The following is a 103952-nucleotide window of genomic DNA, read 5'->3' on the forward strand; positions in this document are numbered from 1 at the left end:
TCATGTAGAACGCGGAACCGTAGGCATTCGCCGAAAGCGTGACGTGCTCCGAGGTGAGCATCGCGTACTCGGTGGACTGGCCCGCCACGAAGAACGCACCCATGAAGAAGGTGAGGATGAACCACTCGACCATGCCCCACTTGGCGAACGCGAAGAGGCCGCCGGTGCGACGCGGCTGGAGCCGCTCCGCCGCGAACACGCCCATCTGGCACGTGAAGGAGCTCGCCACGAGGACGATCGTGTTCACGAGGGCGAACGGGAAGTTGAGCTTGGCCGTCTCCTCAGCCCACAGCCCGCCCGAGGCGGCGCGGAGGGTGAAGTACATGGCGAAGAGGCCGGCGAAGAACATCAGCTCGCTGGACAGCCACACCACGGTCCCGACCGAGACCATGTTGGGGCGATTCAGCGTGGGATGTGCCGGGGTTGTCGGGGCATGAGTCGCTGTCGTCACAAGGACATTATGTCTACAAACCTCGGGTTCGCCCAACGCGAACCGCCCCTTCTCGGAACTTTTTCTACAAACCCTCGAAAACATGCGGATCCGCGGCCGTGCGCGGGTGCAGCCCGTCTCATCAGCGGAGGTTTCGGCGCCACTCCCGCGGGGTCGATAGCATCAGAGGCGTGAACACCGAGGCTTCCGGCAGTGGATCTGCCCATGGGGATTCTGCCAATGTGACCGCGCCCACGTGGCGGTCCCTGATCGGCGCGCTCGTCGCCGGGCGCGACCTGAGCCAGGCCGAGACGGCCTGGGCCATGGACACGATCATGGCCGGTGACGCGACCGACTCCCAGATCGCGGGCTTCCTCGTGGGCCTGCGGGCCAAGGGGGAGACCGTGGACGAGCTCGCTGGCCTCGTGAAGGGCATGGTGGCCCGGGCCACGCCGATCACCATCTCGGGGGAGAAGCTCGACATCGTCGGCACCGGCGGGGACCAGCAGAACACGGTGAACATCTCGAGCACGGCAGCGCTCGTGATGGCGGGAGCCGGCGCCAAGGTGGTCAAGCACGGCAACCGGGCCGCGTCCTCGTCCTCCGGCTCCGCAGATGTCCTCGAGGCGCTCGGGGTCCGACTCGACATGGGCGTCGACCGCGTGGCGGCGGCCGCCGAGCAGGTGGGCATCACCTTCTGCTTCGCCCAGGTCTTCCATCCCTCGTTCCGGTACACCGCGGTGCCGCGCAAGGAGCTCGCGATCCCGACCGCGTTCAACATCCTCGGCCCGCTCACGAACCCGGCCCACGTCCAGGCCTCGGCAGTCGGGGCGGCGGACGCCCGGATGGCGCCGCTGATCGCCGGCGTCCTCGCCGAGCGCGGCAGCCGCGGGCTCGTCTTCCGCGGCGACGACGGACTCGACGAGCTCACCATCACGACCACCTCCCACCTCTGGGAGGTCCGGGACGGGAGGCTCACGGAGTCGGTGCTCGATCCCCTCGACCTCGGCATCCCGAGGGCCACGCTCGACGACCTGCGCGGCGGCGATGCGGCCCACAACGCCGAAGTCGTCCGGCGGACCCTCGCCGGCGACCGGGGCCCGGTGCGCGACGCCGTGGTGCTCAACGCCGCCGCAGGGCTCGTGGCCTACGACCTCTCGGCGGAGGGCCCGCTGCTCGATCGGCTCGCCGCTGCGAAGCGGCGCGCCGAGGAGTCGATCGACTCCGGCGCTGCGGCCAGTGTGCTCCAGGCCTGGGTGGACTTCACCCGAGCCTGATCCGCGCCCCGTGCGCAACGGCGGGGGCCGGGCCACGCGGCCCGGCCCCCGCCGTGTCCTCTGCGCTGGTCCTGCCCGGTGTCAGGACAGCCCGAGGGAGAACGCCGCGTCGAGGTCGTGGCGCGAGTAGGCGCGGAAGGCGATGTGGGTCGTCGTCTCGATGACGCCGTCGACCTTGGACAGCCGGTCGGCGACAACATCGGCGAGCTCCTCGTGCTCGCGCACGCGCGCGATCGCGATGAGGTCCCAGTCGCCGGTGACCGAGTACACCTCGCTGATGCCCGGGATGGCGGAGATCTCCTCGGCCACCTCGGGGATCTTCTTAGAGTCCGTCTGGATGAAGACGAATGCCGTGATCATGGTCCTCCGTTCGAAGAAGGGGCGTTCCCTGGGTTCAGCCTAGTGCTCCGCCCGCCGGCGCAGGGCGGCCCGCACCCCGAGGGCGACGGCGCGCCACCCGACGAGCGCGACGCCGAGGACGCTCGCGGCCACGATGAGGAACGGCACTGCCGTGCCCTGGCCTGTGGCGGCCCGCAGCAGCATGCCGACCACGTACGCGCCGAGCCACGCGAGGACGCCGGCCGGCCAGACGGACAGGGGCCTGCGGTGCACCAGGGGAAGGGCCCACGCGAGGGCGAGTCCCACGGCGAACGGCCATGCGGTGGACAGCGCTCCGAGCACGGGATCAGCCTCGCCGTGGCTCGCACGTCCGGTCGCCGCGAAGGCGAGGACGATGGCCGTGTCGGCGACGCCGGCGGCGATGCCCGGACTGACTCGGGGCCCGGCGGCCCGGGGCGCTGAGGGCGCGGTGGATGAAGGGGAAGGACGCATGCCTCCAGCCTACGCGCGGAAGGCGACGGCCCGCCGTCGTGCATCCGTCCCCGAGGGGCGGGCGGTTCCGAACGGCTCCGCCCCGCCCCTTCCACCTCGGGGCGGTGCGCGGAAGAATGCGGGCAGCGAGGGACGCTGCGACCGCCCGGAGGAACCATGCCCGAGATGACCACCTGCCTGTGGTTCGACACGCAGGCCGAGGACGCCGCCCGGTACTACACGGGGATCTTTCCGAATTCCCGCATCACGGGGATCGAGCGGTACGGCGAGGCCGGTCCGCGGGAGCAGGGGAGCGTGATGACCGCCGCGTTCGAACTCGACGGCCGTCCGTTCCTGGCCCTCAACGGCGGACCGGAGTTCACGTTCACGGAGGCGGTCTCCATCCAGATCTTCTGCCGGGACCAGGACGAGGTGGACCACTACTGGAACGCGCTCACCGCGGACGGCGGCGAGGAGAGCCAGTGCGGCTGGCTCAAGGACCGCTTCGGGTTCTCGTGGCAGGTCATCCCGACCCGGCTCGAGGAGCTGCGCACGGACCCGGATCGGGCCCGCGCGCAGCGGGCCTTCGCCGCGATGCTCTCGATGCGCAAGATCGTGATCGCGGACCTCGAGGCCGCGGCCGACGCCGGCTGAGCAGCCGCGCACGGAGGACCCGCCCCGCGCTCCTTCCGCCCGCCGTGTCGAAATCCGTGCCCGCCGTTCGTCCAGTAGGTGAGGGGCCGACGGGGCCCCGCGACAGGAGGCGAGAAGCCATGACCCAGTATCTGATCAGCATGTACCAGCCCGACGGCATCGTGCCGCCGCCCGAATTCCTCGCGCCCATCATGGCCAAGCTCGCGCAGCTGACGGCCGACCTCAAGGCGGCGGGGGCCTACGTCTATGGGAACGGCCTCGCGGACGCGTCATCCGCGACGGTGCTGCGCGCGGACGGGGGAGAGGTGCTCGTCACGGACGGGCCCTACCTCGAGGGCAAGGAGCACATGGGCGGCTTTGACATCGTCGAGGCCCCCGACCTCGATGCGGCCCTCGCCTGGGGGCGCAGGTTCGCCGAGATCACCGGCCTGCCGATCGAAGTCAGGCCCTTCGCCGGCATCCCCGCGCCGAGCACGGGTGGCTGAGGCCGAGGACGCCCGGACCGTCGCTGCCGTGTTCCGCGAGGAGTACGGCAGGGCGGTCTCGGTGCTCATGCGCACCACCGGCGACCTGGGCCTCGCGGAGGACGCGGTGCAGGAGGCGTTCGCCGCTGCAGCCCAGCGCTGGCCCGCCGACGGCGTCCCCGAGCACCCCGGTGCCTGGATCATCACGACGGCGCGGCGCCGCGCCGTCGACCGCTTCCGCCGCGAAGCTGCCCGGGGGAGCAAGGAGGCCGCCGCTGCCGACCTCGCCGACGACGCGCCGAGGTCGGAACCGTTCGGCGACGACCGGCTTGCGCTCCTGTTCGTCTGCTGCCACCCCGCCTTGGCCATGCCCGCCCGGGTTGCGCTTGCCCTCAGGGTCATCGGCGGACTCACGACGGCGCAGATCGCCGCCGCCTTCCTCGTCACCGAGGCGACGCTCGCCCAGCGGATCTCGCGCGCGAAGGCCAAGATCCGCGACGCGCGCATCCCGTACCGGATACCGGCCGCAGAGGAGCTGCCCGAACGGCTCGCGGGCGTCCTGGCCGTGATCTACCTCATCTACAACGAGGGCTACTCCGCGGGACTGGGGGAGCCGCCCGCGCGGGCAGGGCTGTGCGCCGAGGCCGTGCGGCTCGCGCGCGTGCTCGTCCGGCTCCTGCCGCACGAACCGGAGGCCACGGGACTGCTCGCGCTGCTCCTGCTCTCCGAGTCGCGGCGGAACGCGCGCTCCGGGCCCGGCGGAGTCCTCGTGCCGCTCGCGGAGCAGGACCGGTCGCACTGGGACGGCGTCCTCATCGCGGAGGGCACCGCACTCGTGCGGGAGTGCCTCGCGCGCGGACGGCTGGGACAGTACCAGCTCCAGGCTGCCATCCAGGCGGAGCACGCCGCAGCGGCATCGTCCGAGGCGACCGACTGGAGGCGGATCGTGAGGCTGTATGACCTGCTCGCAGAGGTGGCGCCCGGGCCCGTGGTCCAGCTCAACCGGGCGGTCGCGGTGGCGGAGGCCCAGGGCCCCGCGGCTGCGCTGGCCCTCGTGGACGGGCTTGGCCTCGCCGGGTACCACGTCTACCACGCCGTGCGGGCCGACCTCCTCGCAAGGACCGGCCGCGCCGCCGAGGCCGCCGCCGAGTACGCGGAGGCGGCGCAGCTGGCGCCGAGTGCAGGGGAGCGGTCCTATCTCGAGGAGCGTGGCCACCGGCTCGCAGGAGCGTGACGACGGGGCCAGGAGCCGGATCCACAGCGTGGAAACGAACAGGAACTCCCACCGCCCGATTCCAGCTCAGTTGACATAATCGACGGCGGCAGCGCACCGGGCGGTCCGCGCCAAGGGCCGAAAATCGCAAAAGGTACCTCTCGCCGATTTCCGGTTTTCCAGGCCTCCGCGCCGAGGGGATTCCCGCGCGGCGCGCGGCGCTTCCGGCTGGCTCGGGCCGCGGGGGAGGCAGCGGGATGGGAGGGACGGCGGCTCAGCCGCGCCCCCGACGCTTAGTTGACATAATGTCGATTATCGGCGTTCTAGGTGGAGGGCCTCCCAAGCGCCCGTGCAGCCACCGCGGCACTCCAGAAGCCGACGTTCACGTTCCAGTTCACCGGAGGTTCAGTACGTCAGGGGCAGCGCGGGGATCCCGCGCAGGGGGACGACTCTCTGGCGGACCTCCTCGGGAGCGACAGCGAGCCGCAGGTCGGGGCAACGCCTGAAGAGGGTGCCCACCGCGATCCGGCCCTCGAGCCGGGCCAGCGGCGCGCCGAGGCAGGCATGCACGCCCTTGCCGAACGCCAGATGGCGGCGGGCGTCGGGGCGGGTGATGTCGAACCGGTCGGGGTCGTCGAACCGCGCCGGGTCCCGATCGGCGGCAGCGAGGATCGGCAGCACGAGCTCCCCGCGCCGGACGTCGACCCCACCGAGCTCGAGGTCCTCGAGCGCGTAGCGCTCGCTGGCGAACTCGGCCGGGCCCCAGCAGCGCAGCGTTTCCTCGACCGCGCCGTCGACGAGGGCCGGGTCTGCAGCCAGCGCGGCGCGCTGGGCTGGATGGGTGAGCAGCGCGTAGGCCGCCGAGGCGATGAGGTTGACCGTGGTGATGTGCCCGGCCAGGATCAGCAGGAAGATCATCGCCACCAGCTCATCCTGGTCCAGGCTGTCGCCGTCCTGAGCGGCCTGCACCAGGTGCGTGAGCAGGTCCTCGCCCGGTGCGGCGGACTTCGCGGCCACGAGTTCACGGCTGTAGGCCACGAAAGCCCGCATCCCGGCTGCCATGCCGTCTTCGGGCTGGAAGCCGGAGCGAAGCAGCTCCTCGGTCCAGCCGTGGACGCGGGACCGGTCCGACTCCGGGATGCCGAGCAGCTCGAAGATCACCGCGATGGGCAGCGGATAGGCGTAGGCGGAGACCAGTTCGAGCTCGCGGTCTGGAGCGGCCTGCCCCCGGGCGCCGGACTCGGCCTCCGCGGCGTCGAGCAGGCGGTCCGCGATGTGCTGGATCCGGGGAGCCCACGCGGCGACCGCGCGGGCGGTGAAGCTGGGCTGGATCAGCTTGCGCAGCCTGGTGTGCTCGGGCGGGTCCAGGGCGAGCAGGTTGCGCAGCAGTACCCGGGTTTCGGGATCGTCTCCGCCCGGCATCGCCGCCAGCTCCTCAGCGGACAGTCCGGTGCGCGGATCGACGCTGAGACGGTCATCGACCAGTGCGGCCACGGTGGCGTCGTATCCGGTCACCGCCCAGAGGGGTCGGTCCCGGAAGGGCGCCGGCACCGATCCCCGCATGCTGTCCGTGATCAGCGCGCGGTGGACCGGACAGGCGGCCCGGAGGGCCGCATAGCGCTCAGAGGCCTGGTCCGGGAAGTCGGGATCTCCCAGATCGAGCCGCCCGGTTTCCGGCACGAAGGCATCCGGTGCCGCTGCGTCGCCCATGATCGTGTGTCCTTCCGCGTGCGGGGGTTCCCCTGCCAGCGCACCGCTGCGGATGGTGGACGAGTAGAGCCGAAGGTCCTGCGCAGGACAGCAGCTGAAACGTCAGAGCCTCCAGGACAGCCCCTTGCCCAGCCGGATCCTGATCCTGCCGCGGCTGTTGACCGTCACAGGGCCAATCGGCGGCTCACCGAGGCACCGCCCTTGGAGATGTTCAGGCGGGTGTTCTTCCCGAGCTTGACGGTCCTGCGGAAGATGAGTCCCATGGTGCGTGCCCTTTCTCGGCGCTCCCCCGACGACGAGTCCATCGCCTCTGGTGTCAGTCTCCTGCGCAGGACTGACAGAACTGGACACTGACACGGCCCCGCGACGCTGCACCGAACCGGTGACCCGGATCACTGTGGCGCGTATCGTCGAGGCATGTGCCGGAACATCCACACGCTCCACAACTTCGAGCCCGCGGCCGCCTCCGAGGAGGTCCACGCGGCCGCCCTGCAGTACGTGCGCAAGATCGCAGGCACCACGAAGCCTTCGAAGGCGAACCAGGACGCGTTCGACCGCGCCGTGGCGGAGATCGCCCACATCACGGCGCACCTGCTCGACGATCTGGTGGCGACGACCCCGCCGAAGAACCGCGAAGAGGAGGCGGCCAAGGCACGAGCCCGGGCAGAGCGCTCGGGGCGGTACGCCACCGCCTAGCGCAGGCCCCCGGCCCTGGCGCCCTGGGCCCCGACGTACCGGGCGAGGTGCTCCCCCGTCAGGGTCGACCGGCTCGCCACGAGGTCGGCGGGGGTGCCCTCGAAGACGACCCGGCCGCCGTCGTGCCCGGCCCCGGGCCCGAGGTCGATGATCCAGTCCGCGTGCGCCATGACCGCCTGATGGTGCTCGATCACGATCACCGACTTCCCTGATTCCACGAGGCGGTCGAGCAGGCCGAGGAGCTGCTCTACGTCGGCCAGGTGGAGGCCGGTGGTCGGCTCGTCGAGGACGTAGACAGTGCCCTTCTCCCCCATCTGCGCGGCGAGCTTGAGCCGCTGCCGCTCCCCGCCGGAGAGGGTGGTGAGCGGCTGCCCGAGCGAGAGGTACCCGAGCCCGACGTCGGCCATGCGCGCCAGGATCCTGTGCGCAGCGGGGATCGCTGACTCGCCTTCGGAGAAGAAGCGCTCGGCGTCCTCGACGGACATCGACAGCACCTCGGCGATGTCGCGCCCGCCCAGCGTGAACTCGAGCACGGCGGGCTGGTAGCGCTTGCCCTCGCACTCCTCGCACGGCGTGGTGACCGTGTCCATGAAGCCCAGCTCGGTGTAGATCACCCCGGCGCCGCTGCACACCGGGCACGCGCCCTCGGAGTTGGCGCTGAACAGCGCCGGCTTGACCCCGTTGGCCTTCGCGAAGGCCTTCCGGATCGGTTCGAGGAGGCCCGTGTACGTTGCCGGGTTGCTGCGCCGGGATCCCTTGATCGCGCCCTGGTCGATGGTGACGACCCCCTCGGCGGTCGCCACCGAGCCGTGGATGAGGGAGCTCTTGCCGGAGCCAGCGACGCCGGTGACGACGGCCAGGACGCCGAGCGGGATGTCGACGTCGACGTCCTTGAGGTTGTGTGTCGAGGCGCCGCGGACCTCGAGGTGGCCCTTCGGGGCCCGCACGGAGTCCTTGGTGCGCGCCCGGTCATCGAGGTGCGTGCCGGTGCGGGTGCCGCTCCCCCGCAGGGCCTCGACCGTGCCCTCGAAGCAGACCTCGCCGCCGGCGGCGCCGGCACCGGGGCCGAGGTCGACAACGTGGTCCGCGATCTCGATCGCCTCCGGCTTGTGCTCGACGACGAGCACGGTGTTCCCCTTGTCGCGCAGTTGTAGGAGGAGCTCGTTCATGCGCTGGATGTCATGCGGGTGCAGGCCGATGGTCGGCTCGTCGAAGACGTAGGTGACGTCTGTGAGGGAGGAGCCGAGGTGGCGGATCATCTTGGTGCGCTGGGCCTCGCCGCCCGAGAGCGTGCCCGAGGGCCTCTCGAGGGAGAGGTAGCCGAGCCCGATGTCCACGAAGGAGTCGAGCAGGTGCTGCAGGCCCTGCAGCAGCGGCGCGACGGACGGCTCCTCGAGCGCGCGGACCCACTCGGCGAGGTCGGTGATCTGCAGGGCGCACGCGTCGGCGATGCTGATGCCCCTGATCTTCGACGAGCGCGCGCCCTCGGCGAGCCGCGTGCCGCCGCACTCGGGGCAGGCCTGGAAGGTGATCGCCCGCTCCACGAAGGCCCGGATGTGGGGCTGCATCGACTCGGGGTCCTTGGAGAGCATCGACTTCTGGATCTTCGGGATGAGGCCCTCGTAGGTGAGGTTGATGCCCTCGACCTTGATCTTGGTCGGCTCGCGGCGGAGCAGGTCGTCGAGCTCCTTCTCGGTGAACTGCCCGATCGGCTTGTCCATGTCGAAGTAGCCGGACCCGGCGAAGATCCGCCCGTACCACCCGTCCATGCTGTAGCCGGGGACCTTGAGCGCGCCGCCGGCGAGGGACTTCGTGGCGTCATACAGTGCGCCCAAGTCGAAGTCGCTGATCTGGCCCGTGCCCTCGCAGCGGGGGCACATCCCGCCGACCACGGTGAAGGAGCGCTTCTCGGTCCGGCCGGTAGCCGTCCTGATCGCCCCGGCGCCGGTCACCGACGGGACGTTGAACGAGAAGGCCTGCGGCGAGCCGATGTGCGGCTGGCCCAGCCGGCTGAAGAGCATGCGCAGCATCGCGTTGGCGTCGGTCGCGGTGCCGACCGTGGAGCGCACGTTGGCGCCCAGCCGCTCCTGGTCGACGATGATCGCCGTGGTGAGCCCCTCGAGGAGGTCGACGTCGGGGCGGGCCATGGTGGGCATGAAGCCCTGGATGAAGGTGGAGTACGTCTCGTTGATCATGCGCTGCGATTCGGCAGCGATGGTCGCGAACACGAGAGAGCTCTTGCCGGAGCCCGAGACCCCGGTGAAGACCGTGAGCCGGCGCTTGGGCAGCTCGAGGCTCACGTCCTTGAGGTTGTTCTCGCGCGCGCCCTGGACGCGGATCACGTCGTGGGAGTCGGCTGGGTGCATGGGCCCAGTGTAGGCGGGCAGCGGGGCGGGATCCGGCTAGGAGAGGCCGTGCAGTGCGGCGTACTGGCCCAGGCTGTCCGAGCCGAGCGCGGCCGCCACGGCGGCGATGCCGGGACGGTCCGCGATGACGATGGACTGCCCGTCCGCCGAGGTGCCGGTCCCGGACGTCGGCAGCGTGAAGAAGACGTCCGACGACGGATCCGCATGCCGCAGCCCGTACGCGAGCACGGTCAGGCCCTCCGCGCCGAGGCCCGGATCGGTGACGAGGTGCGGGCCGACCAGCCCGATCAGCGCGAGCGCCCCGGCTGGGTTCCCCACGCGGCCTTGGGCGAGGAGCTGGGCGATGACGGATCGGACGAAGGCCTGCTGGTCGCGTACGCGCTGGTAGTCGCCGTCGGCGAAGGCGTGGCGCTCACGCACGAATTCGAGCGCGGCCTGGCCGTTGAGATGGTTGATCCCGCGGGTGAAGGCGTGGTGGGTGTCGAACGTCGCGGTGAACGCGACGGGCACGTCGACGTCGACCCCGCCGAGGGCGTCGGTGATCGCCTTGAAGCCGTCGAAGTCCAGCAGGGCCCAGTGGTCGATGCGGACGGAGAGGATCGAGCTGACGGTCGCGGCGGCGAGCTGGGGGCCGCCGAGGGCGAGGCTCGCGTTGACCTTCGACTCCCCGTGCCCGGGAACCGTCACCCAGGTGTCCCGCATGATCGAGATCCCGAACACCCGGCGGTGGTCCGCCTGGACGTGCAGGAGCATCATCATGTCGGCCCGCTGGTCTGCCGCGCCGCCGGCGGCGGCCTGGCGCGCGAGGGCGTCCCGTGCGCTGCCGCGGATGTCGCTGCCGAGGAGGAGGACGTTCATCGGCCCGGGACCAAGATCGGCCAGGGACGGGGCGGCCGTCGGGCTCGGGCGCACCGTCGGGCCCGCGGAGGCGGTCACGGGGGCGGCGGGCCCGGTCGCCGGGGGCCGGGTGAGCGCCAGCCAGCCGACGGCCCCGCCGATCAGCACGAGGAGCGCCGCCGCGGCGAGCAGGACGCGCGCGCGGACCCGCCGCCGTCGTGCGCCGCGATCCCCTCCGGAGCCGGGCCCAGCCATGTCCCCACCCTCCCCCGAGGCGTCCGGCCGCGGAAGTGCCATTGGCCCCGGGCAGGGAGAAGGGCGCCGTCCCAGCGGTGCTGGAACGGCGCCCTTCGTGACCTCTGGGGGGCTTCCCTCAGGCGAGGTCGCCGACGTGGACGGTGAAGACGTCCGGGCCGCTGCGGGTGACCCTGACATGGTCGCGGTGCGCGCCGGCGACCGTGGACACGTGCGAGACGGCCTCCTCGAGCGTGTGGTCGACGGTCGAGGGATCCCAGATCTTGAGGGTCACGGAGTGAGAGTCGAAAGTCATGCGCTGAATGCCTTCTCTGGTATCAGGGGTGGCCCTGGCAGCCTCCTCGTTGAGCCTGCCCGGCCATCATAGCTAGACCGGTACGGCGACGTGGCCGTTCTGTGACACACTCAACACCCTCGTGATAGACCGGTCTATCCCTCGCGCCACGCATCGTCGGTGAGGTGGGATCCGGCCTGCGGCCCCATCTGCAGCATCCCGCCGTCCACGGTCCACGACGCGCCAGTCACATACGCCGACGCGGGCGAGGCGAGGAAGGCGATGACTGCGGCGACCTCGCGGGCGTCGCCCGGCCGGCCGAGCGGCACCCCCGGCCGGTGGACGGTGCGTGGATCCTCGTCCTCCTGCCCGGTCATCGGCGTGGCGATCTCTCCCGGGGCCACGGAGTTGGCGGTGATCCCGGCGGCCCCGAGCTCGAGCGCCATGGTCTTGATGAGGCCCCCGAGGCCGTGCTTGGCCGCGTCGTAGGCGGAGGATCCAACCCGCGGCTGGTGCTCGTGCACGCTCGTGACCGCGATCAGGCGGCCGCCGGAGCCCTGGGCGACCATGCGCCGCGCGGCGCGCTGGAGGCAGACGAAGGGCCCGTCGAGGTCGGTCGCCACGATCCCGCGCCAGCGCCCGTAGTCCATCTCGAGGAACGGCACGTTGGCCCCGGTGCCGGCGTTGTTCACGAAGACGTCGAGGCGCCCGAGCTGGTCCGCGAGCGAGTCCACGGTGTCCGCGCAGCGCGGGGCGTCGGAGGCGTCGAACTGCTCGACGACGGCGCGCCGGCCGGCCGCCCGCACGGCGTCTGCGGTGCGTTCGGCGCCGTCGCGGTCAGTGTGCCAGGTGATGCCGACGTCGAGCCCCGCCTCGGCGAGCGCGACGGCGGTGGCCCGGCCGATCCCGGAGTCCGATCCGGTGACTATGGCGGTGCGCGGTTCGAAGGGCATGGTGTTCCTCCTGCTGGTCGGGATGCCCCTCGGCTACCCGCGGCCGCCGGCGGCAAACCTCGCCGCGGGTCAGCGGCGCCTGCCGGTCCATTCGAGCAGCCTCTCCAGCGGCCACGTCGTGACGATCCTCTCGGCCGGAACCCCGTTCGCCTCGGCGCGGGCGGCACCGTACTGGAGGAAGTCCAGCTGGCCCGGCGCATGGGCGTCGCTGTCGATGCTGAACAGGCACCCGGCGTCGAGCGCCACCTGGACGAGCCGGTCCGGGGGGTCCTGCCGCTCGGGACGCGAGTTGATCTCGACGGCGACCCCCGCCTCGGCGCACGCGGCGAACACCCGCTCGGCGTCGAACTGGGACTCGGGGCGCGGGCCGCGGCCTCCGCGCAGCAGGCGGCCCGTGCAGTGCCCGAGCACGTCCGTGTGGGGGTCCTCGACCGCGGCGAGCATGCGCCGCGTCATCGGGCCGGACTCGGAGCGCAGCTTCGAGTGCACGCTCGCCACCACGACGTCGAGCCGGCCGAGCAGCTCCGGCGTCTGGTCCAGCGCGCCGTCCTCGAGGATGTCCACCTCGATGCCGGTGAGCAGCCGGAATCCGGCCGCGTCGCCGGAGGCGTTCACCTCGGCCACGGCATCGATCTGCCGACGGAGCCGTTCGGCGTCGAGCCCGTGGGCGATCGTCAGGCTCGGCGAATGGTCGGTGAGGGCCTGGTACTCGCGGCCGAGCCAGCGGGCTGCCTCGGCCATCTCGGCCAGCGGAGAGCCGCCGTCGGACCAGTCGGAGTGGGCGTGCAGGTCGCCGCGCAGCTGGCGGCGGATCACCTCTCCGCCCTCGGCCAGGGGCGCCGCAGAACGCTCCCTGAGCTCGCGCAGGTAGGCGGGGACACCGCCGTCGACCGCCTCGCGCACCACGGCGTAGGTGCGCTCCCCGATCCCCTTGACCCGGCGCAGGCTGCCCCCGCGTGCCCGGGATGCGACGTCCTCGGGTGCCATCGCGGCCACGATGCCGGCTGCGGCCCGGAACGCCTTGACGCGGTAGCCTTCGGCCTGCTCGCGCTCGAGCCAGAACGCGATCTCGCGCAGCGCCTCGACGGGGTCCATCCCTATCCCTCCATCCTTGCCGCTTCCGCGGACGCCCGGCACCGCCGCCCCGCGAGCGCGGGGAGCGGAACGGTGAGCACGGCGAGGCCCACCAGGATCAGGGCCATCCCTGCCCAGCCGGCGGGTGCCAGCCTCTCCCCCACGAGGGCGACGGCGAGGACCGCCGCCACTACCGGCTCCGCCAGTGAGGCCGTGGTGGCCACGCTGGCCGGTACTCGGGCCAGGCCCCAGCCGAACAGGACGTAGCCCAGGAACATCGGCACGACGGCGAGGTAGGCGCCCACGGCCGCGTTTCCCCACGAGACGAGGAATGCCCCTCCGGTGCATGCGAGCACCGTCAGCAGCCCCACGGCCGCAACCGCGAAGGTGGCACCCAGGGCCGCCCGGTCGCCCACGCCGCTCCGGATCAGCCGGTGGCACGTGAACGAGTAGAGGGCGTACGACGCCGCGGCCGCGGCTCCGAGCGCGACCCCCGCCAGGGTCTGGGCTGCTTCGCCCGCCCCCGGTGCGGCGCCGGTTCCCCGCGAGAGGCACAGGAGCACCGCGCCCGCGATCCCGGCGACCGCCCCGGCGGTCCACCGGGCCGAGAGCCGGCGTCCCTCCACGAGGCGCTCGAGCACGCGGGCGGCCACGGGGGCGCCGCCGATCGAGACGGCGGTGCCGACCGCCACGCCGGCGAGCCGCATGGAGGTGTAGAACGTGAGCGCGTAGACGAGCACGGCCGTTCCCCCGGCCGCGACCACCGGCCACGAGCGGACCAGGGCGCGCCGGTGCCTGGCGATCTGCCGGCTGGCGGTCCCCGCGAGCAGGAGGCCGCCGAACCCCATGGAGGCGGCCCCGACGGCGAGCGGCGCCACCGACGGGGCGAGCGCGGAAGCCGTGCCCGTGGTCCCCCACAGGACGGAGGCGCCGAGCACGCAGGCCACGCCGAGCGCATGGTCGCGGCGTGGACGGCTCACCTCGTACCTTCCGTTCGGGCGGGCGTCCCCGGATCGGAGGGCCCGTGGCCCCCACGCTACGCCGCGATGACCGCCGATGTCGCCAGGACGGTGCCCTTGGCCTCGAGGGCCTGAGCGGCGAGGTGCGCCGCCGCGGCCACGGCGGCGTTCGTCTCGAAGCCGCGCTTCTTCACCTGTGCGGCCTCGGTGAGGGTCTGCGGGCTGCTGCCCGTGAGGAACCGCCAGCCTGCCACCTCGGTCGCGCCGTTCCAGCTGGCGAAGGCCTGCATCGTGGAGCCGTTCCCCGTCACGACGGCGACGTCGGGCCGCGTCGTCGGGGTCGCGGACCAGACGTGGCGGTACGCCCGATAGCAGCCGCCGCCGATCCCGGTGGCCTCGGCGACAGGCGTGCCGTCCGCCGTGAACTCGGTGGCGGCGGGGTCCGAGCCCCAGCCGACGAGGTAGTGGCCGTTGTCGAGGAACTGGACGTTGCCCATGGCGTTGCCGCGGTGCCCGCCCCGCTGGAGGGCGAGCCTGAGCGTGACCGTGCGTGCACGCTCGTCGACCGCGAGGACCAGTCCCCGTGAGGTCCCGGTCGTGCCGTCCTTGTAGTGGTTGTCGAACATGCTGATGAGGCCGCCGGGGCGCTGGCGGACATCGTGCTGCCACGCGAAGGCGGCCGAGGCCGGGATCGTGAAGTCGTTCCGCGCCCCGCCCAGCCGCCAGGCCACCGAGCCGTCGGGGGCCACGAGGTACGCGGCGTGGGTGTGGCGCGCCGAGACCAGGTACCCGTCCGCGCGGCGGTCGACGGAGTTGACGTGGAACGGGTCGAAGGCCGTCGCGGCGCTCACCCCGTTGGCCGTCGGATCGTCCGCAGGCTTCACGAAGGACTCGGCCAGACCGATGTGCTGGGACGCGGTCCAGTCGAAGAGCACGGCCCCAGTCGCGACGTCGACCTCCTGCACGTGGCAGTCGTACATGTAGCCCGCGGTGGGTCCGCCGAGCGCGGAGAGGTCGGCCCGAACCGTGGGGTAGCAGGTGAGCAGGGCCGTGCCGGCGGCGGTGAGGGTGAACTCATGGAGGTCGGCCTTGAGGCCGTTCCCGGCCGAGACCTGGGCGATAGTCGTGTAGGCCGTGTCCTTGATGATGCCCGTTCCCTCCCCGTGGCCGCCGATCCCCGTGCCGGACCAGTAGGTGAGGACAGGCTCGCCGCGGTAGGCCTGCACGCGCAGGTCCGTGACGCCGGCCCCGGTGGGCTCCATCCAGACGGGGGCACCGGCGTTGTCCATGATCAGGCCGTTCGTCCCGTGCCCCATGGGCCCCGTGAACAGCAGCCCAGGGGCGGTCGGGCCCGCCGTCCAGATGCTCACGCGCGGCGCCGTCAGCTTGGTGGTGACGAAGGTCCGGTCGGGCGGCCCGGCCGCCGCGGAGGCCGAGGGGCTGGGCGCCGGCGCGGCGGCCGCGGCGCTCGGGGGAAGGGGGAAGATGCTCGACCGGGCAACCCCGGCGCCGGCTACAGCGCCGACGACGGCGATCCCCGCGCCCTGGAGGAAGTGGCGGCGGCTGACCCTGACCATGCCTCCAGTGTAGGAATGGGCGCCTGTGCGCCACAGGGCCCCCAGCTGTGCTCCAGCTGAGCGCGGGACGCCAGACCATATGCTGGCGATATGTCTGTGCAGGATTGGGACCTGAGGCACTACCGGTTCCTCGCGGCGCTCGCCGCGGAAGGCAGCATCGGCAGCGCCGCGCGCCTCATCGGGATGGCCCAGCCCAACGCCTCGCGCCTGCTCGAGCAGATGGAGCGCCAGGCGGGGTTCCCCTTGGCCCGGCGCACCCCCCGGGGGACGCAGCTGACGGACCGGGGCCGGGTGGTCGCAGGGCTCGCGGCGGAGGTCGTCGGCGCCGCCGAGAACGTGGGCCGCGCGGTCGGTGCCCTCGAGGGCGGCCGGGGGACCCTGCATCTGTGCGCCTCGCTCACGGTCGCCGAGCACCTCATGCCCGGCTGGCTGGCAACGGCCCAGCAGCGCCTGCACGGAGTGAGCACAACGCTCGACGTCGGGAACTCGGACGAGGTGTTCGACCGGCTGCGCTCCGGGGCCGCCGACCTCGGCTTCGTGGAGGGCCCCACCGTGCAGACGGGGTTCCGCTACCTCGATGTGGGCAGGGACGAGCTGGTCGTCGTCGTGCGCCCGGACCATCCGTGGGCGGCCGACGGCGAGGTGTCCCCCGCCGCCGTCGCCTCGGCCGGGCTCGTGGTGCGGGAGCCCGGATCGGGAACCCGGCAGATCACGGATCTGGCGCTCGCCGCGCACGGGGCTGGTGACCGGTTCGAGGTCGGCAGCAACGCGGCGCTGGCCGCGAGCGTCGCGGCGGGGCTGGGGCCCGGCGTGGTGAGCAGGCTCGCGGTGCAGGCGGCGCTGCGCGGCGGACGCCTCGTCGAGGTGCCCACCCCGGGGCTCCGGCTCGGGCGGGTGCTGCGCGCGGTATGGCGGGCGAGCGGGCCCCTCCATCCGGCCGCCGCGGACTTCCTGCGCATCGTCGTGGACCGGCACTAGCCGACGTACTCTGGGCGCATGGTCCCCTCAGCGGCGGCCGCCCGGGCGCTGGGCGCGCTCGCAGTCCTCGCCTGCGCCGCCGGCTGCTCGCCCGCGGCTCCCCCTGCCGCGCCGAGCCCGGCAGGTCCGATCGCCGCCGCCGTCGACCAGTTCCGCGACGAGTACGCCGCCGGTTCCATCGTCGTCCAGATCACCGACACCGGCGGCACCCCCTTCACGGTGGTCCGGGCCGAACTGGCCGATCCCCGGTTCCAGGACGGCACCGCATGGGCCGGCTCGGCGGACTTGTCCGCCGGCCAGACCCTGAGCCTTCCCGCAGCCCTCGCAGCCGCCAGCTGCGGACGCCAGACGTCCGACGCCGCGCCCTCCGTCCGCGTCCGGCTCGCCGACGGCACGGACCACACGGTGCCCGCAGCCGACCCGCACGGGGTGCTGTCACGGCTCCACGGCGAGCAGTGCTTCGTCCAGCAGGCCGCGGACGCCGTGCGGCTGAGGCTCGAGGAGACGCTCGGAGCGGGCAGCACCCCTGGGACCGCGGTCCTGACCCTCGTCGCGGACCCGCCCGCCGCGCCGTCCGGGACCCCGCCGCAGGCAGTCCTCACCTCAGTGGCCGGCACGACCCTCCTCGGCGAGGACCCGGGGCGGCCGTGGCCGCACGGCGTCGTCCTCGCCCCCGGGACGAGACTCCCGCTCGCGGTGCGCCCCGCCCGCTGCGACCCGCACGCGGTCGCCGAGGACAAGGTCGGCACGCTCATCCCCGTCACGCTCGAGGTCGGCGGGGCCACCGGCGTGGTCAGGGTCCCCGCCTCCCCGGCACTGCGGGCCGCCCTCTACCGCTTCGTCGCCCGCGCCTGCGGCTGGCCGTCGGGCTAGCACCGCCCGCCCGCCTAGGCTTGCCCCATGAGCACCCGATCCCCAGCCCACCGGACCGCAGCCCCGGAGAGCGACTGGTCCGCGGCCCGCATCGCCGAGGCCGCCGCCGAGCTCGTGGCCGCGGACGGCCTTCCGCCGATCGTGCAGGCGGGGCACCCCGTCCTGCGGACCCGGGCCCTGGCCTTCGAGGGCCAGCTCGACGCCGAGCTCCTCGACGCCCTGGTCCTCCTCATGCGCCGCACCATGCACGCGGCGCCCGGCGTGGGCCTCGCCGCGCCCCAGATCGGCCTCCCGCTGCGGCTGGCCGTGCTCGAGGACACGTGGGCGTCCGACGAGGAGTCGGCCCGCGCGCGCCACCGCGTACCCCTGCCGTTCCTCGCCATGCTCAATCCGGCCTACACGCCGGTCGGGGACGGGCGCGCCGGCTTCTATGAGGGCTGCCTCTCCGTGCGCGGCTACACCGCCGTGGTGCGCAGGGCCGACGTCGTCCGGGCGCAGTGGACCGCCCCTGACGGCGCCGCCCGGTCGGCGGAGTTCACCGGCTGGCAGGCCCGCATCGTCCAGCACGAGACCGACCACCTCGCCGGAACCCTGTACCTGGACCGTGCGGAGCCGCGGTCGCTGTGCGCCAACGAGGAGTACACGGCCCGCTGGGCCCAGCCGACCCCTGAGCGCGCCGCGCGGGCCCTCGGCTTCTCGGCGTAGCCCGCTCCTAGAGGTACTGGGCGAACCAGCGCAGGATGTGCTCGAAGCGTGCCCTGCGGTGGTGCGGGGTGCCGGCGCGGGAGAGCTCGTGGTTCTCCCCCGGGAAGACGAGCAGCTCGGCGTCGACCCCGCCGAGCCGGAGCGCCGCGTAGTACCGCTGGGCCTGCTCGATCGGGCAGCGCCAGTCCTCCTCGGAGTGCACCACGAGGGTCGGCGTGCGGACGTCGCCCACCCGGGCCATGGGGCTCTGCGCGGTCATCGCCGCCGCGTCCCAGCCGGTGTACTCGCCCGGGAAGAACCACCCGATGTCGCTCGAGCCGACGAAGCTGACCGGGTCGAGGAAGCCGCGCTCCACGATGGCGGCCTTGAAGCGGTGGTCATGCGCGATCGTCCAGGCGGTCAGGTACCCGCCGTAGGACCCGCCGAGGATCCCGAGCCTTGCGGCATCGAGCTGCGGGGAGGCGGCGAGCGCGGAGTCGAGGAAGCCGAGGACGTCCTCGAGGTCCACGCTGCCCATCCGCCCACGGATCGCGCGCGCATGGTCCTCGCCGTAGCCGGCGGCGCCGCGCGGGTTGCACATCACGACCGCGTATCCGGCGCCCGCGTAGACCTGGGCCTCGTCGAACCATGCGCCGGTGTACTGCGCGAACGGGCCGCCGTGGATCATGAGCAGGGTCGGGTGCGGCCCTTCGCCCTCGGGGAGCACCACCCAGCCGTGCACGTCGCTGCCGTCAGCACTCGTGCCCGTGAACTCCTGGGCTCCACGCGGGGGCGCCGCCTCCCGCAGCGGCGCATTGACATCGGTCAGCTTCTCGAGCCCCCCGTCGTCGGCGAGCCGGTACAGCTCGCCGGGCCCGTCGGCGTCGGCCGCTGCGAGCACGACGGCGCCGCGCGCCTCGCCCGCTCCCGTCACCACGAGCGGGCCGGAGGTGAGCTGCTCGCGCCGGCCGTCGGGGGCGAAGGAGACAAGCTGCACGGTCCCGCGCGTGCGGGCGAGGACGAGTGCTCGCCCGTCTCCGGTCACCTGCAGCGCCCCGGCGGCCTCGCCGAGGTCGTCGCCCTCGGCACTGAGCCGGACGGTCGCGCGGTCGGCCGGGCTGTGCCAGAAGAGGTGCGTGGCGCGGCCCACGAAGTCGGCACCCGAGTCGCCGAGCGAGGAGGCGAGGACGAACACCCCGGAGCCGTCCGGGGTCTCCGCGGCCAGGTCCACCGAGGCGGCGTCCGGGGTGCCGAGGTCGAGCGCCTCGCTCGCTCCGCCGGCGACGGGGGTGCGGACCGCCCGGCTCCCCAGGGTGTCGACGGCCGCAGGATCGAAGCCGGAGACCGTGTAGACCCACGCGCCGTCGGCGCTGAAGCGGGGCTCGGCATGGTCCACGCTGCCGTCCGTGAGCTGCCGGGCCTCGGGGAGGCCGGTGGGCGTGCCCTGCTCCTCGGCGGCGGCCTGCCCCTTCGCGGCGGCCTCCTCGGCCGCCGCCCGCCCGCGCGCAGCCACGAACGGCTCCGCCTCGAGCGCGGGGACGTCGAGGACGAACAGCCGCGTGCGCTGGTCGCCCGTGTACCCGACGCCGTTCATCCGGTAGTTGAGGTCGCGGATGAGCCGGGGGTCCTCGGCGCCGGCCGCCACGCCGTCCGTGGAGCCGTACCGCCCGGGCTCGGGCACGCGGGCCGTGTAGGCGATCCTCGCGCCGTCCGGCGAGAAGGCGAACTGGGCCACGCCCAGCGGGGCGTCCGTGAGGACCCGCGGCTCGCCGCCGCGGGCGTCCACGATCGCGAGCTGCGGCCTGCCCGCGGGGGCGGCGCGCAGGAAGGCGAGGACGGACCCGTCCGGCGAGTACTGCGGCGCGGTGTCCCGGAAGCCCCGCGTGAGCAGCCGCGCGGGCCCGCTGTGCAGGGGCACCTCCCAGATCTGGCCGACCGCGGCATCGGCACGGAAGTCGGGCCGGGTCACGGCGACGGCGCAGCGGCCGGCGGCCGGGTGCACGGCGGGGGCGGACAGCGAGCGGACAAGGTCAAGGTGCGCAGGGAGCATGCGGGAATCCTACGCAGAGGGACCCCGATACGATGGGAGCCATGCTCGCCGACGCCCTGGACCTGCTGATCTGCCCGCACTGCGGCGCCGACTGGGACGCGCAGGCCAGCACCCCCAGGGCGCTCGTGTGCGCCGAGGGCCACCGGTACGACGCCGCGCGGCACGGCTACGTCAATCTCCTGACCGGCCGCCGCAGCCGCTCCACCCCGGACACCGCGGACATGGTTGCTGCCAGGGAGGCCTTCCTCGGCGCGGGCCACTACGCGCCGATCGCCGCCGCGCTCGCCGACGCCTGCTCCGCCCTGCCGGCGGACGCCGCGATCCTCGACGCCGGGGCAGGAACCGGATACTACCTGGCCGCGGTGCTCGACCGGCTCGCCGGCGGCGGCCCCCGGCGCGCGCGGGCCGTCGCACTGGACCTCAGTCCGCAGGCCCTGCGGCGTGCGGCGCGGCTGGAGCGGGTGGCGGCGCTCGCCTGGGACCTGTGGAGGCCGCTTCCCGTGGCCGCTGGCGCGGTCGACGCCGTGCTGGACGTCTTCGCCCCGAGGAACCTCCCCGAGTTCGCGCGCATCACCCGGACCGGGGGCCTCCTCGTGGCCGTGACACCCCTCCCCCAGCACCTCGCCGAGCTGCGCGCCCGGCTGCCTCTCCTCGACGTGCCGGAGGGCAAGGCCGAAGCCCTTGAATCCGCCGCCGCCGAGGACTATGAGCCCGTCTCGCGCACCCAGCTGAGCTTTCCGCTGGCCCTCACTCCTGCCTCCGCGGCGGACCTTGCCCAGATGGGCCCGGCCGGGCACCACACGGCCCGCGCCGAGCTCGAGCGGCTTGCAGGGGGCGAGGAACTGGGCGCCACGGCGGCCGTCGAGCTCAGCGTGCTGCGGCGCCGCTGATCCCCGGCTCCGCGGAGGCAGGCACGGCCTCTGCGGGCCGCGCCGGCCGCGGCCCGAGGTCCACCCGCAGGAGGCGCATGGCGGACTGGATGAGCGGTCCGATCCCGAACGCGAACACCGCCGTGCCGATCCCGACCGTCCCGCCCAGCAGCCAGCCGGCCAGCACGACGGTCAGCTCGATCCCGCAGCGCACCATCCACACGGGGCGGCCGGTCCGGGCCACGAGACCGGTCATGAGCCCGTCGCGCGGGCCCGGGCCGAGCCTCGCGCCGATGTACAGGGCCGAGGCCAGGGCGAGCAGCACCAGGCCGCCCGCGAGGTCCGCCGACTGCCAGAGGAGGTGCAGCGTTCCCTCCGCCGGCGCGGGGATCCACGCCAAGCCGAGGTCGGCGAACACGCCGATGAGCAGCGTGTTCGAGAGCGTCCCCCAGCCGGGCCGCTGCCTGAGCGGGATCCACGCCACGAGCACGAGGACGCTGACCGCGACGGTGGTCGCGCCGAAGCTGAGGCCGAGGGTGCGCGCCACGCCCTGGGAGAGGACGTCCCAGGGTGAGGAGCCGAGGCCCGAACGCAGGAGCAGGGCGATCGCGAGGCCGTAGGCCGCGAGCCCCACGTAGAGGCGGACGAGCCGCACCAGCAGGCGGGGGCTGTCGAGGAAGGCGTTCACGGAACCACCTTCTCCCAGCATTGGCATCACTGGACAGGGCCAATTCGGGTACCGTGGCCCTATGGTCACGGTCACATCCCAACGGCTCGGGCGCATGCTCGGCCCGCTGCCCGGCCACGGGCCCCTCTATTCCGAGCTCGCCGAGAGGCTCCGGCTCCTCGCCGTGGACGGCCGGCTCCCGGACGGCGTCCGCCTGCCCGCCGAGCGCGAGCTTGCCGCCGCGCTGGGGATGTCCCGCACCACGGTGGCCGGCGCCTACGCCCTCCTGCGCGAGCTGGGCTGCCTGAAGAGCGTGCGGGGCTCCGGCAGCTACGTGGTCCTCCCCGACCGCCCCGCCGGCGCCGCACCGGATGAGGCGGGCGTGCTGGACCTGACCAAGGCCGCCATGCCCGCCGCGAGCCCGGTGAAGGACTGCATCCGCCGCGCCGCGGATGCGCTCGGCCCCGAGCTGGGCCGGTCCGGCTACGAGGTCATCGGCCTGCCGCGGCTGCGCGTCGCGGTCGCCGACCACTACACCGCCCGCGGCGTCCCCACCGACCCCGACCAGATCATGGTCACCACCGGGGTCCAGCACGGCATCGCGCTCGTGGCCCGCACCCTCCTGTCCCCCGGCGACCGCGCCGCGGTCGAACAGCCCACCTACCCCCACGCGATGGACACGCTCCAGGCCGCTCGCGCCCGGCTCGTGGCGCTTCCCGTCACGCCCGCCGGCTGGGACCTCGAGGCCGCGGCCGCCGCCTTCCGGGCAACCTCGCCTGCGCTGGCCTACACGATGCCCGACTTCCACAACCCGACCGGAGCGAGCCTCGACCCGGCAGGACGCGAACGGCTCGCCCGGCTGGCCGAGCGGCACCGCACGGTCCTCGTCGCCGACGAGACGACGGCCCTGCTGGACATCAGCCGCGGGCCGCTGCCGCCGCTCGCCGCCTTCGCCCCCGGCTCCGTGACGCTCGGCGGCCTCGCCAAGCTCGCGTGGGGCGGACTGCGGGTGGGCTGGATCCGGGCCCCGCGGGCCATGGTGGCCCGCCTGGCCCAGGCGCGGACCAGCCTCGACCTCGGCACACCGGTGCTCGAGCAGCTCGTCGCCGCCGAACTGCTCGAGTGCCAGGACGTCCTCGTGGCCGAACGGCGCCACCGCCTCGGCGAGGGACTCGCTGCGCTGGCCGGAGCGCTGTCCGAGCACTTTCCTGACTGGACGTGGACCGCACCGCAGGGCGGCATGTCCGTGTGGGCCGACTGCACGCCGCTGTCCTCGTCGCAGCTGGTCGTCGCGGCCCGTGCCCGGGGGGTCGCGCTGACCGCCGGGCCCCGGTTCGGCATGGACGGCGCCTTCGAGCACCGCCTCCGCCTTCCCTTCACCGCCTCTCCGCAGGAGCTGCGGCAGGCCGTGGCCGCGCTGAGGGACGCTGCCTCCGACGCGTACGCAGGGCCGTCGCGGCCACCTCTCGTGGCGGTCTGACCACCCGATCGGCGGGCGGCCATGCGGTTGCCGAACCGCAACCCGCCGGACGGCCCCGCCCACGACGGGCTGGGCTAGTGTGGGAGCAAAGGGGCGCGCGTGAGGAGGGGCGGGATGGACTGGTTCGAACACAACGCCTGGATGGTGTGGCTCGTGCTCGCGCTCGTGCTGGGGGGCATCGAGATGCTCAGCCTGAGCCTCGTGTTCGTCATGCTGTCCGGCGGCGCACTCGCCGCGCTCGTCACCGCCCTGCTCGGCGGCCCCGCCTGGCTCCAGGGCCTGGTCTTCGCGGCCGTGTCCGTGGCGATGATCGCGTTCGTCCGCCCGGTGGCCGTCAAGCACATGCTGCCCGCGATCGAGGACGTCCGCACCAACGTCGACCGCCTTGTCGGGTCCCCGGCCACCGTGGTCGAGCCGGTCGACTCCGCCCGCGGACTGGTCAAGATCGGCGGCGACGTCTGGACCGCCCGCGCGGAGCGCGGCGAGTTCCTCCCGGGCGACGTCGTCAAGGTCGTCGCGATCGACGGCGCCACCGCCGTCGTGGCCCCCAGCGGCAGCACGTCGCCCTACCGAAGCTAGGCACACCACTACCAGTCAAGGGGGAAACCATGGACGCCGGAAGCATCCTTCTGCTCGTGGTCGTCATCGTCGTCATCCTGTTCGTGGGCACGGTGCTCGGCCGTTCCGTGCGGATCATCCCGCAGGCGCGGGCCGGCGTCGTCGAGCGGCTCGGGAAGTACCAGCGCACGCTCAATCCGGGCCTGACGCTGCTCATCCCCTTCGTCGACAGGCTGCTGCCGCTGCTCGACCTGCGCGAGCAGGTCGTGTCCTTCCCCCCGCAGCCGGTCATCACCTCGGACAACCTCGTCGTCTCGATCGACACGGTGGTCTACTTCCAGGTGACGGACCCCCGCGCGGCGACGTACGAGATCGCCAACTACATCCAGGCGGTCGAGCAGCTCACCATCACGACGCTGCGCAACGTCGTCGGCGGACTCAACCTCGAGGAGGCGCTCACCTCCCGGGACCAGATCAACGGCCAGCTGCGCGGGGTGCTGGACGAGGCCACCGGCCGCTGGGGCCTGCGGGTCTCCCGCGTCGAGCTCAAGGCCATCGAGCCGCCGCACTCGATCCAGGACTCGATGGAGAAGCAGATGCGCGCCGAACGGGACCGCCGGGCGGCGATCCTCACCGCCGAGGGCACCAAGCAGTCGGCGATCCTCACGGCCGAGGGCGAGCGGCAGTCGCAGATCCTCAAGGCCGAGGGCCAGGCCAAGGCCGCCGTGCTCAAGGCCGACGGCGAGGCGCAGGCGATCCAGAAGGTCTTCGACGCGATCCACCAGGGCAACCCGGACCAGAAGCTCCTCGCGTACCAGTACCTCCAGACCCTGCCGAAGATCGCCGAGGGCGGCTCGAACAAGCTGTGGATCATCCCCAGCGAGATCGGCGAGGCCCTCAAGGGCATCGGCGGGGTGCTCGGGAATGTGTCCCAGTCGGCGGCGTCGGAGCCGGTGCGGCCCACCGCGCCCACGGCAGCCTCCGCAGAGGAATCCGTCGACCGCCTCGAAGAGGACGCGCGCGCCTTCGAGGAGGAGGCCGCCAAGCCGTCGGAGCTCGACGCCGAGGCCCAGGGCATCCTCCGCCACGGTGTCCACCGCGGGCTCGGGGCGCTCGAGAGCGACCCGATCGACCCGGCGGAGCCGGGCACCCTCCCCGGTGAGGACGGTGCCAAGCATTAGCCGGGCGGCCGCCTCGCCTATAATGGGAGGTCGGTCAAGAGAGCGTGAGCCCGGCCGGTGGGAACACCGTGGCCCGGGCGTGCGTTGGCATAGGGGTCGGGCCCCTTCCAGGTCCGGCAGAACGCGAGGGAGAAGAGATGAGCGACCGCAGCCTGCGCGGCATGCGCCTGGGTGCACAGTCCATGGAGACGGAGGCGGGCGTCGAGCCGGCGCCGCGCCAGCGCGTCGAGTACCGGTGCGAGGACGGCGAGCAGGTGTTCGTCACGTTCTCGTCCGAGGCGGAGATCCCCCCGGTCTGGACCTCCAAGACCGGCAAGGAGGCGTTCCTGGTCGACGGCGAGCGGCCCACGGACACCAACGAGAAGGCCGTCCGCACACACTGGGACATGCTCCTCGAGCGCCGGTCGATCCCCGAGCTCGAGCAGATCCTGGCCGACCGCCTCGAGCTCCTGCGGAGCAAGCGCGGCGCCTGAAGCCCGGCCGTCACCAGACGGCGGCACCCCAGCCGGCACACGCACGTCGACGAGGAGGGCGGGAACCGTTCAGGTTCCCGCCCTCCTCGTCGTGTCCGTGCTGCGGACACTCCTAGCGCTGCCTGCCGCGGCTCGTGAGCTGGGACCACCGCTCCTTCAGGCCCCACTTGGTGACGTTCACCATGGCCTCGACCACGATGTTCCCGCTCATCTTGGAGCTGCCGAGCTCGCGCTCGACGAAGGTCACTGGCACCTCGACGACGGAGAGGCCCATCTTGGCGACGCGCCAAGCGAGGTCCACCTGGAACCCGTAGCCCTTCGACTCGATCGAGTCGAAGTCGAGCTTCTCAAGGGTCGTGCGCCGGAAGGCACGGTACCCCGCCGTGATGTCGCGCAGCCCGAGCCCGAGCATGAGCCGGGCGTACGTGCTGCCGGTGCGGGAGATGAGCTGGCGGTAGAAGGGCCAGTTCACCACGGATCCGCCGCGCACCCAGCGGGAGCCGATGACGAGGTCGGCGCCGTCCTCGACGGCGGAGAGGAGCGCGGGCAGCTGCTCGGGCTGGTGGGATCCGTCGGCGTCCATCTCGACGATGACGTCGTAGTCACGCTCCAGCGCCCAGCGGAAGCCGGCGATGTACGCCGCACCGAGGCCTTCCTTGCCGCGGCGGTGCATCACGTGGACCTGCGGGTCCTCCGCCGCGATCCGGTCTGCGAGGGCGCCGGTGCCGTCGGGGCTGTTGTCGTCCGCGACGAGGACGTCCGACGCCGGAACGGCTGCCCGCAGCCGGCCCAAGGTCTTGGGCAGCGAATCGAGCTCGTTGTACGTCGGAATGATCGTCAGGATGCGCACGAAGTGGGCCTTTCGGGGCGGGGTCGTCAAGCGCTCGAAGGCGCAAGAGCCCATTATAGCCAGCCGACCCGGGCCACCCGGGGAACCGACAAGCCCGTGCGTCTTCGGGCCAGTCGCGCGGGGCCGGCAGCTGGTCGGTCCCCCGGACTGTTTTCTACGGACGCACGGGCCTGTCGTGACGCCTAATCCCCCGAATGCTCGGTGAACCGGGCCCTACCGGGCAGTTCACACCCGTTGTCCTCGATCCTACGGGGTCACACTCAGGTGTCAACCGTCCATTCATCTGCGGTTTCCCGTGTTGCCCCAGATGAGCACCGCCTGCCGGGCGCAGTCGGGACCCGAGCTCTCAGGCCGCTGACGCCCCGGCGGAGAAGGCATCGCTGCGGAACAGCTGGCGCCCCTCGTGCACCGTGAGGAGGCAATCGGGCAGGTGCTCGGTGTCCAGTGCAGGAAGGAGGGGCGTGCGGGCCCGGGGATCGGTGCTCCAGGCCTGCACCCGCTCGTCCGCGACCTGCACCATCAGCTCGTCTGCGCGCCATACTGCGAAGCTCGCCGGTGCGCCCGGGACGAGCTGGCCCATGAGCGGGTTGGGGTGCCTCGCGGCCCTCCATCCCGAGCGCGTGTGCCCGAGGAACGCCGCGCGGGCGGAGATCCGCTGCGAGGGGTCCGAGTGCGTCAGGCACGCGCGCACGCTCTCCCAGGGGGAGAGTGCGCAGACCGGCGAGTCGGACCCGAAGGCCAGGGGGACGCCGGCGGAGTAGAAGCGGATGAACGGGTTCATCCCCGCCCGGCGTGTGCCGAGGCGCTGCTCGTAGAGGCCGCCGGGATGGCCCCAGGCTGCATCGAAGAGGGGCTGGGCGCTCACCGTGACGGCGTACTCGGCGAGGGCTGCAGCCTCGGCATCGCCGGCCATCTCGACATGCTCGAGCCGGTGTCCGGCCGCGCGGACGGCGTGCTTGCCGACCCGCTCCGACGCGAGGCGGAGGCCTTCGAGCGCGAGCTGCAGGCCGGCGTCGCCGATCACGTGGAAGCCGCCCTGGACGCCGATCTCCGACAGCGCCGCGAGGTGGGCCCCGACCTGCTCGGCCGTCAGGAACGCCGTGCCGCGGTGGCCGGGAGCGTCGTCGTAGTCGGCGCTCAGGAGCGCGGTCCGGCTGCCGATCGAGCCGTCGATGTTCAGGTCGCCGGCCAGGCCGCGCACCGGGACACCGAGGCCGTCGAGGACCGCACGGGCCTCCTCCGCAGAGGAAACCTGCTGGCCCCAGTAGGCCATCACCTCCGGTTCGGCGGCGGCATTCCGGCCGAGCAGGAGCCTCAGGTCCTCGAGCCCGCCCAGCTGCGGTGCGGCCTGCTCGACCAGCGCAACATAGCCCCGGGACGCGGCGTGGCGCAGCGCCAGCCCGTGCAGGCGCCCCAGTTCCTCGGGAGCAACCGGGCGGGTCTCGGCGCGGGCGGCGTGGAGCGCGTCGCCGACCACCCGGGGTGCCTCTCCGGGAGCAGCGTCTGCCCCCGCCCCGCCGGCGAGGTCCGCGGACACGAGCGCCGAGTGGACGTCCACCCGGGTGAGGAACGTCCGCCGCCCGCCGGCGGCCCGCGCGAGCTGCCCGGCGCTCGGCAGCGTGGGGTCGGCCCAGCGGGACTCGTCCCAGCCGTGGCCCCGGAGCACCGCATCGGCGGGCAGTCCGTCCGCCGCACGCGCCACGGCGTCGAGGAGGTCCGCCGCGGATGCGACCGTGGAGAGGTCGAGCGAGGAGAGCGCGAGGCCGGTGTCCGTGACGTGCACATGCGAGTCCACGAAGCCCGGCGCCACGAGCCCTCCGTCGAGGTCCACCACTGTCATCCGGTCGTCGACGAGGGAGGCCGCGGCCTGCTCGGAGCCGACCCACGCGACGGTCCCGCCGTCCACCAGCATCGCCGAGGCGAAGGGGTCGGCGGCGGAGTAGACGGAGCCGTTGCGGTAGAGGGTGAGCGCGCGCTCGTCGGGCATGGATGGATCCCCTTGCATCGTTCGCGGTGTCCTTGGTCGTGAGGTGTTCTAGTCGGAGAGGCTCGAGTACGCGACCACACCGCGCCGCAGGAGCCCGATCGCCTCGTGGCACAGCCGCGAGATCCGCCGGTCGGTCCCGGGCACATCGGCGAGCTGGTCGAGCAGGTCGATGACCTGGCGGACCCACCGCACGAAGTCGCCCGCCGCCAGCTCGGTGCCCGAGAGGACATTCTGCAGCTCCCGGCCGCGGGCCCACTTGTAGATGGGCCAGACGAGTCCGAACTCCGGCTCGGACGTGCGCGGCAGCCGGTGCTGCTCCTCGGCGTCCTCGAGCTGGGACCACTCCCGCAGCACGACGTCGACGGCGACGTCGAGGGAGATGCTGGGCATCTTGGGCGTGAGGCCCCCCTCCTCGCGCTTGGCCTGGTATACGAGGATGCTCACGAGCGCGGCGAGCTCGGCGGCGTCCACGTCCTCGAAGGCGCCCTCGCGCAGCGAGAGGGCGGTGAGCATGTCCTTGTCGCCGTAGATGCGCCGCAGCTGCTGCCCGAAGGGGGTGACCTCGGGCCCCGCCGCGCCCTGGGCCAGCGCGCCGTAGGACTCGAGGACGTCGCACACCCGGTCGAAGGTCTTGGCGATCGTGTTGGTGCGGCCCTGGATCTGCTCGACGAGGCGATCGGTCTCGCGGCGGAGCTTGATCCAGCGCTCGGCCCAGCGGGCGTGGTCCTCGCGTTCGGCGCAGCCGTGGCACGGATGGGTGCGGAGCTGGCGGCGCAGGTCGGTGATGCGCTTCTCGGTGTCCTGGTAGCCGCCCGCGAACGCGAAGTCCCTGCGGGACCGTCGCCCCTGGGCGCCCGCGTCGGGGCCCTCGAGGCGTGCCCGTTCGGTCGCGTGCCGCAGGGACGCAGCGAGGTCGCGGCGGTCCTTGGGCCTCTTCGCGTCGAAGTGCTTCGGGATCCGGATCCGCGCGATCGGCTCGAGGGGACCGTCGACGTCGTGCAGGCCGATGCGGCGGATGTTCCGGTCGAAGGTGAGGACCTGCGGCCTCGGCTCCCGGCCGTTCGGGTCCGAGGTGAGCACCACCGCGCTCCCGGCGAGCCGCCCCTGCCCGATCTCCACGACGTCACCCGGCGCGAGGCGGGCGAGCGAGTCCACGGTCATGGACCGCCGGGCGCGCCCCGCCTGGCGGGAAGCGGCCTTCTCGGCCTCGGAGAGCTCATGCCGAATCCTCGAGTACTCGCCGAAGTCCCCGAGATGGCACGTCATGGCCTTCTCGTAGCCGGCGAGTGACTCCTCGCGGCTGCGCACCTGCCGGGCGAGGCCGACCACCGAGCGGTCCGCCTGGAACTGGGCAAAGGAGCTCTCGAGGATCTCGCGCGCCCGCTCCCGGCCGAACTGGGCCACGAGGTTGATGCTCATGTTGTAGGTCGGCCGGAAGCTCGAGTTCAGCGGGTACGTGCGGCGCGAGGCGAGGCCCGCGAGGGCGGAGGGATCGAGCCCCGGGCGCCACTGGACGACCGCGTGCCCCTCGACGTCGATCCCGCGCCGGCCGGCCCGGCCGGTGAGCTGGGTGTACTCCCCCGCGGTGATGTCGACGTGGGCCTCACCGTTGAACTTCTCGAGCTTCTCGATGAGCACGCTCTTCGCAGGCATGTTGATGCCGAGGGCGAGGGTCTCCGTCGCGAACACGACCTTCACGAGCCCGGCGGCGAACAGCTTCTCGACGGTCTCCTTGAAGGTCGGCAGGAGGCCGGCATGGTGGGCGGCCAGGCCCCGCTGGAGCCCCTCCCGCCAGGCCCAGAAGCCCAGCACGGGGAGGTCGGCGGACGGTATGTCGACGGCGGCGGCGTCCACCGCCGCGGTGATCTCAGCCTTCTCGGCGGGGGTCGTCAGGTCCAGGCCCGCGTCGAGGCACTGCTGCACGGCGGCGTCGCATCCTGCCCGGGAGAAGATGAAGTCGATGGCCGGCAGCAGGCCGCGGCGCTCCAACGCCTGCACCATCTGCGGGCGGCTCGCCCGCGTTCCGGGAAGGGGCGGCGCGTCGCCGGGCCGGCCGGCGCGCGGGGACTGCTTCTCGCCCCGCTGGCGCTCCTCGCGGCGGCGCGCGCGGCCGCCGTGCCCGAACCGGCCGCGGTAGAGCTGCTGGGACTCCCGGCGGCCCAGCTCGACCAGCTCGGGGTTGACCGCAGTGAGCTCGGAGACGCTCGCCTCGGCGCGCGGCGCCGCGGACGGCGGGGACGACGGGGGTTCGCCCTCGCCGCCGGTGTCGCGGTCATGGACGTCGGCGAGGGCCTCGAACGACTGCCGCGTGGCGAACAGGTCCACGAGCTGTCGCCCCACGAGGACGTGCTGCCAGAGCGGGACGGGCCGGTGTTCGGAGACCACGATCTCGGTCTCGCCGCGGACCGTGTCGAGCCATGCGCCGAATTCCTCGGCGTTGGAGACGGTGGCGCTGAGGGAGACGAGCCGGACGTCCCGCGGGAGGTGGATGATGACTTCTTCCCACACGGCGCCGCGGAAGCGGTCGGCGAGGTAGTGGACCTCGTCCATCACCACGTAGCCGAGGCCCGCGAGGGTGTCGGAGTCCGCGTAGAGCATGTTCCGCAGGACCTCGGTGGTCATCACCACGACGGGGGCCTCGCCATTGATGGTCGTGTCCCCGGTGAGGAGGCCGACCCGCTCCACGCCGTGGATGGCGCACAGCTCCGCGTACTTCTGGTTCGACAGCGCCTTGATCGGCGTCGTGTAGAACGCCTTCAGGCCCTGCCGGAGGGCCAGGTGGATCGCGAACTCGCCGACGATGGTCTTGCCGGCGCCGGTCGGTGCCGCGACGAGGACGCCGCGCCCTGCCTCGAGTGCTCGGCACGCCTCGATCTGGAACGGATCGAGCGGGAAGGCCACCGTGGCGGCGAAGGCTCCCAGTTCGGTCTTGGCCAACGCCCTCCGCCTCGCGTCCGCGGCGTAGCGTTCGGCCGGTGACATGCTCTCGGCGGGGGTGGACATGGGTCCAGCCTAGTCCCCGCCCGCAGTGTCAGAGGTTCTCGAGGTCGGCCCGGGACGTCGGGGTGTCCGCGATGGCGTCCGTCTCCGCCGCCACCTTCTCGATGCGCCGGGCCCTGCGCCGGTCGTTGGCCATGCAGACCCCGATCGCGGCGAAGAACAGTCCCAGGAGCGGAATCGCGAGCATGAACATCGAGATCGCGTCCGCCCCCGGCGCGGCCACCGCGGCGAGGACGAAGACGAGGAACACCGTGATGCGCCACGCCTTGAGGATGGTCCTGCCGGGCAGGATTCCGGCCATGTTCACGCCGACCAGGATGACCGGGACGAGGAACGCCACGCCGAGGAAGAGCAGCATGTGCGTGACGAAGTCGATGTACTCGCGCCCGTCGATCATGTTGGAGAAGCCCGCGGGGGTGAACTGGGTCAGCGCGCGCACCACCTGGGGAACGACCATCCACCCCACCCAGACCCCGGCGAGGAAGAGCGGCACCGCGGCGATCATGAAGCCGAGCGTGTACTTGCGCTCCTTGGGAGTCAGGCCGGGCATGATGAACGCCCAGACCTGGTAGATCCAGACCGGGCTGGAGATGACCAGGCCGATCTGGATGGCCAGCTGGAGCTTGAAGTCGAACGGCGAGGCGATGGTGGAGAAGTTGACCGACGAGAGCCCGCCGGTCTGGTGGGCGATGTTCTCGACCGGCTTCTCGAGCTCCCGGAGGATGGGGTCGTACAGGAACCAGCCGCCGACCGCGCCGATGGCCACGCCGATGGCCGCCTTGATGAGCCTGTTCTTCAGCTCCCGAAGGTGCTCGAGCAGGGGCATCCGCCCCTCGGGGTTGGCCTTCCGCCCCTTCCCGGCGGCCACCTCAGGCGTGCGAGGAAGGACCGGCGTCCCCGTCGGCCCGGCCAGCGCCCTTCGGCGGGATGACCTTGCCCTCGACGGGCTGCTCGGCGCCGGCCGTGGACTGGCCGGAAGCCGAGGTGTCCTTGCCGTCGTTCTTCATCTCCTTGACCTCGGACTTGAGGATGCGCATCGACTGCCCGAGGCTGCGCGCCATGGCCGGCAGCTTCGGAGCGGCGAACAGGAGCAGCGCCACGATGATGATGATGACGATGGGCCAGGGGCCATCGAAGAGTCGTCCCACGGGAATCCTTTCGTTGGTACAAGTCTAGTTGAGGCCGAGGTCGCGGAGGGACTGCATCTGGCCCCGCTCGCGCCGTCGCGCGACACGCCGGTCGCGCCGGGCGAGGCGCCGCAGTTCGCGCCCCTGCTCGTACTCGAGGCGCATGCGGTCGGGGTCGGCGAACACAGCGCTGCCGGGAACACGCACGACGGCGGCGGGGCCGGCGTCGTCCGCCGTCTCACCTGCCGCGGGCCGCGCCGTGACCCGCTCGAGGTCCGCGGCGGCGCCGCGCACGACGGCCATCCCCTTGCGGAACAGGTAGATCCCGCCGAGCAGGAGGACAACGAGGGTGCAGGCCACCAGGGCCACCCAGATGAGGATCCACGACCACCACGGCACGGGATCCAGCCTATCGGGTCGTGGCAGCGGCCCCGTACAGGGCGAGGGCGCGGTCGAACCAGGCGCGCGCGGCATCGACGGCCGCGGGCGGGCCCTCCAGCGCGGCGGCGCCGCCGAACTGGGCGAGGAAGGAGGGCAGCCAGGCGAGGTCCAGGACGGTGAGGCGGACGCGGCGGCTTCCGTCCTCCAGGTCCCTGCCGTCGTGGGCGTCGAAGCTCGCCTCGGCCCAGCGCGCCTCCGGGGCGAGCCGTACGGTGACCTCGAGGTCGCTGGCCCGGCGCATGGACGGGGCCCCGTCCCCGGGCTCGAATCCCTCGGGGAGCGGCAGCGGCTCGGCCGCCTCCACGGCTTCGATGCGGTCGATGCGGAACACGCGGCGGTCCCCGGCACGGTGGCAGTAGCTGTTGACGTACCAGCGGTCCGCGTCGGAGAAGACCCCGAGGGGGTTGATGAGCCGTTCCGTCACCTCGTCCTTGGTCGGGTTGAGGTAGCGGAGCCGGAGCGTGCGGCCGGCGAGGGCCGCCTCCGCGAGCACCGGGACGAGGTCGGCATTGTGCTGGGGCTCGGACCTCAGGTCCACCTCCGGCAGGCCCCGGCCCCCCTCGACTGCTGCCGCGCCGACCCTGTCGGCGAGCCGCAGGATGGCCTCGGCCGACGCCGCATCGGCGAGCGGCAGGAGGGCCTTGAGCCCCAGCTGGAGCGCCACCGCCTCGCCGGGGCTGAGCCGGCGGGGGCGCGAGAGCTCCTCGGCGTTCGCGACCGTCACCACGTCCTCGTCCACCGAGATCTCGATGTAGCTCTGGAAGCCCGCGGAGTCGATGGGCCCGGCGTCCCGCAGGAGCTCGAGCTCGCGCAGCACGGCCTTCCTCGTCAGCCCGAACTCCTCGGCGATCTCCTGCACGGTGACGGGACCCGAGAGGAGGAACGGCACGAGGTCCATGAGCCGTTCGAGACGCTCTTGGCCCGTGGTGATCCGCCGGCCCGGCTTCTGCCCGGGCGTCTCGGCCGCTCCCGCCGATCCGATGGCCTCGCGGGCACCGCGCAGGCGGCCGAGGACCTCGGCGACGAGGTCCTCGGGGGCGAGGACCTTCACGGCGTCGCCGAATCCCGCGAGCCGCTCGGCGGCGACGGAGACGTCGCGGAACGTGTATTCGCCGGAGTCCCAGCCGGGCGGCCCGGCGCCGGCGGGCTCCCAGTGGCGGCGGAGGTCGAGCGCGCGGTCTTCGGCGATGAGGAGGCCCGCGCGCCGCTCGGCGAGGGCATCGAACCCGTTGAGGGCGTCCCGGACGGCTCCCTCGCTGGGCGGTTCGAAGCTGCCCGGCTCGCCCACGGTGACGGCGCCGTGGATGCGGGAGAGCCGGAAGACGCGCAGGCCGCCGCGGTCCAGGTCGTTGCCGGCCAGGTACCACTGGCCGTAGCGCTGGCCGAGCCCCCACGGCTGGACCCGGCGCCGGCGGGTCTCGCCGGTGCTGGTCGCGTGGTAGTCGAACGTGACCTCCGCGCCGCGCGCCGCCGCGTCGGTCAGGGCCACCCAGTGGGTGTCGAGCCGCACCCGGGGCTGCATCTGGGACGGCGGGGTTTCGGGCAGTGCGCCTGCGGCCTCGAGCCGGCGCAGCGCGCGCTGCGCATCGGCGCCGGCCACCGCGTCGTCGCACGCGAGGGCGGCGAGGGCCAGCCACGTGGACTCTTCCGCGCTGAAGCGCTGGGGAGGCAGCCGGAAGCCCGCGGGGTCGATCCGGTACTTGGCGACCTCCTCGTCGCTCTCCATGCGCTCGTAGCCGACTTCCTCGACGATGACGGCGCCCATGGCGCGGAGATCGGCCTTGTCGCGCTCGAACTTGCGCAGCACGGCCTCGGTGTCGGGGTCGGCGCCTGCGGCGTCCCCGGAGGGGGCGGTATGCCCGTAGACGTCGCGCAGGATCCTCTCGCGGGAGATCCCGAGCTCGGTGTGGAGCAGGGCGATGAGGAGGTTCAGCAGGCGCGAGGTCTTGGCTTCGGACACATCAAGAGCCTAGACCGAAACGGGCGGCGACCAGCCCAGGCTGGTCGCCGCCCGCAGTGCGTGCGCGAAGTCGGTCGGGTCAGCGGACGCCGACGAGGTCGACGACGAAGATGAGGGCCTCGTTCGGCTTGATGGCCCCGCCGGCGCCGCGGGAACCGTAGGCGAGGTCGGAGGGGATCTCGAGGCGGCGGCGGCCGCCGACCTTCATGCCGAGGAGCCCCTGGTCCCAGCCCTGGATGACCTGGCCGACGCCGACGCGGAAGTCGAGCGGGGTGCCGCGGTTCCACGAGGCGTCGAACTCCTCGCCGGTGGACCAGGCCACGCCGACGTAGTGGGTCGAGACTGTGTCCCCCGCGACGACCTCCCGGCCGTCACCTTCGATGAGGTCGATGATCGTCAGCTCGGTCGGGGTGTCGCCCTCCGGGAACTCGATCTCGGGCTTGCTGCGGTCGTACTGGCGCTGTCCGAAGGACATGGTGCCTCCTGAAGTGGATGTGGTGGGTTACTTGATGCCGAGGATGTCGACGACGAACACGAGGTCGCCCTTGGCCTGGCCCTGGCCCTGGGCGCCGTAGGCCTGCGCGGCGGGGATCACGAGGAGCACGCGCGAGCCGACCGTCTTGCCGGTGAGGCCCTTCGTCCACCCGGGGATGACGCCCTGGAGGCTGAAGGTGGCGGGCTGGCCCTTGTCGTAGCTCGAGTCGAACTTGGTGCCGTCGGAGAGGTTCACGCCGACGTAGTTGGCGACGATCGTGTCGTTGGCCTTGACCTTGTCCCCGTGGCCGGCGATGAGGTCCTGCGCGACAACGTCCTTGGGCTTGTCCGCACCCTTGACGTCGATCTGCGGGACATTCTTGCTGTCCACGGAGACCTTGGGCAGACCTGCCGGAAGGTTGGTCACCGCGTCCCCCTCGGGCTTGCTGAGCGGGGTGGGGGTGTCCTTCACCGAGAGGATCTTGATGACGAGGAGGGTCGACGCCGCGGCCTCCGGGTTCTCGCCGGCGGACTGGGCCGGGGTCGCGTAGGCGAGGTAGGAGCCGACCTTGGCCCCGACGAGGCCGTTGTACACGACCGAGCTGCCCTGCTTGAGCTGGTCTGAGAGTTCGACCTTCTCGGACGAGCCCTTGCTGAAGGTGTCCTCGAGGACCGAGCCGTCGCCGCCGTTGAGGGCCACGTAGCCGATCTCCACGGTCTGCCCGGCCTTCGCCGCGGGGCCGTCGCCGGCCTGGACCATCTTGATCGTCTCGTCCTTGACCGCGAGCGGCTTCGGGAAGTCCACCTTCGGCGCCTTGTCGCCGGGGGTGACCTTGAGCTGGTCGAGGGCCGCGACCTGCCCTGCGTTGGAGGGCGTGGGGTCCGAGGCGGACGGGGCTGAGCTGCCACAGCCGGCCACGAACAGGGCGAGCGGCAGCAGCAGGGCGATGAGACGGCGCACTGGTCAACTTCCTGTGGGGGATCCCGCCACGGGTGCGTGGCGGCGGACGGGCCGCGCGGGCCTCGACAAGCCTACCGGGTCAGCCTGTGAAGGGCCTGAGGCTGTCGAGCAGCTCGTCCACCCTGGGGTCCTCGTTGGCGAAGGGATCCTTGCACAGGATCGTGTGGTGGGCGCGGTCGTTGAGCTTGAGGTGGACCCAGTCGACGGTGTAGTCCACCCCTGCCGCCTGGGCGGCCTTCACGAAGCGGCCCCGCAGCCGCGCCCGCGTGCTCTGCGGCGGGTTCGCGACCGCGTCGGCGATGGCCGCGTCGTCGACGACCCGGGCCGCTGCGCCGCGCCGCTGGAGCAGGTAGAACAGGCCTCGGTCGGGGCTGATGTCGTGGTAGGTGAGGTCGAGCTGGGCCACACGGGCCGAGTCGAGGTCGACATCGTGGCTGCTGCAGTAGCGGTCGATCAGCTTCTTCTTGATCGCCCAGTCGACCTCGGTGTCGATCGCCCGCGTGTCCTGCGACTCGACCGCCTCCAGGGTCCGCTGCCACAGGTCCAGGATGCGCTCCACATGGGGGGTGTGGGCACCGTTCGCGGCGACGAAGTCCTGCGCCTTCTCGAGGTACATCTGCTGCAGGGCGAGGGCGCTCGACTGCTGGCCGTTCGCGAGGCGGACCGGCGCCTTGCCGGTGAGGTCGTGGGAGATCTCCCGGATGCTGCGGATCGGGTTCTCCATCCGGGCGTCGCGCATGATCGTGCCGGCCTCGATCATGCGCAGCACCAGGTCCACGGTGCCGAGCTTCATCATGGTCGTCGTCTCGGACATCGTCGAATCGCCGACGATCACGTGCAGGCGGCGGTAGTGCTCGGCGTCCGCGTGCGGCTCGTCCCTCGTGTTGATGATCGGGCGGGAGCGCGTCGTGGCCGAGGAGAGGCCCTCCCAGATGTGGTCCGCGCGCTGGGAGAAGGCGTAGATCGGGCCCTGGGCGGTGCGCAGCACCTTGCCGGCCCCGCAGAGCAGCTGCCGGGTCACGAGGAACGGTATGAGCACCTCGGCGAGGCGCGAGAACTCCGTGCGGCGCGGGATGAGGTAGTTCTCGTGGCTGCCGTACGAGTTGCCGGCGGTGTCGGTGTTGTTCTTGAAGAGGTACACGCGGCCGTCGAAGCCCTCCTCGGCGAGGCGGTGCTCGGCCTCGGCGATGAGGTCGACGAGGATCCGCTCCCCCGCCTTGTCGTGCGCGACCAGCTGGGCCACGTCGTCGCACTCGGCCGTCGCGTACTCCGGGTGCGAGCCGACGTCGAGGTACAGGCGCGAGCCGTTGGCCAGGAACACGTTCGAGGACCTGCCCCAGCTGACGACCTTGCGGAAGAGGTACCGGGCGACTTCCTCCGGCGCGAGGGGCCGGCCCTGGGGGCTCGAGTACGCGATGCCGAACTCGGTCTCGACGCCGTAGATGCGCCGGTCCACGCCTCAGCCCTGCCGTTCCGCGAGGCCGTCGAGGATGCCGGCGAGCTCGTCCGGGCCGATGCGCCGGAACGCGCGCCGTGTGCCGCGGGTGGTCTCGGAGTCGCGGTCGAGGACTCCGACCTCGAGCGTGATCGGCTCGGTGCGGTCTTCGCGCAGGGCCCGGGCAGCGAGCCGGATGGCCTCCGCGAAGTCCGCCTCGGAGGTCCAGCCGTCGATCACGGCCTCGGCCACGCGTTCGGCGGCGCCGCCCATGACCACGAAGCGGCGCTCGTCGGCGATCGACCCGTCGAATGTCAGCCGGAAGAGGTGATCGCCCTCGACGTCGCTGCCCACCTCGGCGACGGTGAGCTCGACCTCGAAGGGCTTCTGCTCGGCGGTGAAGACGGCGCCGAGGCTCTGGGCGTACACGCTTGCGAGGCCCCGACCCGTGACGTCCTCACGGTCGTACGAGTAGCCGCGGACGTCCGCGTACCGCACCCCGGCCTGCCGGAGGCTCTCGAACTCGTTGTACTTGCCGACGGCCGCGAATGCGATCTTGTCGTAGATCTCGCCGATCTTGTGCAGCGACGGGGAGGGGTTCTCGGCTACGAGGGCGATCCCGTCGCGGCAGCTCAGGACGACCACGGAGCGGCCGCGTGCGATGCCCTTCCGGGCGAAGTCCGCCCGGTCCTTCATGAGCTGTTCCGGCGAGACGTAGAACTGCTGGGTCATGCTCAGGCCTCCCGTCCGGCGACGCTGCGCTCGGCGATGATCCCGCTGGCGATGGCCGCCAGCTCGCGCTCGGCCACGCGCCGGCTCCCGAGGCGCGTGACGGTGTAGACCACCGGCCACAGCTGGCGGACCGGGTCCGGGCCGCCGGTGGCGGAGTCGTCGTCGGCCGCGTCGTAGAGCGCCTCTACGGCGACGCGCACGGCGTCGTCCTCGGCGAGGCCGGGGCGCCAGAGCTTCTTCAGGGCGCCGCGGGCGAACACCGATCCGGACCCGACCGAGTGGTGCTCGAGCTCCTCGTAGCGGCCGCCGGTCACGTCGTAGGAGAACAGGCGCCCTGCGGCCGTCTCGAGGTCGAAGCCTGCGAACAGCGGGATGGCGGCCAGGCCCTGGAGCGCCAGGGGGAGGTTGCCCCGGACCATGGCCCCGAGGCGCGTCGCCTTGCCCTCGAGGCTCAGGAGGGTGCCCTCGATCTTCTCGTAGTGCTCGAGCTCGACCTGGAACAGGCGGGCGATGTCGATCGCGATCCCCGCCGTGCCGGCGATGCCGAGCACGGAGAAGCGGTCTGCGGGGAACACCTTCTCGATGTGGCGGCTGGCGATCATGTTCCCCATGGTGGCCCGTCGGTCCCCCGCCATGATGACGCCGCCGGCGAAGGCCAGCGCCACGATGGTCGTGGCGCGCGGGGCTGCCGCCGAGGCGTCGGCCGGCAGGCTCCGGTGGAACGGGAGGAGGTCCGGCCGGGTCGCTGCCACGTGCTCGGTGAAGGATGATGTGGCGGCGGACACGACACGCTCGGCGAGGAAATCGTTCATCTGGGTCCTACTGCCCGCCCTTCTGGACGAACCCGCGCACGAACTCCTCGGCGTTGGTCTCGAGGACGTTGTCGATCTCGTCGAGGAGGTCGTCGACGCCCTGGGTGCTGGCAGTGTCCTGCGCTGGGGCCTCCGGCGCCGCGGGGGCCGGGGCGTCGACCTCGACGGCCTCGTCCTCGCCCCGTGGCTGGGTGCTCTTCTGCTCCTGACCGGCCATGGCCGCCTCCTTGCGTCGGGCGCCGTGAGGGCGCCGGGTCTGGATCCTTCTGATCCCTATACTGTCACTTTTCGACCGCGTGTCACGGGTTGCGCCCCCGGTGTCGGGCCGGCCGCGCGCGCCTAGGTCCTGCGCTCCCCGAGCAGGGCCGCGAGGAAGTCCTCGATGCGGGCGTGCTCGTCGAACAGCCCCTGGGTCAGGGCCCTCGTCCCGCGCAGCGGCTCGCGGGTGGGGACCCGCTGGAGCCGGTAGCTTCCGGGGGTGGCGAAGACCACCGAGTCCCAGCTGGCGCTCACGACGCTGCCGGGGAACCGCTTGATGCTCGTGCCGCGGAACCAGGCGCGGGTGTCGGGCGGCGGTTCGGCGACGGCGGCAGCGACCGATGCCGGGCCGACCATGGTCTCGAGCGACCCCCGGGCCGCGAGCCGCAGCGCGATCCCCCGTTCCGGTCGCACGTCCGACCACTGGATGTCGACGAGGCCGAGGCGCGCGTCGCCCCAGGCGAGGCCGTCACGGCTGCGGTAGCCCTCGAGGACCCGCAGCTTCGCGAGCCATTCGACATACCCGGCGGCCGCGTCCCGGTCTCCGCCGAGGTCGGTGAGGGCACGCTCCCAGCGGGCGAGGACCTCGGCGGTGTGCCCGTCGCCACCGTCCGCCGTCGCGACGCCCGTGTCCGCCGCGAGCTTCGCCGCCGCCTCGAAGTACATCCACTGCAGCTCGAGCCCGGTGACCTGCCGCCCGTCGAGCAGGCGGACCCTCTCCCCCAGAGAGGTGTCGTGGCTGAGCCGGTGCATGGCGGACACCGGCTCGTGCACCTCGACCTGGGGCGCCCTGCCGGCCTCGATGAGGCTCAGCACGAGCGCCGTGGTGCCGAACTTGAGGTAGTTCGCCACATGGCTCACGTTGGCGTCGCCGATGATCACGTGGAGCCGGCGGTACTTGTCCGCGACCGCGTGCGGTTCGTCGCGGGTATTGATGATGGGGCGCCGCATGGTGGTCTCGAGGCCAACCTCGGCCTCGAAGTAGTCCGCACGCTGGCTGACCTGGTACCCCGGACCCTTGCCGTCCTGCCCGAGCCCCACCCGCCCGGCACCGCAGACGAGCTGCCGCGAGACGAAGAACGGGGTCAGTCCCCGGACGAGGTCGGAGAAGGGCACCGAGCGGGGCACGAGGTAGTTCTCGTGCGAGCCGTAGGAGGCGCCCTTGCCGTCGGTGTTGTTCTTGTAGAGGTTGATGGGGCCCCGGGCCGGGTCATCGGCGAGGGCACGCACCGTGGCGAGCGCCACGGCATCCCCCGCGACGTCCCACCGGAGGGCATCTCGGGGGTTGGTCACCTCGGGGCTCGAGTACTCGGGGTGGGCGTGGTCGACGTACAGGCGCGCCCCGTTGCCGAGCACGAGGTTCATCAGGGCCGGTTCCTGGTCGCCGTCGAGCTCGATCTCCGCCGGCCCGTGGGCCAGCGCGACCGCTTCCGCCGTGAGCACGGGCTCTGCATCCGTGAGCTGGTCCGGATGCGCCTCGGACCGCTCGACGGACCAGCCGCGCGCGTCGCGCAGGGGCGTCTCATCGGTGTAGTCCCAGCCCGTCTCGGGGCGGCTGGCCGAGCGGGTCAGCCGCGCGTAGGCGGCGATGACCTGCGAGGACAGCCAGGTGGCGTTGGCCCCCGGGGAGTTCGGCGCGTGGATGCCGAACTCCGTCTCGGAGCCCATGACGCGCTGGGTTCCCCCGGCCGCGAGGCCGGGGCTCGGGTCGCTGCTCACTGCTCTCCCTTACAGGTACTGGCCCGTGCTGGGGGTGGTCTCGATGGTCCTGCCGGGCTCGGCGCCGCCCTTGCCCTGGACGATGGTGCGGATGTAGGTGATCCGTTCGCCCTTCTTGCCCGAGATGCGTGCCCAGTCGTCCGGGTTCGTGGTGTTGGGCATGTCCTCGTGCTCGCGGAACTCGTCGGCGACCGCCCGCAGCAGATGGTCCATGCGCAGGCCCTTGGCGCCGGTCATGAGGAGTTCCTTGATCGCGGCCTTCTTGGCACGGTCGACCACGTTCTGGATCACGGCGCCGGAGTTGAAGTCCTTGAAGTAGAGGATCTCGGTGTCCCCATTGGCGTAGGTGACCTCGAGGTACTCGGTGGACTTGTCCGCCGCGTACATCGCCTCGACGGTGCGCTGGATCATCATGGCGACCGTGGCCGCCGGGTCCCCGCCGCACTCGGCGAGGTCCGCGGCATGGATCGGCAGGTCGTCGGTGAGGTACTTGGAGAAGATGTCCGCGGCGGCCTCGGCGTCCGGCCGCTGGATCTTGATCTTCACGTCGAGTCGGCCCGGGCGCAGGATGGCGGGGTCGATCATGTCCTCCCGGTTGGAGGCGCCGATGACGATCACGTTGTCGAGCCGTTCCACGCCGTCAATCTCGCTGAGCAGCTGCGGCACGATCGTGGTCTCGACGTCCGAGGAGACCCCGGTGCCGCGGGTGCGGAACAGGGAGTCCATCTCGTCGAAGAACACCACGACCGGGCTGCCGTCCGAGGCCTTCTCCCGGGCACGGGCGAAGATCAGCCGGATGTGCCGCTCCGTCTCGCCCACGTACTTGTCGAGCAGTTCCGGGCCCTTGATGTTCAGGAAGTAGCTCTTGACGTCCGCGCTGCCGGCGCGCTCCATGGCGCGGACCGCGAGCGAGTTGGCCACGGCCTTGGCGATGAGGGTCTTGCCGCACCCCGGAGGGCCGTAGAGCAGGATGCCCTTCGGGGCCTTGAGCCCGTGCTCCCGGTAGAGGTCCGGGTGCAGGAACGGCAGCTCGACGGCGTCGCGGATCTGCTCGATCTGCGAGGCGAGGCCGCCGATGTCCGCGTAGCTGATGTCCGGCACCTCCTCGAGGACGAGGTTCTCGACCTCGGACCGGGGCACCTTCTCCAGCGCGTACCCGGTCCGGTTGTCCACCGAGACCGCGTCGCCGACGCGCAGGCGCTCGAGCTGGAGCGGGCCCGAGAGCCTGAGGACGCGCTCCTCGTCGCCGCGGCCGATGACGAGCACGCGGTCCTGGCCGAGCAGCTCCTTGATGGTGACCAGCTCGCCCGAGCGCTCGTAGCCGAGTCCGGCGACGACCTCGAAGGCCTCGTTGAGGAGCACCTCCTGGCCCACGCTGAGTTCGGACACGCTCACGAGCGGGCTCAGCCCCACGCGCATCTTCCGGCCGCTCGTGACGACGTCGACGCTCTCGTCAGTCACGGCCGCGGAGGCGCCCCCGGCCGGGCGCCGGCGGTTGAGCTGGACGATGCTGCCGAACGAATACGGTGGCTGGCCCTCGTGCTCGAGGGCGGCCTTGAGGCGCACGATCTCTGCCTTGGCGGTCTTGAGCATCTCCGTCATGCGGGAGTTGTTGCCCGTGGCGGCGGCGAGCTGCCGGTCGACAGCGCGCAGCTTGTCCCGCAGCACATTGATCTGCCGCTCGGCAATGCTCAGCTGCTCAGCCTGGGCCGACGGAGGCAATGCCTCGGGGCCGGTGCCCGACTGTCCGTTCTCCACCATCGCAACCACGTCCTCTTCGATCCGTGCCGCCCCTGCGGGCTGCCGGGGCGCCCGGCGCGGACGCCGGAGCCACTCCCCTCATGCATCGACACTAGCGCGGCATGCTCGTCACGTACCCCACCGGCGAGCCTTGGAAACCGAACAGTTACATGCCTTCCGCAGCGTGGAAACGCAGGATTCAGGACTCCTGGCTGCCGGCCCGCGCGTCCCGGGCGGCGCGCCGGAGCTTGCGGTCGGAGACGGTCCGCTCGCCCACCGACTCAGGCGTCCAGGCGTTGAGGTCCTCCTCGCTGAACTCCGCCTTGTTGCGCTTCTTGCGGACGAGAGGTGCCACGCCCTCGGCGAGGCGGCGCGTGGTGAGGAGGAAGCCGGTGTGCCCGACCATGCGGTGCTCGGGGCGCACCGCGAGGCCCTCGAGGTGCCAGCCGCGCACCATCGACTCCCACGCGTCCGGCTCGGTGAAGCGGCCGTCGGCCCGGATCGCCTCCGCCGTGCGCGAGAGCTGGGTCGCGGTCGCGACGTAGTTGATCCAGACCCCGCCCGGGGCGAGGACCGTGGCGACGGCCTCGAGGCACTCCCACGGGGCGAGCATGTCGAGGACCACTCGGTCCACGCTGCCGGGCTCCTCCGCGGCGACGACCTCGTCCTGGAAGTCGCCGAGCGAGATGCGCCACGCCGGGTGGGGGCCGCCGAAGATCGTCTCGACGTTCCCGCGGGCGATGTCCGCGAACTCCTCGCGGCGCTCGAACGAGTGGAGGTAGCCGCCGTCGCCCACGGCCCGCAGCAGAGAGATCGAGAGCGCCCCGGAGCCCACCCCCGCCTCGACCACGCGCGCGCCGGGGAAGATGTCCGCCATCGTCACGATCTGGCCCGCGTCCTTGGGGTAGACCACGGCGGCGCCGCGCGGCATCGACAGCACGAAGTCGGACAGCAGCGGGCGCAGGGCCTGGTACTGGTGGCCGGCCGTGTTCGTCACGACCGAGCCGTCCGGCCGGCCGATGATCTCGGAGTGGTTGAGGAAGCCCTTGTGCGTGTGGAAGGCGCCGCCCTCGGCGAGCGTGATGGTGTTCATCCGGCCGCGCTCGTCGGTCAGCTGCACGCGCTCCCCGACGCGGAAGGGGCCTCGTCGGTTCGCCGCACCGGTGGGTCCGTCCGCCGCGGCGGGCTGGGCGGTCAAGCTCATGGGTGTCCTCTCTGGCCCCGTCGCCTGGCGACGGGGCGGTCAAATGGGGCTGCTACCTGGCGGGCCGCAGGGGCCGGCCGGAGATCACGGCGACGACGTCACGCTGGCTCAGGAGCCCCGTGACGCGTCCGGCGGCGTCCACCACGGCGTACTCCGTGCCGGCGAGCTGGGCGAGGTACTGGATGAGCTCCTGGCCCGCCGCGGTGTCCGGGACGTACGCGCCCGGGGCGAGCGCGTAGCCGACGGCGGTCACGGGCGTCGTCGCCCGCGCGGGGGCCGGCACGCGGTCGATCGCCGACGGATCCACCACTCCCTGCGGCTTCCCCTCGGGCGAGCAGAGCACGACGGCGACCCCCGCCTCCGCGCCGGCCCGCACCGCCTCGTCCACGCTGGCGAAGTTGGGGATGCCCACCGCCGGACGCGCGAGGCGCCCGGCGACCACCTCGGGCAGCCGCGAGCGGAATCCGGCATGCCGGATCGAAGCGGAGGCGCCCTGCCACAGGAACACCGCGACGAGGAGCGTGACCATGGTGAACGGGAGGTCGAGCTGATCGCCCTGGGCGAGGGGAACCACGACCGCGAGGAGCACGATGCCCGCCACGATCGCCCGGCCGGTCCAGCCTGCGGCGATGGTGCCCTTCTCCTGCGAGCCGGTGGCCTTCCAGACGGCGCTCTCGACGATGCGGCCGCCGTCGAGCGGCAGGCCCGGCAGCACGTTGAAGACGGCGATGAGGAAGTTGGCCCACATGAAGATGTTCACGAGGATGTCCGCCACGCCCGTGAGGTGGACGCCGGATACGACGAGCCACGCGGCACCGGCCAGCACGAAGTTCGCGCCGGGACCGGCGAGGGCTACCGCGACGGAGCGCGCCGGGGTCGCGGTGAACGCCTCGAACTGCGTGTGGCCGCCCCACAGGTTGAGCACGATCTTCTGGCTGGGCCAGCCGAACGCACGGGCCGTGAGGGCATGCGCGAGCTCGTGGACCAGAACTGAGAGCAGGAGCAGGACCGCGTAGGCGAACGCGACGAGGTAGGCGGCGATCCCGAGCTGGGGCTGGCGCAGCTGGAGCGTGGGGCCGTACACGATGACCGTGAAGGCGGCGATGACGAACCAGGAGTAGGCGAGCACCACGGGCACGCCCGCGATCCGCCCGAGGGGGATCCCCTCGCGCCGGCTCTCCGACTCGTGGCTGCCGCTCATGACGCGCCCCCGGCTGTCGTGCCGGCGAGGGAGGCCTCCAGGGCTGCGGCGAGGTCGCGCGGCGTCCGGCCTGCGAGTGTCTCCCAGTGCTCCACCCCGAGGTGGACGGGCACGGCGAGGGCGTTCGGGACGACGACGGTGGCGAGCCCGGCGGCGTTGGACGAGGTGGCCCCGGGGGTCGAGTCCTCGACGGCGAGGCACTCGGTCAGCGCGAGCCCCGGGAGGCCTGCCGCGAGCAGCTCGACGCCGCGCAGGTAGGGCTCGGGGTCGGGCTTGCCGCGGCTCACCGAGTCCCCGGTGACGATGGCGGAGAACGTGCCCTCGGGGAGGTGGTCGACGATGCGGTGCGCCATGGGCTTCTCGGACATGGTGACGAGGGCGCAGTGGATGCCCTCGGCCCGCAGGGCCGCGAGGAGTTCCCGCGCGCCGGGGCGCCACGGCACGGCCTCGCCGAGCTGCTCGATGACCCGCCCGGTGAGGGCGTCGATGATCTCGCGCACGCCCATCCGGACGCCGCCCTCCTGGAGCATGCGTGCGGACGTGGTCAGCGCCTGGCCGACGAGCCGCATCGCCTGCTCGTGGGCCCACGCCCCGCCGAAGCGCTCGACGAGCTCGCGCTCCGCGGTGATCCAGTACGGCTCGGTGTCCACGAGCGTGCCGTCCATGTCCCACAGGACGGCTCGCAGCGGCGCGGCGCTGCCGAGGGCAGGGCTGGTGGCAGGATTCTCGGCCGGGAGACGCATATGCACCAGTCTAGGGTGCCAGCCCGGCCCGCACGGGCGTGCGCGCTAGTCTGGACCGATGAACGAGTTCGACGCCGACGCCCCGGCTCCCCATCCCGGCCTCTTCCCGGTTCCTGCCGCGGGCGAGCGGGTCACGGTGATGCTCGCCGCGTTCGAGGGCTGGAACGATGCGGGCGAGGCTGCGAGCGATGCGCTGCGGTACCTCCGGCGCGCCTTCGGGGCCCAGCGCGTCGGGTCCATCGACGCGGACGACTTCTACGACTTCCAGTTCACCCGCCCGACCGTGCGCCAGACCGGCTCTGGGCGCCGACGCATCAAGTGGCCCACCACGAAGGTCTCGACGGCGCGCGTGGAGGGCCACCCGGTGGACCTGGTCTTCGTCCAGGGCACCGAGCCCTCCTACCGCTGGCGCGCCTTCACGGACGAGCTGGTCGAGTACCTCGACGACCTCGAGGTCGACTACCTGATCGTCCTCGGCGCGCTCCTGGCCGATGTGCCGCACTCCCGCCCGATCCCCGTGACCGCTACGAGCGAGAACGACGAGGTGCGCGAACGCCTCAACCTCGAGGCTTCCCAGTACGAGGGGCCCACCGGGATCGTGGGCGTCTTCGCGGATGCTGCTGACCACCACGGGACGCCGACCGTGTCCGTGTGGGCCGCTGTCCCGCACTACGTGGCGCAGGCCCCCTCCCCCAAGGCCCAGCTCGCGATCCTCCACCGCATCGAGGAGCTCCTCCAGATCCCGCTCGACACGAACGAGCTCGCGGAGGACGCCGAGGCGTGGGAGCGCGGGGTGAACGAGCTCGCCACCGAGGATCCGGAGGTGGCCGCCTACATCCACCAGCTCGAGGAGGCCAAGGACACGGCCGACCTCCCCGAGGCCTCGGGCGAGTCGATCGCCCGTGAGTTCGAGCGCTACCTCAAGCGCCGCGGCAAGGACAACCCGCCGGCCGGCGGCTGAGCCAGGCCCTCCCCCGCCGAGGCCGACCCAGCGGAGGCCGACCTAGCCGAGGTCGATGCCGAGCAGGGCGTCGACAGCGGCGGCGGCCAGCGCGCCGTCGTCCGCGCTCGTGGCACTGCCGGCGAGCGAGTCCTCGGCCCACTTGTCCACCGCGGCCAGCGCGCGCGGCGCGTCGAGGTCGTCGGTGAGGGCACCGCGGATCTCGTCCAGGAGCGGCTCGGCCGATCCCGGCAGGGCGCGGCCGACGGCGCGGCGCCAGGTCTCGAGCCGCCGCACCGAAGCGTCGAGCAGCTCGCCCGTCCACTCCCAGTCGGAGCGGTAGTGGTTGGCGAGGACGGCAAGCCGGATCGCTGCGGGCTCGACGCCGGCGGCGCGCAGCTTCGAGACGATCACGAGGTTGCCCCGCGACTTGCTCATCTTCTCACCGTCCAGGCCCACCATGCCGGTGTGGGCGAAGTGCCGCGCGAGGGGCACGTGATGCAGGCTCCACGCGTGCCCCGCACCCATCTCGTGATGCGGGAAGGCGAGGTCGGAGCCGCCGCCCTGCACGGTGAACGGCGCGGGGAGGAACTTCTGGGCGATGACGGTGCACTCGATGTGCCAGCCGGGCCGGCCGGGGCCGAGCGTCCCGCCGTCCCAGTGCGGCTCGCCGAGCCGGGCCTCGCGCCACAGGATCGGGTCGAGGGGACTGTGCTTGCCGGGCCGGTCCGGGTCGCCGCCGCGCTCGCCGAAGAGCTCGATCATCTCGGCGACGGTCAGGTGGGACACGTCGCCGAGGCGCCACGCCTCGGGGCTGTCGGCGCGGCGGGTCGCCTCGGTCACGTCGTAGTACACGTCGCTGTCGGGCTCGCCCTCGGCACCGGCGAGCTGGTAGGCGAGGCCTTCCGCGAGGAGGCGCTCGACCTCGGGGACGATCCACGGGATCGACTCGACGGCCCCGACGTAGTGGTCCGGGGCGAGGACCCGCAGGGCCTCCATGTCGGACTGGAAGAGGTCGATCTGCTGGCGGGCGAGGGTGCGCCAGTCGACGCCGGTCGCGTCGGCGCGCTCGAGGAGCGGGTCATCGACGTCGGTCGTGTTCTGCACGTAGGCGACCGTGCTGCCCGCGTCGCGCCAGATGCGGTTGAGGAGGTCGAACGCGAGGTAGGTGGAGGCGTGGCCCAGATGGGTCGCGTCGTAGGGGGTGATCCCGCACACATACATCGACTGCTCGGGGGCCGTCGGGATCTCCACGGTGTCACGCAGGCGCGTGTCGAAGAGCCGGACGGGGCCGGCCGAGCCGGGCAGCTGTGGGACGGGTGTCTGCCTCCAGGTTTTCACCCGACCACTCTAGTGCCCGGCAGTGATGACCCCGAATCCGAGGAGGACATAGAGCGCGGCGCCCAGGCCGATGCGGTACCAGACGAAGAGCCGGTAGGAGTTGTGCGAGACGTACTTGAGGAACCAGCCGATGATGACGTAGCCGACCACGAAGGCCACGACGGTCGCGACGGCGGTCTCCCCGAGCCCGTAGGGTCCGCCGTCGAACCCGCCCTTGAGCGACTTGAACAGCTGGTACAGGCCGGAGCCGAACACCGCAGGGATCGCGAGCAGGAAGGAGTACCGCGCCGCCGCCTCCCGGGTGTACCCCATCGAGAGGCCCGCCGTGATGGTGCCCCCCGAGCGCGAGACGCCGGGGATGAGGGCGAGCGCCTGCGCGAAGCCGTAGGCGATGCCGTGCCCGGTGCTGAGGTGGTCGAGGGTGCGCGCGTGCCGGCCTGCGGCGTCGGCCACGGCGAGGATGAGGCCGAACACGATCAGCGTCGTCGCCGTGATCCAGAGCGAACGGAGCACCGTCTCGATCTGGTCCTGGAACAGGAGGCCGAGGACCACGATCGGAATGCTGCCGAGGATCACGAGCCACCCCATCCGGGCGTCCGGGTCGCTGCGGGGGACGCGCCCGACGAGGGAACGGGCCCAGGCCCCGACGATCCGGACGATGTCGCGCCAGAAGTAGATGATGACCGCGGTCTCCGTGCCCAGCTGGGTGATCGCCGTGAAGGCCGCGCCGGGGTCCTGGGCGTTGGGCAGGAACTCTCCCACGATCCGGAGGTGGGCGCTGGAGGACACGGGGAGGAATTCCGTCAGACCCTGGACGAGCCCGAGGAACGCGGCTTCGAGGAGATTCACGCGTGCCACTCTACGTGGGCGCGAGTGCCCAGCTGGGAATTCCCTGACAGCGGTGTCGCGTCCTCAGGGGAGCCCTGCCCGGCCCCCGCCGGTGTCCCGGGCCCTACTCGTCGCCTTCCTCTTCGTCGGCTTCGTCGTCTTCATCGCCGTCGCCGTCGTCTTCCTCGTCATCGTCATCGTCGTCGTCATCGTCCGAGTCCAGGAGGTCGAGCGGCAGGTCCTCGCCGTAGGCGTCGTAGAGGGCGTCGGAGTACGCCTCGAAGGCGTCGGCGACCGCGAAGAAGGCGGCCTCGACGGCGGGGTCGTCGTCGCCGCGCCGCGAGGCTGCCGCGACGAGGTGCTCCTCCAATGCAGCCGTGAGCGAACCGAGGGCGACGCGCGGATCAATGCTCATGGGTGCAACGGTAGTCTGAAACCATGGAGCGCGCCTAGGTTCCCGGTGGGGCACCGGCAGGCGCCGCAGCAGCACGAGGAAGCGAGGGCCATGAAGGAGCGGATCCTCTCCACGACGCAGTCGCTCACCGCGGGGGGCCGCCCCGCGGGACCGGGGCGGCAGTACGAGTACCTGGTCCTGTCAGTGGGCCCCGGGGACTCGCTCGCCGACGCCCGCCAACGGGTGCGCGAGCACTCGGAGTACGGGCGCTGGGAGCTCGAGCGGAGCCGGCTGTACATGGGCGGCGGCCGCCAGTACTGGCTCCGCCGCAAGGTGATGCTGGTCGAGCGCACGGCATAGCCGGGACGCTCGGCCGTCCGCACCGCTGTCCCGATCAGGTGCGGGCGATCAGGAGTGCGGCGCCACGTAGGGCAGCGGCACCGCGATCTTCCCGTGGGACCGTGGGATCGTGATCCCCGGGGCAAGCGCATCGATCGTCCGGTCCGCGTGGTCCAGGGCGGCAAGCACTCTCGCGTAGTCAGCCTCCGTCTGCGTCGAATGCCACGCCTCGGAGGCGGCCTGCAGCTCGCCCTGGTCGCCCATGATCACGCCCCAGTCGTCCACCTGCTGGGGCTCGTTCCCGCCGTAGACGTCTGCAGCGTCGCCGAACGCGTTCTGGGCGGTGCTGAGCAGGCCGCCCTGGTTCATGATGCTCCACCACATCTCGAACCGGTCCGTGTCGTGGGCCACGAGGTACTGGTGCCCTTGGTCGAAGCGGTCTCTGTACCAGTTGGCGCTGGTCTTCAGGGTCGCGACCGCGCGGGCCGGTGGGCTCTGGAACTGGGACGGATCCGTCAGCGGTCCGCCGGCCACGGGGACGGTGGTCGCGGCCTCGCTCGGCCCTCCTCCGGCATCCCCTGACGCGGGTGCCTCCACGGTCGGCGTGGGCCCCGCGGCGCCCTCGGCGCCCGGCCCCGTCGGGAGGGGCTGCGGGGTTCCGCACGCAGCGAGGCCGAGGGCGGCGACGAGCGCGGCGGCCCGGAGGCCGGCGCGCAGGGTCGACGGCGGCGCGCTGGACACCGCGCGGGAGCGACGCTTCCCCATGGCAGACCTCCCTGGAACTGGCGTCCGGTGGACCGATAGTGCGCGCCGTTCCGGGGCGCGGTCAAGGGCCTTTCGCAGCACTTCCGGCAGCAGATCCGCCCCGAGTAGTCCGCCGTGAGCGGGTGCGTACCGTTCGAGTAGTGGCCGCCCTGGCGGCCCTGCCCATTCGCGTGGAGACCACTCGTGACCGCGGCGGAGCGGGGGCTGTGTACTGGAGCCGGGCCCCGAGTTTCCCCACGCGGAGGTGATGCGGGAGCGGAGGGCCCGACGAGCCCGGGACGGCACCGGCCGCCCCGGCTCCCGTGCTAGTCGGCGAAGGGGGTCGAGCATCCATGGTGGCTTGGGAACTGCACCTCTTGGGGTCCTGGGAGCTGCTCAGGGATGGTGCTCCGCTGCCGATCGGCAGGCGCCAGCAGCGGCTCATCGCCTCGCTCGCCCTCATGGGCAGCCGCCCGCGCAGCTATCTGGCAGGCCTCCTGTGGCCCGAGAGCAGCGAGCACCAGGCGGCCGGGAACCTCCGCTCCTCCGTCTTCAAGCTCCGGCACCAGCTGCCGGACCTGCTGGACCGCAGCCTCGACCCGCTCCGGCTCGCCGACGGCATCATCGTGGATCTCGACCGGCTGCGCTGGGTGGCCCAGAAGGCGCTCGCGGGCACACTGCCGGGCGCCGGCGCCGAGGACCTCCTCTTCGGCTCCGAGCTGCTGCCGGGGTGGTACGACGACTGGGTCATGTACGAGCAGGAGCGCCTCCGCGGGCTGCGGGTGCTGGCGCTCGAGGCGATCGCCCGCAATCATCTCGCCACGGGGAACTACGAGGCCGCGATCTCGGCCGCACGGTACGCTGCGTCCCTGGAGCCGCTGCGCGAGTCCGCCCACAAGCTCATCAGCCGCGCCCAGACCGACAGCGGAAGCCGCGCGGACGCCCAGCGGACCCTGCTCGAGTTCCGGCGCAGGCTGTGGACCGAGATGGGCGTCGCCCCGGCCGAGCGGCAGGCCGTCAACCGGGGCCCCGCCGCGGCGCGCCCCCAACCCGCGTGGGCTCCGAGGGCGGGGGCCTCCCGCAACGAACACCGGTGATTGCCGCCTCTTGAGCACGACGACGGCCGGCGCCTTTCGCTGCGTAAGGCGCCGGCCGTCGTCGTGCTTCGCGCGCCCGGGAGGAGGACCGGCACACCACTACTAGGAGCCGGCGGCAGCTGCGGACCCCGACGCGGCATGCACGAGGCCGGCGGAGAGGGCCGCGGCGAAGGCGCCGCGCTTCTGATTGACGCCGCTGCAGGTGTCTGCCGCTTCGGGCTGGTCTGTGCCGTCCTGGCGCAGGCTCTCGCCCGGGGAGCAGGCGCGGTCCCGGTTGACCGACCACATGGACAGGCGGGCGATGCCGCGGTCGTGGACGAACCTGTTCAGGCCCTGGGCCGCCTGGAGGTCGAAGGTCTCCCCCACGACGTCGTTCGCCCCGATCATCGGCGTGAGGCCGAGCTTCTTCCACGCGGCAGCCTCCTTGCCCTGTCCGAGGCTGAAGATCTGCGCGAGCTGCGCGTGGGTGCTCGTGGCCGCCTTGATGGAGGTCTCCAGCATCTTCGGGCCGGAGGCGGGGCCCTCGTAGTCCATCGTCATGATGTTCACCCCGGCCAGGTCCACGCCTCCGCGGACCGTCTGGAGGACAACCGCGGAAGCCTCGGGGGCCAGCCCCTGGGCCGTCACGGGCAAGGTCAGCCACACCTGGGGCATGCGGGCCGGGCCCAGGTCACCGAGGACCTGACGGAGGGCCTCGGCGCGCCGTTCGGTCGCCTCGACGTCCGTGAGGTTCCGTGCCTCGATGTCGAAGTCGAGGACGTCGGGGGCGTACCGTTCGATCACCTTCCTGTAGGCCTGGGCGAGCGCCTGGGCGTCCGGGCAGGCCCTCGCGAGCTCATCGCCGGCCGCGCCCCCGAACGAGAGCGCCACACCGTGTCCCTTCTGGCGCAGGCGGCTCACGCGCTGGTCGAGGTCCAGCTCGGCCGCCGCCCTGTCCAGCGTGTACTGGCCGCCCCACGAGGGCTCGCACGGGTTGGCCGGGTCTGCGATGACGAAGGCGAGGACGGCCTTTCCATCGGGATTCGTGTCGTCAAAGGGGTAGAGGGGCTTCAGGGTCACGTCGGCGTACCCGCCGAACCACCCAGAGCTGCCTGCGCTGGAAGGGGCGGACGGTGGGGCGGACCCGGAGGCCTGTCCGGACGCGGCGCCGGAGGCCGGGGTCGTCGCCCCGGGCCCCGGCGTCGCCGGGCCGCCCGATGCCGTGCTGCCCGCTCCCGTCCCGCCGAACGAGCAGGCCGCGAGCGTCATGCCAACCGCGACGGCTGCGGCCAGGAGTCGCAGCCCGAGGAGGAGGACGGGGCTCCTGTGCGGTGATGGCAGGTCGGACATGGGATTCAGCCCCTGCTCACCGGGAGTCGCTGGAGAGCATGGGCAGGGCAGAGTCCGTGGACATCGCGGGGACGACCGCGGGCTTGCCCGCACGCGGCTTCTCGCGCGCCGGTGTCTGGACGGCCTGATTCGCCGCCGACGCCGACGGGACCAGCACGCTGTTGGTCCGTTCGGGCCGGTACCAGCCCACCATGCGGCCGCGCGCTGCATGCACGAGAGACCCGTAGAGCACGTAGGCCCGCAGCGGCTCGTAGATGAGCCGGTAGAGGGGCACCATGAGGAGGTGGCGTGGGCTCTCTCGGACCATGAGCACGGCCACGATGGAGATGATCAGGTGTGCCCCGGCGACGAAGGCTGCGAAGATCGCGATCGGCGCCCACTGCCCCTGGGCCAGGATGATGCCCGCCACGACGAAGGTCATCGGCATGAAGACCAACGGAATGAGCACCGAGATCAGCGCATACGGCATGCTCACGAGGCCCAGCACCCCGTACCGGGGGTTGAACAGCATCCGCCGGTGCTTGTACAGCGCCTGGATGTTGCCGTAGGTCCACCGCAGGCGCTGCTTGGCGAGGCCCTTGAGGGTCATCGGGGCTTCCGTCCAGGCCACCGCCTTGTTCTCCTGCACGATGCTGTATCCCAGGCTCTGGATCGTCAGCGTGAGGTCGGAGTCCTCGGCCAACGTGTCGTGGGAGTAGCCGCCCGCCCGGACCAGGGCTTCCCGCCGCCAGGCGGCGCACGCCCCGGGCACGATCGAGATCGCCCCGACGGCACCCTCGGCCATCCTCGTCACGCAGATGCCCGAGATGTACTCGAGGGCCTGCCAGGCCGTGACGATGTTGTGCCGGTTGCCGACCTTCACGTGGCCGGCAACTGCCCCGAGCGGCTTCTTGTGCGAGGGGTCGAGGAAGTGCCGTGCGAACATCCTGATCGTCTGCGGCTCGAAGATCGTGTCGCCGTCGAGCGTGACGACGACGTCGCCGCGCGAATGGGCGATCCCATTGTTGCTCGCGGCCGACTTCCCCCCGTTGGGCTGGTCGATGACACGCAGCTGCGGCCACAAGCGGGCGTACTCCCGCAGGATGGCGAGCGTGCGATCGGTCGAGCCGTCATTCACCGCCACGACCTCGAAGGCCGGGTAGTCGCTGGCCCTCAGCGCATCGAGGGTCTTCGTGACCACGGCTTCCTCGTTGAAGACCGGGAGGATCACGCTGACGAAGGGAAGCTGCGCCTCCGGGATCACCTCCCAGTGCTTCCTGTGCTGCCGGCCATTGGAGATGAGCGCGAGGATCACGTACAGGACCGACATGATGGTCAGCGATCCGATCCCGAACCAGAACAGCCACGAGATCACGATGTCCGGGACGATCGTCAGCGACGCGGCGACCGCCACCGTCGCCAGGTCGTCGGCGTTGGGCGTGATCGTCTGCGGGAGCTCCTGGGGGGTCAGCAGGGGTGCCAGCGTCGTGAAGGTGTAGCCCTCGGCCTTGGCCTTGGTGATGAAGTCTTGGAGCATGCGGACGGTGCCCTGGCGGTCCCCGCCGCCGTCGTGCATGAGGACCACGTGGCCCCTGCCGTCCAGCTGTGGCGTGGGGATGGTCGCCCCGGGCGGGTAGGACCAGTCCTCCGTGTCGAGGTCGAAGTCCACGTGGATGTACCCGAGCTGCTGGGCCTCGAGGACGCCCACGGGGCTCCCCTGCGGGTTGCCCTCCGGGAGGCGGAACAGCCGCGACGCGTAGCCCGTGAGGCCCCGGACGAGGTGATCGTTGCCGATCAGCTCCTCGCGGTTGATGACGTCCGGGTTGTTCGTGAACTGCGCGTGAGTCAGGGTGTGGTTCCCGACCATGTGGCCCTCGCGCACCTCCCGCTGGAGGATCGCCGGGAACGAGGACATCTCGTAGCCCACGTTGAAGAACGTGGCGGGCACCTTCTCCTTGGACAGGACGTCCAGGATCGCCGGCGTATTGCGCGGGTCGGGGCCGTCGTCGAACGTGAGGATCAGCTGCTTGTCGGCGGGGACCCCCCAGTTGTCGATCACATAGGGGTGGTCCCCGATGGACCTGGCCTCGTCCGGCGTCGCCTGGCGGAAGATGGTGTTGCTGAACGGGTCCTTGAGGTACACATTCCTGCCCTGGCGGACGGTCAGCTCGATCCTCTGGAAGATGCCGTTCTCGTCGCCGACCACCGGCATGTCCTCAACGTCGTCCTGCGCGAGCAGCTGCCGGGGGTACGCCGGCGAGGTGTTCAGGGGCGCCGCCCACAACGGGGCCGTGGCGCTGGGCAGGATCCACACCAAGGGGACGGTCAGGACGATGAACACCGTCACGAGGGTGCCCAGCACCCGCGACCAGCGGTTCCCGCTCGGGTCGAAGAAGACGGGCTTCCCTGCGCCGGGTTGCGGACGTCTCATGGAGGAACCCCCGATGAAGTGAGGCAGCACGGTTGGTTTGGGGAGGGCCCTCGGCGACGTGCACTGCACGCGCCGGAGTGAACTGGCTGTCCGGTCTCCCTTGTGGCCCGGTGAGCTTGTGGCTCGTAGAAGGAGTAGAGCGGGAGGGCCGTTGCGTCGCCGTTATCAGTGGGACGCCGGCGCCGCCGCCCGCCATCCGCGGCCGATAACGCAGGCGCAACGGACGCTGGGATTCACTCGTCTGCGATGGCAGGGGGACCGGGAATGGCCCGTCGTCGAGCCGTCCGGAGGGGGGCCATCGCGGAGGCAGGGCGGGAGCAGAACCGCCGGCCCCGCCGTCGTGCCCGGTGCCCTGGGAGCACCCTGTCTCGGAAGAGGTACAGCTGATGGGGATCGATTTCGGAAAGATGCTCCGGGCCGAACGCCTCCGGCGCGGACTCACCCAGGCGCAGTTGGGCGAAGGGGCCTACGAGCCGAGCTACATCTCGATGCTGGAGACCGGCCGTCTGGAGCCCTCGGCGCAGGCGATCCAGGAGCTCTCGGGGCGGCTGGCCAGCGCGCCCCACGCGATGCCGTGGTGGAGCGGGCCACCGATGCCTGCGGAGGCCGAGTACGTCTTCTCGAGCCTGTGTGCGCAGGCGGCCTGCGACGTGCGGGAGTACGCGCGGGCTTCCTCCCACGCGGCCATTGCGGCCCGCCTTGCCCGGGAAGGCGCGGACACGTCCGGCTGGTGGGAGATGACCTTCATCCAAGCCGAATGCCTCATGCGCGAGGGCAGGCTCACCCGGTCCCTCCGCACTGCGCGGGACCTGCTCGAGCACTCCGCGCTCGCCGGAGACCGCGAACTCGAGGCGCGCGCCCACCAGCTCTACGCGGAGATCTGCCACCGGCACGGACGGCTCGAGGCTGCGCTCGAGCACGCCCACCGCGCCACGGAACTCTCCGAGGGCTTCTCGTCCCGCTCCACGACCCGCGTCGCCTCGCTCTGCTCGCTCATCCACGCCCTCACGGACGGCGGCAGGATCGAGGCGGCGTGGGAGTGGTGCGCGAACCTCGGAGCGCTCGTCGCGAAGGCGCCGATGGACCGCCTGGTATGCCGGGCGGAATGGGTCATCGGAAAGGTTGCCTTCGTGCGGTCGGACGAATCCGAGGGCGCGCGGCACCACGAGCGGGCCGCGCAGTTCCTGCTGGCCCTCGAGGACATCGAGCTGTGGGCCCGCTTCAACCGGAGTTCTGCGGCGGCACGGCTCGAGGGAGGCATCCTCGGACCCGACACGCTCACCGCGATCGAGCGCGCCGAGCTGGCGCTCGTCATCGCCGGCGGCAGCGATGCCGACCAGCTCGAGACCGCGTTGGTCCGTGCCCGGTGGCTCTACCTGACCGGCCAACTGGCGGAGTCAGCCCAGCTCCTCCAGGGCATCAACAGGGAGAGGAACCTCCTGGGCCCCCACGTCACCGCCGAGGCGTGCCTCCTGTACGGCCAGTGCCTCAAGGACCTCGGCCAGCACGACGAGGCGCTGCGGGCCCTCGAGGAAGCCCATGAGCAGTTCATGTACGCGGGCATCCCGCTCAAGGCCGAGCAGGCCAGGGAACGGATCCTCGAGCTGCGCCAGGCCGCGCTCGTCGAGGCCGACGTCCCCGAGGCGGTTCCCGGACCGGTCGGGCCCTTGAGCCCCGGCTGACCCGGTTCCCGGGCGGCACCGGCCGCTAGTCCTCGAGCGGTCCCAGGAGGTTCGTCGCGACGGTGGAGTGCGCCGACTCGGGATCGGAGGGGTGGTACAGGCCGGCGAGGACGTCCCGGTACAGCCGCTCGAGCTCGTTGCCGCGGAAGTAGCCGCCGCCCCCGCCCACGCGCATCGCGCCGTCCACCACGGCCTTCGCGGACTGGGTGGCGCGGTGCTTGAGGCCGCTCAAGTGGCGGAACCAGGCACTCCCCCGGTCCACGCCGGCGTCCAGGTCCGCGGCGACCGTGTCGATCTGCGGGACGATGCCGTCGACCGCCATGCCGAGCTCGGCGATCTGCCACCGGATGTCCGGGTCCTGGGAGTAGGGCCGGCCGCCGCTGCGGTGCGAGCGGCGGCGGTGGGCCGCGGCGACCGCGAGGTCGAGCGCCCGCTCGGCGATGCCGGTGTACACCGCCGCGAGGAGCGTCTCGAACACCGCGAAGATGCCGAACACGAGCAGGTCGGGGTGGGGGCCGACCGGCAGCCGGCGCACGATCCGGTCCGCCGGGGCGACGGCGCCCTCCAGCACGGTGGTGCGCGACTGGCTGGCCCGCATGCCGAGAGTGTCCCAGTCGTCGAGGTGCCGCCAGCCCGGCCGGTCCCGGCGGATGAAGCCCCATACGAGGGCCGGCTCATCCCCGGTGGTGTCCTTGCCGAAGGTGCCCATGCGGGTCCAGGCGGGCGCGAGGCTCGTGAAGACCTTGGTGCCCCTGAAGCTGTAGCCGCCGTCCGGCTGCGGGACGGCCTCGGTCACGGAGTCGAACAGGACCGCGTCGTTGCCGGCCTCGGAGACGCCGAAGGCGAACACCTCCCCCGCGGCGGCCTCGTCGAGGACGAAGGCGAGGCTCTCGTCGCCCCGGTCGGCCAGCAGCTTGGCCACGCCGGTCCAGACGAGGTGCATGTTGACCGCGAGGGCCGTCGCGGGCGCGGCCTGGGCGAGGCGCCGCTGGAGGCGCACGACGTCGGCCATCCCCGCTCCCAGCCCGCCCTCGCCTTCGGGCACGAACGCCTTCAGGTACCCGGCCGCCACGAGGGCGTCGAGGTCCTCCTGGAAGAACTCGTTGCGCTCGTCGTAGCCGGGCGCGCGCGAACGGATCTCCTCCAGGAGCGCCTCGGGCAGGACGGCGGCAGGATCGAGTGCCACGCTCCCCCTCCTCTTGTTGTGGGGTCTCTGGCGGGCCGTTGCGGGGTCTCTGGCGGCCCGTCGAGTGTCAGCGGCCGGGTCAGTACGAGGTCAGCAGGCGGCGCAGCACGCGCGCGCCGAACTGGAGCGAGTCCGCGGGGACGCGCTCGTCCACGCAGTGGAACATGGCCGGGAAGTCCAGATCGCCCGGGAGCCGGAGCGGGGCGAAGCCGTAGCCGGTGATGCCGAGCCTGCTCAGCGACTTGTTGTCGGTGCCTCCGGAGAGCGTGTACGGCAGCACGACGGCGTCCGGGTCCTCCGCGGCGAGGGCGCCCACCATCGCCTCGACGAGGGGCCCCTCGAACGGGGTCTCGAGGGAGACGTCCTGGTGGATGTAGCTGAACTCGATGCCGTCGCCGGCCAGTTCCTTGAGCTTGGCCAGGACGAGCTCGTCCTGGCCTGGGAGGGTGCGTGTGTCCACGCGCGCCTCGGCGGTGCCCGGGATGACGTTGTCCTTGTAGCCGGCCTTGAGGACGGTGGGATTGGACGTGTTCTGGAGGGTGGCGCCGACGAACCGGGCCACTGTGCCGAGTTCCTTGAGGAGGATCTCGGGGTTCTCCGGATCGAACTCGACCCCGGTGAGCTCGGTGACGCCGTCGAGGAACCACCGCGTGGTGTCGGTGATCTCGATGGGCCAGGTGTAGTCGCCGATGCGGGACACGGCCCGGGCGAGCCGCGTCACGGCGTTGTCGTCGTTGACTTGGGATCCGTGGCCGGCGCGGCCGGCAGTCTTGAGGCTCAGCCAGCCCAGACCCTTCTCGGCCGTCTGGAGGAGGTAGGCCCGCTTGCCGCCGATCTGCGCCGAGAAGCCGCCGACCTCGCTGATGGCCTCGGTGGCGCCGTCGAACAGCTCGGGCCGGTTGTCGACCGCCCAGCGGGCGCCGTACGCTCCGCCGGCCTCCTCGTCGGCGAACATAGCGATGACGAGGTCCCGGCGCGGCCGCGTGCCGGTGCGCCGCATCTCGCGGACCACAGACAGGATCATGGCGTCCATGTCCTTCATGTCCACAGCGCCGCGGCCCCAGATGAGCCCGTCCTTGAGCTCCGCCGCGAACGGGTCGACGCTCCAGTCCTCCTTCTGGGCAGGGACGACATCGAGGTGACCGTGGACCACGAGGGCGCCGGCCTCGGGGTCGGCGCCCTCGAGGCGCACCACCACATTCGCCCGGCCGGGCGCTGACTCGAACAGCTCCGGCTCGAGCCCGACCTCTGCGAGGAGGCCGGCGGCGTACTCGGCGGCGGCTCGCTCCCCCGGCCCCGAGCCGTCTCCGAAGTTGGAGGTGTCGAAGCGGATGAGGTCCTGGCAGATGCGCACCACCTCGTCCTCGGCGGTGGCCTGGCCCTGGGCGGCATGGTCGGTCATGGGTCCTCCTCAGCGTCTCCGGTGCCTCCAGCCTAGTCCCGCACCCCTGCGGGCCCTGCCTCCAGCGGCCCGGGCACCGATTTCGGCTTGCGGCCCGGATCGTGTAGAGTCTTTCTCGCTGCCCGGGAGGGAAACGAGTGATCGGTTCGCTTCCGGAGTGCTGCCTGCGCGGGTGGCGGAATGGCAGACGCGCTAGCTTGAGGTGCTAGTGCCCGAATAGGGCGTGGGGGTTCAAGTCCCCCTCCGCGCACCGATGGAGCCCCGGTCATCTGACCGGGGCTCCTCTTGTCTGTCCGGACGTTCCGACCGCCTTCTCGCTGGGCGGCCCGCGCGGCCCCGGTGTGCGCGTAGCAGGGACCGGGATGGTGTATGGTTATATACCGCTGCCGAGGACGGAAACCGTGGTTTCCCAAGTCTTCGGAGGCTGCCCGCGCGGGTGGCGGAATGGCAGACGCGCTAGCTTGAGGTGCTAGTGCCCGAATAGGGCGTGGGGGTTCAAGTCCCCCTCCGCGCACAGACGGAGCCCCGGTCTTCTGACCGGGGCTCCTTTGCGTTGCCGATCAGCATTCCCGGGCCAGCCATGCACGGCCCGGGCGCGCAAAGCTCACGCGGCCGTGTGGAAGACGTACTCTCCGCCCGGGAACTCGACCCTGTGGCCCATCAGCTCCCGCGTCCCGGGCAGCGGGGGCGCGGTTGATCTGTACCGGTGCCCGGTCGGAGTGGTGACCGTGACGGCGTGCCGCGACGACGTGGTCGTGATGGCGGATCGGGGCGTCGCACCAGGGATTCCGGCAGGTCTGGTCCCGGAGGGCGATGAAGTCCTTGAGGCCCGGCGGGAATGCTCGGGACCTCGACTCCAGGGGCGTCAGCGACCCTGTGGTCGGCGAAGCATAGATGCGACGGAGCGCCGCGTCCGGCGAGGCGAGGACGAGGTCCCGGGCGATCTGAGCCGGCAGGACTCCATAGCCCGCGAGCGCGGAGGGTTCCGGGGTGCCGGCGAGCAGGGCAGCATCGGACATCACCAGATTCACGGCGATCCGGAGATCCTCGGCGCGCCTTTGCCCCGTGATCCGCTCGACGAGCGTATCTGCGTGGCCCAGGTCCCGATGACGGCACCGCTTGGCGACTCCTTCGAACATAGTTTCGATTTTATCGGGCCAGCCCTGTTCCGACCCAGTCCTGTGGAGGACAAGTCGAGCCCCTCGGAACGAACGGCGCCGCCCGCCCCGCCGAAGGGGGACGGGCGGCGCCGAGGCGACCACGCGCCGTCGTCCGTCTGACTGGCAGCGTCAGGAGCCAGCCGGCGGCTCAGGAGAGCCGCGACACCGACCCGACGAAGTGCCGTCGGCCGGACTTCGCGTGCCACCCGACGTAGTCCGAGCGTTCCCAGGCCCCCTCGGCATCCACCGAGTCGGAGATGTTCAGCGCCACCCGCGCGGGCAGGAACACCGGCGCCTCGAACGCCACGTCCCACACGAACGCGTCGCCCTTCGCGGGCCCCACCTCGGCCAGGGCGCGCGAGGCCGTGTACATCCCGTGGGCGATGGACCGGCGCATCCCGAGCGCCCGAGCCGAGATCGAGCTCAAGTGGATGGGGTTGAAGTCGCCCGACACGGCCGCGTACTCGCGCCCGGTCTCGGACCCGAGCCGCCACAGGGCCGTGGGAAGCGGCGCGCGGAAGTCCTCGCGCGCCCCGTTCGCGAGGGGCTTGTCCACGCCGGGCAGGAACACGCCCTTGGCGAGGTAGGTGGAGACCCCGCGCCACACCGGCTCCCCTCCCCCGCCGTGCGCCCCTCCCCGGCGCACCTCGGCCACGACATCGACCTGGGTCCCGGCGCGGTGCCCCGCGAGGTTCTCGGCCCAGGCCATCACGTCGAGTTCGTCGGCGTAGGAGATCGGCTCCCGGTACTCGATGTGGTTGCGCAGGTGCACCATGCCGAGCAGGGGCAGCGGGAAGTCCTCGCGCCCCATGAAGCTCATCGCCACCGGGAAGGCCAGCGCGTGCACGTACCCGGCGGGCACCACGTCCCGCGCGGACTCGCCGAGCAGGTGCTGGTACTCGGTGACCTTGGCGAGGTCCGGACGCACGACGGCGGCGTGGTGCCGGGCGGCGGGCAGCCTCGGGGCGGTCCTGCGCGGCGCCACGAGGGCCCGGGCTGCCTCGGCCGCGGCCGCGACGTAGAGCTTGGACAGGGACGGCACCTCCGTGAGCTCGACCGTCTCGGTCCCCCGGGCCGGCGCGCTCACTGGCCCACCAGGTTCTGCCCGCACACCCGCAGCACGTTGCCGGAGATGCCCCCGGCCGCGTCGGAGGCCAGGAACGCTATCGCCTCGGCCACGTCCAGGGGCAGCCCACCCTGCTGGAGGGAGTTGAGGCGACGGGCCACCTCGCGGGTCGCGAACGGGATCTTGGCCGTCATCTCGGTCTCGATGAACCCTGGGGCGACGGCGTTCGCGGTCCCACCGGACGCGGCGAGCCGGGCCGCGGTGGACCGGACCATCCCGATGACCCCCGCCTTGGAGGCCGCATAGTTGGTCTGGCCGCGGTTGCCCGCGATGCCCGAGGTCGACGCGACCGAGACGATGCGGAACCCCTCGCCCAGCCTGCCGGAGCCGAGCAGCGCGTCGTTGATGTGCAGCTGGGCCGCGATGTTGACGGCGATGACCGAGTCCCAGCGCCCCGCGTCCATGTTCGCCAGCAGCTTGTCCCGGGTGATGCCGGCGTTGTGCACGAGGATGTCGAGGGCGCCGTGCCGGCCGAGGGCGTGCTCGAGGATCCGCTCGCCCGCCTCGGGCCTGGTGATGTCGAGCTGGAGGGCGGTGCCGCGCACCTCGTTGGCGACCTTCGCGAGGGAGTCGCCGGCCGCGGGCATGTCCACGACGACGACCTTGGTCCCGTCCCGGGCGAGGGCCCGCGCGATGGCCGCACCGATCCCGCGCGCGGCCCCGGTGACTACCGCGACCTTCCCCGCGAGGGGCTTCTCGGGATCGCCAGGCAGCTCGCCCTTGGCGGTGCCGACGGTGAGGAACTGCCCGTCCACGAACGCCGACCGCCCCGAGAGGAGGAAGCGCAGCGCCCCGAGCGCGCTGGGGGCGTCCGCCTGGACGCCCTCGGCGAGCAGGATCCCGTTGCCAGTCGCCCCGCTGCGCAGCTCCTTGGCCAGCGAGCGCAGGATGCCGTCCACTCCGGCCCGGGCGGCGGCGAGCGCGGGCTCGTCCGCCGTGGAGGAGCGCCGCGACACCGTCACGACGCGCGCATTCGGGGCCAGCGAGCGCAGGGCGCGGCCGGCGGCCAGGATGGGCGCGGACAGCTCCTCCGGGCGCGCCACCTCGTCGAGGGCGAGCACGATCCCGCCGAGCTTCGCCGCCCCTCCCCTTCCGGAGCGGGCCGCCGCGCCAGGCGAGGCGGACGACGACGGCGAGGCACCGGCGTCGTCCGTCCCACCCGCGGCTGGAGACACTGCGGGATCCCTGAGCACCTCGACGTCCCAGCCCTTCAGCGCGGTCTCGAGGGCGTCTGCCCCCGCACCCGCGCCGATGAGCAGCACGGGCCCGGGCACGAGCGGCGCGCCGGGCTCGTACCGGCGCAGAGCCACGGGCTGCGGGAGGCCCAACCGCTTGGCGAGGTCCCGGCCCCAGCCGCGCGAGACGAAGTCGGTGTACTTGTCAGCCATGCCTGTTCCCCTTCCCTCGCCCTCAGCGTCCCTCGAGGACGGCGACGACGCCCATGCCGCCGGCCGCGCAGACGGAGATGAGCCCGCGGGCCGGGCGGCCGAGGTCCCCGGCGCGGTTGCGCTCGTGGAGCTGCTTGGCGAGGGTCGCGACGATGCGGCCGCCGGTCGCGGCGAACGGGTGCCCGGCGGCGAGCGAGGAGCCGTTGACGTTGAGCTTGGCGCGGTCCACCTTGCCGAAGGCGCCGTCGAGGCCGAGGCGCTCGCGGCAGAAGTCGGCGTCCTCCCACGCGGCGAGCGTCGCGAGCACGGTGCCGGCGAAGGCCTCGTGGATCTCGAAGTAGTCGATGTCCTCGAGGGTCAGGCCGAGGCGGCCGAGCAGGCGCGGCACCGCGAACACGGGCGCCATGAGGAGTCCGTCCTTGCCGTGCACGAAGTCGACGGCCGCGGCCTCGCCGTCCACGACGTCGGCGAGGATGGGCAGGTCCCGCTCGGCGGCCCAGTCCTCGGAGGCGAGCAGCACCGTGGAGGCGCCGTCGGTGAGCGGGGTCGAGTTCCCGGCGGTCATGCTGGCCTCGGAGCCGAGCTGGCGGCCGAAGACCGGCGAGAGCTTGCCGAGCTTCTCCATCGAGGTGTCGGCGCGCAGGTTGGAGTCCTTCGTGAGCCCGCGGTACGGGGTCACGAGGTCGTCGAAGAAGCCCCGCTCGTACGCCGCGGCGAGGTTGCGGTGGGAGGCGAGCGCGAGCTCGTCCTGGGCCTCGCGGGTGATGTTCCACTGCTTCGTGGTCAGGGCCTGGTGCTCGCCCATCGACAGGCCGGTGCGGGGCTCGTTGGTGCCCGGCGCCATCGGGGCGAGGTCCTTGGGGCGCAGCTTCGAGGCGGCCTTGAGCTTCTGCTGCAGGGTCTTGGCGCGGCTGAGCTCGAGGATCGTCTCGCGCAGCCCCTCGCTGACCACGATCGGGGCGTCCGAGGCGGAGTCGACCCCGCCGGCGATCGCCGAGTCGAGGCGTCCGAGCTTGATCTTGTCGGAGAGCTGGAGGACGGTCTCGAGGCCCGTCGCGCAGGCCTGCTGCACATCGTAGGCCGGGGTGTCCGGGCGGAGCGCCGAGCCCAGGACGGACTCCCGGGTGAGGTTGAAGTCGCGGCTGTGCTTGAGGACAGCGCCAGCGGCGACCTCGCCGATCTGCTCGTCCTGCAGCCCGAACCGGGCCACGAGCCCGTCGATGGCTGCGGTGAGCATGTCCTGGTTGGAGGTGCGGGTATAGGCGCCGTTGGCCCGCGCGAACGGGATCCGGTTGCCGCCGACGACGACGGCCTTGCGGATGCCGGGAGAGGAAGGGGTGGGCATAGCGTCCTCCGGTCGAGAGCTGTGATCTGAATTACCGATACCTAGCGTACCTGATACGCTGAGTACCGTGAACCAATCCACCGCGAACGACGCCGTCGCGTCGCCGGGCGTCGACGGGCGCACCGCGCGCTGGGCGAGCCACCGCGAGGAACGCCGCGCCGAGCTGGTCCGCGCCGCCCGCAGGGCCGTGCACCGGCTCGGCCCCGACGTGCCCATGGAAGACATCGCCGCGGCCGCCGGCACCTCGAAGTCCGTCTTCTACCGGTACTTCCGGGACAAGGCGGGGCTGCAGGCGGCCATGGGCTCCCTCGTCCTGGCCCAGATGCAGGAGCGCATCGCAGCCGCGGCCGCCGCCGCGCAGACGCCGTACGAGGGGCTGCGGGCCATGGTCGCCGCCTATCTCGGCATGGCCGCGCGCTCGCCCCACGTGTACGAGTTCGTCACGCGGGTCCCGGCGGACCCCGACCGCGCCTTCGGCAGCTTCTTCGACGCCGTCGGGTCCATGATCCAGGCCCCCATGGCCCGGTACCTCGGCCCCGCCGCCTCCGCGACGCTCGACTACTGGCCCCCGGCCGCGATCGGGCTCGTCCGCGCCGCCGGCGAGCGCTGGCTCACCGCCGCGCCGTCGGCCCACAAGCCCTCTCTCGACGACATGGCAGGCCTGATCACCGACTGGCTCTTCGCGGGGATCGCCGCCCAGGCGACCGGTCCCGTCGGAGGAGCCGCCGGCGCCGACCACGGGCCGCGCCCGGCCGCACCCCTTCCACCACAGGAGACACGATGACCCACCAGACCACTGGACCCTCCACCTCCGCCGAGGCGGACACCGACCTGGCAGACCTCGAGCAGTCGCCCCAGGTCGACGTCGCCGCGCTGGGAGAGCTGCTGCTGGGGACCTGGGCCGACGTGCGCAGGCAGGCCCGCGAGCTCGCCGCGCGTCCCGAGCTGCACAAGCTCGAGGGCCTGACCTACACGGAGCACCGCGAGCGCGTGCTCGGCCAGCTCAAGTACCTCGTGGACCACCGCGCCATCCAGCGGGCCTTCCCCAAGGAGCTCGGCGGCGAGGACAACCACGGCGGCAACATCGCCGGCTTCGAGGAGCTCGTCACCGCGGACCCGTCGCTCCAGATCAAGTCCGGCGTGCAGTGGGGCCTGTTCGGCGCGGCCGTCCTGCACCTCGGCACCGCGGAGCACCACGCGAAGTGGCTGCCGGACATCATGGACCTCACGGTGCCGGGCGCCTTCGCCATGACCGAGATCGGCCACGGCTCCGATGTGGCGAGCATCGGCACCACCGCCACCTACGACCCCGAGACTGGCGAGTTCGTCCTCAACACCCCATTCCGGGCGGCGTGGAAGGAGTACCTGGGCAACGCGGCCAAGGACGGCATCGCGGCCGTGGTGTTCGCCCAGCTCATCACCCGCGGCGTCAACCACGGCGTCCATGCCTTCTACGTCCCCATCCGCGACCCGCAGACCAAGGAGTGCCTGCCCGGCGTCTCGAGCGAGGACGACGGCATCAAGGGCGGGCTCAACGGCATCGACAACGGCCGGCTCGCCTTCGACCACGTGCGCATCCCGCGCACGAACCTGCTCAACCGCTACGGCGACGTGGCCGAGGACGGCACGTACAGCTCGCCCATCTCCACCCCGGGCCGGCGCTTCTTCACGATGCTCGGCACCCTCGTGCAGGGCCGCGTCTCGCTCGACGGCGCCGCCGTCGCCGCCTCCAAGGTGGGCCTCACCGCCGCGATCCGGTACGCGGCCGAGCGCCGCCAGTTCAATGCCTCCTCGGACACCGCCGAGGAGGTCCTGCTGGACTACCAGCGCCACCAGCGGCGCCTCTTCCCGCTGCTGGCCGCGACCTACGCGATGAGCTTCGCCCACGAGGAGCTCCTGGCGAAGTTCGACGGCGTGTTCTCCGGCGCGCAGGACACGGACGAGGACCGACAGGACCTCGAGACGCTCGCCGCGGCCCTCAAGCCCCTGTCCACGTGGCACGCGCTCACCACGCTCCAGGAGTGCCGCGAGGCGTGCGGCGGCGCAGGGTTCATGATCGAGAACCGCTTCGCGTCCCTGCGCGCCGACCTCGACATCTACGTGACCTTCGAGGGCGACAACAACGTGCTGCTGCAGCTCGTCGCCAAGCGGCTCCTGAACGACTACGCCAAGGAGTTCCGGACCATGAACGTCGGGGCGCTCGCGAAGTTCGCGCTCGGCCAGGCCCGCGGCGTCGCCCTCAAGACGGGCCTGGGCGCCGTGGCCCAGTTCGTGGCGGACTCCGGCCGCGCGCAGCGCTCCGCCCTCGCGCTGCGGGACCCCGACACGCAGCGGCTCCTGCTGGCCGAGCGGGTCCAGACCATGGTGGCGCAGGCGGCGCAGGCGCTCGCCGGAGCCACCAAGCTCCCCCAGGCAGAGGCTGCCGCCCGCTTCAACGCCCACCAGAACGAGCTCATCGAGGCCGCCCGGGCCCACGGCGAGCTGCTCCAGTGGGAGGCGTTCACCGAGGCCCTCGAGAAGATCGAGGACCCGGGCACCAAGCAGGTCCTCACGTGGCTGCGCGACCTGTTCGGCCTGACCCTCATCGAGGCCCACCTGGAGTGGTACCTCATGAACGGCCGGCTCTCCATGCAGCGCGGGCGCACCGTCGGCGAGTACATCAACCGCCTGCTCGCGAGGCTGCGTCCGCACGCCCTCGACCTCGTCGAGGCGTTCGGCTACACGCAGGACCACCTGCGGGCGACCGTCGCGAGCGGCATCGAGGCCCGGCGGCAGGAGGAGGCCGCGGCCTACTTCGCCGCGCTGCGTGCCTCCGGCGAGGCGCCCGTGAAGGAGAAGGACCTGAAGAAGTAGGTCCCTTCCCCCTCCCCGCGGCCGGGTCTAGCCTGAAGGCAGGACCCGGCCGCACCGGTGCCCGGGGCACATCAGGAGGAATCCATGGTCGAGGGATGGGGCCGCAGGGGCCCGTGGGACATGATGCCGGAGGGCATGCGCAGGTTCGGCTTCCCCGAACAGTTCAAGCGCTTCGTCGACGAATGGGAGACGGCGTGGCTGCGCACCGAGCAGTTCCGCGACGGCGATGACCTCGTGGTGCGCGCCGAGCTGCCGGGGGTCGACCCCGAGCGGGACGTCGAGGTGACGGTCCAGGACTCGACCCTCTCGATCAAGGCCGAGCGGCGCGAGGACACGGCCAACCGGACCAAGGGCGGCTACCGCAGTGAATTCCGCTATGGCTCGTATGCGCGCACCGTCGACCTCCCGCGCGGGGCGCGCGGCGAGGACGTGAAGGCGAGCTACCACGACGGCGTGCTCGAGGTGCGCGTGCCCGTCGCCCCGGAGGCCGGGCCCGGGCCCACCAAGGTCAACGTCAGCCGAGACTGAAACCGGGCTGGGTCCCGCCAGCAGGAACCACGACGGCGGCGGCGCCCCCCTCACGGGGTGCGCCGCCGCCGTCGTGCGCTCGCTTCTCGCCTCCAGCCTACGCGAGTACCGACCGGTAGACCTCGAGGGTGGTCTCGGCGATGCTCTCCCACGAGAAGTTCGCCTCGGCGCGGACGCGGCCTGCCTCGCCCATGGCGCGGGCCCTCGCCGGATCCGACACGACCTCGGTCAGGGCCGCCGCGAAGTCCGCCACGAACTTCTCCGCGTCCAGCGGCGTTCCCGTGCCGTCGCTGACCTGCTCGATCGGGACGAGCAGGCCGGTGGTGCCGTGGTCGACGACCTCGGGGATGCCGCCGGTGGCGGTGGCCACGACCGCCGCGCCGCACGCCATCGCCTCGAGGTTCACGATCCCGAGAGGCTCGTAGATGCTCGGGCACGCGAACGCCGTCGCGTGGCTGAGGACCTGGATGAGCTCGGCGCGCGGGAGCATCCGCTCGATGAGGACCACACCCTCGCGCTCGGCGCGCAGGCCGTCGATCAGGGCCGCCGTCTCGGCCGCCAGCTCCGGGGTGTCCGCGGCGCCGAGGCAGAGGACCAGCTGGACGTCCGCGGGGAGCTTCGACGCCGCACGGAGCAGGTACGGCACACCCTTCTGGCGGGTGTTGCGGCCCACGAACACCACCGAGGGCTTCGCCGCGTCGATCCCGAGCCCGGCCAGATGCTCCGTGCCCTCGTCGCGGCCCCACAGTGAGACGTCGATGCCGTTGTGGACCACCTTGACCTTGGCCGGGTCCACCTCCGGGTAGCAGCGCAGGATGTCGGCGCGCATCCCGTGGGAGACGGCGATGATGGCGTCGGCAGCCTCATAGGCCGTCTTCTCAACCCAGGACGAGAGGCGGTAGCCGCCGCCGAGCTGCTCGGCCTTCCACGGGCGCAGGGGCTCGAGGCTGTGGGCGGAGAGCACGTGCGGGATGCCGTGCATGAGCGAGGCGAGGTGCCCGGCCATGTTCGCGTACCACGTGTGCGAGTGGACGAGGTCGGCCCCCGCGACGTCGGGCACGATGCCGAGGTCGATCCCGAGGGTCTGGAGCGCGGCGTTGGCGTCCGAGAGGTACTCGGGGACCTGGTACGAGGTGACCGCAGCCCCGTTGACCTGGGCCTCGCGGGGGGCTCCGAAGGCGTGGACGTGCAGGTCCACCTCGCGGGCGAGGACCCTGCTGAGCTCGGCCACATGCACCCCGGCGCCGCCGTAGATCTCCGGGGGGAATTCCTTGGTCACAATGTCTATTCGCACGGTTTCAACGTAGTCGGTCATTGGAACCTGAACTAGTGTGAAGGGGACCGCGTTTCGCGACCGCGGAGGCCGGGAAAACTGGTCCTGAACGAGAGATGACGGGGGTTGCGCAGTGGCACCGAAGAAGGTATTGGCGATCGTCCTCGCAGGTGGGGAGGGCAAGCGGCTGATGCCCCTGACGGCTGACCGGGCCAAGCCCGCAGTGCCGTTCGCCGGGGGGTACCGGCTGATCGATTTCGCGATGTCCAATCTGGTGAATTCCGGCTACCTGCAGATTGTGGTGCTGACCCAGTACAAGTCGCACTCCTTGGACCGGCACATTTCGGAGACGTGGAGGCTCTCGCCCCAGCTGGGCAACTACGTGGCCTCCGTGCCGGCCCAGCAGCGCGTCGGGAAGAGCTGGTTCCTGGGCAGCGCCAACGCGATCTACCAGTCGCTGAACCTCATCCACGACGCCCAGCCCGAGATCGTGGTCGTGGTCGGCGCCGACCACGTGTACCGGATGGACTTCGAGCAGATGGTGGCCTCGCACGTGGCCTCCGGCGCCAAGGCGACCGTCGCCGCGGTCCGCCAGCCGCTGGACATGGCCAACCAGTTCGGCGTCATCGAGACGGATCCCTCCAAGCCATCCATGATCTCCGCGTTCGTCGAGAAGCCGGCAACGACGCCGGGGCTCCCCGATGACCCCGAGCAGTTCCTCGCCTCGATGGGCAACTACGTCTTCGACGCCGACGCCCTCGTCGAGGCGCTCAAGAGCGACGCCGAGCGGCTCGACACCAAGCACGACATGGGCGGGGACATCATCCCCTACTTCGTGGACCGCGGCGAGGCCGGCGTCTACGACTTCACCAAGAACGAGATCCCCGGCGCCACGGAACGCGACCGCACCTACTGGCGCGACGTCGGCACCCTCGACTCGTTCTACGACGCCCACATGGACCTGATCTCGCCGCTTCCGGTGTTCAACCTGTACAACGCGCGGTGGCCGATCTACACCCACCAGAGCGTCTCGCCGCCGGCGAAGTTCGTCCGCGGTGAGGGCGGCACGGTCGGCATCGCGCTCGACTCCATCGTCTCCAGCGGCGTGGTCATCACCGGCGGCATCGTCGAGGGGTCGGTGATCTCGCACGACGTGCGGGTCAACTCCGCCGCGCGGGTCCTCGACTCGGTCATCATGGACGGGGTCCAGGTCGGGGCCGGGGCCGTCGTCAACAGGGCGATCCTCGACAAGAACGTGGTCGTGCCCCCGGGCGCCACGATCGGGGTCGACGAGAAACTCGACCGGCGCCGCGGCTTCGAAGTCACCGCCTCGGGGATCACCGTCCTGGCCAAGGGCCAGGTCGTCCCCGAGCCCGACGCCGACGAACGCCGGCTCGCCGCTGCGTGGCTGGCGAAGATGCCGGCGGCCCTCGAGGACGTCGCCGCGGAGATGCCCGAGGTGGCCGAGAAGATCCAGGAGCGCCACGCCACCGCGGCGGCGCGTGCCGCCGCCGGTGACGGCACGGCCGACGGCGCGTCCTCGCCGTCGTCCGCGTCCCGCCGCTCCGCCGGCTGAACGGCCCGCACCGACTCACCCGCTGCACCGGTGCGGGGCCCGCGCTGACGGGCCCCGCGCCCGTGCGCGCGCCGGTAGAATGGGAAGCCATGAGCTCCCCTGACATGCATGCCGAACTGACCCCTGAGGAGATCCAGGCCGCCCTCAAGGTCCTCGGCACCATCCACACGTACGACGAGGAGCACCCCGACTACGTGGCGGTGCGGCGCGCCACCGGCAAGATGTTCAAGGCCCACCGCCGCTTCACCCGGGCCGCCAAGCGGGACGCGGTCGCAGAGGCGGACAAGGCCGTCATCGCACAGACGGCGACGGCCGCGCCGGACCGCATCGACGACGAGACCAAGGGCAACAAGCTCGCGTCCTCCGCCACGGGCGAGATCGCCGGGCACCTCCTCCGCTCGCGGCCGTGCTACATCTGCAAGCAGCACTACACGCAGGTGGACGCGTTCTACCACCAGCTCTGCCCCGAATGCGCCGCCATGAGCCACGCCAAGCGGGACGCGCGCACGGACCTCACCGGGCGGCGGGCACTGCTCACCGGCGGCCGCGCAAAGATCGGCATGTACATCGCGCTGCGGCTCCTCCGCGACGGCGCGCACACCACCATCACGACCCGCTTCCCGAAGGACGCCGCCCGGCGGTTCGCCGCGATGGAGGACTCCGCCGAGTGGCTCGACCGGCTCACCATCGTGGGCATCGACCTGCGCGACCCGTCCCAGGTCATCTCGCTCGCCGACGCGCTCGACGCCGAGGGGCCGCTCGACATCATCATCAACAACGCCGCGCAGACCGTGCGGCGCTCGGGGAACGCGTACAAGCCCCTCGTGGACGCCGAATCCGAGCCGCTGCCGGCGGCGCTGCTCCCGGCCAACGGTGGCCCCGAGCTGCTGACCTTCGGACACGCGCACGACAAGCACCCGCTCTCGATCGCCGGATCGATCTCCGAGCACCCGGTGCTGGCGGGCGACGCCGTGACCGCGCTCGCGCTCTCGACCGGTTCCGCGTCGCTCGAGCGGATCGAGGCCGGGACTGCCATCGACGCCGGCGGGCTCGTGCCCGATCTCGCCGCCGTGAACTCGTGGACGCAGGTCGTGGACCAGGTGGACCCGCTCGAGATGCTCGAGGTGCAGCTGTGCAACGTCACGGCGCCGTTCCTCCTGGTCTCCCGGCTACGCAACGCGATGCGGCGTTCGACGGCGCGGCGCAAGTACGTGGTCAACGTCTCCGCGATGGAGGGCCAGTTCGGGCGCAAGTACAAGGGCCCCGGGCACCCGCACACGAACATGGCCAAGGCGTCGCTGAACATGATGACGCGCACGAGCGCCGGGGAGATGTTCGAGACCGACCGGATCCTCATGACCGCCGTGGACACCGGCTGGATCACCGATGAGAGGCCGCACTACACCAAGGTCCGGCTCGCCGACGAGGGCTTCCACGCCCCGCTGGACCTCGTCGACGGGGCGGCGCGGGTGTACGACCCGATCGTCATGGGCGAGGCCGGGACCGACCTGTACGGGGTCTTCCTCAAGGACTACCGCCCCAGCCCCTGGTGACCCCCCTCGTTGACGAGTCACCTACGCACCGTTGAGGAGTCACCTCCGCACCGTTGAGGAGTCACCTCCGCACCGTTGAGGAGTCACCTCCGCACCGTTGAGGAGTCACTACGCCGCGCGGTCCCGCATCTGTCTCCTGAGTTCCGATCGAACGCGGGCGAAATCATCCCTCAGGTCTTCCGCGGTGACCACGATGACCGTCCATCCCGCCGCTCGGAAGGCGGCGTCGCGACGGGCATCACTCAGACGCTGCGCCTCGGAGCGGTGATGGCCGCCGTCGTACTGGATCGCGATCCGGAGGGCACGAAAGCCCATGTCGGCGCTGAAGGACTGGGGATCGTAATCATGCAGCCGGATCTGGAGCTCTGGCTCGGGAAAGTTGTACGCCAGCAGGCTGAGGCGCAGGAGCGACTCCGGTACGGAGTCGGCACCGACGCGCATGTCCCTGAGCGCCTCGCGGCACTTCCCGACGCCCTTCATGCGACGGTGTCCACGGAGCATCAGATCGAGCTGCCGCTTGGTCGCGTGGGGGCGGGTGCGCCGTTCGAACTCGGGGCGCGGCTCGCGGATAAGCTGGTCGCCGACCGCCACGAGCGCCGAGTGTCCGAGCAGGTGCCCGAGGTCGAGCCACGTCCGCGCAGGCGAGCTGAGGCGGAGGCCCTCCTCGTGCACCTGCACTTCGCCCGGAAGCACCCGCACGTGGTGCCCGACGACGCCGCTGCGGCGCACACGGGTTGCGGAGGATGACCGGCTGAGGTGGATGGTTTCCTGGGTTCTGGCGGTCTCCGGGAGCCACAGTCCGTGCAGCGATGCCGCGGTGGTGTGCGAGGCCCACGCGTCCGGCGCGAGGAGAAGGTGTGCCAGCACGCGTTCGCGCAGGCTCGGCACGGCTCCCCCGGAGAGGTAGAGCTCGCGGCTCAGGCGCCGCGTGTCTGCCCGCAGCACCTCCCTGAAGTCGACGCCTCGCGCCCTCGCTTCCCCGAGCGTGAAAGGGCGGTGAATCAACGCTTCGAGCGGGTCGGTGCTGTCCATGCGCCCATGCTGGCACGCATCCCGAACACGTGCTCCGAGTTATCCACAGGTGATCGCGCGGCCGCGTCGCCGTCGGCCGCGGGTTGCCTCCTCAACCCGACGGATGTGGCTCCTCAACGGAGCGCATGTGGCTCCTCAACGCTACGGAGGTGACTCCTCAACGCATGGGCGCCGGGATGAGCCGGGGTCAGGCGAGGCGGGTGATCTCCACGCCGACGTCGAGGTGGGAACCGCCGCCGCCCGAGAGGATCCCCTTCAGCGGCGGCACATCCCGGTAGTCGCGGCCGCGGGCCACGGTCACGTGGAAGTCACCGGCCGGCTTGTGGTTGGTGGGGTCCCACGACCGCCACTCCCCGTCCCACCACTCGAGCCACGCGTGGGACTGGCCGGCGACGACCTCCCCGATGTCCGCGCTCGAGCGCGGGTGGAGGTAGCCCGAGATGTACCGGGCGGGGATGCCCAGGCTCCGCAGCGACCCGATCGCGAGGTGCGCGAGGTCCTGGCAGACCCCCTCGCGCTGGTTCCAGGCCTGCTCTGCGTCCGTCGTCACGGCCGTGGAGCCGGGCCTGTAGCGCATCTCGCCGCGCAGCCAGTCGAACACGGCGTGGGCGGCGCGGTGCGGGTCGAGGCCCTCGACGACCCCCGGCAGCGTCCCGAGCACCTCGCTGCCCGGCCCGGACAGGCGCGACTGCGGCAGCCAGTCGCTGAACTGGTCCTCGAGCTCGGGGCTGCGGAGGCGGTCCCACGCGACGACGTCGCCCTCGGACGGGACCCGCTCGACCCGGTGCACCTCGACCGTGGTCGAGGAGACGACCTCGAGGAACTCGTGCGGGATCTGCATGTCGAAGGCCGTCACGCGGGTGCCCCAGTAGTCCTTGTACGAGCTCACGGCGGCCTGCGTGGGGGTGACGCGGACCTGCGACTCGAGCACTACCTGCTGGGGCTCGGTCAGCGGCGTCATGCGTGCCTCGTTGTACGAGAGGGTCACGCGCCGGTTGTACCGGTACGCGGTGTGGTGCAGGATCCTCAGCCGGGTCATGAAACCTCTCCCACCCAGGCCTGCTCGTCGGCCCTGTTGAAGTACTTGCGCGAGACCGCGTCGGATGTCTGGGCGACGGCCTTCTGGACGCGCTCCATGTGCTCGGGCAGCTCGTCCATGAGATGGTCCGTGCGGTGGAACTCGAGGAACGTGCGGGCCTGGCCCACGATCCGCCGGGCGTCGTTGATGAACCCGACCCGGGTGTCCGACGGGTCGAGCTTCGCGAGGGCGTCGTCGGCGTCGCGCAGCGCGTACACGATCGAGCGCGGGAACAGCCGGTCCATGAGGAGGAACTCGGCGGCATGGCGCTCGTCGAACGCCGTGCGGCGAGTGCGCAGAAACGACTCGTAGGCACCCGCGCAGCGGAGCATGTTGACCCAGGACATCCCGGCGGTGTGCACCTCGCGGGTCGAGAGCATGCGCGCCGTCATGTCCGCCCTCTCGAGCGAGCGCCCCAGCACGAGGAACAGCCAGCCCTCGTCGTGGCTCATCGTGGTGTCCGCGAGCCCGCGGACCATGGCGGTGCGCTCGAGCACCCAGTTGCAGAAGCGGTAGGTGCCCACCACGTCCTTGCGGTGCTGGCTCAGGCCGTAGTAGGTGGTGTTGAGGCACTCCCACAGGCTCGAGGAGACGGTCTCGCGGGCGCGGCGGGCGTTCTCGCGCGCCGCGGCGAGCGAGCCGGCGATGCTCGTGGCGTTCGTGCGGTCGAACGCGAGCGACTGGAGCAGGTCGGTCAGCCCGAACTCGTCCGCATCCGCCCTCGAGCCCATGACGCCGAGCAGCTCCTGGGCGACGCTGCGCTGGTCCGCGGCGGGCAGGTGGTTGAGCCTTTCGAGGTGCACGTCCAGAATGCGCGCGGTCCCGTCAGCCCGCTCGACATAGCGGCCGATCCAGAACAGGGATTCAGCGATGCGGCTGAGCACGTCGTCCTCCTCGAGGGGTCGTGGTGCGGGCGGGGATGGAGCGGGCGGGGCGGGACGTACGACGGCGCGTGGTCACTGCTGCTGCTGCTCGGCCTGGCGGTCGCGCCAGTTGCTCTCGACCGGCCACACGCTCGTGCGCTCCCGGATGCTGATGGAATGGCGCGGCTCGGCCTCGACGGGGACGTCCGGAGACTGGGCCAGCACCCACGTGTCCTTCGATCCCCCGCCCTGGCTCGAGTTGACGATGAGCGAGCCCTCCTTGAGGGCCACCCGGGTGAGGCCGCCGGGCAGGACCCACACGTCGTCGCCGTCGTTGAGGGCGAACGGGCGCAGGTCCACGTGGCGCGGGCCGAACCGGTCGCCGGAGAGCGTCGGGACGGTCGAGAGCTGGAGGACGGGCTGGGCGATCCATCCGCGGGGGTCCGCGAGGACCCGCTTGCGGAGGGTGTCCAGCTCCTCGCGCGTGGCGCTCGGGCCGATGACGAGGCCCTTGCCGCCCGAGCCGTCGACGGGCTTGACGACGAGCTCGTCCAGGCGGTCGAGCACCTCCTCTCGCGCGTCGTCCTCCTCGAGCCGGTACGTGTCCACGTTGGCCACGATCGGCTCCTCACCGAGGTAGTAGCGGATCAGGTCCGGCACGTAGGAGTACACGAGCTTGTCGTCCGCGACGCCGTTGCCCACGGCATTCGCGATGGTCACGCCGCCGGCGCGTGCCGCGTTGACCAGCCCGGGGCAGCCGAGCATGGAGTCCGAGCGGAACTGCAGCGGGTCGAGGAAGTCGTCGTCGATGCGCTTGTAGATGACGTCCACCCGCTGCTCGCCCGCGGTGGTGCGCATATACACGCGGTTCCCGCGGCAGATCAGGTCCCGACCCTCGACGAGCTCCACGCCCATGAGGCCGGCGAGCAGCGTGTGCTCGAAGTACGCCGAGTTGTACACGCCGGGGGTCAGGACCACCACGGTCGGCTCGTCGACGCCGGCGGGGGCGGTCTTGCGCAGGGTCGAGAGGAGCCGGCGGGGGTACTCCTCGACCGGGCGGATGGGCTGCTGGCTGAAGGCCTCGGGCAGGCCCTTGGCCATTGCACGGCGGTTCTCGAGCACGTAGCTCACACCCGAGGGGACGCGGACGTTGTCCTCGAGGACGCGGAAGGTGCCGCCGGCGTCCCGGACGATGTCGATGCCCGAGATGTGCACCCGGACTCCGCCGGCGGGCTCGAAGCCGTGCACCTGACGGTGGAAGTGCTTGCTCGTGGTGATCAGCCGGCGCGGGACGACGCCGTCCGCGACCACGGCCATCTTCGAGTAGACGTCGTTGAGGAAGGCCTCGAGCGCCCGGACCCGCTGGGCCACGCCCCGCTCGAGCACGTCCCAGTCGCCGGCGGAGATGATGCGCGGGACGAGGTCGAGCGGGAACGGCCGCTCCTCCCCCGCGTAGTCGAACGTGACCCCCTTGTCGAGGAAGGTGCGCGCCATCGAATCGGCCCGCGAGGTCACGTCGGTCAGGTCGAGCCCCGCGAGCGCCTGCGCGAGATGGCCGTAGCTGGGCCGCGCCGTCTGGCGGGAGGCGAACATCTCGTCGTACGCGCCAGTACGTTCGGCGGCGACGGAGTAGTCCTCGAAGAGATCCGACATAGGGGACAGCTTTTCACCAATCCGGCTCCGGCGCATATCGGGCCTACGGCAGCCGCGTGTCCGGCCGGCCGCGCTCGCTCCCGCGCCGCTTCGCGGCCGGCCGGGCATGGCTCGCAGCGTGGTTGAATGGGCCGTGTGCCAACTCACAACCTGAGCCGCGACGAGGCCGCCGGACGGGCGGCCCTGCTCGCCGTCGACTCGTACCACGTCACCCTCGACCTCCGGCATGCGGCCGATCCCGCAGCGGCGGCCTTCCCGACCACGAGCGTCATCGAGTTCCGCGCCCAGGCTGGTGCCGAGACGTTCGCCGACTTCCTCGGGGAGTCCGTCGACCGCCTGGTCCTCAACGGCCGCACCCTCGACCCGGCCGCCGCCTACGACGGCGCCCGGATCCGGCTCACCGACCTCGCCGGGCGCAACCGCCTGGAGGTCACGGGTCACGCGCGGTACTCGCGCAGCGGCGAGGGCCTCCACCGCTTCGTCGACCCGGCCGACGGCCAGACGTACCTGTACACCCAGTGCGAGCCCGCGGACGCGCGCCGGTACTTCGCCAACTTCGAGCAGCCCGACCTGAAGGCGCGGTTCGCGTTCACGGTGCTCGCGCCGTCGTCGTGGGTGGTCAGCGCGAACGGCGAGGCGACGGCGGAGGCCGTCCCGCTCGACGACGAGGCCACCACGGCGCGCTGGGACTTCGCCCCGACGCCGCCGATGCCCACCTACCTCGCGGCGGTGCTCGCCGGCCCGTACCACCGGGTGGCGGATGCCTGGACGGGGACGACGCGCGACGGCGGGACCCTCACCGTCCCGCTCGCCGCCTACTGCAGGGCGTCCCTCGCCGAGCACTTCGACGCCGCGCGCATCTTCGGCCTCACCAAGCGCGGGCTGGACTTCTACCACTCCGTCTTCTCCCCCGCCTATCCCTGGGGCAAGTACGAGCAGGCATTCGTGCCCGAGTACAACCTCGGCGCGATGGAGAACCCCGGCCTCGTGACCTTCACGGAGGCGTACGTGTTCACCTCGCGCGCCGCCGACTCGCAGTACGAGGGACGCGCGAACACGCTCCTGCACGAGATGGCCCACATGTGGTTCGGGGACCTCGTGACCATGCGCTGGTGGGACGACCTCTGGCTCAAGGAGTCCTTCGCCGAGTACATGGGCACCCTCGCCGTGGACCGCGCCACGGAGTTCACGACGTCCTGGGTGAACTTCGCCAACCGGCGCAAGGCCTGGGCCTACCTCCAGGACCAGCTGCCCACGACCCACCCCATCGTCGCGGACATCACCGACCTCGAGGCCGCGGAGCAGAACTTCGACGGGATCACCTACGCCAAGGGCGCCTCGGTGCTCAAGCAGCTCGTGGCTTATGTGGGCGAGGACGCGTTCCTGGCCGCCGCCCGCGAGTACTTCGCCCGGCAGGCCTATGGCAACACGACCCTCGGCGACCTCCTCGGCGCGCTCGAGCGGGCCTCGGGGCGCCCCCTGCAGGACTGGGCCGCGGCATGGCTGCAGACGGCCGGGCTGCCGGTCCTCGAGCCGATGGTCGAGCACGAGTCCGGGCACGACGGCGAGCGGCTCACCAGGGTGGCGGTCCGCCAGCGCGCCGTCGACCCCGTCACGGGAGCGCAGGTGCCGCGGCCCCACCGGCTCAAGGTCGGCCTCTACTCGCGCACGGCCTCGGGCGCGATCGAGCGCACGGCCAGCGTCGCGGTGGATGTGCGGGCCGACGCGCCGGGAGGCGTGACCGAGGTCCCGGAGCTTGAGGGCCTGCCGGTCCCCGACCTCCTCCTCGTCAATGACGAGGACCTGACGTACGCCAAGGTGCGCCTCGACGCCCGGTCCGAGGAGACCGTCCGGGACTCCCTCGGGGTCATCGCCGACCCCCTCGCGCGCGCTCTCGCCTGGACCGCACTGTGGCACGCGACGCGCGACGGGGAGACGCCCGCAGCGGACTACGTGCGCGCCGTCGAACGCTTCGGCGCGGCCGAGACCACGGTCGGCGTCCAGCTGACGGTGCTCGACAACGCCCGCACCGCGATCGAGCGGTACACGCACCCGGAGGGCCGCGGCGCCCTGCGCGAGGACTACCTCGCAGCGGTCGTCCGCGCGCTGCGGGGCGCCGAGCCGGGCTCCGACCAGCAGCTCGCGTGGGCCCGGGCCCTCGCGGCGGGCAGCAGGCACGGGGGCGGGCAGCACGCGCTGCTCCGGGGCCTCCTGGACGGCGCGGAGACCCTCCCCGGCCTCGCCGTGGACCAGGACCTGCGCTGGTCCCTGTGGCAGGCTCTCGCCGCCCAGGGCCGAGCGACCGCCGAGGAGCTGGACGCCGAGCTCGCCCGCGACTGCACCGCGAAGGGCCGTGTGGGGCACACGCTCGCCATGGCGGCACGGCCCGTGCCGGAGGTCAAGGAGGGTGCGTGGCGCGCGGCCGTGGACGGCGACGAGCTCTCCAACGACCTGCTCGGCGCCACGGTCGCCGGCTTCATGCTCGGCCCGGAGGAGCTGCGGCTGCCGTTCCTGGACCGCTACTTCTCGATGCTCACGCGGGTGTGGGAGGAGCGGTCGCAGGAGATCGCGACGCGCCTCGTCGACGGCCTCTTTCCTGCCGGCTCGTCCCTCGGGGCGGACCAGGATCCCGAGGACCACCCGGTGCTCGGACGCGCCGACGCGTGGCTCGGGGAGCACGCCGACGCCCCGGCTGCGCTGCGGCGCCTCGTGACCGAGTCCCGGGACCACCTGCACCGCGCCCTCGTGGCCCAGGCGCGCTCCCGGAAGGGCTAGCGCCGAGCCGGAAGGAGCAGCCGCCCGGGCGCACGACGGCGACCACTCGCCGTCGTCCGCCCGGCCCACCCCGCGCGGTGCCCGCCTACGGGATCCGCTGTTCGCCTAGGGGACGCGGTGCAGCCACGCGTGCGTGGCGAACTTGCGCTCCGCGAGGGCCCGCGCGTCCGCGAGCGAGTCCTCGGACAGGACGACGCGGCGGGCGCCGTAGCGGGCCTCGAAGGTGCCCATCATCGCCTCGAAGAGGTCCGCGCGGTCCATCCCGGTCTGCCGCTTGAGCGGGTCGACCCTCTTCTGCGCGCTCGCGATGCCCTTGTCCGAGATCTTCTCCCGCCCGATGCGCAGGACCTCGGTCATCTTGGCCGCGTCGATGTCGTAGCTCATGGTGACGTGGTGGAGCATCGCACCGTTGCCGAGCCGCTTCTGGGCGGCGCCGCCGATCTTGCCCGCCTCGGTGGCGATGTCGTTGAGCGGCTTGTAGAACGCCGAGACGCCGACCTTCGCGAGGGCCTCCATGACCCAGGCGTCCAGGAAGGGGTAGGACTCGGCGAAGGAGAGCCCGTCCACGAGCGAGGTCGGCAGGTAGAGGGAGTAGGTGACGCAGTTGCCGGCCTCCATGAACATGGCGCCGCCGCCGGAGATGCGCCGGACCACGGTCACGCCGTGCTTCTCGACCCCCTGGGGGTCCACCTCGTTGCGGTAGGACTGGAACGTCCCGATCACCACGGACCGCTCGTCCCAGTCCCACAGGCGCAGGGTCGGGTTGCGCCGGCCCTCCCCCACCTCGCGGGTCAGGACCTCGTCCAGGGCCACGTTCTCCGTGATGGTGAGGGTGCTCGGCGGGATGACTTCCCAGTCGTGGTCCGCCCAGGTGGTCGCGTGGCCGAGTGCACGGCGGACCGCGACGGCGACGGAATCGGGATCGAACCCGAACATCACGGCCGAGGGGCCCACGGCCTCCGCCACGGCGTCGCTGATGGCCGTGTTCGGGGCGTGCGTGGACAGGCCGACGAGGGCCTCGTTGATGTCCGAGAGGGCCTCATCCGGCTCGAGGAAGAAGTCCCCGTTGACGCTCGCCCACGTGATGACGCCGTCGTCCGCCGCGAGGTCCGCAACCACGAGCTTGCCGCCCGGGACCTTGAATTCACCGTGATACTCAGCCACGGCTCCAGCCTAGACCTGTTCCGCAGACGCGAATTCCGGAGACGACGAAGGCGCCGTCCCGGGGGACGGCGCCTTCGCGTGGCAGGGGCCTGCGACCGGTGAATCAGTCGCGTCAGGCCTTCTTGCCGAAGTTCTTGAAGCGAGCGTTGAAGCGCTCGACACGGCCGGCCGAGTCCATGATGCGCTGCTTGCCCGTGTAGAACGGGTGCGACTCGGAGGAGACCTCGACGTCGATGACGGGGTAGGTGTTGCCGTCCTCCCACTCGGTCGTCTTGTCCGAGGAGACCGTGGAGCGCGTGAGGAACTTCTTGCCGGAGGCGAGGTCGTTGAAGACGACGTACTCGTACGACGGGTGGATATCAGACTTCACAATAGGCCCTTTGCTAACGCCCCTGGATTTTGCCAGAGGCCAGGTGTGAACGCCCTCCCGGTTGGAGGGCCAGCAGTCAATGCTACCAGCTCAGCGGGGCCGCAGCTCCCAGAAGGCGACCGCGCTCGCGGCCGCGACGTTGAGCGAGTCGACGCCCGGGCGCATGGGGATCTTCACGGCGAGGTCGGCGGCGCCGAGCGTCTCCGGGGCGATGCCCGCGCCCTCGGTGCCGAGCACGAGCGCGAGCCGGTCGACGCGCCGGGCGGCGAGCTCGTCGAGGTCCACCGCGTCGTCGGCGAGCTCGAGGGCGGCGACCGTGAAGCCGAGCCGCTTGAGCTCCCCGATCCCGCCGGGCCAGGAGTCCAGGCGGGCCCACGGCACCTGGAAGACGGTGCCCATGCTCACCCGGATGCTGCGGCGGTAGAGGGGGTCGCCGCAGCGCGGGCTGACGAGGACGGCGTCGACGCCGAGCGCCGCGGCGGAGCGGAAGATCGCCCCGACGTTGGTGTGGTCCACGATGTCCTCGAGCACGGCGACCCGGTGGGCGCCGGCCAGGAGCTCGGCGACCGGCACGGGGGCCGGCCGGTGCATCGCGGCCATCGCGCCGCGGTGCAGGTGGAAGCCGGTGATCTCCTCGAGCAGCTCGGGCGCCCCCACGAAGGCCGGCACGTCCGGGTGCGCCGCGAGCACGTCCGCGAGCCCGTCGAGCCACTTCTCGGCGAGAAAGAACGAGCGCGGCCGGTGACCGGCGGCGAGGGCACGGCGCAGCACCCGCGAGGACTCGGCGATGTAGAGGCCCTCGGCCGGCTCGCGCAGCAGGCGCAGCCGGACGTCAGTCAGGCTCGTGTAGTCGGCGATGCGCGGATCGTCCGCCGAGGCGAGCCGGACAATCTGCCGCCCCTCCGGTGCCGGCGTCTCAGGCATTGACGAGCTTGGCAAGCAGGTTCACGAGAGCGATGACGCCGAGGATCACGATCACCGTCCGCAGGACCGCGGGCTTCAGGCGCCGGCCGATGCCCGCGCCGAGGAACCCGCCGAGCGTCGACCCGACCGCGATCAGCAGGACCACGATCCAGTTGATGCGGTCGAACGCGAACAGCAGGTAGGCCACGGCGGCGACGAGGTTCACCACGAGGCTCAGGACGACCTTGATCGCATTGGACTGCTGGAGGGTGCCGTGGAAGAAGATGCCCAGCACGCCCATGAGCAGCACGCCCTGGGCCGCCGTGAAGTAGCCCCCGTAGACGCCGATGAGGAACACCAGCAGGTAGAGGATGAACGGGACCTTCTGCAGGTCCGCCTGCTCAGGGGTGATGTGCTCGAGCGCCTGGCGCGACTTGGCCCACGCCGACAGCCGCGGCTGGAAGATGACGAGCAGGATCGCGACGACGATCAGCACCGGGGCGACGAACCCGAACACGCTCTCGGGCAGGTGCAGGAGCAGGAACGCGCCGAGCAGGCCGCCCACGAGCGAGACCGGCAGGAGCTTGAGGAGGGTGCGCTTGGCGCTCACGGCCTCCCGCCGGTACCCGTAGGCACCTGAGAAGCCCCCGGCTACCAGGCCCATCGCGTTCGAGATGATCGAGTTGACGGGGCTGTAGCCGAGGGCCACGAGGACCGGGAACGTCACGAGCGAGCCGGAGCCGACGATCGTGTTGATCGTGCCGGCCCACAGGCCCGCGAGGAAGATGAGGACGTCGCCCCAGAACCCCATCACGCGCCCGGCGCGGCGGCGGTGCCGTCGGACATCAGGCCCTCGGTGGCCGCGGCGTCCTTGGCCGTCGCCGTGTAGCGGCCGTCCGCGGCGCGCACGTCCAGCGGCAGCCCGAAGGTCGCGCTGAGGTTCTCCTCGGTGAGCGTCGAGGCGATCGGGCCGGCGGCCACCACCGCGCCGTCGCGCAGCAGGAGCGCGTGGGTGAAGCCCGGCGGCACCTCCTCGAGGTGGTGCGTGACGAGGACGACGACGGGCGCGGCGTCGTCCTGCGCGAGGTCCGAGAGCTTGTACACGAGCTCCTCGCGGCCGCCGAGGTCGAGGCCCGCTCCGGGCTCGTCGAGCAGCAGCAGCTCGGGGTCCGTCATCAGGGCGCGGGCGATCTGCACGCGCTTGCGCTCGCCCTCCGACAGCGAGGCGAAGACCCGCCCGAGCAGCGGGCCCATGCCCCACTCGTTGAGGAGGCGGAAGGCGCGGCGCTCGTCGTCCTTCTCGTACCGCTCGAGCCACCGCCCGGTGACGCCGTACGCGGCGGTCACCACGACGTTGAGGACCTTCTCGCCCTCGGGGATCTGGTTGGCCAGGGCGGCGGAGGACAGGCCGATGCGCGGGCGCAGCTCGAAGACGTCGACCTTGCCCATCGTCTCGTCGAGGATGTCGACGCGGCCGCTCGTCGGGTGCAGGCGCGCTGCGGCCAGCGAGAGGAGAGTGGTCTTGCCGGCGCCGTTCGGGCCCAGGACGACCCAGCGCTCCCCCTCGTTCACCTGCCAGTCGATGCCGTCCAGCAGCTTCTTCGTCCCGCGGACGACGCTGACCCCAGACAGCTGGAGAACATTGCTCATGGCCTCTGACACTAGTCCAGATACTTCGCCGTCGGCGAACTGCCCCCACGCGGCCCGGGCTGCGGCGCCGCTCGGTAGAATCAGGGCTTATGCCAGCACACTTCGCCGCAGTCCTCCATGCCGTCACGCTCACCGACGACGACGCGGCCGCTGCCGCCCGCGCCCTCGAGGGAGCGGGGGCCGCCGTAGGGCCGTTCGAGCGCCCGGCGGGCGCGGACGGCCCCTACGCGGTGCTCACCGCGGACGTGAAGCTCGACGCCGGCCACGCGGCCGCCGCGCGGGGCGCCCTCGCGGGCCTCGGCATCGGCGCGGCGCTCGTCCCGGTCGGGCTGCGGGAGGCCGAGCGGAAGCTGCTCATCATGGACGTCGACTCGACGCTCATCCAGCAGGAGGTCATCGAGCTCCTCGCCGACTACGCGGGCAAGCGCGAAGAGGTCACCGCAGTGACCGAGGCCGCCATGCGCGGCGAGCTCGACTTCGCGCAGAGCCTGCACGCACGCGTCGCGACCCTCGCGAACCTCCCGGAAGACGTCATCGCGAAGGTTCGGGACGCCGTCGTGCTCTCCCTCGGTGCCGAGGAGCTGATCGAGGCGTTCCACGCCGGCGGCCACATCGTGTGCGTGGTCTCGGGCGGGTTCGAGCAGATCCTCACCCCGCTCGCCGAGCGCCTGGGGCTGGACCACTGGCGCGCCAACGAGCTCGAGGTGGCCGACGGGAAGCTCACGGGCCGGGTGCTCGGCGAGGTGGTGGACCGTGCGGTGAAGGAGCGGATGCTGCGCGAGTGGGCCGGCCAGCACGGGATCCCGCTCGAGCACTGCATCGCGGTGGGCGACGGGGCGAACGACCTGGACATGCTCGGGGCCGCCGGCCTCGGGGTGGCGTTCAACGCCAAGCCGAAGGTCCGCGCGGAGGCCGACGCCGCCGTCGACCTTCCCTACCTTGACGTGGTGCGCCACCTGGCGGGGGTGTGAGCGACTCCTCAACGCGACGGAGCTGACTCCTCAACACGACGGACGTGGCTCCTCAACGCGACGGACGTGACTCCTCACGTTGAGGAGCCACGTCCGCGTGGTTGAGGGGGCAGGTGCCCCCAGAGTGGTCAGGCCTGGAAGTGCCCGGCGCCGCCCACGTACTCGGTGTGGCCCGTCGGGACGTCCGCGGTGACCATCTTGGCGACCTCGGCCCCGAACTCCTCGACGGAGTACAGCTTCCCGGCGGCCTCGCGGCGGGACTCGATCGCCCCGGGGGCCGCGCGCTCGAGGAGCGTGGCCGTGATGGTGCCCTCGATCATGTCCCCCGAGACGACCACGAACGTGATCCCCTTCTCCTCGAGCCACGGCACGAGCTCGCGCAGCGCGGTCTCGCCGGCCCGCTTGGAACGCGCCACGGGCTCGTAGGCGTCCATGGTCTGGACGGAGTCGATGAAGTGGGCCTGGTGGCTCGTGACGAACACGACGCGCGAGCCCGGCTTCATGCGCTCGGCGGCGGCCTTGAGCATCGACACCTGGGCGTCGCGGTTGAGCCGGAGCGCGTAGTCCTCGCCGAGGCCGGACTCCATGCCCCCGGAGGCGTTGAGGACCAGGATGTCGAGGGAGCCGAAGGCGTCCACCGCGGCCTGGGCCAGGGCGTCGACGTCCGCCTCGTTGGTGAGGTCGCCGCCGACGGCGATCGCGCGGCCGCCCGCGGCCTCGATCTCGGCCACGACCTTGTTGGCGCGGGGCGCCTTCTGCCGGTAGTTGACGACGACGGCAGCGCCCTCGCCCGCGAGGACCTTGGCCGTGGCGGCCCCGATCCCCCGCGACGACCCCGTGACGATCGCCGTCTTGCTGTCCAGGACTCCCATGCGTGCTCCCCTTCGTCTGCTCCGGCCACTTTGTGTGACCTCGCCAAGTTTTCGGTGACTGCGCACCATCATGCCAGCCCAGAAGCGGCCGGGCCGTTGTCGGAATCCTCCAACAACGGCCCGGGCCCGCGCGACGCGTGCGGCGAGAAGGGGGCTCAGTGGCCCATGCCGAGCCCGCCGTCCACGGGGATGACCGCCCCGGAGATGTACGCGGCCTCGTCGCTGGCGATCCAGCGGACCACCTTGGCGACCTCGTCGGCGTCGGCGAACCGGCCCGCGGGCACGCGGGAGAGGTAGTCCTTCTGGGTCTCCTCCGGCAGCTCGGACGTCATGTCGGTCTTGATGAAGCCCGGGGCCACGACGTTCGCGGTGATCCCGCGGGAGCCGAGCTCGCGGGTCAGCGAGCGTGCGAGGCCCACGAGGCCTGCCTTGGAGGCGGAGTAGTTGATCTGCCCGGGGGCCCCGTACAGCCCGGAGACCGAGGAGATGAGGATGACGCGGCCCTTGCGCAGCCGGATCATGCCCTTGGAGGCGCGCTTGACGACGCGGAAGGCGCCCGTGAGGTTGGTGTCGAGGACGGAGGTGAAGTCCTCCTCGCTCATGCGCAGCAGGAGCGTGTCCTTGGTGATACCCGCGTTGGCCACGAGGACCTCGACCGGGCCGTGGGCCTCCTCGACCGCCTTGAACGCGGCGTCGATGCTGGCCTCGTCCGTCACGTCGGCCTGGACGCCGAGGATGCCCTCGGGCAGCTCGGCCGCGGTCCGGTAGGTCACGGCAACCTTGTCGCCGTTCGCGAGGAACGCCTTGGCGATCGCGAGGCCGATGCCCCGATTGCCTCCGGTCACGAGGACGCTGCGGGGGGACGGTGCTTCCGGGCTCACTGACGCTCCTAGGGAAGAAGGGAGGACGCCGCTGGTCGGCGCCGGTTCAGGGTGCATCCTAGCCAAATTGGCCGGTGCACGCGGTGGTGGGAGAATGGGGCCTGCTTGGGAGTGTGATGACGAGAGAACGAGACGGCCGCGCGGCCAGCGACAGGGACGGCGAGCACGCCGTGGACGGTGCCGAGGGTGCCCCCGAAGTCCACAGCATCACCTCGGCCGCGCCCGGGCACAGCGTCGACATGCACCAGCGCATGGTCCGCTATGCGCTGGCGATGGGCATCCGCGTGGTCTGCATCGTGGCCCTGTTCTTCCTCGACGGCTGGTTCAAGCTCATCGCCGTCGCCGGCGCCGTCTTCCTCCCCTGGGTCGCCGTCGTGATCGCCAACGCCCAGACCAAGGGCGAGGAGTACGACAGCGAGCTCATGGACCACATCTCCTACGGCGAGATCGGTGCGGGCCGCCCCGAGGACGGCGCCGGCTCGTCGCCGACGACGGACGGCGAGACGATCCTCGGGGAGACGGTCGACGACGATCCCGACCGCGAGGAGCCGGCCGCACAGGACCGGAACGGCAGCGCGCCCCCGCCCAGGACCGGCTCCGAGCCCCCGGAGGCCGGCGCCGCATGAGCCTGTTCAGCCTCCTGCCGGGCGACTCCGACCTCCCCCAGACGCCGGTCTGCTCCCGCAAGGGATGCCGGGCCCCCGCCCTGTGGCGCCTGCTCTGGAACAACCCCAAGATCCACACGCCCGAGCGCCGCAAGACCTGGTTGGCCTGCGCCGAGCACCGCGACTGGCTCGAGGACTACCTGCGCACGCGCCTGCTGTGGCGCGAGACCCTGCCGCTGACGGAAGCATCTTCCCCATGTACCGATTCCTGATCTCCCGGCGATGGCTCACCTACCTCGGGCTCGCCATCGTGTTCGCGATCGCCTGCGTGCTCCTGAGCCGCTGGCAGATGGCGCGCCTCGACGAGGCCAAGGCCAACGTGGACCTCGTCACCCGGAACTACGACGCGCCGCCCGTCCCGTTCACCCAGGCCGCCACCGATTTCGCCTCCCTGCCCCCGGACAGCGAATGGAAGCAGGTCGCGCTCCACGGCTCGTACGACACGGCCCAGACCCGGGTGGTGCGGAACCGGCCCAACTCGGGCCAGCCCGGCTACGAGGTGGTGGTGCCGTTCCGGACCGACTCCGGCCAGACAGTGATCGTGGACCGCGGCTGGCTGCCCATCGGCAACAAGGAGGCCGGGCGGCCGGACTCCATCCCGGCGCCCCCCTCAGGCGAGGCGACCGTCGTCGTGCGGCTGCGCCCGAGCGAGCCCGCACTGGACCGCGGCGCGCCGGACGGCCAGCTCGCCTCGATCGACCTGCCCGCCTACGCCCAGCAGCTCCCCTACCCCGTGCTCACCGGCGCGTACGGCCTGCTCGCGAGCGAGAATCCCGCCCCGGCCCAGCCGGCCCCCGCCTCGCTGCCCAAGCCGGCGCCGGACGAGGGCATGCACCTCTCCTACGCGCTCCAGTGGCTCGCGTTCGCGGTCCTCATGTTCATCGGCTTCGGCTACGCGGCGCGCCAGCAGGCCCGCAACGACGCGATCGACGCGGCGGCCGAGGCCGCGGAGGCCGAGGACGCCTCCGCCGCAGAGGTCGCCGAGGCGGCCGCGCGCGCCGCACGCTTCGCACCCCGCAGGAAGCGCCGGCCCACGGCCGAGGACGAAGAGGACGCGATCCTCGACGCGCAGGGCTTCCACTGATGCCGCACGAGGCCGCGGCCGGCGACCGGGACGCCGTCGCCCGCGTCCGCGCGGCACTGGCCGCCGCGGGCCTGCCGGACACCGTGCGGACGTTCGACGACGAGGTCCCGACCGCGGCCGCAGCGGCCGGGGTGCTCGGCTGCGAGCTCGGGGCGATCGCCAACAGCCTCGTGTTCGAGCTCGACGGCGGCCCGCTGCTGATCCTCGCGAGCGGGGCCGGACGCGTCGACACCCGGCTCGTCGCCGAGCGGATCGGTTCGGGGAGGATCCGCCGTGCCTCGCCGGACTTCGTCCTGGCGCACACCGGCCAGCGCGTCGGCGGCGTGGCGCCCGTGGGCCATCCGGAGCCGCTGCGCACGCTCCTCGACACGCACCTCGCCGCGTATCCGACGCTGTGGGCCGGCGCCGGAGACCACCGCTCGATGCTGTCGATCTCCTACGAGGACCTCGCGCGGGTCACCGGGGCCCAGGCCCTCGAGGTGCGGTAGCGCGGGTTTCGGCTCCGCTCAACCACCGCGGGCTCAGGCGAGGGTGATGAGGTCCAGGTAGTCCGCGCTCCACAGGTCCTCGACGCCGTCCGGCAGGAGGACCACGCGCTCCGGGTTGAGCGCCTCGACGGCGCCCTCGTCGTGGCTGACCATGACCACGGCGCCCTTGTACGTCTTCAGCGCGCCGAGGATCTCGCGCCGGCTCGCCGGGTCGAGGTTGTTGGTCGGCTCGTCGAGGAGCAGCACGTTCGCGCTCGAGGCCACGATCGTGGCCAGCGCGAGGCGGGTCTTCTCACCGCCGGAGAGGACCCCGGCGGGCTTGTCGACATCGTCCCCCGTGAACAGGAACGAGCCGAGGATCCCGCGCACGTCGGCGTCGCCGAGGCGGTCCGGCGCGGCGCGGCGCATGTTCTCCAGGACCGTGCGGTCGTGGTCGAGCGTCTCGTGCTCCTGCGCGTAGTAGCCCACCTTGAGCCCGTGCCCACCCCGGACCTCACCGGTGTCCGGGGTGTCGACGCCTGCGAGCATGCGCAGGAGCGTGGTCTTGCCCGCACCGTTCAGTCCGAGGATGACGACGCGGGAGCCGCGGTCCACGGCGAGGTCGACGTCGGTGAAGATCTCCAGCGAGCCGTAGGACTTGGACAGTCCTTCCGCGGTGAGCGGCGTCTTGCCGCACGGGGCGGGCTCGGGGAAGCGCAGCGCGGCCACGCGGTCCGCCACCCGCTCCTCGGCGACGCCGGCCAGGAGCCGCTCGGCCCGCTTGGCCATGTTCTGCGCGGCGACGGCCTTGGTGGCCTTGGCGCGCATCTTGTTGGCCTGGTCGAGGAGCACCTGGGCCTTCTTCTCCGCGTTGGCGCGCTCGCGCCGGCGGGCGCGCTCATCGGTCTCGCGCTGGGCGAGGTAGCGCTTCCAGCCCATGTTGTAGATGTCGATCACCGCGCGGTTCGCGTCGAGGTGGAACACCTTGTTCACCGTCGCCTCGAGCAGCTCGACGTCGTGGGAGATCACGATGAGGCCGCCCTGGTGGGCCTTGAGGAAGTCCCGCAGCCAGGCGATCGAGTCGGCGTCGAGGTGGTTCGTGGGCTCGTCGAGGAGCAGGGTGTCAGCGCCCGAGTAGAGGATGCGGGCGAGCTCGACGCGCCGGCGCTGGCCGCCCGAGAGCGTCCTGAGCGGCTGGTTGAGGATCCGGTCCGGCAGCGCGAGGTTCGCCGAGATGGCGGCCGCCTCCGCCTCCGCCGCGTAGCCCCCGCCCGCGAGGAACTCTGCTTCGAGCCGGTCGTACCGGGCCATCGCCTTGCGCTGGACCTCCGCGTCGTCGCTCGCCATGTCTGCCTGGGCGGTGCGCAGCTTGCGCACGACGACGTCGAGCCCGCGCGCGGAGAGGATGCGGTCCCGCGCGAGCTGCTCCATGTCCGGTGTCCGGGGGTCCTGCGGGAGGTAGCCGATCTCGCCGGCCCGCGTCACCGTGCCGGCTGCGGGCAGCCCCTCCCCCGCGAGCACGCGGGTGAGCGTCGTCTTGCCCGCACCGTTGCGCCCGACCAGCCCGATCTTGTCCCCCTTGTCGATCCGGAAGCTCACCTCGTCCATGAGGAGGCGTGCGCCGGCGCGCAGTTCGAGATTGGAGACAGTGATCACTTCGGCAGGGGCCTTTCGGGGGATGGGGCCCGGATCTGGGCCTCATCCCATGGTATCGGCCTTGGCGGACTCCTCCTGACGCGCAGCGAGCCGCTCCCGCTGGGGCACGACGACGTACTTCGGATCGAGGGTGGAGGCGCGGCCGGCCTCGAAGACCCCGAAGCGCAGCAGCGCCGACCCAGCGGCCACGGCAAGGCCGCTCAGGGCGCTGACCGCCCGCGAGGACCGGCCGCCGAGGGCGAGTCCGACCGCCCCGCCCACGGTGAACGCCTTCGACAGCCGCAGCAGGGTAGCCGCCCGGCCCTGGTGGAAGGTCTCCGCGGAGAGCTTGCCGCTGCGCTCCATCGCCAAGCTCATCGCGGTCTCGACCGCCGCGCCGCCGATCGCCATCCTGCGCGCGGGCCCAGCCTCGGCCAGGGGCGAGAGGGCCGCACCGACACCGCCGGCCGAGGCGGCGGCCGACCCGGCGAACACGAACGGCATGACGGCGTGGGCGTCGTGCCAGGTGGGCACCGCGGTGTCGGAGACGAGCACCGCGGTGTAGGTCGCCACCGCCGAGCCGGTGATGCCCGCGCCGAGGCCCGCGGCCTTCCCCGCTCGCGGGAAGACGCCGAGGACGTTGGCCGCCGCGCTCGCGCCCGCGAGCGGCCCGTACGCGGAGAGGATCCACGAGCCGACGCTCATGGGCGAGGTGGGCTTGGCGACCCGGAGCATGTTGACGAAGCGCTCCGGGCGTCCGAGGTCATGCACGAGCGCGACGACGGAGGCCGAGATCGCCGTGAGGGCGGTGAGCTTCGCTGCACGCTCGAGGCGGGGCCGATCCGTGTGCTGCGCACCCGCCGCCAGGATCGAGGACGCGCCCGCGAGCCCGCCCGCGAAGATGTAGCCGGCGATGTCCAGGGCCTCCCACGTGGGCTCCTTGAGGATGGGACGGCCGTAGTAGGAGGTGAATTCCTCCGTGCGTCGGCGCCGCGGGCTCATCTGCGCCCTCCCCAGAACACGAGGGCGGCGCCGGCGAGGAGGCCCGCGGCCGCTCCGGCGGCGCGCTTCCACATGGCGGGGAGGTCCCGGGTGGTCACGATCGGGTCCGGCGGGAGTCCGTACGTCTCGGGCTCGTCGAGCAGGAGGAAGAACGCGCCGTCGCCGCCCACGCCGTTGTCGGGGTCGTGCCCGTAGAGCTGGGCGTTCTCCTCGCCGCGCTCGTGCAGCTCCGCGAGGCGGGCGTCGGCGCGTTCACGCAGTTCGTCCAGCTCTCCGTACTGGATGGACTTGGTCGGGCAGGCCTTCGCGCACGCGGGCTCTTCGCCGACCTCGAGGCGGTCGTAGCACATGGTGCACTTGAAGACCCTGCCGTCGTCCTTGCGCTGGTCGATCACCCCGTAGGGGCATGCGGACACGCAGTAGCCGCAGCCGTTGCAGACATCCTGCTGGACGACGACGGTTCCGTGCTCGGTGCGGAACAGCGCGCCGGTGGGGCAGACGTCGAGGCACGCCGCGTGCGTGCAGTGCTTGCACACGTCGGAGGACATGAGCCACTTGACCCCGTCGTGGCCGCCGGGGTCAGTCGCCGGGACCTGCTTCTCGATGAAGGCGACGTGGCGCCATGTATTGGCGCCGAGGGCGGAGGTGTTGTCGAATGATTCGCCGGTCAGCTCGAGGCTGGAGTCGGCCGGGACGTGGTTCCATTCCTTGCACGCGACCTCGCACGCCTTGCAGCCGATGCACAGGCTCGTGTCGGTGAAGAAGCCCTTGCGGGGCACCCCCACGCCCGGCATCCCCAGTTGCGTCACGCTCATGACCTGACTCCCTCCATGCCGGTGTGCTCGTCGATGCCTGCGCGCTGGCGGTACTCCTCGATCAGGGCCAGCAGGTCCTTGCCGCGGGGCCTGCGGCCGGGCCGGATGTCGACCGTGAGGGCCTTGACCTCCTGGATGTGCACGTTGGGATCCATGGCGATGGAGGAGAGCTCGTTCATGGCATCCCCCTTGCTCAGCCCGTTGGGGCCCCAGTGGTAGGGCATGCCGATCTGGTGCGCAGTGCGGCCGCCCACGGAGAGGGGGCGCATGCGGTCGGTGACGAGGACCCTGGCCTCGATCGCGCCCCGCGCGGAGACCAGGGTGGCCCAGCCCTTGTGGGTGAGGCCGCGTTCGGCCGCGAGCGCCGGGGACACCTCGCAGAAGCTCTCCGGCTGGAGTTCGGCGAGGTAGGGCAGCCAGCGCGTCATGGCGCCGGCGGTGAAGTGCTCCGTGAGCCGGTAGGTCGTCAGCACGTACGGGTACACCTCGGCGCCGGGCTCGCGGCCGCTGGGGTGGTACCGGTTGCCCTCGCGCGCCAGGAGCTTCCTCAGCGGGTTGCGGCCCTGTCCGTAGAGCTCATTCTGGAACGGCGACTCCTGCGGCTCGTAGTGCGTAGGGAGCGGGCCGTCGACCAGACCGGCCGGCGCGTACAGCCAGCCCTTCCCGTCCGCCTGCATGATGAACGGATCTGTTCCGGAGAGCGCATCGGGCCCGCGGGCGCCCTGCGGCGGACGGTAGCTCGGCGGCTTGGTGGGCTCGAAGTCGGGGACGTCGCCTCCGGTCCACTTGCCGGCCTCCTCGTCCCACCAGATGAGCTTCTTCCGCTCGCTCCACGGCCGCCCCTCGGGGTCGGCGGAAGCCCGGTTGTAGAGCTCGCGGCGATTCGCGGGCCACGCCCAGCCCCATTCGAGGCCCGCGAGGGTCTGCTCCTGATGGGGCTTGCGCCGCGCGGCCTGGTTGACGCCGTCGGCCCTGACGCCGCAGTAGATCCAGCACCCGCAAGTCGTCGAGCCGTCGTCCTTGAGCTCCGTATAGGCAGAGAGCGGCGAGCCGTCCGGGCCCGCCCCGTTGATCTCTGCGAGCACGCCCTCCGCCTCAGGCTCGTCCTGGGGTCCGCCGTGCGGATAGTCCCAGGTGAGATCTGCGACGGGGCGGTCGGCCTCGTCCCGCGACCCGTCGAGGAGTGCCCGCACGCGGTTGCCCAGATGCCAGACGAACCAGAGGTCGCTCCTGCGGTCGGCCTCGGGCTCGACGGCCTGGTCGCGCCACTGGAGCAGGCGGTTGGTGTTGGTGAAGCTGCCGGCCTTCTCGGTGTGGGCGGCAGCGGGGAAGAAGAAGACCTCGGTGGCGATGTCCTCCGTGCGCAGCTCCCCCGTGGCGATCTCGGGGCCGTCCTTCCACCACGTCGCGCTCTCGATGAGCGAGAAGTCACGCACCACGAGCCAGTCGAGCTTCGACATGCCCATCCGCTGCAGGTGCGTGTTGGCCGACCCCACCGCGGGGTTCTCGCCGAAGAGGAAATAGCCCTTGCACGTGCCCTCGAGCTGGGCGCTGACGGTGTCGTAGGTGCTGTGGCTTCCCGTGATGCGCGGCAGGTAGTCGAAGCAGAAGTCGTTCTCCGCCGTCGCGGCGTCCCCCCACCAGGCCTTCAGCAGGCTGACCATGTAGGAGCGCGAGTTGCCCCAGAAGCCGCCCTTCGGCGAGTCCGCCTCGATATAGGAGTCGAGGTCGAGGTGGTGCTCCGCGTGGGGGCTGGGGAGGTATCCGGGGAGGAGGTCGTAGAGGGTCGGGATGTCACTCGAGCCCTGGATGCTCGCGTGGCCCCGCAGTGCCATGATGCCGCCCCCGGGGCGGCCGATGTTCCCGAGCAGCAGCTGCAGGACCGAGGCGGTCCGGATGTACTGCGTCCCGGTGGTGTGCTGGGTCCAGCCGACGGCATAGGCGAACGCGGTGGTGCGCTCCCGGCCCGAGTTGGCGGTGATCGTTTCGGCCACATCCCGGAAGAGGTCCTGCGGCACGCCGCACACCCGCTCCACCATCTCCGGGGTGTATCGGGAGTAGTGGCGCTTGAGGACCTGGAACACACAGCGCAGGTCCTGCAGGGTCGTGTCGCTGCGCCACTCGCCCTGCACCGACGCGCCGCCGGAACCGTGCGACTGCGCATGCGAGGCCTCGCCCATCGTGCTGCCGCCCTGGAAGTCGGAGTCCCGCTCGCCTGAGGACGGTGCAGCGTAGCCGCCCTCGTACTGCCACGAGTCGGTGTTGTAGGCGCGGTTCTCGGGGTCGAAGCCGGAGAAGAGCCCGTCGAGGTCCTCGGTGTCGCGGAAGTCCTCCGAGAGGATCGTAGCCGCGTTGGTGTACGCCACCACGTAGTCGTGGAAGTAGGCGTCGTGCTCGAGGACCCAGTTGACGAGACCGCCGAGGAAGGCGATGTCGCTGCCGGCCCGGAGGGGCACGAAGGTGTCCGCCATGGCGCTCGTGCGGGAGAACCGCGGGTCGACGTGGATGATCTTCGCGCCGCGTTCCTTGGCCTCCATGACCCATTGGAAGCCCACCGGGTGGGCCTCGGCGAAGTTGGAGCCCTGGATGACGATGCAGTCGGCGTTCGCGAGGTCCTGCAGGTAGGTCGTCGAACCGCCGCGGCCGAAGCTCGTTCCGAGGGCGGCCACGGTCGAGCTGTGGCAGACCCGTGCCTGGTTCTCGACCTGGACGACGCCCAAGGCGGTGAAGAGCTTCTTGATGAGGTAGTTCTCCTCATTGTCCAGCGTGGCGCCGCCCAGGCTCGCGATGCCGAGGGAGCGACGCGTCCGGCGGCCCTGGGACTCCCACTCCCAGGTGTCCCGGCGGGTGTCGACGACCCGCTGCGCGACCATGTCCATGGCCGTCTCGAGATCCAGCCGTTCCCACTCCGTCCCGTGCGGGCGGCGGTAGAGCACGTACTTCTCGCGGGAGTCGCCCGTGGTCAGCTGGAGCGAGGCCGAGCCCTTGGGGCACAGCCGCCCGCGGCTGATGGGCGAGTCCGGGTTGCCCTCGATCTGGATGACCTTCTCGTCCTTGACGTAGACCTTCTGGGCACATCCCACCGCGCAGAAGGGGCAGACCGAGCTGACAACCCGGTCTGCCGCGTCGGTGCGCGCCCGCAGGTTCTCGGTGGCCCGCGACTTTGCCGCATGGTGCCGGCCCGTGGGGTCGTGTTCCAGGAACTGGCGCAGTACGGGCCACTCGAGCGGACTTGCCATGGGACACCCTCCCGGTCTCGACGCCGCCGCTGCGTGACCTGCGCCACGCAGCGCACGGGAGCCATACTAGCCCCGCATCCTCCATGCCCGGCCAGAGCCGAAGCCAATCAGGCGTGGTCGGCGTGGACCAGCAGCCGCTCGTCCCCCTCGATGGCCGAGAGCGCGAGCTCCTTGTATCCGACCGAGTCGAAGAGCACCGTGATCCTGTCGGCCTCGACTCCCATCACGAGGCCTGCGCCCCAGTCCCGGTGGCGGACGGGATCCTGCATGGACCAGCCCTCCGGGACGCTGCCCTCGCGCTCGCGGGCCTGCTCCCTGCTGCCGTCCTCTTCGCAGCGGTCGCAGTGGCCGCACCAGGCCGGAGCCTCCTCGCCGAAGTAGTTGAGCAGCCAGTGGCGGCGGCAGCCGTCGGTCTCGGCATAGCCGCGCGCCATCTCGATCCGCGAGGCGTCGACACGCTGCCGGGACTCCTCCTCGGCGCGCGTCCGCCCGACGGCGTCCTGCGCGTCCATGCCCCGCGTCGCACGGTACCCGGATCTCCCGGCCTGGACGCAGCCGCTGCGCACGAGGAGGTTCAGGATGCGTGACTGGGCGCGGGGCGACAGGCCCGTGCGCTCCCCGAGGGAGCTCGCCCGCACCGGGCCCTCGGCGCGGACGGCGTCGAACACGCTCGCCACCTGCTCCGGGGGCACGTGGCCGCCCGCGAAGAACCGCTTGAGGCCGAGGTCCTCCGGCCGGTAGTGCAGGACCGCGACGGCTTCGGCTCCGTCGCGGCCGGCCCGGCCGATCTCCTGGTAGTAGCTGTCCAAGGAGTCCGGGATGTCGGCGTGGACCACGTACCGGACGTCGGGCTTGTCGATCCCCATCCCGAACGCGGTCGTCGCCACCACGACATCGAGCTGCTCCCCGGCGCTGCCGTCGAGGAAGCGCGCGTGGACGGCCGCGCGCTCTGCGGCCGGCCGCCCGGAATGGTAGGCGGCCGCAGCGAGGCCCCTGTCGGCGAGCGCGGCCGCGAGCTCCTCGCTCCCCCTCCGCGTGGCCACGTACACGAGGCCGGGGCCCTCGAGCGAGGCGACCTGGTCGAGCACAGCAGCGCGCTTGGCGTCCTCGCTCACGTGCCGCTGGACCCGCAGCCCGATCTCGGGCCGGTCGAAGCTCTGGAGGAGGACCAGCGGATCGGACAGGGCGAGCCTGTCGATGATCTCGGCGCGCGTGTGCGGCGACGCGGTGGCCGTCAGGGCGATGGCCGTGGGGCCGCCCAGCCGGCGACGCACCTCCCCGAGCATGAGGTAGTCGGGGCGGAAGTCGTGTCCCCACGCGGAGATGCAGTGGGCCTCGTCCACGACGAACAGCTTCGGCTCGAGGTCCGCGAGCCGGGAGACCGTCTCCTCGCGCGCGAGCTGCTCCGGCGCCAGGAAGACGAAGCGGGCCGTGCCGTCCGCGAGGGCCGCCCAGGCCGCCCGTTCCGCGCGTGCCCGGATCGTGGAGTTGAGCACGACGGCGGTGCCGTCGCCGAGGGAGGCCTCGAGGGCATGGGCCTGCTCGGCCTGCAGGGCGACGAGCGGGCTGGCCACCACGGTCACGCCCGGCAGGGCCGCCCCCGCCACCTGGTAGATCGCAGACTTGCCGTGCCCCGTGGGCATGACGGCCAGGACGTCGCGCCCCTCCGCCGCCGCGCGGACGGCCTCGAACTGGCCCTCCCGCCAGGTGTCGATCCCGAAGGCTTCGCTGGCCATGCGCCGCAGCGCGCCGGTGGTGTCTTCCATCCGGTCGCCCTACCCGACGCGGTGCCCGGGGAAACGCCGTGGTGGGGCAAACGCGGTGCCCGGGCGTGAGACGATGCCGCAGGAGCGGACGCGGCCGTCCGAGGGCCGCCCGCCACTGCAGCCGAGGAGGACCATGCTCGCGATCGTCATGGACCACATCGCCGGACCGCTCGCCGTGCGCGAGGTGGACGAGCCCGAGGTGCCGGACGGCGGCGTCGTCGTGTCCGTGGCCGCCACCGGGCTGTGCCGCAGCGACTGGCATGCCTGGGCCGGGCACGACGACGTGGCGCTCCCCCACGTTCCCGGGCACGAGTTCGCGGGCGTCGTCGCCCGGGTGGGCGCGGGTGTCACGAAGTGGACGGTCGGCGACCGGGTCACGGCCCCCTTCGTCGAAGGCTGCGGGAGATGCGAGTGGTGCCTGTCGGGAAACGCCCAGGTCTGCCCCGACCAGGAGCAGCCGGGCTTCACGCACTGGGGGTCCTTCGCCGAGCGGGTCGCCGTCCATGCGGCCGACACCAACCTCGTCGCGATCCCCGAAGGCGTGGGCTTCGAGGCTGCGGCGAGCCTGGGATGCCGGTTCGCCACGGCCTTCCGGGCACTCACCAGCCGGGCCCGCGTGGCCGCAGGCGAATGGGTCACCGTGGTGGGGGCAGGCGGCGTCGGCCTGAGTGCGGTCATGATCGCGAAGGCCCTCGGTGCCCGGGTCATCGCCGTCGACCGGAACGCGGGAGCGCTCGCGGCGGCCACAGCGCTCGGCGCGGACCAGGTCCTCGTCGCTGACAGCACCGACGTGCCGGCCCGGGTCCGGGCGCTCACGGGCGGGGGAAGCCAGGTCTCCCTCGACGCCGTCGGCAGCGAGCAGACCTGCGCCGATGCCATCCTGAGCCTGGCCCGCCGCGGCCGGCACGTCCAGATCGGCCTCCTCCCCCCGGTCGAAGGCCACCCGCGTGTGCCCATGGAGCGGGTGATCGCCTGGGAGCTCGACGTGTTCGGCAGCCACGGCATGGCCGCCGCCGACTATCCGGGCATGCTCGGCCTGATCGCCTCGGGTGCGCTGCGCCCGCACGAGCTCATCGAGCGGATCATCGGGTTCGACGAGGCCGCCGCCCTGCTTCCCGGCTTCGACTCGGCGAACGTCGCGGGAATCACGATGATCCGCCCCGGCCACGGTGGCCCTTTGTAGCCACTCGCCAAGGCCCGGCCGCGACGGGTCGTGGGCCGTCTACAAAACAGCCGGGGCCCCCGCTCCGTAGCCTTCTGACAGAGCCACGTCCCCACCGCCAGGAGGAACCATGAGCCATCAGAGGACCGGGGCGCCGCACCCGCAACGGGCCGCAGAGGGCAGCCCGGTCGCCGTGCACCGCGCCTTCCCGGACGTCCTCGTGCGACGGGTGAAGTGACTGCCATGCTGACCCAGCGCGCCGGCCACGGCGCTCCGAGCGGGATCGAGCTCACCGACGTCAGCGTCGTCGTGCCCGTCGACGATCCACCGCCGGGCGCTCCCGCCCACAAGGTCCTCCTCGAGGGCGTCGACCTTTCCCTCACGGAGACGCGGGTCGCCGTCATCGGGGCCAACGGCTCTGGCAAGTCCACCCTCCTGCGCCTGCTCAACGGGCTCGTCGCCCCCAGCTCGGGCTCCGTGGCGGTGCACGGCCTCGACACCGTCCACGACGCCCGTGCGGTGCGCCAGCGGGTCGGGTTCGTGTTCACCGACCCGCTCTCGCAGCTCGTCATGCCCACGGGACGGGAGGACGTCGAGCTCTCCCTGCGGCGCCGCCATCCGCGCCGGGCGGAGCGGGCCACGGCCGCGCAGGAGGTGCTGGACCGCTTCGGCCTCGGGCCGCTCGCGGACCAGAGCGTGCACGAGCTCTCCGGGGGCGAGCGCCAGCTCATGGCGCTCGCGGCGGTCCTCGCGGTCGGGCCGGAGGTGCTCGTCCTGGACGAGCCCTCGACCCTGCTCGACCTGCGCAACCGCGAGCTGCTGCGTCGCACTCTGGCCTCCCTCGACGAGCAGGTCATCCTCTCCACCCACGACCTCGAGCTCGCGGCGGACGCGGACCGCGTGCTGGTGGTAGAGGACGGGCGGATCGCGTTCGACGGCGCCCCGGCGGCCGCCGTCCCCTTCTACCGCCAGCTGTGCCTCGAGGCGCCGGCCACGTCTGCCGCGCCAGCCGGGCCCACGCGGGGACGCTCCTGATGCGCCGCCCCGCCGCCGGGCTCCTCGCGGGCTACGTCCACGGCGACTCCTGGCTCCACCGCACCCCGCTGTGGGCCAAGTTCGCCGCGGTGGTCGCAGCCGGCGCGGCGAGCTTCGTGCTGCTGGACTGGCGCGCCTCCTGTGCCGCGCTGGCGGCCGTGATCCTCGCCTGGCTCTCGGCCGGCCTGGGCGTCCGCCGGCTCGCGGCCTCCTGGCGGCTCGTGCTGCCCCTCGCCGCCGTGCTGTTCGCCTTCCAGTGGTGGCAGCAGGGCCCGGCTATGGCCGGCCGGATCGTGGCCAACCTGCTCCTGTGCTTCGTGGCGGCGGGCCTGCTCACCGCGACCGTGCCGCTGCAGGACCTGCTCGACGCCGTCGCCTCCCTGGCGCGGCCTTTCCGGCGCCTGGGTGCCGATCCCGAGAGGTTCGCCCTCGCGATCGCGATCATGGTGCGCAGCATCCCCGTCCTGGCCGGATCGTTCGCGGAGGTGGGCGACGCCGCCCGCGCCCGCGGGCTCGAACGCAGCGTGCGCGCGCGGACGGTCCCCGTGGTGCTCGCCGCCGTCGCCTATGCCCGGCGCACCGGCGACGCGCTGGCGGCCCGGGGACTCGGCGACGACTGAGGGCCGTCGGGACGGGCTGTCAGGAGCCGGCTCCGTCACGGAGTGCGCACGACCGCGAAGAGTGCGGCGGTGCCGATGCCCCCTGCGGAGCTGATCATCGCCAGGCACAGCGCCCCGCCTGGCAGCTGCTGGGCACGGGCCAGGAGCCGGACCACGGAGACCGCTCCCGAGGCGCCGTAGGCGTGCCCGAGGGCCAGCGCCCCGCCATCGGTGTTCAGCACCCGGTCGAGGTCCTCCCCGGTGAGCCCGAGCCGGTCGGTGCACGCCAGGACCTGGCCCGCGAAGGCCTCGTTGAACTCGATCGCGGCGACGGCCCCGGCCGGCACGCCGTGCACGGCCAGGAGCCGCTCGGCGGCGGCCGCGGCGCCGAGGCCGAGGCGGCGCGGGTCGACCCCCGCGGTCTCGGCCCCGAGGAACGCCAGGGCCGCCCGGCCGGGGCGCGGGCGGGCACCGCAGCCCGAGCTGACGACGAGCGCGGCCGCGGCGCCGTCGGCGTCGGAGCAGGAGTTGCCGGCCGTCACCGTCCCGCCCGGCACGAACGCCGCCGGGAACCGGGCGAGCAGCCGGGCGTCGAGCCGGGCCCTCGGGCCGTTGTCCGCCGCGACCCAGTCCTCGGTGCCGGGAACGCGGACGGGGACCAGCTCGCCGTCGAACGCGCCGGATGCCGCGGCCCGGAGCGCGCGGGCGTGGCTGCGCAGCGCGAAGGCGTCCTGGCGTTCCCGGCTGATGCCGCCTTCGCGGGCCACCGTCTCGGCAGCGAACCCCATGTCCGGGTCGGAGGGCTCTGCGGTGCCCGGGACCTCGGGAGCGTGCTGGGCGCGCCGGTAGAACTCGAGGGAACCATCCGCGCCGCGCCGTGCGCGCACCGGGGCGGTCGTGACCGATTCCGCTCCCCCGGCGAGGTAGGCGGGCCCTGCACCGGCCTGCGCGAGCCGGCAGGCGAGCACGATCGCGTCGAGGCCCGAGCCGCACTGCCGGTCCACGGTGATGCCGGGGAGCCGCTCCGGCAGTCCGGCGGTGAGCGCGGCGAGGCGGGCGAGGTTGCCGCCGCCGCCGGCCGCGTTGCCGATCACGACGTCGGCGAGGTGCTCGGCGGCCGCCCCGGCCCGGTCCACGAGGGCGGAGAGTACGGGGGCGAGGAGCCCGTGGACGGATACCCCGGCGAGCGCCGTCCCCGACCGGGCCAGCGGCGTCCGCAGGCCTTCGACGACGAGCGGGGCGCCGGCCGGGCTAGGCCAGGCGGCGGGCACGCCGGTCCCCCTCGAGCACCCACCGCTGGAACTCGGTCCTGGACAGCTTGCCGCGCTCGGTGACGGGCAGGGCCTCCAGCTCGACGTACTCGAGCGGCCGCTTCGCCGGGGCGAGCCGGCCCTCGAGTCCCGCGCGGAGCTGGAGCTGGCACAGGCCGGCGTGCGCCGGCACGATCCCGGCGACGATGCGCTGGCCGCGGACGTCGTCCGGGAGCCCCGCGACGACGACCTCCGCGACGCCCGGGATCATGGCCAGAGCGGCCTCGACCTCGTGCGGGTAGACGTTGTGGCCACCGGTGTTGACCATGTCCTGGGTGCGGCCGAGGACGTGGAGCTCGCCGTCGGCGAGGAAGCCCTGGTCGCGCACGGTGTACCAGCCGCCGAGCCGGGTGAACGCCTTCCCGTCGTCGCCCCACACGTAGCCGTCGGAGACGAGCGGGCTGCGCACGCAGATGTTGCCGGTCTCGCCGTCGGGGACGGGCCCGCCGGCGTCGTCGAGGATGGCCAGCTCGACGCCCTCGAAGGCGCGGCCGACGCCGGTCCCCACCTCGGTCCCGGCCGTGCCGGGATCGTGGCGGCTCGAGGCGACGAAGCTCAGCTCGGAGGCGCCGTAGTACTCCCACACGATGGCCCGCGGGGCCCAGCGGCGCACCGCCTCGAGGGTGCGGCGGTCGAGCTTCTGGCCCGAGCACACCACGGCGCTGATCCCGCTCGCGTCGACGTCCCCGGCCAGGCCGCGCTCGGCGAGGACGCGGAGCATGGTCGGCACGAGGACGAGGCGCGTGATGCCGCGCAGGGTGATCTCCGCGTGCGCGTCGCCCACGTCGAACGCGGGGAGGGTGTGGAACGCAGCTCCGGCCCACAGGCATTCCGAGAGCGTGTAGAGGTTCAGGCTGGCCGAGAGCGGACCGGGGGCGAGGACACGGTCGCCGGGAGTGAGGCCGAACGCCGCGGTCGAGGCGGCGAAGGAGCGGGCCCACGACGCGCGGGAGCGGCTGAAGCCCTTCGGCACGCTCGTCGTGCCCGAGGTGAGGCCCACGAGGAAGCTCGAGGCGCCGCTGCCGTCCGCGAGCCCGGCGGGCTCGAGGCGACGGCGGGGCGGGGCGCCCCACCGGCCGGCGAGGCGCTCCTCGACGTCCCGGGCCAGCTCGTCCGGCCAGGCCGGGTCGAGCACCGCGCACTCGCGTTCTCCGGCCACGCCGGCCGCCCAGCGCACCGCGAAGTCCACGCCGTTGGGCGCCCGCAGCACCCCCGTGGGTTCCCCCGAGGCGGCGAGCGCCGCGGCTGCTGCGTGCAGCTCCGCCCACGAGAGCCGTTCGCGCCCGCACACGACCGCGGGCTCATGCGGCTTCTCGGCGGCCCACCGCGCGAGCCGGTCCAGAAAGGGCATGGGGAAATTCTATCGGCGCACCGGCGGTGCACCCCTGATCATGACGGTCCGGCTAGCGTAGGTCCATGAGCTTCAACGAAGGCAGCCAGCTGGATCCGTCCCAAGTCGAGGACCGGCGCGGCGGCGGCGGACTGGGCCGGGGGCCCCTGATCGGCGGCGGCGTGGGCGGGGCCCTCCTCGTGCTCGCGCTGACCCTCCTGGGAGTGAATCCCGGACTCCTCGGCGACCTGACCGGCGGCTCCGGCCAGTCCGGGACGGCCACCGGCCCGGCCAGTGCCGGGACGAGCCAGTGCCGCACCGGGGCCGACGCGGCGCAGCGGCTGGACTGCCGCATCGTCGGGACGGTCAACAGCGTCAACGCCTTCTGGGCGGGCTACCTGCCCTCGCAGGGCGTCAGGTACACCCGGCCGAAGGCGGTCGTGTTCAGCGGCCGGACCTCGACCGCGTGCGGTCCCGCGACGACGGAGGTCGGCCCGTTCTACTGCTCCGGGGACGTCACCGCGTACTTCGACCCGGGCTTCTTCGACGAGCTCGTGACCCGGTTCGGGTCCTCGGGAGGACCTCTGGCGCAGGAGTACGTGGTGGCCCACGAGTTCGGGCACCACGTCCAGGACCTCGTCGGCACCCTCGGCTACGCCCAGAAGGACCCGCAGGGGCCCGAGTCCGGCAGCGTGCGCGTCGAGCTCCAGGCGGACTGCCTCGCCGGCATGTGGGCGCACTACGCGAGCACCACCGACGACCCGGCCACGGGAAAGCCGTACCTGGCGAAGATCACCCAGCAGGACGTCCAGGACGCGCTCTCCGCCGCGGCCTCCGTCGGCGACGACCGGATCCAGAAGTCCGCGACGGGGCGGGTGAATCCCGAGAGCTACACGCACGGGACGAGCCAGCAGCGCCAGACCTGGTTCATGCGCGGCTTCAGCGGCGGGGACCTCAAGCAGTGCAACACCCTCACCGGCCGCGTCTAGGGCCCTTCCCCCGGCTGGAAGCACGACGGCGGGGGGGGGGGGGGCGCCGGGGGGGGGGGGGGGGCGCCCCCCCGGCCGGGGGGGGGGGGGGGGGCCCGCGCCCCCCCCCCCCCCGCCTATTTTCAAGGCCGGCCCCACAGGG

95 protein-coding genes and 2 tRNA genes (1 of these 97 only partly in view) are annotated in these 103952 nt (G+C 72.2%); 34 read left to right on the top strand and 63 right to left on the bottom strand.

Going from position 1 to position 103952, the window contains the following annotated elements; all coding sequences use genetic code 11:
- On the bottom strand, nucleotides 1-451 hold the 5' portion of the coding sequence (gene ctaE, locus J2W21_RS07580) for an aa3-type cytochrome oxidase subunit III (RefSeq protein ID WP_307113869.1). Its footprint begins 188 nt before the window's first position; the window shows 451 of its 639 coding nt (coding positions 1-451); its start codon is at nucleotides 449-451; the stop codon falls past the left edge of the window.
- A gap of 221 nt (nucleotides 452-672) precedes the next feature.
- Here ctaE and trpD point away from each other — a divergent pair, with 221 nt between their 5' ends.
- Complete coding sequence (gene trpD, locus J2W21_RS07585) at nucleotides 673-1707, top strand: anthranilate phosphoribosyltransferase (RefSeq protein ID WP_307113870.1); 1035 nt, start codon at nucleotides 673-675, stop codon at nucleotides 1705-1707.
- Nucleotides 1708-1788: 81 nt separating this feature from the next.
- On the opposite strand, the gene J2W21_RS07590 is transcribed toward trpD, so the two are convergent.
- Entirely contained in the window at nucleotides 1789-2067 is a 279-nt protein-coding gene (locus tag J2W21_RS07590) for an Lrp/AsnC family transcriptional regulator (protein ID WP_307007728.1), read from the bottom strand.
- Between the two features lie 39 nt (nucleotides 2068-2106).
- Nucleotides 2107-2538, bottom strand: a complete 432-nt coding sequence (locus J2W21_RS07595; protein WP_307113871.1) for a DUF3054 domain-containing protein — start codon at nucleotides 2536-2538, stop codon at nucleotides 2107-2109.
- 156 nt (nucleotides 2539-2694) lie between these two features.
- On the opposite strand from J2W21_RS07595, the gene J2W21_RS07600 reads away from it, so the two are divergent.
- The 3 genes from J2W21_RS07600 to J2W21_RS07610 all read left to right on the top strand — a co-directional run bounded on the left by J2W21_RS07600 (nucleotide 2695) and on the right by J2W21_RS07610 (nucleotide 4869).
- A complete protein-coding gene (locus tag J2W21_RS07600; RefSeq protein WP_307113872.1) occupies nucleotides 2695-3171 on the top strand; it encodes a VOC family protein in 477 nt (158 codons plus the stop codon).
- Nucleotides 3172-3290: 119 nt separating this feature from the next.
- The gene (locus J2W21_RS07605; RefSeq protein ID WP_307113873.1) at nucleotides 3291-3656 is read left to right on the top strand and encodes a YciI family protein; all 366 of its coding nucleotides are present in this window, start codon (nucleotides 3291-3293) and stop codon (nucleotides 3654-3656) included.
- On the top strand, nucleotides 3649-4869 hold the full coding sequence (locus J2W21_RS07610) for an RNA polymerase sigma factor (RefSeq protein ID WP_307113874.1): 1221 nt from the start codon (nucleotides 3649-3651) through the stop codon (nucleotides 4867-4869). Before J2W21_RS07605 ends, J2W21_RS07610 begins: the two co-directional genes overlap by 8 nt.
- 384 nt (nucleotides 4870-5253) lie before the next feature.
- On the opposite strand, the gene J2W21_RS07615 is transcribed toward J2W21_RS07610, so the two are convergent.
- Both J2W21_RS07615 and J2W21_RS07620 read right to left on the bottom strand, forming a co-directional pair.
- The gene (locus tag J2W21_RS07615; protein WP_307113875.1) at nucleotides 5254-6558 is read right to left on the bottom strand and encodes a cytochrome P450 family protein; all 1305 of its coding nucleotides are present in this window, start codon (nucleotides 6556-6558) and stop codon (nucleotides 5254-5256) included.
- A 164-nt stretch (nucleotides 6559-6722) separates the two neighbouring features.
- Nucleotides 6723-6821, bottom strand: a complete 99-nt coding sequence (locus tag J2W21_RS07620) for a DUF4236 domain-containing protein (RefSeq protein ID WP_307113876.1) — start codon at nucleotides 6819-6821, stop codon at nucleotides 6723-6725.
- A 154-nt stretch (nucleotides 6822-6975) separates the two neighbouring features.
- Between J2W21_RS07620 and J2W21_RS07625 the strand changes: the two genes are divergently transcribed.
- Nucleotides 6976-7254 (top strand): DUF2277 domain-containing protein, encoded by a 279-nt coding sequence (locus J2W21_RS07625; RefSeq protein WP_307113877.1) that lies wholly within the window; start codon nucleotides 6976-6978, stop codon nucleotides 7252-7254.
- On the opposite strand, the gene J2W21_RS07630 is transcribed toward J2W21_RS07625, so the two are convergent.
- From J2W21_RS07630 to J2W21_RS07660, 7 genes are all read right to left on the bottom strand, one after another.
- A complete protein-coding gene (locus J2W21_RS07630; protein ID WP_307113878.1) occupies nucleotides 7251-9620 on the bottom strand; it encodes an excinuclease ABC subunit UvrA in 2370 nt (789 codons plus the stop codon). The genes J2W21_RS07625 and J2W21_RS07630 overlap by 4 nt on opposite strands.
- A gap of 36 nt (nucleotides 9621-9656) precedes the next feature.
- On the bottom strand, nucleotides 9657-10712 hold the full coding sequence (locus J2W21_RS07635; protein WP_307113879.1) for an LCP family protein: 1056 nt from the start codon (nucleotides 10710-10712) through the stop codon (nucleotides 9657-9659).
- A 118-nt stretch (nucleotides 10713-10830) separates the two neighbouring features.
- Nucleotides 10831-11007: a hypothetical protein gene (locus J2W21_RS07640; RefSeq protein ID WP_307113880.1), complete on the bottom strand. Its 177-nt coding sequence runs from the start codon at nucleotides 11005-11007 to the stop codon at nucleotides 10831-10833.
- A gap of 134 nt (nucleotides 11008-11141) precedes the next feature.
- Nucleotides 11142-11939, bottom strand: coding sequence for an SDR family oxidoreductase (locus J2W21_RS07645; RefSeq protein WP_307113881.1), 798 nt, complete (start codon nucleotides 11937-11939; stop codon nucleotides 11142-11144).
- A gap of 69 nt (nucleotides 11940-12008) precedes the next feature.
- Nucleotides 12009-13034: a PHP domain-containing protein gene (locus tag J2W21_RS07650; RefSeq protein ID WP_307113882.1), complete on the bottom strand. Its 1026-nt coding sequence runs from the start codon at nucleotides 13032-13034 to the stop codon at nucleotides 12009-12011.
- 2 nt (nucleotides 13035-13036) lie between these two features.
- Entirely contained in the window at nucleotides 13037-13993 is a 957-nt protein-coding gene (locus J2W21_RS07655; RefSeq protein WP_307113883.1) for a DMT family transporter, read from the bottom strand.
- 56 nt (nucleotides 13994-14049) lie between these two features.
- Complete coding sequence (locus J2W21_RS07660) at nucleotides 14050-15549, bottom strand: arylsulfotransferase family protein (RefSeq protein WP_307113884.1); 1500 nt, start codon at nucleotides 15547-15549, stop codon at nucleotides 14050-14052.
- Nucleotides 15550-15639: 90 nt separating this feature from the next.
- Between J2W21_RS07660 and J2W21_RS07665 the strand changes: the two genes are divergently transcribed.
- From J2W21_RS07665 to J2W21_RS07675, 3 genes are read left to right on the top strand one after another with little or no spacing between them, the layout of a single operon-like run.
- Nucleotides 15640-16527, top strand: a complete 888-nt coding sequence (locus J2W21_RS07665; RefSeq protein WP_307113885.1) for a LysR family transcriptional regulator — start codon at nucleotides 15640-15642, stop codon at nucleotides 16525-16527.
- 18 nt (nucleotides 16528-16545) lie between these two features.
- Entirely contained in the window at nucleotides 16546-17400 is an 855-nt protein-coding gene (locus J2W21_RS07670; protein WP_307113886.1) for a hypothetical protein, read from the top strand.
- A 27-nt stretch (nucleotides 17401-17427) separates the two neighbouring features.
- The gene (locus tag J2W21_RS07675) at nucleotides 17428-18105 is read left to right on the top strand and encodes a peptide deformylase (RefSeq protein WP_307113887.1); all 678 of its coding nucleotides are present in this window, start codon (nucleotides 17428-17430) and stop codon (nucleotides 18103-18105) included.
- A gap of 7 nt (nucleotides 18106-18112) precedes the next feature.
- Here the strand turns inward: J2W21_RS07675 and J2W21_RS07680 are convergent, their stop codons facing one another.
- A complete protein-coding gene (locus tag J2W21_RS07680) occupies nucleotides 18113-20134 on the bottom strand; it encodes a S9 family peptidase (protein ID WP_307113888.1) in 2022 nt (673 codons plus the stop codon).
- Nucleotides 20135-20175: 41 nt separating this feature from the next.
- Here J2W21_RS07680 and J2W21_RS07685 point away from each other — a divergent pair, with 41 nt between their 5' ends.
- Nucleotides 20176-21024 carry a putative RNA methyltransferase gene (locus J2W21_RS07685; RefSeq protein WP_307113889.1) on the top strand — a complete coding sequence of 283 codons (849 nt, stop codon included), beginning with the start codon at nucleotides 20176-20178 and terminating at the stop codon, nucleotides 21022-21024.
- On the opposite strand, the gene yczE is transcribed toward J2W21_RS07685, so the two are convergent.
- Nucleotides 21002-21691 (bottom strand): membrane protein YczE, encoded by a 690-nt coding sequence (yczE, locus tag J2W21_RS07690; protein ID WP_307113890.1) that lies wholly within the window; start codon nucleotides 21689-21691, stop codon nucleotides 21002-21004. The genes J2W21_RS07685 and yczE overlap by 23 nt on opposite strands.
- Nucleotides 21692-21752: 61 nt before the next feature.
- Between yczE and yczR the strand changes: the two genes are divergently transcribed.
- The 4 genes from yczR to J2W21_RS07710 all read left to right on the top strand — a co-directional run bounded on the left by yczR (nucleotide 21753) and on the right by J2W21_RS07710 (nucleotide 25362).
- Nucleotides 21753-23150 (top strand): MocR-like transcription factor YczR, encoded by a 1398-nt coding sequence (gene yczR / locus J2W21_RS07695; protein ID WP_307113891.1) that lies wholly within the window; start codon nucleotides 21753-21755, stop codon nucleotides 23148-23150.
- A gap of 114 nt (nucleotides 23151-23264) precedes the next feature.
- Nucleotides 23265-23729, top strand: a complete 465-nt coding sequence (locus tag J2W21_RS07700; protein ID WP_307113892.1) for an NfeD family protein — start codon at nucleotides 23265-23267, stop codon at nucleotides 23727-23729.
- Between the two features lie 29 nt (nucleotides 23730-23758).
- Nucleotides 23759-24889, top strand: coding sequence for an SPFH domain-containing protein (locus tag J2W21_RS07705; RefSeq protein ID WP_307113893.1), 1131 nt, complete (start codon nucleotides 23759-23761; stop codon nucleotides 24887-24889).
- Nucleotides 24890-25026: 137 nt separating this feature from the next.
- A complete protein-coding gene (locus J2W21_RS07710) occupies nucleotides 25027-25362 on the top strand; it encodes an RNA polymerase-binding protein RbpA (RefSeq protein ID WP_307007688.1) in 336 nt (111 codons plus the stop codon).
- Between the two features lie 112 nt (nucleotides 25363-25474).
- Here J2W21_RS07710 and J2W21_RS07715 read toward each other — a convergent pair whose 3' ends face one another.
- The 18 genes from J2W21_RS07715 to J2W21_RS07800 form a co-directional block, all read right to left on the bottom strand.
- The gene (locus J2W21_RS07715) at nucleotides 25475-26212 is read right to left on the bottom strand and encodes a polyprenol monophosphomannose synthase (protein ID WP_307113894.1); all 738 of its coding nucleotides are present in this window, start codon (nucleotides 26210-26212) and stop codon (nucleotides 25475-25477) included.
- Between the two features lie 346 nt (nucleotides 26213-26558).
- Nucleotides 26559-28199 carry an amidohydrolase gene (locus J2W21_RS07720; protein ID WP_307113895.1) on the bottom strand — a complete coding sequence of 547 codons (1641 nt, stop codon included), beginning with the start codon at nucleotides 28197-28199 and terminating at the stop codon, nucleotides 26559-26561.
- A 48-nt stretch (nucleotides 28200-28247) separates the two neighbouring features.
- The gene (locus J2W21_RS07725) at nucleotides 28248-31202 is read right to left on the bottom strand and encodes a DEAD/DEAH box helicase (protein ID WP_307113896.1); all 2955 of its coding nucleotides are present in this window, start codon (nucleotides 31200-31202) and stop codon (nucleotides 28248-28250) included.
- Nucleotides 31203-31230: 28 nt separating this feature from the next.
- A complete protein-coding gene (gene tatC / locus J2W21_RS07730; RefSeq protein WP_307113987.1) occupies nucleotides 31231-32025 on the bottom strand; it encodes a twin-arginine translocase subunit TatC in 795 nt (264 codons plus the stop codon).
- Between the two features lie 43 nt (nucleotides 32026-32068).
- Nucleotides 32069-32347 (bottom strand): Sec-independent protein translocase subunit TatA, encoded by a 279-nt coding sequence (gene tatA / locus J2W21_RS07735; RefSeq protein ID WP_307113897.1) that lies wholly within the window; start codon nucleotides 32345-32347, stop codon nucleotides 32069-32071.
- 24 nt (nucleotides 32348-32371) lie between these two features.
- Nucleotides 32372-32725: a hypothetical protein gene (locus J2W21_RS07740; protein WP_307113898.1), complete on the bottom strand. Its 354-nt coding sequence runs from the start codon at nucleotides 32723-32725 to the stop codon at nucleotides 32372-32374.
- Nucleotides 32726-32735: 10 nt separating this feature from the next.
- On the bottom strand, nucleotides 32736-34727 hold the full coding sequence (locus J2W21_RS07745; RefSeq protein WP_307113899.1) for a helix-turn-helix transcriptional regulator: 1992 nt from the start codon (nucleotides 34725-34727) through the stop codon (nucleotides 32736-32738).
- Nucleotides 34728-34806: 79 nt separating this feature from the next.
- Nucleotides 34807-35202 (bottom strand): FKBP-type peptidyl-prolyl cis-trans isomerase, encoded by a 396-nt coding sequence (locus J2W21_RS07750; RefSeq protein ID WP_307113900.1) that lies wholly within the window; start codon nucleotides 35200-35202, stop codon nucleotides 34807-34809.
- A gap of 27 nt (nucleotides 35203-35229) precedes the next feature.
- A complete protein-coding gene (locus J2W21_RS07755) occupies nucleotides 35230-36162 on the bottom strand; it encodes an FKBP-type peptidyl-prolyl cis-trans isomerase (RefSeq protein WP_307113901.1) in 933 nt (310 codons plus the stop codon).
- A gap of 79 nt (nucleotides 36163-36241) precedes the next feature.
- A complete protein-coding gene (pafA, locus tag J2W21_RS07760) occupies nucleotides 36242-37618 on the bottom strand; it encodes a Pup--protein ligase (protein ID WP_307113902.1) in 1377 nt (458 codons plus the stop codon).
- A gap of 3 nt (nucleotides 37619-37621) precedes the next feature.
- Nucleotides 37622-38329 (bottom strand): proteasome subunit alpha, encoded by a 708-nt coding sequence (prcA, locus tag J2W21_RS07765; RefSeq protein ID WP_307113903.1) that lies wholly within the window; start codon nucleotides 38327-38329, stop codon nucleotides 37622-37624.
- A gap of 2 nt (nucleotides 38330-38331) precedes the next feature.
- Nucleotides 38332-39141, bottom strand: coding sequence for a proteasome subunit beta (gene prcB / locus J2W21_RS07770; RefSeq protein ID WP_307113904.1), 810 nt, complete (start codon nucleotides 39139-39141; stop codon nucleotides 38332-38334).
- 7 nt (nucleotides 39142-39148) lie between these two features.
- The gene (locus tag J2W21_RS07775; protein ID WP_307113905.1) at nucleotides 39149-39358 is read right to left on the bottom strand and encodes a ubiquitin-like protein Pup; all 210 of its coding nucleotides are present in this window, start codon (nucleotides 39356-39358) and stop codon (nucleotides 39149-39151) included.
- A 122-nt stretch (nucleotides 39359-39480) separates the two neighbouring features.
- On the bottom strand, nucleotides 39481-41067 hold the full coding sequence (gene dop, locus J2W21_RS07780; RefSeq protein ID WP_307113988.1) for a depupylase/deamidase Dop: 1587 nt from the start codon (nucleotides 41065-41067) through the stop codon (nucleotides 39481-39483).
- Between the two features lie 60 nt (nucleotides 41068-41127).
- Nucleotides 41128-42879 (bottom strand): proteasome ATPase, encoded by a 1752-nt coding sequence (arc, locus tag J2W21_RS07785; RefSeq protein ID WP_373423081.1) that lies wholly within the window; start codon nucleotides 42877-42879, stop codon nucleotides 41128-41130.
- Nucleotides 42880-43057: 178 nt separating this feature from the next.
- Nucleotides 43058-44062 carry a tRNA (adenine-N1)-methyltransferase gene (locus J2W21_RS07790; RefSeq protein ID WP_307113906.1) on the bottom strand — a complete coding sequence of 335 codons (1005 nt, stop codon included), beginning with the start codon at nucleotides 44060-44062 and terminating at the stop codon, nucleotides 43058-43060.
- 52 nt (nucleotides 44063-44114) lie between these two features.
- Entirely contained in the window at nucleotides 44115-45263 is a 1149-nt protein-coding gene (locus J2W21_RS07795) for a site-2 protease family protein (protein WP_307113907.1), read from the bottom strand.
- Nucleotides 45260-46006 carry an HAD family hydrolase gene (locus J2W21_RS07800; protein ID WP_307113908.1) on the bottom strand — a complete coding sequence of 249 codons (747 nt, stop codon included), beginning with the start codon at nucleotides 46004-46006 and terminating at the stop codon, nucleotides 45260-45262. Before J2W21_RS07800 ends, J2W21_RS07795 begins: the two co-directional genes overlap by 4 nt.
- A 58-nt stretch (nucleotides 46007-46064) precedes the next feature.
- On the opposite strand from J2W21_RS07800, the gene J2W21_RS07805 reads away from it, so the two are divergent.
- Nucleotides 46065-46967 (top strand): PAC2 family protein, encoded by a 903-nt coding sequence (locus J2W21_RS07805; RefSeq protein ID WP_307113909.1) that lies wholly within the window; start codon nucleotides 46065-46067, stop codon nucleotides 46965-46967.
- Nucleotides 46968-47009: 42 nt separating this feature from the next.
- Here the strand turns inward: J2W21_RS07805 and mshC are convergent, their stop codons facing one another.
- The 3 genes from mshC to J2W21_RS07820 all read right to left on the bottom strand — a co-directional run bounded on the left by mshC (nucleotide 47010) and on the right by J2W21_RS07820 (nucleotide 49530).
- Nucleotides 47010-48287 carry a cysteine--1-D-myo-inosityl 2-amino-2-deoxy-alpha-D-glucopyranoside ligase gene (gene mshC, locus J2W21_RS07810; RefSeq protein ID WP_307113910.1) on the bottom strand — a complete coding sequence of 426 codons (1278 nt, stop codon included), beginning with the start codon at nucleotides 48285-48287 and terminating at the stop codon, nucleotides 47010-47012.
- 9 nt (nucleotides 48288-48296) lie between these two features.
- Nucleotides 48297-49136 carry an undecaprenyl-diphosphate phosphatase gene (locus J2W21_RS07815; protein WP_307113911.1) on the bottom strand — a complete coding sequence of 280 codons (840 nt, stop codon included), beginning with the start codon at nucleotides 49134-49136 and terminating at the stop codon, nucleotides 48297-48299.
- A 103-nt stretch (nucleotides 49137-49239) separates the two neighbouring features.
- Nucleotides 49240-49530: a hypothetical protein gene (locus tag J2W21_RS07820; protein WP_307113912.1), complete on the bottom strand. Its 291-nt coding sequence runs from the start codon at nucleotides 49528-49530 to the stop codon at nucleotides 49240-49242.
- Between the two features lie 90 nt (nucleotides 49531-49620).
- Between J2W21_RS07820 and J2W21_RS07825 the strand changes: the two genes are divergently transcribed.
- Nucleotides 49621-49869, top strand: coding sequence for a DUF5703 family protein (locus J2W21_RS07825; protein WP_307113913.1), 249 nt, complete (start codon nucleotides 49621-49623; stop codon nucleotides 49867-49869).
- 48 nt (nucleotides 49870-49917) lie between these two features.
- Here J2W21_RS07825 and J2W21_RS07830 read toward each other — a convergent pair whose 3' ends face one another.
- Nucleotides 49918-50613: a hypothetical protein gene (locus tag J2W21_RS07830; protein ID WP_307113914.1), complete on the bottom strand. Its 696-nt coding sequence runs from the start codon at nucleotides 50611-50613 to the stop codon at nucleotides 49918-49920.
- Between the two features lie 332 nt (nucleotides 50614-50945).
- Between J2W21_RS07830 and J2W21_RS07835 the strand changes: the two genes are divergently transcribed.
- Complete coding sequence (locus tag J2W21_RS07835; protein ID WP_307113915.1) at nucleotides 50946-51689, top strand: AfsR/SARP family transcriptional regulator; 744 nt, start codon at nucleotides 50946-50948, stop codon at nucleotides 51687-51689.
- 102 nt (nucleotides 51690-51791) lie between these two features.
- Here the strand turns inward: J2W21_RS07835 and J2W21_RS07840 are convergent, their stop codons facing one another.
- Complete coding sequence (locus J2W21_RS07840; protein WP_307113916.1) at nucleotides 51792-53018, bottom strand: chitinase; 1227 nt, start codon at nucleotides 53016-53018, stop codon at nucleotides 51792-51794.
- A gap of 16 nt (nucleotides 53019-53034) precedes the next feature.
- On the bottom strand, nucleotides 53035-55428 hold the full coding sequence (locus J2W21_RS07845) for a bifunctional polysaccharide deacetylase/glycosyltransferase family 2 protein (protein ID WP_307113917.1): 2394 nt from the start codon (nucleotides 55426-55428) through the stop codon (nucleotides 53035-53037).
- 386 nt (nucleotides 55429-55814) lie between these two features.
- Between J2W21_RS07845 and J2W21_RS07850 the strand changes: the two genes are divergently transcribed.
- Nucleotides 55815-57110 (top strand): helix-turn-helix domain-containing protein, encoded by a 1296-nt coding sequence (locus J2W21_RS07850; RefSeq protein WP_307113918.1) that lies wholly within the window; start codon nucleotides 55815-55817, stop codon nucleotides 57108-57110.
- 25 nt (nucleotides 57111-57135) lie between these two features.
- On the opposite strand, the gene J2W21_RS07855 is transcribed toward J2W21_RS07850, so the two are convergent.
- Entirely contained in the window at nucleotides 57136-58296 is a 1161-nt protein-coding gene (locus J2W21_RS07855) for an acyl-CoA dehydrogenase family protein (protein WP_307113919.1), read from the bottom strand.
- 79 nt (nucleotides 58297-58375) lie between these two features.
- Nucleotides 58376-59698, bottom strand: coding sequence for a M20/M25/M40 family metallo-hydrolase (locus J2W21_RS07860; RefSeq protein ID WP_307113920.1), 1323 nt, complete (start codon nucleotides 59696-59698; stop codon nucleotides 58376-58378).
- Nucleotides 59699-59864: 166 nt separating this feature from the next.
- On the opposite strand from J2W21_RS07860, the gene J2W21_RS07865 reads away from it, so the two are divergent.
- Both J2W21_RS07865 and J2W21_RS07870 read left to right on the top strand, forming a co-directional pair.
- Nucleotides 59865-59948: transfer RNA gene (locus J2W21_RS07865), tRNA-Leu, on the top strand.
- Between the two features lie 180 nt (nucleotides 59949-60128).
- Nucleotides 60129-60212 (top strand) — tRNA-Leu (locus J2W21_RS07870).
- 46 nt (nucleotides 60213-60258) lie between these two features.
- On the opposite strand, the gene J2W21_RS07875 is transcribed toward J2W21_RS07870, so the two are convergent.
- From J2W21_RS07875 to J2W21_RS07890, 4 genes are all read right to left on the bottom strand, one after another.
- The gene (locus J2W21_RS07875) at nucleotides 60259-60837 is read right to left on the bottom strand and encodes a hypothetical protein (protein WP_307113921.1); all 579 of its coding nucleotides are present in this window, start codon (nucleotides 60835-60837) and stop codon (nucleotides 60259-60261) included.
- 169 nt (nucleotides 60838-61006) lie between these two features.
- Nucleotides 61007-61945, bottom strand: coding sequence for a MaoC family dehydratase (locus J2W21_RS07880; protein ID WP_307113922.1), 939 nt, complete (start codon nucleotides 61943-61945; stop codon nucleotides 61007-61009).
- Nucleotides 61942-63372: a 3-oxoacyl-ACP reductase gene (locus J2W21_RS07885; RefSeq protein ID WP_307113923.1), complete on the bottom strand. Its 1431-nt coding sequence runs from the start codon at nucleotides 63370-63372 to the stop codon at nucleotides 61942-61944. Before J2W21_RS07885 ends, J2W21_RS07880 begins: the two co-directional genes overlap by 4 nt.
- 22 nt (nucleotides 63373-63394) lie before the next feature.
- Entirely contained in the window at nucleotides 63395-64717 is a 1323-nt protein-coding gene (locus J2W21_RS07890; RefSeq protein ID WP_307113924.1) for an acetyl-CoA C-acetyltransferase, read from the bottom strand.
- 67 nt (nucleotides 64718-64784) lie between these two features.
- Here J2W21_RS07890 and J2W21_RS07895 point away from each other — a divergent pair, with 67 nt between their 5' ends.
- From J2W21_RS07895 to J2W21_RS07905, 3 genes are all read left to right on the top strand, one after another.
- Nucleotides 64785-65501 carry a TetR/AcrR family transcriptional regulator gene (locus tag J2W21_RS07895; RefSeq protein WP_307113925.1) on the top strand — a complete coding sequence of 239 codons (717 nt, stop codon included), beginning with the start codon at nucleotides 64785-64787 and terminating at the stop codon, nucleotides 65499-65501.
- Nucleotides 65498-67570 carry an acyl-CoA dehydrogenase family protein gene (locus J2W21_RS07900; RefSeq protein WP_307113926.1) on the top strand — a complete coding sequence of 691 codons (2073 nt, stop codon included), beginning with the start codon at nucleotides 65498-65500 and terminating at the stop codon, nucleotides 67568-67570. The genes J2W21_RS07895 and J2W21_RS07900 overlap by 4 nt, the downstream gene beginning before the upstream one ends.
- Before the next feature lie 84 nt (nucleotides 67571-67654).
- Complete coding sequence (locus tag J2W21_RS07905; protein ID WP_307113927.1) at nucleotides 67655-68098, top strand: Hsp20/alpha crystallin family protein; 444 nt, start codon at nucleotides 67655-67657, stop codon at nucleotides 68096-68098.
- 97 nt (nucleotides 68099-68195) lie between these two features.
- On the opposite strand, the gene glgA is transcribed toward J2W21_RS07905, so the two are convergent.
- Nucleotides 68196-69392 (bottom strand): glycogen synthase, encoded by a 1197-nt coding sequence (glgA, locus tag J2W21_RS07910; protein ID WP_307113928.1) that lies wholly within the window; start codon nucleotides 69390-69392, stop codon nucleotides 68196-68198.
- A gap of 169 nt (nucleotides 69393-69561) precedes the next feature.
- Here glgA and J2W21_RS07915 point away from each other — a divergent pair, with 169 nt between their 5' ends.
- Entirely contained in the window at nucleotides 69562-70947 is a 1386-nt protein-coding gene (locus J2W21_RS07915; RefSeq protein WP_373423088.1) for a glucose-1-phosphate adenylyltransferase, read from the top strand.
- 89 nt (nucleotides 70948-71036) lie between these two features.
- Nucleotides 71037-72500 (top strand): SDR family NAD(P)-dependent oxidoreductase, encoded by a 1464-nt coding sequence (locus J2W21_RS07920; RefSeq protein ID WP_307113930.1) that lies wholly within the window; start codon nucleotides 71037-71039, stop codon nucleotides 72498-72500.
- 108 nt (nucleotides 72501-72608) lie between these two features.
- Here the strand turns inward: J2W21_RS07920 and J2W21_RS07925 are convergent, their stop codons facing one another.
- The 4 genes from J2W21_RS07925 to J2W21_RS07940 form a co-directional block, all read right to left on the bottom strand.
- Nucleotides 72609-73532: a DUF559 domain-containing protein gene (locus J2W21_RS07925; protein WP_307113931.1), complete on the bottom strand. Its 924-nt coding sequence runs from the start codon at nucleotides 73530-73532 to the stop codon at nucleotides 72609-72611.
- A 187-nt stretch (nucleotides 73533-73719) separates the two neighbouring features.
- On the bottom strand, nucleotides 73720-74571 hold the full coding sequence (locus tag J2W21_RS07930; RefSeq protein ID WP_307113932.1) for a transglutaminase family protein: 852 nt from the start codon (nucleotides 74569-74571) through the stop codon (nucleotides 73720-73722).
- On the bottom strand, nucleotides 74568-75494 hold the full coding sequence (locus tag J2W21_RS07935; protein ID WP_307113933.1) for an alpha-E domain-containing protein: 927 nt from the start codon (nucleotides 75492-75494) through the stop codon (nucleotides 74568-74570). Before J2W21_RS07935 ends, J2W21_RS07930 begins: the two co-directional genes overlap by 4 nt.
- 72 nt (nucleotides 75495-75566) lie before the next feature.
- On the bottom strand, nucleotides 75567-77126 hold the full coding sequence (locus J2W21_RS07940; RefSeq protein ID WP_307113934.1) for a circularly permuted type 2 ATP-grasp protein: 1560 nt from the start codon (nucleotides 77124-77126) through the stop codon (nucleotides 75567-75569).
- 135 nt (nucleotides 77127-77261) lie between these two features.
- On the opposite strand from J2W21_RS07940, the gene pepN reads away from it, so the two are divergent.
- Nucleotides 77262-79901: an aminopeptidase N gene (gene pepN / locus J2W21_RS07945; RefSeq protein WP_307113935.1), complete on the top strand. Its 2640-nt coding sequence runs from the start codon at nucleotides 77262-77264 to the stop codon at nucleotides 79899-79901.
- 105 nt (nucleotides 79902-80006) lie between these two features.
- Here the strand turns inward: pepN and J2W21_RS07950 are convergent, their stop codons facing one another.
- The 5 genes from J2W21_RS07950 to J2W21_RS07970 form a co-directional block, all read right to left on the bottom strand.
- Nucleotides 80007-81065, bottom strand: coding sequence for a lipoate--protein ligase family protein (locus J2W21_RS07950; protein ID WP_307113936.1), 1059 nt, complete (start codon nucleotides 81063-81065; stop codon nucleotides 80007-80009).
- Between the two features lie 112 nt (nucleotides 81066-81177).
- On the bottom strand, nucleotides 81178-81435 hold the full coding sequence (locus J2W21_RS07955) for a type B 50S ribosomal protein L31 (protein ID WP_307113937.1): 258 nt from the start codon (nucleotides 81433-81435) through the stop codon (nucleotides 81178-81180).
- Nucleotides 81436-81525: 90 nt separating this feature from the next.
- The gene (locus J2W21_RS07960) at nucleotides 81526-82359 is read right to left on the bottom strand and encodes a TrmH family RNA methyltransferase (protein ID WP_307113938.1); all 834 of its coding nucleotides are present in this window, start codon (nucleotides 82357-82359) and stop codon (nucleotides 81526-81528) included.
- The gene (locus tag J2W21_RS07965; RefSeq protein ID WP_307113989.1) at nucleotides 82352-83149 is read right to left on the bottom strand and encodes a sulfite exporter TauE/SafE family protein; all 798 of its coding nucleotides are present in this window, start codon (nucleotides 83147-83149) and stop codon (nucleotides 82352-82354) included. Before J2W21_RS07965 ends, J2W21_RS07960 begins: the two co-directional genes overlap by 8 nt.
- Nucleotides 83149-83988 carry an ABC transporter ATP-binding protein gene (locus tag J2W21_RS07970; protein ID WP_307113939.1) on the bottom strand — a complete coding sequence of 280 codons (840 nt, stop codon included), beginning with the start codon at nucleotides 83986-83988 and terminating at the stop codon, nucleotides 83149-83151. The genes J2W21_RS07965 and J2W21_RS07970 overlap by 1 nt, the downstream gene beginning before the upstream one ends.
- 89 nt (nucleotides 83989-84077) lie before the next feature.
- Here J2W21_RS07970 and serB point away from each other — a divergent pair, with 89 nt between their 5' ends.
- Nucleotides 84078-84959, top strand: coding sequence for a phosphoserine phosphatase SerB (gene serB / locus J2W21_RS07975; RefSeq protein WP_307113940.1), 882 nt, complete (start codon nucleotides 84078-84080; stop codon nucleotides 84957-84959).
- Between the two features lie 128 nt (nucleotides 84960-85087).
- On the opposite strand, the gene J2W21_RS07980 is transcribed toward serB, so the two are convergent.
- The gene (locus J2W21_RS07980; protein WP_307113941.1) at nucleotides 85088-85831 is read right to left on the bottom strand and encodes an SDR family oxidoreductase; all 744 of its coding nucleotides are present in this window, start codon (nucleotides 85829-85831) and stop codon (nucleotides 85088-85090) included.
- Nucleotides 85832-85986: 155 nt separating this feature from the next.
- Nucleotides 85987-86712: a beta-ketoacyl-ACP reductase gene (locus J2W21_RS07985; RefSeq protein WP_307113942.1), complete on the bottom strand. Its 726-nt coding sequence runs from the start codon at nucleotides 86710-86712 to the stop codon at nucleotides 85987-85989.
- A 116-nt stretch (nucleotides 86713-86828) separates the two neighbouring features.
- On the opposite strand from J2W21_RS07985, the gene J2W21_RS07990 reads away from it, so the two are divergent.
- Genes J2W21_RS07990 through J2W21_RS08005 form a run of 4 tightly spaced genes read left to right on the top strand, consistent with a single transcriptional unit; the run spans nucleotide 86829 to nucleotide 88949 of the window.
- Complete coding sequence (locus J2W21_RS07990; RefSeq protein ID WP_307113943.1) at nucleotides 86829-87338, top strand: DUF3099 domain-containing protein; 510 nt, start codon at nucleotides 86829-86831, stop codon at nucleotides 87336-87338.
- Nucleotides 87335-87589, top strand: a complete 255-nt coding sequence (locus J2W21_RS07995) for a hypothetical protein (RefSeq protein WP_307113944.1) — start codon at nucleotides 87335-87337, stop codon at nucleotides 87587-87589. Before J2W21_RS07990 ends, J2W21_RS07995 begins: the two co-directional genes overlap by 4 nt.
- A complete protein-coding gene (locus J2W21_RS08000) occupies nucleotides 87574-88461 on the top strand; it encodes an SURF1 family cytochrome oxidase biogenesis protein (protein WP_307113945.1) in 888 nt (295 codons plus the stop codon). Before J2W21_RS07995 ends, J2W21_RS08000 begins: the two co-directional genes overlap by 16 nt.
- Nucleotides 88461-88949: a YbaK/EbsC family protein gene (locus J2W21_RS08005; protein ID WP_307113946.1), complete on the top strand. Its 489-nt coding sequence runs from the start codon at nucleotides 88461-88463 to the stop codon at nucleotides 88947-88949. The genes J2W21_RS08000 and J2W21_RS08005 overlap by 1 nt, the downstream gene beginning before the upstream one ends.
- Nucleotides 88950-88982: 33 nt before the next feature.
- On the opposite strand, the gene J2W21_RS08010 is transcribed toward J2W21_RS08005, so the two are convergent.
- The 5 genes from J2W21_RS08010 to J2W21_RS08030 form a co-directional block, all read right to left on the bottom strand.
- Nucleotides 88983-90584, bottom strand: coding sequence for an ABC-F family ATP-binding cassette domain-containing protein (locus J2W21_RS08010; RefSeq protein ID WP_307113947.1), 1602 nt, complete (start codon nucleotides 90582-90584; stop codon nucleotides 88983-88985).
- Nucleotides 90585-90626: 42 nt separating this feature from the next.
- Nucleotides 90627-91565: an NrfD/PsrC family molybdoenzyme membrane anchor subunit gene (gene nrfD / locus J2W21_RS08015; protein WP_307113948.1), complete on the bottom strand. Its 939-nt coding sequence runs from the start codon at nucleotides 91563-91565 to the stop codon at nucleotides 90627-90629.
- A complete protein-coding gene (locus J2W21_RS08020; RefSeq protein WP_307113949.1) occupies nucleotides 91562-92380 on the bottom strand; it encodes a 4Fe-4S dicluster domain-containing protein in 819 nt (272 codons plus the stop codon). Before J2W21_RS08020 ends, nrfD begins: the two co-directional genes overlap by 4 nt.
- On the bottom strand, nucleotides 92377-95619 hold the full coding sequence (gene fdh, locus J2W21_RS08025) for a formate dehydrogenase (protein ID WP_307113950.1): 3243 nt from the start codon (nucleotides 95617-95619) through the stop codon (nucleotides 92377-92379). The genes J2W21_RS08020 and fdh overlap by 4 nt, the downstream gene beginning before the upstream one ends.
- 107 nt (nucleotides 95620-95726) lie before the next feature.
- On the bottom strand, nucleotides 95727-97385 hold the full coding sequence (locus J2W21_RS08030; RefSeq protein ID WP_307113951.1) for a RecQ family ATP-dependent DNA helicase: 1659 nt from the start codon (nucleotides 97383-97385) through the stop codon (nucleotides 95727-95729).
- A 133-nt stretch (nucleotides 97386-97518) separates the two neighbouring features.
- Here J2W21_RS08030 and J2W21_RS08035 point away from each other — a divergent pair, with 133 nt between their 5' ends.
- The 3 genes from J2W21_RS08035 to J2W21_RS08045 all read left to right on the top strand — a co-directional run bounded on the left by J2W21_RS08035 (nucleotide 97519) and on the right by J2W21_RS08045 (nucleotide 100202).
- Nucleotides 97519-98568 carry a zinc-binding dehydrogenase gene (locus J2W21_RS08035; RefSeq protein WP_307113952.1) on the top strand — a complete coding sequence of 350 codons (1050 nt, stop codon included), beginning with the start codon at nucleotides 97519-97521 and terminating at the stop codon, nucleotides 98566-98568.
- A gap of 222 nt (nucleotides 98569-98790) precedes the next feature.
- A complete protein-coding gene (locus J2W21_RS08040; protein WP_307113953.1) occupies nucleotides 98791-99582 on the top strand; it encodes an energy-coupling factor ABC transporter ATP-binding protein in 792 nt (263 codons plus the stop codon).
- The gene (locus tag J2W21_RS08045; protein ID WP_307113954.1) at nucleotides 99582-100202 is read left to right on the top strand and encodes an energy-coupling factor transporter transmembrane component T family protein; all 621 of its coding nucleotides are present in this window, start codon (nucleotides 99582-99584) and stop codon (nucleotides 100200-100202) included. Before J2W21_RS08040 ends, J2W21_RS08045 begins: the two co-directional genes overlap by 1 nt.
- Nucleotides 100203-100237: 35 nt before the next feature.
- Here J2W21_RS08045 and J2W21_RS08050 read toward each other — a convergent pair whose 3' ends face one another.
- Nucleotides 100238-101452 (bottom strand): thiolase family protein, encoded by a 1215-nt coding sequence (locus tag J2W21_RS08050; RefSeq protein WP_307113955.1) that lies wholly within the window; start codon nucleotides 101450-101452, stop codon nucleotides 100238-100240.
- The gene (locus J2W21_RS08055) at nucleotides 101433-102842 is read right to left on the bottom strand and encodes a class I adenylate-forming enzyme family protein (RefSeq protein ID WP_307113956.1); all 1410 of its coding nucleotides are present in this window, start codon (nucleotides 102840-102842) and stop codon (nucleotides 101433-101435) included. The genes J2W21_RS08050 and J2W21_RS08055 overlap by 20 nt, the downstream gene beginning before the upstream one ends.
- Before the next feature lie 65 nt (nucleotides 102843-102907).
- On the opposite strand from J2W21_RS08055, the gene ypfJ reads away from it, so the two are divergent.
- A complete protein-coding gene (ypfJ, locus tag J2W21_RS08060; RefSeq protein ID WP_307113957.1) occupies nucleotides 102908-103810 on the top strand; it encodes a KPN_02809 family neutral zinc metallopeptidase in 903 nt (300 codons plus the stop codon).
- Nucleotides 103811-103952 lie beyond the last annotated feature (142 nt).

The sequence above is a fragment of the Sinomonas atrocyanea genome, from assembly GCF_030811715.1.
Taxonomy (GTDB): Bacteria; Actinomycetota; Actinomycetes; order Actinomycetales; family Micrococcaceae; genus Sinomonas; species Sinomonas atrocyanea_A.

What these genes read in the sequence shown, in the direction of transcription:
- J2W21_RS07905 (WP_307113927.1), top strand. Translation starts at nt 67,655, where the DNA reads ATGGTCGAGGGATGGGGCCGCAGGGGCCCGTGGGACATGATGCCGGAG.
- J2W21_RS08035 (WP_307113952.1), top strand. Translation starts at nt 97,519, where the DNA reads ATGCTCGCGATCGTCATGGACCACATCGCCGGACCGCTCGCCGTGCGC.
- J2W21_RS08020 (WP_307113949.1), bottom strand. Translation starts at nt 92,380, where the DNA reads ATGAGCGTGACGCAACTGGGGATGCCGGGCGTGGGGGTGCCCCGCAAG.
- yczR (WP_307113891.1), top strand. Translation starts at nt 21,753, where the DNA reads ATGGTCACGGTCACATCCCAACGGCTCGGGCGCATGCTCGGCCCGCTG.
- J2W21_RS08030 (WP_307113951.1), bottom strand. Translation starts at nt 97,385, where the DNA reads ATGGAAGACACCACCGGCGCGCTGCGGCGCATGGCCAGCGAAGCCTTC.
- J2W21_RS07775 (WP_307113905.1), bottom strand. Translation starts at nt 39,358, where the DNA reads ATGGCCGGTCAGGAGCAGAAGAGCACCCAGCCACGGGGCGAGGACGAG.
- ypfJ (WP_307113957.1), top strand. Translation starts at nt 102,908, where the DNA reads ATGAGCTTCAACGAAGGCAGCCAGCTGGATCCGTCCCAAGTCGAGGAC.
- J2W21_RS07600 (WP_307113872.1), top strand. Translation starts at nt 2,695, where the DNA reads ATGCCCGAGATGACCACCTGCCTGTGGTTCGACACGCAGGCCGAGGAC.
- J2W21_RS07980 (WP_307113941.1), bottom strand. Translation starts at nt 85,831, where the DNA reads ATGGGAGTCCTGGACAGCAAGACGGCGATCGTCACGGGGTCGTCGCGG.
- fdh (WP_307113950.1), bottom strand. Translation starts at nt 95,619, where the DNA reads ATGGCAAGTCCGCTCGAGTGGCCCGTACTGCGCCAGTTCCTGGAACAC.
- J2W21_RS08045 (WP_307113954.1), top strand. Translation starts at nt 99,582, where the DNA reads ATGCGCCGCCCCGCCGCCGGGCTCCTCGCGGGCTACGTCCACGGCGAC.
- tatC (WP_307113987.1), bottom strand. Translation starts at nt 32,025, where the DNA reads ATGCCCCTGCTCGAGCACCTTCGGGAGCTGAAGAACAGGCTCATCAAG.
- J2W21_RS07750 (WP_307113900.1), bottom strand. Translation starts at nt 35,202, where the DNA reads ATGTCCTTCGGACAGCGCCAGTACGACCGCAGCAAGCCCGAGATCGAG.
- J2W21_RS07595 (WP_307113871.1), bottom strand. Translation starts at nt 2,538, where the DNA reads ATGCGTCCTTCCCCTTCATCCACCGCGCCCTCAGCGCCCCGGGCCGCC.
- J2W21_RS07995 (WP_307113944.1), top strand. Translation starts at nt 87,335, where the DNA reads ATGAGCCTGTTCAGCCTCCTGCCGGGCGACTCCGACCTCCCCCAGACG.
- J2W21_RS07900 (WP_307113926.1), top strand. Translation starts at nt 65,498, where the DNA reads ATGACCCACCAGACCACTGGACCCTCCACCTCCGCCGAGGCGGACACC.
- J2W21_RS07650 (WP_307113882.1), bottom strand. Translation starts at nt 13,034, where the DNA reads ATGGACCCCGTCGAGGCGCTGCGCGAGATCGCGTTCTGGCTCGAGCGC.
- J2W21_RS07625 (WP_307113877.1), top strand. Translation starts at nt 6,976, where the DNA reads ATGTGCCGGAACATCCACACGCTCCACAACTTCGAGCCCGCGGCCGCC.
- J2W21_RS07710 (WP_307007688.1), top strand. Translation starts at nt 25,027, where the DNA reads ATGAGCGACCGCAGCCTGCGCGGCATGCGCCTGGGTGCACAGTCCATG.
- J2W21_RS07840 (WP_307113916.1), bottom strand. Translation starts at nt 53,018, where the DNA reads ATGTCCGACCTGCCATCACCGCACAGGAGCCCCGTCCTCCTCCTCGGG.
- J2W21_RS07890 (WP_307113924.1), bottom strand. Translation starts at nt 64,717, where the DNA reads ATGCCCACCCCTTCCTCTCCCGGCATCCGCAAGGCCGTCGTCGTCGGC.
- J2W21_RS07635 (WP_307113879.1), bottom strand. Translation starts at nt 10,712, where the DNA reads ATGGCTGGGCCCGGCTCCGGAGGGGATCGCGGCGCACGACGGCGGCGG.
- dop (WP_307113988.1), bottom strand. Translation starts at nt 41,067, where the DNA reads ATGGGCTCCGAGACGGAGTTCGGCATCCACGCGCCGAACTCCCCGGGG.
- J2W21_RS07590 (WP_307007728.1), bottom strand. Translation starts at nt 2,067, where the DNA reads ATGATCACGGCATTCGTCTTCATCCAGACGGACTCTAAGAAGATCCCC.
- J2W21_RS07790 (WP_307113906.1), bottom strand. Translation starts at nt 44,062, where the DNA reads ATGAGCTTGACCGCCCAGCCCGCCGCGGCGGACGGACCCACCGGTGCG.
- J2W21_RS07795 (WP_307113907.1), bottom strand. Translation starts at nt 45,263, where the DNA reads ATGAGCGGCAGCCACGAGTCGGAGAGCCGGCGCGAGGGGATCCCCCTC.
- J2W21_RS07835 (WP_307113915.1), top strand. Translation starts at nt 50,946, where the DNA reads ATGGTGGCTTGGGAACTGCACCTCTTGGGGTCCTGGGAGCTGCTCAGG.
- J2W21_RS07825 (WP_307113913.1), top strand. Translation starts at nt 49,621, where the DNA reads ATGAAGGAGCGGATCCTCTCCACGACGCAGTCGCTCACCGCGGGGGGC.
- J2W21_RS07820 (WP_307113912.1), bottom strand. Translation starts at nt 49,530, where the DNA reads ATGAGCATTGATCCGCGCGTCGCCCTCGGTTCGCTCACGGCTGCATTG.
- J2W21_RS07885 (WP_307113923.1), bottom strand. Translation starts at nt 63,372, where the DNA reads ATGGCTGACAAGTACACCGACTTCGTCTCGCGCGGCTGGGGCCGGGAC.
- J2W21_RS07925 (WP_307113931.1), bottom strand. Translation starts at nt 73,532, where the DNA reads ATGGACAGCACCGACCCGCTCGAAGCGTTGATTCACCGCCCTTTCACG.
- J2W21_RS07725 (WP_307113896.1), bottom strand. Translation starts at nt 31,202, where the DNA reads ATGTCCACCCCCGCCGAGAGCATGTCACCGGCCGAACGCTACGCCGCG.
- J2W21_RS08005 (WP_307113946.1), top strand. Translation starts at nt 88,461, where the DNA reads ATGCCGCACGAGGCCGCGGCCGGCGACCGGGACGCCGTCGCCCGCGTC.
- J2W21_RS07830 (WP_307113914.1), bottom strand. Translation starts at nt 50,613, where the DNA reads ATGGGGAAGCGTCGCTCCCGCGCGGTGTCCAGCGCGCCGCCGTCGACC.
- J2W21_RS07860 (WP_307113920.1), bottom strand. Translation starts at nt 59,698, where the DNA reads ATGACCGACCATGCCGCCCAGGGCCAGGCCACCGCCGAGGACGAGGTG.
- J2W21_RS07675 (WP_307113887.1), top strand. Translation starts at nt 17,428, where the DNA reads ATGAGCACCCGATCCCCAGCCCACCGGACCGCAGCCCCGGAGAGCGAC.
- J2W21_RS07845 (WP_307113917.1), bottom strand. Translation starts at nt 55,428, where the DNA reads ATGAGACGTCCGCAACCCGGCGCAGGGAAGCCCGTCTTCTTCGACCCG.
- J2W21_RS07680 (WP_307113888.1), bottom strand. Translation starts at nt 20,134, where the DNA reads ATGCTCCCTGCGCACCTTGACCTTGTCCGCTCGCTGTCCGCCCCCGCC.
- J2W21_RS07990 (WP_307113943.1), top strand. Translation starts at nt 86,829, where the DNA reads ATGACGAGAGAACGAGACGGCCGCGCGGCCAGCGACAGGGACGGCGAG.
- J2W21_RS07685 (WP_307113889.1), top strand. Translation starts at nt 20,176, where the DNA reads ATGCTCGCCGACGCCCTGGACCTGCTGATCTGCCCGCACTGCGGCGCC.
- J2W21_RS08000 (WP_307113945.1), top strand. Translation starts at nt 87,574, where the DNA reads ATGTACCGATTCCTGATCTCCCGGCGATGGCTCACCTACCTCGGGCTC.
- J2W21_RS07665 (WP_307113885.1), top strand. Translation starts at nt 15,640, where the DNA reads ATGTCTGTGCAGGATTGGGACCTGAGGCACTACCGGTTCCTCGCGGCG.
- J2W21_RS07915 (WP_373423088.1), top strand. Translation starts at nt 69,562, where the DNA reads ATGCCCCTGACGGCTGACCGGGCCAAGCCCGCAGTGCCGTTCGCCGGG.
- arc (WP_373423081.1), bottom strand. Translation starts at nt 42,879, where the DNA reads ATGGTGGAGAACGGACAGTCGGGCACCGGCCCCGAGGCATTGCCTCCG.
- J2W21_RS07800 (WP_307113908.1), bottom strand. Translation starts at nt 46,006, where the DNA reads ATGCGTCTCCCGGCCGAGAATCCTGCCACCAGCCCTGCCCTCGGCAGC.
- J2W21_RS07805 (WP_307113909.1), top strand. Translation starts at nt 46,065, where the DNA reads ATGAACGAGTTCGACGCCGACGCCCCGGCTCCCCATCCCGGCCTCTTC.
- J2W21_RS07875 (WP_307113921.1), bottom strand. Translation starts at nt 60,837, where the DNA reads ATGTTCGAAGGAGTCGCCAAGCGGTGCCGTCATCGGGACCTGGGCCAC.
- J2W21_RS07920 (WP_307113930.1), top strand. Translation starts at nt 71,037, where the DNA reads ATGAGCTCCCCTGACATGCATGCCGAACTGACCCCTGAGGAGATCCAG.
- J2W21_RS07960 (WP_307113938.1), bottom strand. Translation starts at nt 82,359, where the DNA reads ATGCCTGAGACGCCGGCACCGGAGGGGCGGCAGATTGTCCGGCTCGCC.
- J2W21_RS08040 (WP_307113953.1), top strand. Translation starts at nt 98,791, where the DNA reads ATGCTGACCCAGCGCGCCGGCCACGGCGCTCCGAGCGGGATCGAGCTC.
- J2W21_RS07620 (WP_307113876.1), bottom strand. Translation starts at nt 6,821, where the DNA reads ATGGGACTCATCTTCCGCAGGACCGTCAAGCTCGGGAAGAACACCCGC.
- serB (WP_307113940.1), top strand. Translation starts at nt 84,078, where the DNA reads ATGCCAGCACACTTCGCCGCAGTCCTCCATGCCGTCACGCTCACCGAC.
- J2W21_RS07930 (WP_307113932.1), bottom strand. Translation starts at nt 74,571, where the DNA reads ATGACCCGGCTGAGGATCCTGCACCACACCGCGTACCGGTACAACCGG.
- J2W21_RS07605 (WP_307113873.1), top strand. Translation starts at nt 3,291, where the DNA reads ATGACCCAGTATCTGATCAGCATGTACCAGCCCGACGGCATCGTGCCG.
- J2W21_RS07630 (WP_307113878.1), bottom strand. Translation starts at nt 9,620, where the DNA reads ATGCACCCAGCCGACTCCCACGACGTGATCCGCGTCCAGGGCGCGCGC.
- J2W21_RS08055 (WP_307113956.1), bottom strand. Translation starts at nt 102,842, where the DNA reads ATGCCCTTTCTGGACCGGCTCGCGCGGTGGGCCGCCGAGAAGCCGCAT.
- J2W21_RS07670 (WP_307113886.1), top strand. Translation starts at nt 16,546, where the DNA reads ATGGTCCCCTCAGCGGCGGCCGCCCGGGCGCTGGGCGCGCTCGCAGTC.
- J2W21_RS07720 (WP_307113895.1), bottom strand. Translation starts at nt 28,199, where the DNA reads ATGCCCGACGAGCGCGCGCTCACCCTCTACCGCAACGGCTCCGTCTAC.
- J2W21_RS07940 (WP_307113934.1), bottom strand. Translation starts at nt 77,126, where the DNA reads ATGTCGGATCTCTTCGAGGACTACTCCGTCGCCGCCGAACGTACTGGC.
- nrfD (WP_307113948.1), bottom strand. Translation starts at nt 91,565, where the DNA reads ATGAGCCCGCGGCGCCGACGCACGGAGGAATTCACCTCCTACTACGGC.
- J2W21_RS07965 (WP_307113989.1), bottom strand. Translation starts at nt 83,149, where the DNA reads ATGGGGTTCTGGGGCGACGTCCTCATCTTCCTCGCGGGCCTGTGGGCC.
- J2W21_RS07705 (WP_307113893.1), top strand. Translation starts at nt 23,759, where the DNA reads ATGGACGCCGGAAGCATCCTTCTGCTCGTGGTCGTCATCGTCGTCATC.
- J2W21_RS07970 (WP_307113939.1), bottom strand. Translation starts at nt 83,988, where the DNA reads ATGAGCAATGTTCTCCAGCTGTCTGGGGTCAGCGTCGTCCGCGGGACG.
- J2W21_RS07660 (WP_307113884.1), bottom strand. Translation starts at nt 15,549, where the DNA reads ATGGTCAGGGTCAGCCGCCGCCACTTCCTCCAGGGCGCGGGGATCGCC.
- J2W21_RS07700 (WP_307113892.1), top strand. Translation starts at nt 23,265, where the DNA reads ATGGACTGGTTCGAACACAACGCCTGGATGGTGTGGCTCGTGCTCGCG.
- prcB (WP_307113904.1), bottom strand. Translation starts at nt 39,141, where the DNA reads ATGAACGATTTCCTCGCCGAGCGTGTCGTGTCCGCCGCCACATCATCC.
- J2W21_RS07615 (WP_307113875.1), bottom strand. Translation starts at nt 6,558, where the DNA reads ATGGGCGACGCAGCGGCACCGGATGCCTTCGTGCCGGAAACCGGGCGG.
- J2W21_RS07850 (WP_307113918.1), top strand. Translation starts at nt 55,815, where the DNA reads ATGGGGATCGATTTCGGAAAGATGCTCCGGGCCGAACGCCTCCGGCGC.
- prcA (WP_307113903.1), bottom strand. Translation starts at nt 38,329, where the DNA reads ATGACCCAGCAGTTCTACGTCTCGCCGGAACAGCTCATGAAGGACCGG.
- J2W21_RS07640 (WP_307113880.1), bottom strand. Translation starts at nt 11,007, where the DNA reads ATGACTTTCGACTCTCACTCCGTGACCCTCAAGATCTGGGATCCCTCG.
- J2W21_RS07645 (WP_307113881.1), bottom strand. Translation starts at nt 11,939, where the DNA reads ATGCCCTTCGAACCGCGCACCGCCATAGTCACCGGATCGGACTCCGGG.